Genomic DNA, 113,723 nt, shown 5'->3' on the forward strand with positions numbered 1-113,723 from the left:
TCGAGGATTACCGCATGGGCGGGGCCACACTGTCCTCGACCGCGCTCGACTGCGTCCGCCGGATGCTGAAAGGCGAGGCGGTCACACAGGAAGCCTCGGGCATGAGCAAAGGCGAATGGCGCGAGTTCCAAGGTGTGATTGAGGGGTGAGGTTTGGTGGGTGAAACCCAACATTTCCTCCGATTCACGCTAAGGCTTTTCTCTGTGCTATACTCCTTTAAGTCTCGATTGTTTCCAGAGACGAAGGGGGAAACATTATGAAAAACCTAATTGTATCGTGCACTGTGTTCATGCTTGGCTCCGCCGCCTGGGCCGGTGGCAATTACACCGGAAATGGCGTCGGCAGCGGCACCAGCACAACGACACCGCATCCGGTGGCGGATAACCACGTGGTCCTGCAGACCAGCAGCAGTTACGACAAGATGCAGATGGAAGATGCCAGTCACCCGCTGCATGGTGGCGCGGGTCCGTGTTTTGGTGCGGTTGAAATGTCAGCGGCCAAAGTGGCCGGGCATGGCATGTGTCTGTTCACCGACGCAGGTGGGGACGTGATGGTTTTGCATTGGCATGCAACCGGGCAGGACGACTCTGGTGCCTTGGTCGGCGATTGGGAAATTTCCAGTGGCACCGGGAAATGGAATGGCGCCACGGGCGGCGGTCAGTTCGCCTCAAAAACCGATCCCAATACCGGGGCATTTGTGAACCAGATCACCAGCGACATCACCCTGCCTTAGGCTGCGGGGTACCGTGATGGTCGCTGTGTACCAGATACGCCTACAACCTGTACCACTTGTACACAAATTTACGGGTAGGGAAGTAAGGTGAGAGGCTGGACAACGACCCAAGCGGGGCTCGTTACGGCTGCTTCCTTCCGGATCTGACCGGGTTGGCGAGGTGCCTGCCCGCGCCAACCTCTCGATGCTGTAAATAGGGTGAAGGGGGCACCTTGGCAAGGGGGGCAATGCAGAATACTCTTAGAGTTTGAGGAGCAACTTGATGAAGCCTGTTTCCGTATCTCCAAGGTCTGACAAGTTGTTTTTCACGAACTCGTCTGGACAGTTTCTTATACCCGGCCCTGTCTCAAAGATCGCGGAGGTACCGGGGAGGGGTGCAAAATTCCAATCGGCGCGTTCAAGCTGGTCCAGGGTTGAGTGCGCACCAAGCTCGGTTGCAAGGATACCGCGGATGCTTTCACCGTTTTCCAGTATGACCTTTTCCTGTGCCCATATCGGATAGAGACCGCCGCCGAAGACCCGATGTGTGTTGCTGGAAACAATAAATTGTTGTTCTAAATCAATTTCTTTTCCGTCTATCTTCGCAGAAGAGATGCGTGCGGATGTGGGCTCAGCCAGTTGTCCGCATGGCCGGTATTTTGCAGGTTGTGACAGATCGATTGTGTAGCTTAACCCATGAATCACATCAAAGTTGTGCCCTGGAAAGCGTGGATGAAGAAGCGGCTGTTCAATCTCACCGATTTCGAGCCTGTTGAAGCAGCTCACCGACCTTTCCAACCAATCCAGAACCTCGGCGCCGGTGAGGCGCAGTGCACAAAGCGTATTGGGAAAGGGATAGAGGTCGAACAGGTGACGGAGTTGGATATCGCCGGGTGCGACGTCGCTGAAGTATTTGGGCCCGGCTTGCCCACCTGTTTTGAAAGGTGAGGTGGCCGCGAGGATCGGAAGATCCGTATACGAAGTGCCTTTTAAAGCGGCCTCAACTGACCGTTTCTTCGCCTGGGCAACGAAGGCAAGAGACGGATCTGGTCGAATTCGCGCTATGTAGCTATGCAGATGAACGTCGCTTCGTCCAATTGGTTTGCGTATAAGGCGTCGCGTGGCGGTATGAGCACTGTTTGTTATTTTTATCAGGTCACTATCTTCATGTGTATCGGGCGATCCGGCTGAAATGACGCGTCCAGAATGCATTGCAATGCGCCACTGTCCGTCATCGTAATTCAAAACCAGATCAAGCATGCCCAAATGGGACCCGCGAAAGCCCGCCATGATGGCCGGAATATCGTGGAAAGTGCTGGATTGGTGATTCATCCCGTCTAGGTAAGAGTGATCGGGTTGCGGAAAGATCTGATGCGTGTGCCCGGCTAAAATAATGTCCACCCCGCCTGCTTTGGCCAGGTGCAGTGCCGCATTTTCTATATTGTGGTGCAGCGGACTGGGCACGGCACCCGTGTGAGCGAGGAGAACAATCAAATCTGCGCCAGCGCTCCGCATCATGGGTAGAACCTTCTGCGCTGTTTCCAACATGTCGCGACTCTCAAGCGCTCCTTGAAGATGTACCTGATCCCAAGATGTGACCTGAGGAGGCAAAAGACCGAGGACGCCAATTCGAATCGGAAATCTATGCCCTAATTCATCTGTCAGAATTCTTTTGAGGATGACGAAGGGTGGCATGAATGACTGAACTGCATCCCTGCGATCCCCCTCATTGGCAAACAGATTGGCGCAGATGATCGGAAAATTCGCAGAGCTGATCGACTGACACAGCCAATCAAGGCCGAAATTGAATTCGTGGTTCCCGAGAGCGACGGCATCATATTGCAAATGGTTCATTGCTTCGATGATTGGGTTTGTCGATGACCACCCGTATTCCGGCCGGATTGTCATATCGCTGAGAGGTGTACCTTGTAGGAAGTCACCTGTGTCAAACAAAAGGCAGTTTGGGTATTCACGTCGGCATTTTTTGATCAAACTCGCAAGACGGGCCAGTCCATAGGGCTGCCCACCAGCGTCTGACAAATAGTCAAACGCCCGCAAGTGCCCGTGCAAATCTGTGGTTTGCATCACGCATAAACGCGCGGCACGCGTTGACGGTGAAATAGGTTCATTTGATGTCTGACAAGAAGATGAAGTGGGCATAAACAGATCTACTATTTTTTTCAACTTACGCGAGATATAATGCAAAATACAATCTAAGATTGCTGTCGATCCAATTCTATCTATTGTGTTTGAATTTTCGAATGATGTGACTTGAGACATTGAGGGCACACGTGCTTCGCGTCGGTCGAGGCGAGTTCTCTAAATGATCTTGCTGCCCAACCACGAAGTGTGTCACTTGGTGGGCTTCGGAGGGTCGAGATGTTTAAGGCTGAAAGTGTGACATTTGGGGGAACGGGCTTGGATCGGGCTGCAGAATTGCGTGGCCAGGAAGACGCCTTGAAGCAGCTGATCGCCGAAGGGCAGGCCGAAACTATCCTGCTTTGGAACGGTAAGCCTTTGGTTAGTGCGGAGAACCTCGATCAGCTGATTTATCTCAGGATGGATGAACCGGTCCTTAAAAAAGCACAGGTGCCGCCAATACTATTGGGCCGCAGCGACAGTGGAACACTTGTCTTTGCCTATGACATCTCGGCTTGGAGCCCGGATGAATCTCAGCACCCTGTGTCGGGTGGTTTCGCCGATGACAGTCTTCAGGCCCATCCAGACATCCCTCAACCCGCCGTGTTTGCAGAACTGAGACGGATCATGTTCGGCCTGAGCGCGCAGGATGCCGAGCTTGCCACAACGGCCAAGGCAGTCTTTGGTTGGCACGTCAGTCACAGGTTTTGCGCATGCTGCGGACACGAAAGCCAAATGGTGATGTCTGGTTGGCAACGTCTTTGCCCCAGTTGTAAATCTCCACATTTCCCCAGAACTGATCCAGTTGTGATCATGTTGATCACGCATGGAAATTCAGTTCTTGTAGGGCGATCGCCTGGGTGGCCTGACCGAGTGTATTCGTTGCTCGCAGGTTTCGTTGAGCCTGGAGAAACTGTCGAAGCGGCGGTGCGACGAGAGGTTTACGAAGAAGTCAACGTGCACGTCGGTGAGGTTTCCTATCTAGCCAGCCAACCGTGGGCGTTTCCCTCTTCACTGATGTTCGGGATGCGTGGAGAGGCTCTCAGCACGCAGATCACTCTGGATCCGGTTGAGTTGGAGGATGCTGCCTGGTTGAGCCGGGAGGAAATGGCACAGGTCTTTGCTGGTGAGCACTCAAAATACAGCGCCGCCCGGAAAGGTTCGATTGCGCATTTTCTACTGCTCCACTGGTTGGCAGGGCGAATTTAGATTGAGAATTCGGCTTTAGATTTCCAAAATTCATGCGTATTCATGTCCGGCGTGCATGAATGGGAACGATGAAATGAAGTTTCGCAACAAAGTAGATGTTTCTGCTCCGATTGATGTGGTTTTCATGGAAGTATCTGATTTTCCTGCGATTGAGAAAAGGGCAGCAAAGCGAGGTTACGATGTTCAGCGGCTGGATGTGCTACGTGAACCCGGGCCAGGAATGGTCTGGGACGTATCATTTGAATTCCGCAATAACATGCGAGAGATGGAAGTCGAGCTTGTAGAACTTAATGCTCCTGACAAGATGTGTGTTGTATCTCGCTCTTCCTCCTTTGCAGGAAGTATGATTGTAGATTTCTTGGCTCTATCGCGTACTCAGACCCGGGTCAGTCTGGAGCTCGAATTAAAAGCCCAGAATTTAACCGCGCGGTTGATGCTGCAATCCATCAAGCTCATGCGTTCAAATCTGATGAATAAACTTGAGGGCCGTATGAAGGGGTGGGCACGGCAGATTGAAAACAGTTATAGAATGAGTGACGTTTCCTGATTTTCAAAGCTCAGAACAATCAACCGCGTTGGAAGTCTGCCGGATAAACACCTAAAATTTCCATGCGCGATGTGAAGAATTCAAGCTCTTCCAGCGCGCGTTGTACTGCAGGGTCTTCCGGGTGGCCATCAATGTCCGCATAAAACTGCGTGGCAGTGAAGGATCCATTGACCATATAACTTTCCAGTTTGGTCATGTTGATGCCGTTCGTGGCAAACCCACCCATCGCTTTGTACAAAGCTGCTGGGATGTTGCGGACCTGAAAGACAAAGCTTGTGATCATGCCATGATCGCCACGGCGCGAATAGTCGGTTTCAGGTGACATCACCAGAAAGCGAGTCGTGTTGTTTCCTTGATCCTCGATGTGATGGGCCAGCACCTCTAACCCATAGAGTTCCCCAGCCAGTTCACTGGCCAGTGCCGCCTGCGTTGGGTCTTGCAATTCTGCAATGTGCCGTGCAGAGCCGGCTGTATCAGCGCCAGTGACACGGTGAATGTCATTTTCCGCCAGGAAGTCGCGACATTGTCCTAATAATACTGTGTGGCTCATTGCATGGGTGATTTGGTCCAGCTTTACTCCGGGAAGGGCCAGCAGGTTGATATGCACCCGAACAAAGGCCTCAGAAATGATGTGCAGGCCTGATTCTGGCAACAGGTGGTGAATGTCCGCCACGCGGCCAAAGGTTGAATTTTCAACCGGCAGCATCGCCAGATCTGCCTTGCCGCTTCTGACCGTGGCAATCGCATCCTCGAACGTGCGGCATGGGATGGCTTCCATATCAGGGTATGTGTCATGACAGGCTTGGTGTGAATAGGCGCCAAGCTCCCCCTGAAAAGCGATGCAACGGGTCATTTATGTGTCTTCCTGTCGTTCTAAACCCGGATCGGGCATTTCGTCGCGCAAACTACACCTTGCGTCCTTGTAGTGGAAGCGGATAGATACCGACGAGGGATTTAAATGGAAACAGGCCTATGTTCGATACAATGACACTTACCAAGGTCACTGGCGGTCTTTGCGGAACGCTGCTGGTCTTACTGCTTGGCAAATGGGCTGCTGAGCTGATTTACGACACAAGCGGCGGGCATGGCGGCGATCATGCAGAGCAGGCTTATTTGATCGAAACGGGCGATGACGACCACGGCGGTGGCGAAGAAGAAGGCCCATCCTTTGCTGAGCTCTACGCAAGCGCAGACGCAGACAAGGGTAAGAAGGTCTTTGGCAAGTGTAAGGCCTGCCACAAGCTCGAAGATGGCGCGAACTCCACCGGTCCTTATCTTTATGGTGTTGTAGGTCGTGCTGTTGGGGCAGCTTCAGGATTCTCGTCCTACTCGGGTGCGTTGAACCAAGTGGGTGATAGTTGGACACCCGAAGCATTGGATGCCTTTATCGCAAACCCCAAAAAGGATGCACCAGGCACAACAATGGCTTTTGCAGGTCTGAAGAAAGAAGAAGATCGTGCCAACTTGATCGCATATCTCGACCTTACAGACGGATCGATGACAGAACTGGCAGCACCTGCAGCAGCCGAAGCGGAAGCCCCCGGGGATGATGCAGAAGCTAGCGCTGAAGAAGGCGAGATGGCCGAAGAAGAAGCATCAACTGAAGTAGCAACCGACGACACAGATGAAGCAGCTTCAACGGAAGACACGTCTTCGACATCTGATGCGGCGGATGAGGCACAGGATACTGATGCTGCGAATACTGAAGTTGAGGCAAATGCTGAGGAAGACGCAAGTGCTGAAGGCGAGGCAAATGCTGACGACACAGCCGATGCGGAAGGCGATGCAAATGCTGAGGGCGACGAAGAAGAAGCCCAACAATAACGAAATCGGCAATTGAATGCCGAATTGAGAGCCGCTCCAAGCCTTTGGGGCGGCTTTCTTAATTATTATTATTGTACCTCACGCCTTTATCAACGTTCTGCGCTTGAACAGATGTTCTGCGGGCAATAGCTTGCAATAAGTCCTGGGCCATCGGCATCGGGGGCAGAAGCCTAGGGAGACAAAAATGATGCTATCTCAGCGATGTGGAGCCGTAAGATTGTCACACAAGAGCATCACCCGCAGCGTAGTTGGTAAAATAGCCGGCCTGGCGGCAGCGTTGATCGTTGCGCAATCTGCTTTGGCACAAGATGAGATTATCAAATCCCATGGCTACTCCTTCTTCGGTGACCTGAAATACCCGGCTGATTACGAATACTTTGACTACGTTAACCCGGAAGCACCTAAGGGTGGTGAAATCTCAATTGCGGTCAGCGGCACGTTTGATTCGATGAATCCGTATACGCGCAACGGGCGTGCCGCGGCGCTTTCCACCGTGATGTACGAAAGTCTCTTGGGGGAGGTCCTCGCCGGTGCCGGAGGTTTACCTGCGGATGTGGAGGGCGAGCTCTATGGTCTTCTTGCGGAGAGCCTGGAGTATCCCCAAGATAAGTCTTGGGTGATTTTCCACATGCGCCCCGAAGCAAAGTTTTCTGACGGTACGCCCGTAACAGCGCATGATGTGGATTTCAGTCATAATCTTTTACTTGATCAAGGCTTGAAATCTTACGCTGATTTCGTGCGCAAACAAATTCCAAAGACCGAAGTGATTGATGATCACACGATCAAATTCTATTTCGCAGATGGAATTTCGCGCCGTTCGCTGGTCGAGCAAGTCGGCACCGTGCCAGTCTGGTCAAAAAAATGGTTCGAAGAAACCGGAGCAAGATTGGATGAACCGCGGATCGAAGTTTCACCCGGCTCTGGCCCATATGTCATTGATTCGATTGATGTGAATCGGCGGGTGACCTACCGCCGCAATCTGGATTATTGGGGGTGGGATCTGCCGATCAATCAAGGGCGACATAATTTCGATGTAATCCGATTGGAGTTTTTCGCGGACAACACTGCCGCATTCGAAGCTTTTAAGGCGGGAGAAGTCACCTATCGCCGCGAACCCGACCCAAAGAAATGGGCAAGCTCTTATGATTTCCCTGCGGTGAAGCGCGGTGATATCGTTTTGGAAGAAATTTTGGACGGCACGCCCCCGAATATGACTGGGATCGTTTTTAATCTGGGGTCTGATGTCCTGAAAGACAAACGCGTCAGGCAGGCAATTGCATTGGCTTTCAATTTCGAATGGACCAATAAATCCTTGCTTTATGGCCTTTACGATCAACAAAGATCGTTCTCAGATGGGACGCATCTAGAAGCGAAAGGCACACCAGACGGGGCTGACCTTGAGTTCCTGAATTCTTTAGGTGACTTAGTTCCAGAAGAAATGCTGACCGCCGAACCTTGGGTGCCACATGAATCCGACGCCGATCGCCTAACGTCTCGTCAGAACAAACGGCAGGCGTTGAAATTGTTGGCCGAGGCTGGTTGGGAGGTTGCCGACGATGGTGTCGTGCGAAATAGTGAAGGTGCGCCGTTGAAGTTGAACTTTTTGTTTAACTCTTCAGCGTCTCCGACGGATCGAGCCGCAGCGGAAAACTTTGTTTCCAACCTGAAAAGCTTTGGGATCGAGGCAAACTTTGAGACGGTCGACGCCTCGCAATACACCAAGCGCGAACGCGACCGCGACTATGACTTGGTCTTTGATGGTTATCCGTCGCTTTTGGGAACAGGAACGGGACTAGTTCAACGGTTTGGATCCGAGGCGGCTTCTTACAGCCTCTTTAATCCCGCAGGGCTGTCGAGCCCGTTGATAGATGAGATCATTGACCGTTCGCTGAACACCAATAGCCAAGAAGAGGAAGATGTTTCCATTCGTGCGTTGGACCGGGCATTGAGGCATGAGTTCTTTCTGATCCCTGACGGGTATGCCCCCGATTATTGGGTGGCCTATTGGGATATGTTTGAACATCCAGAGGTTATTCCACCTTACGCTTTGGGCACGTTGGATTTCTGGTGGGCTAATGCCGAGAAAGCTGATGCACTCAAAGCTTCCGGCGCGCTGAGGTAACCCTGGAATGGCCGCCTATATTCTTCGCAGGCTTTTGCTGATCTTTCCTACCTTGTTGGGTGTGATGATTATCAACTTTGCGCTGGTGCAGTTTCTGCCCGGCGGTCCGGTTGAACAGGTCATCGCGCAGATGCAGGGTGAGGGCGATGTCTTTGGTAGTTTCGCCGGCGGTGAAACCGACAGCACTGTGACCGGCGACAATGTAGGGCAGGGGGACACGCGTGGTTTTCCGCCAGAGTTCATCGAAGAGCTTGAGGCTCAGTTCGGCTTAGACAAGCCCCCACTGGAACGATTCTTTTCGATGATGGGCAACTACATCCGTTTTGACTTTGGCGAGAGCTATTTTCGCAAGAAGAATGTGATCGAAGAAGTCCTGGAAAAGATGCCGGTGAGTATCTCGCTCGGGCTCTGGACGATCCTTTTGTCATATCTGGTGTCGATCCCGTTGGGCATTCGCAAAGCGGTGCGTGATGGATCATCGTTTGATGTCTGGACCAGCGGCATCATTATCGCAGCCTATGCGATTCCGGCGTTCCTGTTTGCGATCATGCTGATGGTGCTCTTTGCAGGCGGCAGTTTCTGGCAGATCTTCCCGCTGAGGGGGTTAACCTCGGACAATTGGGAGCAGCTCAGTCTGATCGGCAAAGTCCTCGACTATTTCTGGCACATTGCGCTGCCGATTACCGCGCTCTCAATCTCAGGCTTTGCAACGTTGACTCTTCTGACCAAGAACTCCTTCCTCGATGAGATTGGTAAACAATACGTTGTAACGGCCCGCGCCAAGGGCCTGACCGAGCGCAAGGTGCTGTATGGACATGTATTCCGAAATGCGATGCTGATTGTGATCGCCGGTTTTCCTGGGCTTTTCGTTGGGGTGTTTTTCACCGGTAACCTTCTGATCGAAACGATTTTCTCGCTGGATGGATTGGGGCGGTTGTTCTTTGAGGTGGCCGTAGGGCGCGATTATCCTGTGATGTTTGCTATTCTCTACCTCAGCACTTTGATCGGTTTGGTCGTGGCATTGATCGGCGACCTGACCTATGTGCTGGTCGATCCAAGGATCGATTTTGAAAAGAAGGCGGGGTAGGGTATGACGCTGTCTCCGCTCAATCAGCGCCGTTGGCGCAATTTCAAAGCCAATCGCCGGGCGTTTTGGTCGTTGATCCTGTTCTCATTCTTGTTCGCTTTCACAATGCCAGCCGAATTTGTGGCGAATGATAAGCCCTTGCTGGTGAAGTACCGGGGGGAATTCTATACGCCGATCTTCAAATTTTATCCTGAAACCGCCTTTGGTGGTGATTTCAGAACTGAAGCCCCTTACGGCGACCCGGAAGTGGCCTGCCTGATTGAAACCGGCGGGCTGGAAAGCTGTTTTGATGATCCTGAAGGTGTCATCGAAGATGCTCAGGACGGCATCGTAGATGGCGAAGAGATCAGCAAGGGCTGGGCGCTCTGGCCGCTAATCCCCTATAGCTATGACACACCGGTGGACCGTCCGGGCGCGGCCCCCTTGGCGCCGAATGAGCAAAACCTGCTGGGGACGGACGGCACGAAACGCGATGTGTTGGCGCGGGTGATATACGGCTTCCGAACATCGGTTCTGTTCACCCTGATCGTGACGGTCATTTCCTCGGTTGTCGGTATTTTTGCAGGTGCAGTGCAGGGCTATTTTGGCGGCAAAATTGATCTGATCGCGCAACGGCTGATCGAGATCTGGGCCTCCACGCCGCAGCTCTATGTCATCATTATCTTGTTCGCGATCCTGCCGCGCAGTTTCTGGTTACTGGTTGCCATTACTGCCGCCTTTGGTTGGATGGCCCTGGTCGGCGTGGTGCGGGCCGAATTCCTGAGGGCGCGGAACTTTGAATATGTTCGCGCGGCCAAGGCGCTTGGCGTCGGGAACATGACCATCATGTTCCGCCACATGCTGCCCAATGCGATGGTGGCGACACTGACGTTTATGCCGTTCATTATCACGGGCACGATTTCACTGCTGGCGACGCTGGATTTTCTCGGCTTCGGCCTACCAGCATCGGCCCCAAGTCTGGGTGAGCTGACCCGACAGGCCAAGGAGCACCTGCAAGCCCCGTGGCTGGCCTTTACGGCGTTTTTCACTTTTGCCATCATGCTGTCACTTCTGGTCTTCATCTTTGAAGGCGTGCGTGATGCGTTCGATCCAAGGAAGACATTCAAATGAGCCTGCTTGAGGTCAGTAATCTTCGCGTCAGTTTCCGCCAGGACGGGCAATTGCATCAAGCCGTGAAAGGCGTGTCCTTCTCGGTTGACAAGGGCGAGACGGTCGCCTTGGTCGGTGAATCCGGCAGCGGCAAATCAGTCAGCGCGCTATCAGCGGTGTCGCTGTTGCCAGGCACTGCCGAGATTGAAGGCAGCGTCACCTATAAAAAGCAAGAGTTGATCGGTGCTGAACCAAAGCTGTTGCGTGGCGTGCGTGGCAATGACATCAGCTTTATCTTCCAAGAGCCGATGACCAGCCTGAACCCGCTGCACACGCTGGAACGGCAGATTCGGGAAAGCCTCGAATTGCATCAGGGATTAACAGGTGCAGCAGCGCGCGAGCGCATTTTGGAGTTGTTGGAGCGTGTCGGCATTCGCGATGCTGAAAGCCGCCTGACGGCCTATCCGCATCAGCTATCTGGTGGGCAACGCCAACGGGTGATGATCGCCATGGCCTTGGCCAACAAGCCCGACATTCTGATCGCGGATGAACCAACAACCGCGCTGGATGTGACCATTCAAGCGCAGATCCTGGATCTGCTGGCGGACCTCAAGCGCGAGGAGGGTTTGGGCCTATTATTCATCACCCATGATCTGGGTATCGTGCAGCGGATTGCCGACCGGGTGTGCGTGATGCAAAACGGCGAGATTGTTGAAACTGGTCCAACACAGGCAATTTTTGACAATCCGCAGCATCCCTATACGCAAAAGCTCTTGAATGCGCGCGCAGCGGGCGTACCTGATCCGGTATCAGACGGCGCAGAGACGCTGGTTGAAACCGACAACATGCGCATCTGGTTCCCGATTCAACGCGGGTTCCTTAAGCGCACCGTGGGTCATGTGAAGGCGGTCAATAAGGCAAGCATCAGCGTACGCGCGGGCGAAACGCTCGGGATCGTTGGCGAAAGTGGATCGGGAAAGACCTCATTGGCGCTCGCCATCATGCGTTTGATAGAGTCTGAGGGTGGTATGCGCTTTGATGGGCAGGATGTCACCGCTTGGTCAACGCGCGAATTGCGCCGTCGCAGAGCAGACATGCAGATTGTGTTTCAGGATCCGTTTGGCAGCTTGAGCCCCCGTATGACCTGTGCTCAGATCATTGCTGAAGGTCTAAGTGTTCACGGCAATCCTGATGGGCGGCCAGAGCGTGAACTGGTCGCCGAGATCATGAAAGAGGTGGAGCTGGACCCCGCTGCGATGGACCGCTATCCGCATGAGTTTTCGGGGGGGCAGCGCCAGCGGATTGCGATTGCCCGTGCGATGATCTTGCGCCCGAAGGTGGTTGTCCTTGATGAGCCGACTTCGGCCCTTGATATGACAGTACAGGTGCAGATCGTGAATCTGTTGCGCCGGTTGCAGCAAAAATACGGTCTGGCCTATCTGTTTATCAGCCATGACCTAAATGTTGTGCGCGCCATGAGCCACAAGGTCGTGGTGATGAAAACCGGCGATATAATCGAATACGGCACGGCAGAAGAGATCTTTGAAAGACCGCAGACAGACTATGCCAAGACTCTGTTGCATGCAGCTTTGGATTTGACGGCATAGCCTAAATCGCCGAACTGTGTCCTGCCTTGCTGAGGTCATAGGCATCAAGACTGCGCGCAATCATTCGTGTCAGAGGGCGGGCTTCTGGGGGCACAAAAAGCCCAGTATCATTCAGTTTGAGCAGCCCGTTATAAGCCTGATCTGTCTGTGCCAATATGGCATCCAGTTTGTCAGCGCTGATATCGAAAACTGCCAGCATTTCAGCCCGATCGATGCGAAACTCACACATCAATTGTTCGATCATACGCGCTCGCAGGGTATCGTCGCCTGAAAACGCGTGCCCTTTTGTTGTGGCGAATCGGGCGTCGCGGATCGCGGCTGTATAGAGACCTGTCGCCGGGGCGTTTTGCGTATAACCCTGCGGAAATTTTGAAATGGAGGACGCGCCGATGCCGATCAATACATCAGATGTGTCATCGGTGTATCCTTGGAAGTTCCGACGCAATCGGCCGGAATTGCGGGCAACACTCAAGCCGTCCTGACGCGTGGCAAAGTGATCGATGCCAATTTCTTCGTAGAGATCCCAGGTAAAGAGCTTGCGGGCGATATCAAAGAGCTCCAATCGTTCCTCGGGCGTGGGCAGGCTGTCCGAGGGAATCAACTGCTGGCGCTTCGCCATCCACGGCACATGCGCGTAGCCATACAAGGCCACGCGATCTGGCCGCAGTGACAAGAGCTTTTCAACGCTTTCCACCATTTTCTGCGGAGTCTGATGTGGCAAGCCAAACAAGATATCCGTGTTGAGGCTGGCCACGCCACGCGCGCGAATCTCCTCAACAGCCCAGCGGGTGGCTTCATAGCTTTGAATGCGTCCGATGCTGTTCTGGATGTCCGCGTCAAAGTCCTGCACGCCGATTGAGGCACGGGTCATACCCGCCTTTGCGAGAGCATCGAGACGATCAGAATCAATTTCGTTCGGGTCGATTTCAACCGAAAATTCAGTGTTCTCATCAAAAGGAATCACATCTCGGATCGCGCTGGCCAGCGTATTCATCATCGGCGCGGATAACAAAGTTGGAGTACCGCCGCCCCAGTGCAGGCGTGATAGGTGTACGTCAGTGGGAAGGTATTGTTGCAGCAATCGCAGCTCTGACTGCAGCGTCTTCAGATATGCCTCCACGGGCGTCATGGTCTGCGTGCCCTGAGTGCGACAAGCGCAGAACCAACATAGCCTCCGACAAAACGGGATGTGGATGTAGAGGGAAATTCTGGATCCAGATGGAATATCCTGAATCCACTGCTTATGCTGATCGCCAGTGACCGCGGCTCCAAAATGTGGCGCGGTTGGGTAACTGGTGTAGCGTGGCACCTTTGCGTCAAAGAGCCCCAGTTTGTGCAGTTGTGCTTTTGTATCCATAAGCGTAGCACTAGATGCTGAACAAGAGACTGACATTGATGCAGATCAACCGGGGAAATGATCAGCCATGCTGAGCGAAGCTAAATTTGCCGAAACACGCCAATGCGGGGATTGCCCCATTCGGCATCGTGCCGTGTGCGCAAGGTGCGATTCTGATGAGTTGGTGCAGCTCGATAAAATAAAGTTCTACCGTAACTACGAGGCTGGCCAGATGATTGCCTGGGCCGGGGATCAGATGGATTTTGTGGCCTCGGTTGTCACCGGCATTGCAACGTTGACTCAAGTGATGGAAGACGGGCGCACGCAGATGGTGGGACTTCTGCTGCCCAGTGACTTTGTTGGCCGACCTGGACGGGAAACCGCGACGTATAATGTGGTCGCCACCAGTGATATGACACTGTGCTGTTTTCGCAAAAAGCCGTTTGAACAGCTGATGTCATCAACGCCACATATTGCACAACGACTGTTGGAAATGACATTGGACGAGTTGGATGCGGCTCGGGAATGGATGTTGGTCTTGGGGCGCAAAACCGCGCGGGAAAAAATTGCCTCGCTGTTGTGCATTATCGCGCGCCGTAACGCAGCGCTACAAATGCTGGCGACCGAAGGTGAGATCACCTTTGACCTACCACTGACCCGCGAAGCGATGGCGGATTATCTGGGGCTGACGCTGGAAACGGTCAGTCGACAGGTTTCTGCGCTCAAACGCGATGGCGTGATCCGGCTTGAAGGCAAACGGCATATCATCGTTCCGGACTTTGATCGGTTGATGCAAGAAGCTGGTGATGACGGAGATGGTGGTTTTCTGAACTGAACGCTGCGAGTGTTCTTCGTTGGTCATAATGGTTAACGAATTCATAAATTCGACATCCAGCTGTCACCAAAGCTTTGCCGAATCCCCTGATCCTATGCCCGCCTGAGAATTTCAGGTTAATATCCCAGCTAGGAGAGCAAGGTATGGCTAAGGACGATCTGTCATTCGACGATTTTGATGAAATGAACAATCCACGCCCTGAAACGTGCGATTTTGATCGTGTGGTAGAGATTGCACTCAGCCGTCGCGGGTTTCTGGGTGGCGTCATGACTTTCGGGCTGGGAAGCTTTCTTGTTGGTACCACGGCATTGACCCGCCCTGCCGGCGCAGTCGGGGCAGTAAAAGATCGCTTTGGTTTTGCCCAGGTCGCTGCGAATTCTGAAGATACGATAACCGTGCCAGAGGGTTTCGATTGGGACGTGGTGGTTCAATGGGGCGACCCGCTTTGGTCGGACGTGCCTGGATTTGACGATTCAACACGCGGGACAGCCGCAACGCAGGCACGTACTTTTGGGGACAACAACGATGGGATGTCGTTCTTCTCCTACAAGGGCCGCACGATCATGGCGGTGAACAACGAATATACAAACCGTGACATCATTTGGGGCAATAATCCCGATGCCAAAGCGGTTTCAGAGGATGACGTCGAAAAGGGTATGATGGCGCACGGTGTGTCGGTTTTCGAAGTTACGCGTGATAACAACGGTAAATGGATTGTTGTGCAGGACAGCGATCTAAACCGTCGAATTACACCACAAACAGAGATGGCGTTGACGGGTCCTGCAGCAGGTCATGACCTGTTAAAAACGGATGCAGATCCCAGTGGCACGATATCGCTCGGTACATGGAACAACTGCGGCAATGGCGAAACGCCATGGGGCACTTATCTGGCCTGTGAAGAAAACTTCAACGGTTATTTCTCGTCTTCAGACGAAGCACTGAAGCAAACCCAGCAGCAAAAACGTTATGGCATCAATTTGGAAGATTGGGGCTATGGTTGGGCTAAGGTGGATGAGCGCTTTGATATCGCCAAGCACCCGAACGAGCCGCATCGCGCAGGCTATGTTGTGGAAATCGATCCATTCGATCCAAATTCAACACCAAAGAAACGCACGGCGCTTGGTCGTTTCAAGCATGAGAATGCCGAAGTGGTCATTGCCACCAATGGCAAAGCCGTCGTTTACATGGGTGATGATGAACGCGGAGAGTTCCTCTACAGGTTCGTCTCGGACGGTGTATACACAGCGACAGGGGACAATTCGAATCTCTTGGAAAGCGGCGCGCTGTATGTGGCCAAATTCAATGATGACCTGACCGGCGAATGGCTAGCATTGACGCCGGAAACAACCGGCATGTCTGATGCTGAAGTCCGTATCTTTACCCGCGAAGCGGCCTCGGCCGTTGGGGCGACCACGATGGATCGTCCTGAGTGGGTTGCGGCTAATCCGAACTTGCCGGAGCTTTATGTTGCGCTTACCAATAACAAAAATCGCGGTGTAAAGCCGAACGCTGGCGGTGATGACACCTCAGCGAATGCGGTGAATCCTCGGGTCGAAAATCACTATGGTCAGATTGCGCGTTGGCTTCCAACGGATGGTGACCATACAGCTGAAACCTTCGCGTGGGATCTGTTCGCCCTAGCGGGGAACCCGGATGTGTATGACGATGAATATGCCGGTTCGGAAAACATCAATTCCGGCAACATGTTCAATTCACCAGATGGGATCAGCTTTGATAGTGCCGGGATGCTCTGGATCCAGACCGATGGCAAATACTCCAACGAAGGTGATTTTTCAGGGATGGGCAACAACCAGATGCTGGTTGGTGACACCACTACCGGAGAGATCCGCCGCTTCTTGGTTGGTCCAAAAGAGTGCGAAGTGACAGGGATTTGTTGGTCGGCAGACCGCCGCACCGCGTTTGTTGGCATCCAGCACCCCGGTGAAAAAGGTGAAAGCCACTTCCCGAACGGTGGCAATTCAGTTCCGCGTTCTGCCATCATTTCGGTGACGCGCAAAGACGGCGGCCTCATCGGATAAACGTCCCCTTATCCTGCCCGCCTTTCGTGCCCTCGATTTTCCCGGATCGAGGGCACTTCTTTATTCGGTGAGTGTTGCGTAGGAAGCGCCTTCGATCTCTCTATGAAGCTTGATTTGCATGGCTTCGGAAAAGTCTTCAAACCCCGAAGCTGTCACGACAAAGGCACCGGTTCCGCCGATCACATTGCGATAGAAATATGATGTCAAATCATTCTTGAGCTCTTCGATGGCGAGGCCATTGATCACGATGCCTTCTTTCAGCAGTTTATCCCGCATCGCTTGCAGTCGGTCAGGATCATCCCCGCGCCCGTTTCCCGCAATATCGATCACTTGCCGGCGCGCGGTTCGTGGGGCGGCCTCGAGAAGGCGTGAAGCGTAACTCAACCCGGAATGTATCATCGTGCCCCCGCCGGGAATACGACGGGGCATCGCGTCGATGTCATCGGCATAGTTTTTTGCATCTTCGATCGAATGCAGTTCCACCCAATCCAAACCCAAAGCTTGTCGGGTGACGCTTGACCACTGAATGATCGCAACCGCGACGCCGCCCGGGGCGTCTGCGATGGCACGAGAGACCAGCTCACTGCGGATGGCTTGGGCGGTTCCGCGACGTTGCAGATGAAATTCATCATCATTGACGCTTGCGGATACATCGAATGCAAGAACCAGATGCAACTCCATTTCAGCCCAAGACGATTGCGCTGAGGCCTGAATTGCCAACAGCATCAGGACACAGGCGGAAATGGTGCGTTGTAGAATGCGAAAGTGACCGCGCATAGTGGACCCCCACCGCTGATACAGTTCAGCCTGCGCGATGGGGGCGTTTCAATCAAGATTAATGTGCCAAAAGAACAGGCACTTTTGCGTGTTCAAGCATATTACGGGTTGCCCCGCCGAACACCGCCTCGCGGAAACGCGAATGGCCATAGGCCCCCATTACTAAAAGATCGGCTCCTGTATCGATAGCGTGACGATTGAGCACGTCAGCAATGCGCGGGAGTGTGCGTGACAGCACGTCTATTTCCACGGAAACCCCGTGGCGCGCCAGATATTGGGACAAAGGTCCGCCCGGATCCGAGCGTGAGGGACCATGTTGAGGAGGATCGACAACGACCACACGCACAGATCGTGCCGCGCAGAGTAGTGGCAGGCTGGCGCGAATGGCGTTTATCGCTTCCGCGCTTTCATTCCAGGCGATCATAATTTGCTCAGGGCGAGTATTGAGTGCGTGATCATCTGGGACCAACAGGGCAGGGCATTGGCCTTCGAACAAAACCGCCTCGGTGGTTGGTTCCAGCTCTGCTCCGCGCCCGTCGGCATAAGGCATGGGCAGAATCGTAAGGTCAGAAAAACGCGCACGGGCCGAGACGGGCCGCGTCAAATCCGGCAGTTGGGACACGCCCTTGTCTGTGGACCAGCGGATTGATTGCCCTTGGAGCTTTTCCTGCACCATTTGTTCCAACTGGTCCGCTTGTGCCTGTGATTGACCGATGGCTTCTTGGAACACCATGGCGCTGGCGCCAGCGTAGTAGTACCCAGTGTGGGTTCGGTCGACTCCCAAACAGAGAACATCCAGATGAGCGTCATGTGTGCTGGCCATCGCAATGGCGTGATCCAATACAGGATCTACGAGAGTGTCGTCCGTTACAGCAGTAAAGAGGGTTTTAATAGCCATGTCGCATCCCATTGATAGCGGTGTCTCACGCAAATCTATCAGGCAGTTTTTTGTTTTTCTTTGATGCGGATCAAACTAACTCACCAAGAGGTTTGATATAAATCAAAGAACTGGGCTATCGTTGTGGTCATTAACGCACCAAGCATTTTTGCATCCGCGCGAATCTCGAGCGGCGCGGATAGACGAAGGGACGCAAAATGATAAACTATTTTAAGCTGATCGCGCTTGGCCTGATCACGCTTTTTGCGCTGATCGCGGCGAACTACGCACGCGACGTTGCCTATATGGTCAATGCGCTCACAATCGCGGCGGTCGCTGTGTTTATGTTCGTTTGGGTGTTGAGACAGACGGATGAACCCGTCGTTCATGTCGACAGGTCCGGCGAATATATGGATGATGTTATCCGTGCGGGCGTGATCGCAACCTCCATTTGGGGTGTCGTAGGTTTCCTGGCCGGAACATTTATCGCATTTCAGTTGGCCTTTCCTGCGCTGAATTTTGAATGGTCGCAAGGGATCGGGAACTTCGGGCGATTGCGACCATTGCACACATCTGCTGTGATTTTTGCCTTTGGTGGCAACGCCCTGATTGCCACGTCCTTCTATGTGGTTCAGCGGACTTGTGCGGCGCGTTTGTGGGGCGGTAATACGGCTTGGTTTGTGTTCTGGGGCTATCAGCTCTTTATCGTATTGGCTGCAACCGGCTATTTGCTCGGGGCAACACAATCTAAAGAGTATGCGGAACCTGAATGGTACGTAGATTGGTGGCTGACGGTTGTCTGGCTTGCCTATCTTGCGGTGTTCCTGGGCACAATCATCAAGCGTAAAGAGCCACATATCTATGTGGCGAACTGGTTCTATCTGGCGTTCATCATCACCGTTGCGATGCTGCACGTGGTTAACAACATGTCGATTCCGGTCAGCATCTTTGGCTCGAAATCGGTTCAGGTGTTTTCGGGCGTGCAAGACGCGATGGTGCAATGGTGGTATGGCCACAACGCCGTGGGCTTTTTCCTGACGGCGGGCTTCTTGGGGATGATGTATTACTTTATCCCAAAGCAGGCCGAGCGTCCGGTGTTCAGCTATAAACTGTCGATTATCCACTTCTGGGCATTGATCTTCCTGTATATCTGGGCGGGTCCTCACCACTTGCATTACACCGCGCTGCCAGACTGGGCGTCGACCCTTGGTATGGTATTTTCGATCATCCTTTGGATGCCGTCTTGGGGTGGTATGATTAATGGTTTGATGACGCTTTCTGGCGCGTGGGATAAGCTTCGCACTGACCCAATCATTCGGATGATGGTGATCTCGTTGGGCTTCTATGGTATGTCGACCTTCGAGGGTCCGATGATGTCGATCCGCGCGGTCAACTCGCTCAGCCACTATACCGACTGGACTATTGGTCATGTGCATTCAGGTGCCTTGGGCTGGAACGGGATGATCACCTTTGGTGCGCTTTACTTCCTGGTGCCAAAACTGTGGAACCGCGAGCGGCTCTATAGCCTCAGCCTTGTCAGCTGGCACTTTTGGTTGGCGACGATCGGCATCATTCTCTATGCGGCATCCATGTGGGTGACCGGCATCATGGAGGGTCTGATGTGGCGCGAAGTCGATGCCAACGGCTACCTTGTGAACGCCTTCGTCGACTCGGTCGCAGCGAAATTCCCAATGAACGTAGTCCGAGCTTTGGGTGGTGTGATGTTCGTCGCAGGTGCAGTCATCATGTGTTACAACCTTTATATGACCGTCAGACGGAGCCCGGCAGTTGCTGCCACCAACTCCGCTGTCCCGGCTGAATAAGAGGAGGGACAGGATATGGGAATTCTCGACAAACATAAGGTTCTGGAAAAGAACGTCACTCTTCTGGCAATCTTCTCCTTTCTGGTTGTAACCATTGGTGGGATTGTGCAGATCGCGCCGCTCTTCTGGCTTGAAAACACCATCGAGGATGTGGAAGGCATGCGCCCCTACACTCCGCTGGAGCTTGCCGGACGCGACATCTACATCCGCGAAGGCTGCTATGTCTGCCACAGTCAGATGATCCGTCCGATGCGTGACGAGGTGGAACGCTATGGCCACTACAGCCTTGCGGCCGAATCCAAATATGACCACCCGCATCAATGGGGGTCCAAGCGGACCGGGCCAGATTTGGCGCGTGTTGGTGGGCGCTATTCGGACGAGTGGCATGTAGACCACCTGCGCGACCCGCAATCCGTGGTACCGGAGTCTATCATGCCGAAGTATGGCTATCTCGAAGATCAGCGGATCGATGGTGAGTATATGGAGGATCTGCTGGCCACGCATAAGCTGGTTGGAGTGCCATATACGAACGAGATGGTCGAAAATGCTTCTGCTGATTTCCGGGCGCAAGCTGATCCAGATTCGGATTATGACGGATTGCTGGAACGCTATGGCGAAGAAATACAGATACGCAACTTTGATGGCGCCGCTGGTATTTCCGAGGCAGACGCGTTGATCGCTTATCTTCAAATGCTGGGGACATTGGTTGATTTCTCGACCTTTAACCCTGTCGCAAGTCGCTAAGGAGAGAATGATGGAAACCTATTCGCTTCTTCGTGAAATTGCAGACAGCTGGATGTTGTTGGCGTTGTTCATCTTCTTTGTCGGCATGGCCATATGGGTGTTCCGTCCCGGCTCGACCAAGATTTACAACGATCCTGCCAACATTCCTTTCCGGCATGAAGACAAGCCTGCATCCGAGGATGCAGACAGCGCCAAGGAGGCGTGAAAGAGATGGCAAAACATCAAAAAGACGAGAAGAAAGAACCGGATACCACAGGCCATGAATGGGATGGAATCCGCGAGTATGACAATCCGATGCCACGCTGGTGGCTCTGGGTGCTTTACCTGACCATCATCTGGGGGCTCTGGTATTCAATCGCCTATCCCGCTTGGCCACTGATTTCCAAGGCGACCGCGGGATACAAAGATTGGTCCAGTCGTGAACAATTGGCCGAAGATATGACTGCATTCGACGAGTTGAATGCTCCGTGGAACGCGAAGCTAGACGAAACGCCTCTGACGGAAATATCCGCTGATGCCGAATTGGAACTGTATGCAGTCAATTCTGGTGGCGCAGTATTCCGGACTTGGTGCGCGCAATGTCACGGATCCGGTGCTGCTGGTGCACCGGGGTATCCGAACCTTCTGGATAATGCTTGGCTTTGGGGTGGCTCAATCGAGGATATTTATTTTTCCGTCAAGCACGGTATCCGCAACGACGACGATGAAGATGCTCGCTATTCGCAGATGCCTGCCTTCGGAGAAATCTTGGATAAAGAGCAGATTGTTCAAGTCACTCAATACGTAATGTCCCTCAGCAGTGCCCAAAGCGATGACGCCGCTGCCAAAGCTGGAGAGATGATCTTTCAGGACAATTGCGCATCTTGTCATGGCGAGGACGGTAAGGGTGATCGCGAACAAGGAGCGCCCAATCTTACTGATGCGATCTGGTTGTATGGTGGCAGCGAAGAAGATTTAACAGAAACGATCACATACAGCCGCTTTGGCGTTATGCCTGCGTGGTCCGGTCGCTTGACTGAGGCGCAGGTGCGCGCGGTTTCAACATATGTTCACCAACTCGGCGGTGGTGAATAACGAAATAACCGAAGGCATTTGCGTGCCTTCGGTTTTGGTGCCGGGGATCCCGTCCTGTTCGCGCGTTTCCGGAAAACCCGGCACCAAGCTTAAACATTGGTTTGAACTCTTTCAATATCACTGATTGCGACGTGACGAACTTGTGACAGGTCGGATGAAGAACCTGTGTTCATTCAAGGTATGCGGCTCTTTTGACAGTTCTGTCGTGCCTGTGCGGCTGGCGGTCATGAAAGATTTTGCAAAAATTCCAAGCATGATGATCTCCTCTTGGCTTTGAAACATGTAATGAATATGGACTTTTATTAGGAATAATGCCAATCATGAAAAATACATATATGTAAGGTGATATTACATAATGAATTGGCGCAATCTTCCCCCTTTGACGGCGCTACGCGCCTTTTCGGCCTTTGCGGAAGAGGGGGGCGTGCTGGCTGCAGGAGAACAATTGAATGTCAGCCATGCGGCCATCAGTCAGCAAATACGAGCGTTAGAAGGGTTTATGGGAGTCTCCTTGGTGGATCGTTCTGCCCGCCAGATGGTGTTGACCACCGAAGGGGAACGCTTGGCCAAATCTCTGCGAACTGGATTTGGTGAAATTTCTCATTGCGTGCGTGAATTGATGCAAGTGGACGCAAATCGCGCCGTTCAAATCACAGCAACACCACGTTTTGCCGCCAGTTGGCTGATGCCGCGTCTGAACGATTTTCAGACCCGCCATCCCGATATCAACCTGATGATAAACCCGGCCCCCCAGCTCACAGATCCCTCGCCTGGGGGCATCGATGTGGCACTGCGGTTTGGTACTGGGATCTGGCCAGGGCTGGATGTCGAAATGCTGGTGCCGACCAGCATGGTGGTTGTGGCCTCACCGTCGTTGGTCGGAAGCTGTGACATTCAAACCGCTGCAGACCTTCTTCAGTTTCGCTGGCTGCAGGAACTGGGCACCGACGAAACCCACGACTGGATGCAATCGCATGGGGTCATTGATGATCAGGTCGAACGTATCAGCCAGATGCCAGGGAACCTCATTCTGGATGGCGTATTAAACGGGCAAGGTTTGACCATCACAGCCCTTTCATTGGTTCGTGATTATGTTGATGCTGGCCAACTGCAAGTCCTGTTTCAGGATGAAGGCGACACCGGATATCACATTGTGACCCGGCGCGAGGCTCACCGATCTTCAGTTAAAACTTTTCTAACGTGGTTGCGGCGGCAGGCCGCGTTGGAACCCGCGAAGAGGTGAATTATATTTCGAAGCAAGCGTTTGATGCAGGTCAATGCTATAGTCATCGCAGGATGAAACAAGGCCGCTAGCAATTTGCAAGACTGAGGGTGCACCAGTGTCACAAAGCCAGCCCGAGAGCCCACCAAGCCTTTATGCCGCTCGAGAGCCGGTGTTTCCAAAGCGCGTGTCGGGTAAGTTCCGCAATCTAAAATGGGTCATCATGCTGGTGACCTTAGGGATCTACTATGTGATTCCCTGGGTCAGGTGGGACCGCGGTTCTGAATTACCTGATCAGGCGGTCTTGGTTGATATGGCGGGCAGGCGATTTTACTTCTTCTGGATCGAGATTTGGCCACATGAATTCTATTTCGTGGCGGGATTGTTGGTTATGGCTGGGTTGGGCCTCTTTCTCTTCACTTCGGCCCTGGGACGGGTGTGGTGTGGCTATGCCTGCCCACAAACCGTTTGGACTGATTTGTTCATTCTGGTCGAACGTTGGATCGAAGGTGACAGAAACGCGCGCCTGCGTTTGCACCGACAGAAGAAATGGGATTTTCGCAAGGCGCGTTTGCGGGTGACCAAATGGATTGTTTGGTTGTTGATTGCGGTTGGAACCGGCGGTGCTTGGGTCTTCTACTTTGCCGATGCGCCGACGCTGTTGGTCGATTTGTTCACATTGAATGCGCATCCGGTGGCCTACAGCACGGTCGCGATCCTGACGGCCACGACCTTCATCTTTGGTGGCTTCGCCCGCGAACAGATCTGCATTTACGCCTGCCCTTGGCCTCGCATTCAAGCCGCGATGATGGATGAGGATACACTTGTTGTTGGCTATCGCGACTGGCGCGGAGAGCCACGCAAACATTCCAAGGAGATCACCGAAGATACACCACAAGGCGACTGCATCGATTGCATGGCCTGTGTGAATGTCTGCCCGGTGGGGATTGACATTCGCGATGGCCAGCAGATGGAATGTATTACCTGTGCCCTGTGTATTGATGCCTGTGATGACATTATGGAAAAGGTCGGCAAACCGCGTGGGCTGATTGATTATATGGCGCTGACCGATGAGGTGAGCGAGCGCGAGGGCAAGCAGGTCAAACCGGTTTGGAAACACATCCTGCGACCACGCACGATCCTCTACACATCGCTGTGGTCTCTGGTCGGGATTGGTCTGGTTTTCGCACTCTTTATTCGGGCTGACATCAATATGACCGTCGCCCCAGTGCGCAATCCGACTTATGTCGTGCTGTCAGATGGCGCGATCCGCAACACATATGAAATTCGGCTGCGCAACAAACTCGGTGAAAGCCGTGAATTTGCGCTTTCAACAAGTGGCAGTGACGCCTTGCAGCTCCAACTTGAGGGTTTGTCAGATAATATCGTTGAAATGCCAGCCGATGCGCAAAAACTACAGCGTGTTTATCTTGTGGCGCCCGCTGGCTCTGATCCGGCCTCCGCCGAGACAACAAATGTCCGGCTTTGGGTCGAAGATGTAGAAAACGGTGAGCGCGCGTCCAAGGACACGGTCTTTAACGGAAAGTCAAACTGATGGCAGAACGACAAATCACCGGGCGGCAGGTTTTTATCGGGTTTGCGATTGCCTTCGGCGTGATCATCAGCGTGAATCTCTGGTTGGCTTGGTCCGCCGTGACTACGTTCCCGGGACTTGAAGTGAAGAACTCTTACGTCGCCAGTCAGAGCTTTGATGAAGACCGCGTCGCCCAAGAGGCCTTGGGGTGGAGCGTACAGGCTGATTACGCCCCTGGTGTTTTAACGCTGGCCATCACCGACAAGCAAGGGCAGCCTGTGAAGGCGCAAATGCTGCAAGCAACGGTTGGCCGTGCCACCCACGTGGCCGAGGATGTGACACCAGAGTTCCAGTATTCTAGCGGTACCTATATCGCGCCAATTCTGCTGGGCGATGGCAATTGGAATATTCGCATGGTGGCCACCGCGCAGGATGGCACGGAATTCCGCCAACGCGTGGTTATGCACAAGGAGTAAAGGGCATGACCGCAACCGCACGACCAACCCTTGTGGCCTGCCCGGCTTGCGCGGCCGCCCCGTCTGTGCAGCCGGTCGAGATCCCAAAGGGGGCGCAACTGGCCCTGTCTTTGCCGACCATTCATTGCTCCGCTTGTATTGCCAAGATCGAGCGTGGATTGAATGCACATCCGTCTGTGGAGTCCGCCCGGGTTAACCTGACCTTGAAGCGCGCGCATATCGTGGCCGCGCCCGAGACAGATGTGACGGATATGGTCGCCTTGGTCGAGGGGTTGGGATATGAGGCGCACGAGCTTGATTTGGCTGCATTAAGCGCGACTGAGACTGATAAAGCTGGGCGGGATATCCTGATGCGGCTGGCGGTGGCAGGGTTCGCGTCCATGAACGTGATGCTGCTGTCTGTCGCGGTCTGGTCCGGGGCTGAGGATGCCACACGCGATCTGTTTCACTGGATTTCCGCAGCGATTGCCTTGCCTGCAATCGCCTTTGCCGGACAGCCCTTTTTCCGCAACGCTTGGGCGGCGTTGTCGAAACGCAGCCTGAACATGGATGTGCCCATTTCCCTAGCGATCCTGCTGGCAGTGGTGACATCGTTGTGGGAAACCGCTCTGTCCGGCGCGCATGCTTACTTCGATGCGGCGCTAATGCTCACGTTTTTCCTGTTGGCGGGACGGTATCTAGATCATAGGACGCGGGCTGTTGCGCGATCTGCGGCAGAGGAACTCACCGCGCTCGAAGTGCCGCGTGCTTTTAGGCTTGTGGATGGTGAAGAACAGGAAGTGGCTGTTTCAGAGTTGGGCGTTGGAGATCTGATCCGTGTACGTCCCGGTGGCAGGATGCCTGTGGACGGCGAGGTCATCGAAGGCACATCTGAGCTGGACCGGTCGCTTCTGACCGGGGAAACCCTGCCAATCCTCGCTGAAGTGGGGCAGGCGGTGTCTGCGGGAGAGGTGAACCTGACGGGACCTTTGATCATTCGAGCAACAGCGGTGGGACAGGACACATCACTACATCAAATGGCCGACCTGGTGGCCATCGCGGAATCGGGGCGGTCGCGTTACACATCATTGGCGGACAGTGCGGCAAAGCTTTATGCGCCCGGGGTGCATTTCATGTCGGCTTTGGCCTTTCTGGGTTGGTATCTCTACACATGGGACCTCCGTACGGCGCTCAATATCGCGGCTGCCGTGTTGATCATCACTTGTCCTTGTGCATTGGGGCTGGCGGTCCCCGCGGTGACCACAGCGGCCTCGGGGCGATTGTTTCGCAAAGGGTTGCTGATCAAACATGAAACCGCATTGGAGCGGTTGGCGACTGTGGACACGGTTGTTTTTGACAAGACCGGGACGTTGACTGAGGGCGTGCCAAAAGTGACAAATGCCGCTGAAATACCACCTGAAAAATTTATGTTGGCTATGGGATTGGCACATGGATCATCTCATCCGCTGGCACAAGCCATCGTGCGCACTGGAGCGGCGTTGGGTGTCGAGGCCGTGAAACTGACCGATATAATCGAAACGCCCGGTTACGGCACAACAGGGCAATGGAATGGGCAAAAGGTTATGCTCGGTCGTGCAACATGGACTGGGGCGCCTGAAGGACAAAGAACTGCTACGTACTTAAAAGTCGGAGACGCTAAACCGGTGGCATTTACGTTCAGTGACCGATTGAGAGAGGGCGCTGCGGAAGCTGTCGAGGCATTAAAGACTTCTGGCAAAGAGGTGCACTTGCTGTCGGGGGATAGCGAGGGCGCGGTGTCAGAATTGGCACAGCGCTTAGGGATTGAGCGTTTTGAGGCGGGTGTGTTACCTGCGGGAAAAGTCAGTTATATCAACGATATGTCCGATAGTGGCGCGCATGTTCTGATGGTCGGAGACGGGTTGAATGACACGGCGGCGCTGGCGGCGGCGCAGGTGTCAATCTCGCCGGCGTCCGCCCTGGATGCCGCACGGGTGGCATCGGATATTGTATTGTTGGGCAATGACTTAGCGCCAATTTCGCAGGCTTGTGAGACGGCGAAGTCGGCGACGAAACGGATCAGGGAAAACTTTCGGATTGCGACATTGTACAATATCATTGCCGTCCCGCTGGCAGTGGCCGGATTGGCGACGCCTTTGATCGCGGCCTTGGCCATGTCGACGAGTTCGATCACCGTGTCCCTGAATGCCCTGAGACTGAGGTAAGCCTATGAATATCCTCGTCTATCTGATCCCGATTTCGCTGGTTCTTGGCGGTGTAGGCCTGTTGGCTTTTGTCTATACGGTACGCTCAGATCAGTATGATGACCCCAAGGGCAATGCCAATCGTATCCTGAATGACGACTGGGACGACAAGCCCAAACAGTGAGAGGAATTATGTACAAGTTGTACGTGGGTTTTGTACAAAATGCCCACCGAACCAGACGTTATGAAACGTCAGCGTTGCTTAGTCATGTTTCCGCCGAAATTACCCTATACGAGAAATTGTTGAGAATCATTCTATCAATGGGTGCGATTCCTCAAATCAGAAACAATGGGTTCGCAATGAGTACGGTTACTCGTTTGATAGACAATAAGTAAGGGTATTAGACCATTGAAATTCATTCAATCTCGAGCAGCGCTGCGAGTGGCTGCCATTTGCGTGATCGCGTTTTCGGTTGGTTGGGTCGTGCTCAACAAACAAGGGGCAGACAAAACCGATGATATGGAAGCCTATGCGGCCTGTTTGGATCGCAGGCAGGATTCAAATCTGATTGTGGAAATTTGCACGCAGATGATTGATGCAGGTGTTTCCTCTGAAATGACACTTTCAGCTTTGCATGTTGAACGTGGCTATGCATTGGATGATTTGGATAAGTGGCAACAAGCTATTGTTGATTTTGATCGCGCCATCGCGTTGAATCCCGAGAATTATGAAGCATGGCAAGGCAAAAGTTTCGCGCTTGATGGGCTTGACCAAGATATTGCCGCTTTGGAAGCTGTTGAGACATCTTTGGCAATTGAACCGACCAAGAAGTATAGTGTGAGGCGTAAATTCCGACTTCTTAGGAAGCTAGAACGATATGAAGAGGCGGATGAATACTACACTCAATTGATGGAAAAATATCCGGCCTTGGAGCAACCAAGGCATTACTGGATGCCCCAACAGCTTGGCAGGATGCGACTGGCGCTCGAGCAGCATGCTGCCGCTGCTGAGGTGTTGAGGATCGCTGTTCTGGCCAAGCCAAGCGATCAAAATAGCCGGTCATTGTTTTTTCGGGCCTGTATTGCGCTGGGTCCAGAATGTCCGTCCCTGACGGGGCAAGAGGCTGAGGCGGTATCACCAGAAAGATGCACGGTCATCACAGAAAATCTGGCAGAGACGCATCCGGATTTTTGGGCTTCGCTGCATCCGGACACTCGTGAAGTGGATGAAGCGCGTGAGACGCAAGCCAATGGCGCGCGGTTGACCATCATTGAAGGCGCCTTTGTTTCACATTCGCAAAACATTCTATCAGGTGAAGCAAAACAGGCTGATGCAGAGAGCTATCTTTTATTCGCAGGCCTGCGCAGATGCGTCGAGGGCGGCGTGCTGTTTAACCCGGTTGCACCCAGTGCCTTGAAGCCAGAAATCGAGCAGCTTCATGGCGGTGCAGTCGGGCAAAATGTGAGCGATCTTGCTCACCTGCTTGCAATGTCGAAATAGCAATGAGCTGTAGTCGGCGTTTGCCGTAACCATAAATGAAAACCCCGGCGCGAGGGCCGGGGTTTTATCAGTTTCACGATAGGTGCTTCAGGCCCCGCCGCCAGGTTCAATCGTTTCGCAAGTGATCTTGCGGGCTTGCAGGCGGCGGCAGGCGAGTTGAGCGGTGTCCTCTGAGAGGCCCATGAAGTTGGCGTCAAAGCCGGTGGGGCGGCGGACGACCTTGCGCAGAGAGCCATCCAACGTGGCCATTTCGTTGAGCGCCGTTTTCAGCAAAACGCTGCGGGCTTTGTACTGGCTGGGATAGCGGCCAACGTTGATGCCCCAATTACGCCCGCCCGAGGTGGAGACACGGGTCACGACCTCTTGGATGGCGTCCTGTTGCTGCACGGGTTCCGCTTTGGTCAGGATCAGGCTTTTGGGCCGCAGGACAGGGCGGGGCGCCTCTTTGACCACCGCGCTGGCCAGTTGTGGTTCTGGTGTTGGGGTCGCTTCCACGGTCGTCTCTGCTTCGGCAACGACTTCCTCGACCGCCTCGGCGACGGTTGTTTCGTCTTCGGTAGCGGCAGCCTGAGCGGCGAGAATGGCCGCCTCGATGTCATCCTTGGGCGCTTCTGCGATCAGCAGCGGCTCTGCTTCAGGCAACGGCCGCGATTGCGGGCGCAGGCTGCGTTTGACCGCAGCAGCAGAGGCCAGACGGACGGTTTTACCGACGGCGCCCGTTGGACCGCCTTTGAGCTTTCCCAGATAGGCTGGCCTGCGCGGTTTATGCACGGCCACACGCGTGGGCGCGCGTTTGAACCCCATATCCAGCAGCTCTGCCACGCGGGCGTTGCGGGTCGCGGTGGAGCGGCCACCAAAGACGGTGGCAATGATGCGTTCCCGGCCACGCTCGGCGCTGGCCACAAGGTTGAAGCCCGCCGCGCGGGTGTAGCCGGTTTTGATCCCATCGGCACCACGGTAGGAGCGCAGCATCTTACGGTTGGTGTGGTAAATCGTTTTACCTGCGGCTGAATCAGTGACCCGCGAGAAGATGTTGTAATAGTCGGGGTAATCGTAAAATACGTGGCGACCGAGTGTTGTCATATCGCGTGCGGTGGACAGATGGCCAGATTCGGTTAACCCGTGAGCGTTCTTGAACGTGGTGCGGGTCATGCCCAGTGCCTTGGCGGTGCGGTTCATCCGGCGGGCAAAGCGCGCCTCGGAGCCCTCGATTGCCTCACCCAGAGCGGTGGCGGCATCATTGGCAGATTTGATTGCAGCAGCGCGGATTAGGTAACGCAGTTTGATTTTCTGTCCGGCACGCAGACCCAGTTTGCTGGGGGGCTCGCTGGCAGCATGTTTGGAAATGGTCACTGTGCTATCGAGACTGATCTCTCCATTCTCGACCGCCTCAAACACGATGTAGAGGGTCATCATCTTGGTCAGGGACGCCGGGTGAAGGCGGCTATCGGCGTTGCGGGAGTGGAGAACCTCCCCCGATCTTGCGTCGATAACCATGGCTGCATAGGGGGCGGCGATCGCGCTGAGTGGAAGGACCACCAGCATCCAAATTGTCGCCAATATCACCAATCCCAAGCGGATCGGCTGTGTGCTCCGCGTTTTCATGACTCTGCTCTTTTCTGCCTCAGGCCGCCGGTTTTCCGGCTGGCTCTTATTTATGAGGTCGAGCGTAACACAGGATCTGATTTGAAGAAAGTAATGATTTACCGATGTTTACGGTGTGTTGTTCAGACACCCTAGCAGGATGTTGTAGGCGATGTGTTGCGGGCCACTAGATAGGTGAAATTTGACCTGAACGGTCACACTGGGTGTTAGCGAATGATATTCGGGCGGAACTTCATCTTGCGCCGGGCCTCTTGCGGTAGATGGCGATTCAACCGGCGGTTCACAGCGCCAAATATCGCCAGCACCACAAGCGTCAGCAGGATGAAATATCCCGCCAGAATAGGATACGGGATGAACGGGTTATAGGTTTTGTCGGCAAAGTAGTTGGCGTAATAGAGCGCATCACCGCGTTGCTGCCATGTCGGGAAGCCCGAGAAGAAGACCAGCGTTGTGGCGTGAAACAGGAAGATCGCTTCGTTTGTGTAGGCGGGCCAAGCCAGACGCAGCGTGGTGGGCCAGATGATCCGTTTAAAGCGCGGCCAGCCCGAGAAGCCGTAGGCGTCGGCGGATTCAACATCGCCCTTGGGGATGGAGCGAAGTGCACCGTAAAAGATCTCACCCGAGTAGGCAGAGGTGTTCAGGAACAGCACGATCAGCGCCCCAAGCCAAGCGGCAGTGAAGGGATCAAAGAACGGGTGCACTGATTTCAGTGACAGGAACAGGAAGTAGGCAAAGAAGAACTGGATAAACAGGGGCGAGCCGCGAAACAGGAAGATGAACCATTCACTGCTTTTACGAATGACCAGGTTTTTTGAGCCCTTGCCCACAGCCACGGCGGTGGCGAGGAAAAAGCCGGTAATGAGGGCGAAGACACCGAAGTAGATATTCCAAATCATGCCCGAGCCGATCAAGACGAACTGTTCGCACAGGGTGATGTCGGCCTTGGGCAGGCCGCGTTCGCCGATGCCCAGCGAGCGCAGGCCGTAATCGTGGATGGTTTGCCAGCAGCTCATGCCATGTACCTCATGTTCATGCCTGAGCCTTTCTCTGGGCTTCGCCGCCGGTGGTGGCCTGTCCCTTGGTCAGCTTGGTCATCAGCCGTTCGAGGAAGACCTCGGACACGCGGGTGAAGAGCAGGTAGAACACCAGTAGCGCGAGGAAGTACCACATGCGCCAGTCGCCATGCGGGTAATCGGTGAAACGTGGGTTGGCCGTGCTGCCCAATTCGCGCGCCCAATAGACGATGTCCTCGACCCCCAGCAAGAACAGCAGCGGTGTGGCCTTGATCAGGACCATCCATAGGTTCGACAGGCCGGGCAGGGCGTAGACCCACATTTGTGGCACAAGGATGCGCCAAAACGTCTGGCGGCGGTTCATGCCGTAGGCCTCGGCGGTTTCCAGCTGTGGGCGGGGCACGGCGCGCATGGCCCCATAAAGAACGTTGGCGGCAAAGGCGCCGAAAACGATGGCAAAGGTCAGGACCGCAAGGAAGAAGCCATAGGTTTCGTGGATCCATTGCGGGGAATCGCCCAGTGGCAGTTTGGCGGCGTCGCAAACCACAAAGTCATTGCCGCGCCGGATGGGTTCATCCCATCCGGGGCACTTGATCTGGTGGCGCATCCATTCAAAACCCTGATCAAGGGCGATGACAAAAAACAGGAAAAAGGCGATATCGGGCACGCCACGTACGACGGCGATGTAAATCTTGCCAATCCAGCGAAGTGGCGCAATGCGGGACCGCGCGGACATCGCGCCAAAAAAGCCAAATAAGAGGGCTGTGGGCGCGGTGATCAGCAGTAAGGCCAGCACAACGAAAACTGAGACATAAAGCGACATATGCTTGCCTGTTGTCAGATAACAGGAAAGCCATTGCAGTCCTTGCAACGTGTCGGGATCTGCGCAGTAGCTAAAAATCGCGGGCCTCTTGGGAATTTATCAAGCGTTGCGGGGCAACGGAAAACCCGGCGCGCGGGCGCGCACCGGGTTTATGGATCTTAGAACTGGGAGCTAACTTCCCATTTGGCGATCAGCTCGTTCAGGCTGCCATCGTCTTTCATCGACTTGATGGCGGCGTCGAACTTGCCGCGTAGTTCTGCATCGGTTTCGCGGAAGCCCATGCCAACACCGCCGCCCAGTGGGACGTCGGGGCCAACAATGCTCAGATCACCATCTTCGGCAGCAATAGGCACCAGATAGGATTTGTCGGCCAAAACCGCGTCAGCTTCGCCGTTGCGGACGGCTGCAACGGTTTCTTCCGGTGTTGCGAATTCAACCAGAGTTGCACCGCCTGCTGCGATGTGGCCGGCTTGAATTGTGCCGGTTTGCGCGGCGATCACGCCACCTTCGAGGTCAACACCATCGGATAGGGCCAGATAGGCGGATGGGTCTGGTGGGGTATAGTTGTCTGAGAAGTCGATGACTTCGTCACGCTCGTCGGTGATTGACATGCCGGCGATGATTGCATCGTAGTTGCCGCTGACGAGGTTTGGAATGATCGAATCCCAGTCGTTGGTGACCCACTCGCAGGTCAGTTCGGCACGTGTGCAAAGCTCATCGCCCAGCTCGCGCTCGAATCCATCAACTTCGCCATCGTCGTTGAGGAAGTTCCAAGGCGCGTAGGCGCCTTCGGTGCCCAGACGGACAGTGTCTGCGGCAAAGGCTGTGCTGGCGGCGATCGCCAGTGCAGCGGTGGTTAGGAACAGTTTTTTCATAATTTACTCCCTAAGTTTTAACTGTGTTTATTAGTCGACGGCCATTGTAGAGCTGAGGAAGCCCCGCAGCCGTTCGGATTTGGGTGCGCCAAAGAGAGTCTCGGGCGCGCCTTCTTCTTCGATCAGGCCCTGATGCAGGAAGACCACGTGGTCGGATACATCATGGGCCATCTTCATATCGTGGGTCACAATCATCATGGTGCGGCCTTCTGCAGCCAGGTCCTTGATGACTTTGACAACTTCTTGTTCCAACTCGGGGTCAAGCGCCGAAGTCGGTTCGTCAAACAGAAGCGCTTCGGGCTCCATCGCCAAGGCGCGGGCAATCGCAGCACGCTGTTGTTGGCCGCCGGACAATTGCGCCGGATAGACATCGCATTTGTCGCCGATGCCGACCTTGTCCAGATAATGACGTGCTTTCTCTTCGACCTCGTCTCGGTTGCGACCCAGAACAGTCACCGGGGCCTCCATCACATTTTGCAAGATGCTCATATGGGCCCAGAGATTAAATTGCTGGAACACCATCGAAAGATTGGTGCGGATGCGCAGGACTTGTTTGGGGTCGGCAGGGTGGCGGCCTAAACCTTGGCCTTTCCATTTCACCGGTTCGCCCTTGAACAGAATGTCGCCTTGCTGGCTGTCTTCGAGTAGATTGGCGCAGCGTAGAATGGTGGATTTACCTGAACCGGAAGAGCCGATCAAAGAGACAACGTCGCCACGATGGGCCGAGATATCAACACCCTTGATCACCTCCAAAGCGCCGTAAGCTTTGTGCAGGTTGCGGATTTCGATGACGGGGGTGCTGTCTGACAAGGCAGGGTCCGTTTTGTTGTTTTAGTCCTGTTGGACCGACAATAGGGACGAAAAAAAGCGGTAATGCAACTTGCAAAACGAACATATCCGCGGGTTTTCGTGCAAAATGACGTAAAGTCAGTGCGAAACGGAAGTTTTGTTTCGTTGCGAAGGCTCGTGAGAGCCGTTTGTCGCGCAAAGAGCTGCGCTAGAGTTGAGCTGCGGCATACACAGACGGTGGCGGTGGATTTGGAATCGCCAAATATTGTGCCATAGGAATGTTGGTTATCCCTTTGATTGCAAGCGCGTTCCTATCTGCAGGTGAAAGTGTCGCAATCGCTTGTGTCATGGCATTGAACAGTGGCGCGGGATCCCGCGTTTTTGCTGTAATGTAAGGCAAGACTGGCGTCGGGGCGGTGTGTTCGACCACTTTGAGGCTGGCGGCGAAATCATCATGACGCTGCATCAGTTTCCAGCTGAGCGCATCGAGAGAGGCGCAATCTGCACGTCCATCAGCGACCATTCTGGCCGAATTGCGGTGAGCGCCTGATTGCACCGGGTTGGTGAAGGCGAAGCCGTTCAGCGCCGCGTGATTCTGTGGAGCTGCCCAGCCGCTTTGCGACAGGGCTTCGTTATAGGCAAAGCGCGCCTCGGAAAATTCCTGAGCTGTGCTGCGCGGATCATCGGCTCGGGCGACGATGACACTATAGTAATGCCCGTCCGGGCAGTCGGACAGGTCGTAGATCGGCGTGCCGACGAGTGTAACCTTGCCGTGCAATTTTGCGCGAAACGGATAGCCGCAGGTCTGGGCGAGAATCAGATCGGGACTGTGCCAATGATCCCAAACATCGCCGTCGCGGGTCAGGGTTTCGGGGCCTTCGTTCAGGTTTGCCCGGACGGTGGTCCACAGATGATCATTGGCTGCCGCCGTTTCCGGGCGGTCGTACATGGTGAGGCTGGCGATCATTTTTTGGCCATGCGTTGGCGGGCCATCGCGCTATCAACATCGCTGACCCCCAAAAAGGAGGCGACCATGCGCATCAGTGCGTTTTCATCCTGATCGCGGTCTCCGTCAGCCAGAGCGACTGACCATAATGCCTCGATCACGCCGATGCGGTGGTCATAGGGAACAGCATCCTTGATCGCACGGGTGAAGCGCACGGTGTCGGGGGCCTCGGATTCCAATGTCTCGGCCTGGGTGCGAAGCTCCGCGGCCCCGGCATCGTCCAGGCCGTAACGCGCCTTGCTGATACGGTCGATCCGCTCGATCTCGGCCGGGGCGTAATCGCCATCAGTGCGAGCGAGACGGACCAAAAGGGCGGTCAGCGCCAGACGTGCGTCGCCATCATTCAAGGGTTGCGGGTCGGGTTGGGTGAGGGATTTGAGAAAATTACCGAACATATTATTAATGACCCTCTGCTGTGATACGGGCGGCGTTGCATTGTTCGGCGGTCAAACCGAGATCGACGCGGGCGTGTTCCATGACTTCGACCTCTTCGGGGGTGCGTTTTCCATCGGCGAGGGCGACTTTCCACATTGCCTCGAGTGCAGAGATGCGGGTGTCCTCGCTCACCGTTTCGCGGATCATGTGGGCGAATTCGTCGCTGTCTGGGGCCTGTTTTTCCAGCTTTTCACAAGTGGCACGCATCTTGGCGGCCTCGACTGGTTTGAGGCCGTAGAATTGACCCAGCAGGTGGTCGATTTCGCTGATCTCGGTCAGGTGGTAGACCTTATCAGACAGCGCTACACGTACCATCAGGGTGCCAAGCGCCAGCTTTTCGTCCACTTCGGGCAGGGGCTCTGCGGTTGTTTCACCGGTGAAGGCCTGTTTCAGGCGGGTTAGAAATGCTGTGGCTTCCATGGTGCTCCTCCCTCAGTCGTCATAGCCTTCGACGATCATGATGTCGCCGGTGGAGATCGGATCGCGAATGGCTTTGGCCGCTTGATAGCTTGCGCTGTCGTAACAGTCCAACGCAGCCTGATAGCTGGGGAATTCGATCACGACGGTGCGGGGACGGACTTGCCCCTCTTTAACCTCTTGTGGGCCGCCGCGGATCAGGAAGCGCGCGCCATATTCAGCAAAGGGGATGGCGTTGGCTTCTTTATATTTTTCATAAGCCTGTACATCCTCGATGTCGACATGCCCGATCCAGTATCCTTTTGCCATCGATGCCTCCGGTTTTGTTCGCGCTTACTGTGGGGAAGGATTTTGTGATTGGCAATCGTCAACAGTTGTTTCCAAAAAAACTGTTTCCAAAATATTGGCAATCGCCAAACGCCCGTCACATTTGCACCCAATATTTTGCGCTTTCTTTGCCGAAGTTCACCAGTAGTTGCGGAAATCAGCAGCATAATGAAATATTTGGGAGTGTCACATGCAGTCATTCGAGCGTTTCAATTGGGCGGAATCCTCCCCTGATGAACAACTAGAAATGCTGCGCAAGGCAAGCCCGAGACAACTGCGGTCTTTGGCGCGACGCTATGATTGGAAAACCTATCCTGAAACGGTTCTGAGCTGGATCATGTCACAGCGCTGCATCGATCTGGGCACGGCGGTGACGGTGTTTTTCAACGGTGAGCCGGAAAGGTTCAACTATATTCCCAAGCGTGATTTGCCAAAGGGGTTTCACCGCACCGTGAGAGTACTGGATAACATCCTGCTGCGGATGAACAGCGGCTATTATCGGTCGCAGGTGACCAAACCTTTGCCAATTGATGACAGGTTGGATTGGTGGATGGACAACCAGGCGCAGGATGCGCGGGAACGTCGCCGGGGCCGCTGGGAAATTGAAAAGAGTGTTTTGGTGCAGCTCGAGACGCAAAGCGGGATGGTTGTCACAGAATGTGAGCGCGATGAACCGGAGCAGGCCAATCTGCACTCAGCCCTGAGACGTTCGGCCAATCCTGTGCGGGCGTTTAAGCAGCGTATGAATATGGCGGCGCGGGCCAGTTAATTCGCGAAATCAGGGCTTGAAATGCAAAAGGCAGACGAAACCGTCTGCCTTTTCTTTTGAACGTTTCCGTTGACCTTAGACCAGACGCGAGGTTTCCACCGCGGCGCGCACGAAATCAGCAAAGAGCGGGTGCGGCGCGAAGGGTTTGGATTTCAGTTCGGGGTGGAACTGAACCCCGATGAACCATGGGTGATCTTCCCATTCGACAATCTCGGGTAGGCGTCCGTCTGGTGACATGCCTGAGAACTTCAGCCCGCACTCTTCGAGTTGCTTGCGGTATTTGACGTCCACCTCATATCGGTGGCGGTGACGTTCATCGATGGCAGTGGTGCCATAAGCCTGCGCGACCTTGGAGCCTTCTGCCAGTGTGGCGTTGTACGCGCCCAGACGCATGGTGCCGCCTTTGTCGTCCGAGACCTTGCGCTTGACCTTTTGGTTGCCCTGCACCCATTCCTTGAGGTGGTAAACGACCGGAGTGAAGCGTTTTTTGCCCGCTTCGTGGTCAAACTCTTCAGATCCGGCGTCGGTAAGCCCGGCCTTGTTGCGGGCGGCTTCGATAACGGCCATTTGCATGCCTAGGCAGATGCCCAGATACGGGATGTTCTGCTCGCGTGCGAATTGCGCAGCCTTGATCTTACCTTCGGTGCCGCGTTCGCCAAAGCCGCCGGGCACCAGTATGGCGTGGTAGCCTTGCAGGTGGGGGGCTGGATCTTCGGTATCGAACACCTCGGAGTCGACCCACTCGACCTTGACCTTGACGCGGTTGGCCATGCCGCCGTGAGTCAGGGCCTCTTTGACGGATTTATAGGCATCTTCGAGCTGAACGTATTTGCCAACGATGGCGATCTTAACCTCACCCTCGGCGTTTTGGACGCGGTCCATTACGTCGTGCCATTCGCTGAGATCCGGACGCGGGGCAGGGGCGATGCCAAAGGCATCCAGCACGGCCTGATCCAGACCTTCGCGGTGATAGGCTAACGGCGCCTCGTAAATTGATTTCAGATCGTATGCGGCCACGACGCATTCCTTACGCACGTTGCAGAACAGCGCGATCTTTTCGCGTTCTTTTTCGGGGATGGGCTGTTCCGAGCGGCAAACCAATACGTCAGGCGCGATGCCGATGGATTGCAGTTCTTTGACCGAGTGCTGCGTCGGTTTTGTCTTGAGCTCTCCGCTGGCGGCCAGCCATGGCAGCAGGGTCAGGTGCATAAAGATGCATTCGCCACGTGGGCGGTCGTGGGAAAACTGGCGAATTGCTTCGAAAAACGGCAAGCCTTCGATGTCGCCGACAGTGCCGCCGATTTCGCAGAGCATGAAATCAACCTCGTCATCACCAATGGCGATGAAATCTTTGATCTCGTTGGTGACATGGGGGACAACCTGAATGGTTTTGCCCAGATAATCGCCACGACGCTCGCGCTCGAGCACATTGGAATAAATACGGCCAGAGCTGACCGAGTCGGTCATCCGGGCAGGCACCCCGGTGAAACGTTCGTAATGGCCAAGGTCTAGATCTGTTTCGGCACCATCATCGGTAATAAACACCTCGCCATGCTCGAACGGGGACATCGTGCCAGGGTCGACATTGAGGTAGGGATCGAGTTTGCGCAGGCGCACGCTATAGCCGCGGGCCTGCAAAAGCGCACCCAAAGCCGCTGAGGCCAAGCCTTTGCCGAGAGAAGAAACCACACCGCCTGTAATAAAAATATATCGTGCCATGATCTGGCATCTCCCCCGTGTTTCGATTGTGCGTATCGGCTTGCGATAACGCCTGTTTCGAGTCCTGAAAACACCAAAAAAGGCCTCAGTACCACGGGACTCGAGCTATATAGGATTCGCGCGAAATGCGCAAGGCGACCGCAAGATGATGTTGCGGTTTACCCGGTGTTCTCTAACCGTAGTGGTTAATCGGCGGTTGGCACCAGCGGTGCGGAATCGTCTGCCGAAGGTGGCAAGAGGCTATCGCTGGCGTCTGGCACTGCTGGTGCAGTTGCCGCTGGCACTGGAGCATCGGTGATGCGATCCAGTACCGAGCCGCCGCTGGAGTTTTTCGCGGCAATGATGGTCAGCGTGATCGAGGTGGCGAAAATGGCAAAGCCCAACACCCAGGTGACTTTACCCAGAGCCGTTGCGGCAGAACGCCCCGCAACAGCACCGCCGCCACCGCCACCCATTCCCAGGCCGCCACCTTCCGAGCGTTGCAAGAGCACGACGCCAATCAAGGCGAGGGTCAGAAGGAGGTGGATAAGGAGGATGACGTTTTCCATCGAAAGCGGCCTGTCAGAAACTGTGGATCAGGGGGCTATCTATGCAATTTGCACGCGCCCCGCAACCGGCAATCTGAGGGAATGTGAGACTGCGCAGAAGATAGCCTTTTATACGTTCTTTGTGGACTGCGGCGAATTAACGGTTTCACTGGGTCGCACAGGTCGCTATACCGGCGCGGGTTTTGACCAAATGCCGAAAGGATCATCATGGCAAATGTCGTCGTCGTAGGCGCCCAGTGGGGTGACGAGGGAAAAGGCAAGATTGTGGACTGGTTGTCCGAAAGGGCGGATGTGATTGCGCGTTTTCAGGGCGGTCACAACGCGGGCCATACTTTGGTGATTGACGGCAAGGTTTACAAGCTGAACGCGCTGCCTTCGGGTGTTGTCCGCGGCGGTAAGCTGAGCGTTGTTGGCAACGGTGTGGTGCTGGACCCCTGGCACTTGGTGAAAGAGATTGAGTCGATCCGGGCGCAGGGTGTGGAGATCACTCCTGAGACGCTGATGATCGCCGAAAACACACCACTGATTCTGCCGATCCATGGCGAGTTGGACCGCGCCCGCGAAGAAGCTGCGAGCAAAGGCACAAAGATTGGCACCACTGGCCGGGGAATCGGACCTGCTTATGAGGATAAGGTGGGTCGCCGGTCGGTGCGCGTTGCGGACCTTGCGGACAAGGCCACATTGGAAGCGCGCGTGGACCGCGCATTGCAGCACCATGATCCGCTGCGCAAAGGTCTGGGCATCGAAGCCATTGACCGTGATGCACTTGTTGCACAGTTGGAGGAAATTGCGCCACAGATCCTGCAATATGCCGCCCCAGTGTGGAAGGTGATGAGTGAAAAGCGCAAGGCGGGCAAACGCATCTTGTTTGAGGGGGCGCAGGGCGCGCTGCTGGATATTGATTTTGGCACCTATCCGTTTGTGACCTCGTCCAACGTGATTGCGGGGCAGGCGGCAACCGGCGTTGGCATGGGACCCGGTGCGATTGATTTTGTGCTAGGTATTGTGAAGGCCTACACCACCCGCGTCGGTGAAGGCCCGTTCCCGACCGAATTGGACGATGATGATGGTCACCGTCTGGGCACCCGCGGCCATGAGTTTGGCACGGTCACAGGACGTAAGCGTCGTTGTGGCTGGTTCGATGCGGTTCTGGTGCGTCAGACCTGTGCGACATCTGGCGTCAGCGGGATTTCGTTCACCAAGCTGGACGTGCTGGACGGGTTCGAGACATTGAAAATCTGTGTCGCCTATGAGCTGGATGGTGAACGCCTGGATTATCTGCCGACAGCAGCCGAAGAACAGGCGCGTTGCACACCGATCTATGAGGAAATGCCGGGTTGGAGCGAATCCACGGAAGGCGCGCGCAGCTGGGCCGACCTGCCGGCCAATGCGATCAAATACGTGCGTCGGGTGGAAGAGCTGATCGACTGCCCTGTAGCACTACTTTCAACCAGCCCGGAGCGGGATGACACCATTCTGGTGACTGACCCGTTTGCGGACTGATGGCCGATCAAAAGCCTGAAAACAATAAACCGGGCCTGAGTTACAAGGCCCGGCGGCGCTGGTCGCTGGTCATCCTGCTGATCGGAATGCCGGTCTATATCATAGCTGCCGTAACAATCGTGAACATGCTGGAGCGGCCATCGATTCTGGTCGAACTGCTGGTCTATGTCGGGTTGGGGATTGTCTGGATTCTGCCGTTCAAGAAGGTGTTTTTGGGGGTCGGTCAGGCCGACCCTGACGCCGATCCGGACGAATAGCGCGACCTTCCCTTCTGCTACGTGGGCACAGCACGCGACTTGCATAATCTGCGACAGGTCTTAAGGTTAAAGTATGGACCTTGGCCGATTTTTTATGTTTCCGTTCCTCATAACACAAGGGCTTTGGGTTGCCTCGAGAGCGATCCAGATGCCGCCCCCTGAAGGGACCCGCGAGGGCGTCATTGGACAGGGCAAACCTCTGCGTCTGTTGATTGTCGGAGACAGTTCCGCCGAAGGGGTCGGAGTATCACATCAAGCGCAGGCCTTGTCTGGACGCACGGTTGATCGATTAGCACAGGAATTCGAAGTGCACTGGCGGGTGATTGCCGAAACCGGAGCCACGGCAAGGGATACGGCGCAGCGGTTGCGCGAGACGGAAGCCGGGGAGTTTGACGTGGCGATCACGGCGCTGGGGGTGAACGATTCCAAGAACGGCGTCGGGACTGAAGCCTGGCAGGCACATTATAAGGATGTGTTTGCGGTACTTCAGGAAAAGTTCAGCGTGCAGCATATCCTGGCCTGTGGAATACCGCCGTTGCAGAGTTTTCCGTTGCTGCCAAATCCCCTGCGCAGCGTTCTGGAGTGGCGGGCCCGACACTTTGAGACGCTGTTGTTGGGGATGATTGCTGCGGATGACCGGGCGACATTCCTGCCAATGCCAGCGCGTCTGAACCCGACGCAGATGGCTGAAGACGGGTTTCATCCGGGGCCAAAAATCTATGATACATGGGGTGCCAAGGCGGCCAAGGCGGTTGAAGGGATGCTGCGTTAGAGGCCTTTTGTGATGGTCTTTCAGGAATGTTTATGCAGCACATTCCAGATGCGTTCTGGCGTACACGGCATATCTAAAGTGTGTACACCTTGGCCCCAGAGCGCATCCATGACCGCGTTGGCGACCGCAGCGACCGAGCCAACGGTTCCCGCTTCTCCGCAGCCTTTTACACCCATTGCATTCGCCGTGGATGGCACGGGTTCATTCATGAATTTGAACATTGGCAGATTGTCTGCGCGTGGCATTGCGTAGTCCATGAAGCTGGCCGAGAGCAACTGCCCATTTTCGTCAAACACCGTGCGCTCCAGCAACGCCTGACCAATGCCCTGAGCACAGCCGCCGTGGACCTGCCCTTCGACCAGGACGGGGTTAATCAGATTGCCGAAATCACTGACCACTGAATACCGCTCAAGTGTCGCCAAGCCGGTTTCGGGATCAAGTTCGATTTCAGCCACATGCGCGCCATTCGGAAAGGCCCAATTCTCAATGATCCCGATGCCCTCAATGCGTAACAGATCCGCCTCACCGACCGTTCGCATGATTTCGGCAGCTTCAAGCATCGAAAGTGTTAAATTTGAACCTGAGGCCCGAAAGGAACCGCCGCCAAATTCGACGGTGTCGGGCGCCACTTGTAAATGTTCGACAACGAAAGGGTGAAAGGTTTCAACCACGTTCGCAATGGTGGCCAGCGCGGCATTTCCCACCGTCGTGATTGAACTTGACCCCCCGGTACCCACCCCGCTACCGGTTTTGTCACTATCCCCTTGAACGACGACAATCCGATCTTCTGGAATGCCTGATTGGTCAGACAAAAACTGCGCATAGGCGCTTTCGTGGCCTTGGCCCGCTGATTGTGACGGCACGGAGAAAATAACTCGCCCGTCGTTCAGAAATTGCAGGTGCGTGCTGATCTTTTCATTGCCGATTGCATTCATGACGTAATAGCTCAGGCCGATCCCGCGAAGGCACCCTTTGGCTTCGCTGGCGGCCCTTCTTTTGGCAAAGCCCGATACATCCGCCATGTCTTCGGCTTGGTTCAGGACCTGATCGTAATTCGCCGGGTCATATTCTTCCCCCATTGGAGTGACATAAGGGAATTGGTCAGGCTGAATGAAATTGCGACGTCGCAGCTCCCATGGATCTACGCCGAGCTCGCGTGCAGCGTAATCCATCATCCGTTCCAGAACGTAAATCGCTTCAGCACGCCCTGCACCTCGGTAGGCATCCGTCTGCGCCGTGTTGGTGTAGATGCCTGTCGCGCTCAGGTGACAGGTTGGCGTGCGATAGGCACCGGATAAAACCATCGCAAAATAGTCTGTTTGGATGAGTTGGCCCAGATCGCTGTTGTAAGCACCCAAATTGAAGCGTGTGTCCACGCGGTACCCAAGCAGCCGGTAGTTTTCATCAAAGGCCAGTTCGGCATCGTGTTCCAGATCACGTGCGCCGGTGTCGGTGAGCATTGCTTCAACACGTTCGGACATCCAGCGTACAGGATGATCCAAAACCCGGACCGCATGCGCCAGCAGGAGTGGTTCGGGATATGACATCGCTTTCATGCCAAAGCCGCCGCCGACATCAGGTGTGGTGACCCTGATATGATCAGCCTTCATGCCAAGAATGTCGCTGATTGAATCTTTGAGGTCCTGCACACCCTGTCCATTGAACGCCAGATGCACGCCCTCGCCTGCAGGTTCTGCGAAACACCCTCTTGGTTCCAGGGAATTGACAGTGACCCGGTGATTGCGAACGGTTTTGGAAACTCTGTGGGCGGCCTGAGAAAATGCGGAGTGCGTGGCAGTATCGTCGCCTGCGGACCAAGTGAAGGCGCAATTGTTCGGGGCCTCTCTATGTATTGGTTCCCCGCCTTCGGAAAGACACATGTGTGCGGGCAATTCTTCGTGCTCGAATTCAATCGCCTCGCAGGCATCTTTTGCCAGTTGCAGTGTAGTGGCCACGACCAGTGCAATAGGCTCTCCGACAAAGCGAACTTTCCTTTCGGCGAGTAAGGAGCGTCTGGGAGCGGTGCCCTGGGTTCCGTCGGGGCACTCCACCACTTCAGAAGATAAGCCTTTGGAAATGCCGGCTGCATGCAGATCATCCGCATCCAAAACCAAATGCACGCCTTGCTGATTGCGCGCGTCCGACAAGTTCAGCGCGACGATTTTGGCATGCGCGAAGGGAGATCGAAAAAAACAGGCGTACAGTGCGTCGGAGGGGGCGATATTATCGACAAAGGTCCCATTCCCGCGAAGCAACCTGTCGTCTTCTCGTCGAGACCATTGGCCGTGGCTTCCAAATTTCTGCATTGAGTTTTCCAACAAGAGTACAAGCGTATAAGAGCGGTTCCTAATGGTATACCACAAACTGAATTCATGCTCGTCCGCATCTTTGCGCGCATTCAGGCACCGCGACTGGTCTTTCAGGTGGGGATATGGTGCGCCAGAGCGCAGCTAGGTTGTTGCCTGACACCCCTCCTTGAGGGTCACCCAGATCAGTTCGATCGGGTTTTCGCCCATATTTATCGATTCGTGGTCTTCGGCGAGAGAGACCGGGCCGTACCAGCCAATGGACCCGGCGGGATAAGAGCCGGTACTGGTCTGATCGCCAAAGCGGGATTTCCAATGGGCGTCGGTCAGGTGGATATAGAGCTGATTGGCGGGGTGGGCATGGACGCCCTCCCATTGGTCGGGCGGGAAGGTGAAATGCTGCACCACGACCTTGTCATTTTCCAATAAAAGCTTGCCGGGAATGTTGGGGTAGGTCTGCAGGCAGGTGCCGTAACTGGCCTGGGTTTGGTATGTCTGAAAGAGCCACAGCCCGGCGGCACCGGTGAGAGCACCCAGTATCATACCAGATAGGAACGTGGATTTGGACATGAGGTCGGTTCCGCTGTTTTGTGTCGTGGGGTTATGATAGGGGAAAGCAGAGTTTCAACCAAATCCTGTTAAAATGTGCGCCTGCGGCGCGCAGGTTTATCTCGTTGTTGGCCTTTGGCCTCCGCCTCGGGGGATTGCCTCCGGCGGAGGTATTTATGGTCAGATGAAAGGGGTGGACTGGAGCAGCGAATAGATCAGTATGCGTACCAGTGTTTGGGTCGATATCGAGGGAGTTGGCTGTGGTTGAGTTGAAATCCGAACTTGCGGCGTTGCAGACGCCGGCGCTGATCTTGGACGAGCGGAAAATGATGCGCAATGTCCTTCGTTTGGAGGACCGCATTCGGCCGCATGGCGTATCGCTGCGACCACATCTGAAGACCGTCAAATCTATTGAGGTTGCCCGTAGGATCTTGCCGGAGGGTTTCGGCCCGGTGACGGTGTCGACGCTGAATGAAGCCGAACAGTTTGCTGCTGCAGGTGTGCGCGACATTATCTATAGCGTAGGGATTGCGGCGCAGAAGCTGGACCGGGTGGTGGATGTCCGGGCGCGTGGGTGCGATCTGTCGGTCATTCTTGATAATCTGGATCAGGCGCGGGCGGTGGCGGAAGCGTCTGCCAGGAACGGCATGGCCATCCCGGCATTGATTGAGCTGGATTGCGATGATCATCGCAGTGGCGTTGCTCCCGATGATCCACTGCTTCTGGAGCTTGGCACGGTTCTGCACAACAGCGCGGCAGAATTGCGTGGTGTCTTGACCCATGCTGGCGAGAGTTATGAAGTTTACGGTCGCGAGGCTCACGCCGGATGCGCAGAGGTGGAGCGCCGGGCCGCCGTTGTTGCAGCCGAGCGACTGCGGGCGGCCGGGTTGCCGTGCCCGGTGGTCAGTGTTGGCTCGACCCCGACTGCGCATGCCTTGACTTGTTTTGATGGGCTGACCGAAGTGCGCGCAGGGGTGTTTACTTTCTTTGATCTGTTCCAAGCGGGCATTGGGGTGTGCGAGATGGATGATATTGCCATTTCGGTGCTGACAACGGTGATTGGCCATCAGAAAAACAAGGGTTGGGCCATTACCGATGCCGGTTGGATGGCGATGTCACGGGATCGTGGCTCGGCGGGGCAAAGGGTTGATCAGGGCTATGGTCTGGTGTGCGACATGGAGGGCAGAGTTTTGCCGGATTTGATTGTCCTCAAGGCCAATCAGGAACACGGCATCATTGCTCCGCGTCCGGGGAGCGGTGCAACGTTGCCCGAATTTCCAGTTGGTACCATGTTGCGGATTTTGCCCAACCATGCCTGTGCCACTGCAGCGCAGTACGACCGATATCATGTGATTCCCGAAGATCCAGATGTGCCGCTCACCGAGTGGTCGCGGTTCGGCGGCTGGTAGGTACGTGGGTACACTGCGCGCAGGATGTCTCTTTGTCGAGTTTTGGACACCGCCTCGGGTTTGCCTTCGGCAGGCGTAACGGCGGTCAGATGAAACTGACGGAATGCGTCAAAGCAAATGCCCTGACTTGTCGGCCTTGGTTTTGAGGTAGTTGGTATTGTGGGGGTTCTCGCCGACCTTGAGCGGGACGCGTTCGGTGACCTGCACGCCATTATGTTCCATCATGGCGATTTTTCCGGGGTTGTTTGTCAGCAAGCGAACGCTTGAGAAACCCATACGTTTGAGGATTTCAGCGCCGATTCGGAAATCGCGTTCATCATCCTCGAAACCCAGGCGGTGATTAGCCTCGACCGTGTCAAATCCCTGATCCTGCAGAGAGTAGGCGCGCATTTTGTTGGCAAGGCCGATGCCGCGGCCTTCCTGATTTAGGTACAGCAGGACGCCTGCGCCCTCGGCCCCCATCTGCGCCAGCGCGCCGCGCAGTTGCGGGCCGCAGTCGCATTTCAGAGACCCCATTAGATCGCCGGTGAAACAGGCCGAGTGCAGGCGCGAGAGGACGGGCTTTTCGCGCGAGGGCGTGCCGATTTCCACGGCATAATGTTCTTCGCCGCCGTCTTCGGGGCGGAAGATGTGCAGACGACCGGCCTCTGATACCTCGATCGGCAGGCGGGCATTGACCACCGGGTGCAAGGGGCTGGTGTTGACTAGCAGTTCAGAGGTGGCCTCGGCTTGCAATGTTGTCAGGCAATAGGTTTCGGCGAAGGTGTCAGAGTCTGGCAAAGGCAGGACCACTGCAGCGGGCAGCAGGCGAGCAGATTTGGCCACCTTGAGTGCGAGACGGTGCAGGTCGGCTGAACCGTCGCGTTCGGAAACAAGCGGACCCTTCATCGGCGTTTTCAGGTCATCGGCGGGATCGGCAATGCCTAGAACCCAGTCGAGCCGGGCATCGGAGGGCAGCAGAACGCGTGCCAGATCGCCATCATAGGCGCGGGCCTTGAGAGTTTCGGCGCGGCGCGCACTGATTACCACAACCGGTTGACCGCCAAGGGCGTGCAGGTTGGCAAGACGTTGCGTGTCGAGGGTTTCTGCGGCAAGAACCAGCACGGCATCATCCTTGTTTTGCACCACAATTGGCACCCCCATGCGCAGGTCAGCGCGGGCGCGGGCAAGGATTTCTGTCATATCGGGGGCAAAGCTCATCCGACAATCGTCCTGTTTTTAGCGGCAAAACCTGACGGTTCGTGCAACACTGTGTAATAATTGTACCGATCGTTACACGTGGGCGTGAAATCTATGTCACAGACCTTGCTTGATCAATCGGTATGCCACATCTGTGTACAAAGTAATGCGAGGATGGTCGATATGGGACAGCTCAAAAAAATCTTACTTGTCGATGATGACGAGGATCTGCGCGAGGCGCTGAGCGAGCAATTGGTGATGACCGAAGATTTTGATGTCTTCGAGGCTGGCAATGGCTCAGAGGCGATGGTGAAAGCCAAAGATGCGATTTACGATTTGGTCATTCTGGACGTGGGGCTGCCCGATACCGATGGGCGCGAGCTGTGCCGTTTGATGCGCAAACAGGGCGTGAAAGCCCCGGTAATGATGCTGACCGGCCATGATGGCGATGCCGATACCATTCTAGGACTGGATGCCGGCGCCAATGATTATGTGACCAAGCCTTTCAAATTCCCCGTTCTTTTGGCCCGGATCCGCGCGCAGTTGCGCCAGCATGAGCAGTCGGAAGACGCAGTCTTCCAGCTTGGACCCTATACGTTCAAGCCAGCGATGAAGATGCTGATCACCGAAGATGAACGCAAGATCCGCCTGACCGAAAAAGAAACCAACATCCTGAAATTCCTCTACCGCTCAACCGAGGGTGTTGTGGCGCGTGATGTTCTGTTGCACGAGGTTTGGGGCTACAATGCCGGTGTAACCACCCACACGCTAGAGACGCATATCTACCGTTTGCGCCAGAAAATCGAGCCCGATCCATCGAACGCACGCCTTTTGGTGACGGAATCTGGTGGATATCGACTGTTGGCTTGAAGCCACACTTATTGGGTCATAAATTCATGACCTTTTACAAAAGCAATTAAAACGTGTACGCTATACTTTAGTACAGTTTTGTACTTTACCTCCCTGTTGGACTGACCTCGGCAATTTGCCGAGGTCTTTTTTCTTGTCTGGCCGGTTTTGGCTGGCTATGTCTGCCTTGGGTGCTGCTTCCTCTGGTGTAGGTCCAGAGCGAAATAAAGGCCCGTCGATACCCAAGACGGAGACCCGAGATGAAAATTGCCCCCTTTGGCGTTGAACAGTGGATGAACAAGTGGGAAACCCGCTGTGAGATCAACCTGGCCGAAACCTGTGTGACATCGCTGACCATCGAGGAATTGCTAAGGCTCGCAGGCAAGACACAGGAAATGCCGGGCGATCTGGCGCGGATGAAAATGACCTATGGTGATATTCCGGGGTCAGACGCTTTGCGGGCTGCTGTGGCGGCGCTTTATGCGGATCAGTCGTCTGACAATGTGATGATCACTCACGGTACCATCGGGGCGAATGCGCTGATCTATCAGACCTTGGTGAGCCGGGGTGACAAGGTGGTATCAATCACGCCGACCTATCAGCAACATACCTCGATCCCTGAAAGCATTGGGGCGGAGCTGCATACCTTGCGTTTGTTGGTTGAGGATGGGTATCTGCCAAATCTGGACCGGCTGGAAGAGCTGGTTGGCACTGATACGGTGATCATCACCCTGACCAACCCGAATAACCCAACCGGGGCGGTGATTGATCGTGCCGGGTTGGAGCGGATTGCCGAGATTGCCAAGGCATCGGATGCTTGGGTGTTGTGTGATGAGGTCTATCGCGGGACCGAACAGGTGGGCGAGGGGCCGGGTGTGTCGATTGCGGATGTTTATGCCAAGGGGATCAGCACAGGCTCGACCTCCAAGGCGTTTTCGCTGGCCGGGTTGCGGCTGGGCTGGATTGTTGGGCCTGAGAGCCTGATGCATGATGTGGAAATCCATCGCGACTATAACACGATCAGTGTTGGCTTGATTGATGATTACTTTGCCACCATGGCGTTGGAAAACGTGGATGCCATTCTGGAGCGTAGCCGACGGATCACCCGCGAAAACCTTGCGATCTTGGATGACTGGGTGCAGGGCGAGCGGTCGATCTCTTACGTCAAACCGGCGGGCGGCACGACGGCGTTGCTACGGTACGCGTTGAACATGCCATCCTATGAACTGTGTGAGGCGGTGATCCGCGATACCGGTGTGATGCTGACACCCGGGTCGGTCATGGGCATGGAAGGGACGCTGCGCATCGGTTTTGCCAATGAAACACAGGCGTTGAAAGACGGCCTTCCGCGCCTAAGCGAATGGTTTTCAAAACAAAGCGCATGATCTGCTGGCACCCCGGGTGAAGGGCGGCTAACCTGCGGCGAATCTCATGCCGTCAGGAGCATCGCCATGGCCTTCACCCTCGCCACTTGGAACATCAACTCGGTCCGTTTGCGCGAGCCGATTGTCTGCAAGCTGCTGGAGGAGGAAGGCCCGGATATCCTGTGTCTGCAGGAATGCAAAAGCCCGGTGGAAAAGATCCCGACCGAGGCGTTTGCGGCGCTGGGATACACCCACATGGTTGCGCGCGGGCAGAAGGGGTATAACGGTGTGGCAATCCTGTCGAAACTGCCGATTGAGGATGTGGGGGACAAGGATTTTGCCGATTTGGGGCATGCGCGGCACGTGGCGGGGCGGCTGGACAATGGTGTGGTGATCCACAATTTCTACGTGCCTGCAGGCGGTGATGTGCCGGACCGCGAAAAGAACGAAAAGTTCGGCCAAAAGCTGGATTACCTGAGCGATATGCGGGATTGGTTCCATGCAGAAAAACCTGAAAAATCCATTCTGGTGGGCGATCTGAACATTGCCCCGCGTGAGGACGACGTCTGGGACCACAAAAAACTGCTGAAGATTGTCAGCCACACGCCGGTTGAAGTGGAGAGCTTCAACAGCGTGATGGAAGCAGGCGGCTGGGCGGATGTGACCCGCAACGATATCCCCGAAGGGCTTCTGTATAGCTGGTGGTCATACCGTGCCCGCGATTGGGATGCTGCCGACAAAGGCCGCCGGCTGGATCACGTCTGGGCCACAGGTGACATTGCCAATGCTGGGCATTCTAGTCGCGTCTTGCGGGATGCTCGAGGTTGGGAAAAGCCCAGCGATCATGCACCTGTCTTCGCAAGTTTTGACTTGTAATTCAGTCTCTTAAATTCACAGGTCAGGATTTCCTTACCTAAAAAACTCCGCTACCTTCACCAAAATGTTATGAGGGGGCGGAGGTTTTGGAAATGAAAACATTTACAAGACGCGCAGCCTTGATTGGCGGTGGGGCCGTGTTGGGCGGATGGGCCGTGAGACGGTTTTCGGCCTCCAATCCTGTTTTGGATGGCACCCAGAGCATTGCGTCAAAGGGAAACGCCCAAACGCTCAATGACGCCAGCGGGCTGAGCGAGACGCCGATTTTTCGCCACTCGATCCTGCGTGAGGACCCGAATGAGACGTTGATTGCATCTTTGCGATCCGAGCTTAAAGAGGCGCGTTCTGAGGGCAGGCCGGTCAATGTTGGTGCCGCGCGGCATTCCATGGGAGGGCAGGCCATTCCACGCGATGGGCATGCGGTAACCTTTGACAATGGCTGGATCGCGCCGGACACTAGCAATGGCGTGATGCAGGTCCATGCCGGGGCGCGCTGGTCACGGGTGATTGCGGCGCTGGATCCGCTGGGCTTTGGCCCCAAGGTGATGCAATCGAACAATGACTTTGGCGTGGCCGCGACATTCTGTGTAAACGCGCATGGCTGGCCGGTGAAACAGGGACCGATGGGGGCAACGGTACGGTCGTTTGAGATGGTGCTACCGGATGGGGAGCTGGTCACGTGTTCGCGGGATATAAACGCGGATCTTTTTGGGATGACGATGGGCGGCTATGGCCTGACCGGGGCGATCACCCGGATGGAAGTGGAGGTTGAGCCGAATAGGCGATTGGAACCTTCCTATGAGGAGATGCCTGCGCAAAGGTTTGGAGATCGGTTTCTGGAAGCGCTGGCAGATGAAAGTGTGAACATGGCCTATGGTCGCTTAAACGTTGATCGGGCTGGGTTCTTTGAGCAAGCGCTGATGATCACCTATCGCCCGACGGAGGATCAATCGGATCTGCCGCCGGCCAGCGGGTCGGGCATGGTGTCGGAACTGGCCAGCCATGTGTACCGGGCGCAGTTGGGCAATGAGCGGATGAAACGTCTGCGGTGGTGGACGGAAACGGATCTGGCGCCAACAGTTACCAGCGGGATTGCCACACGCAACAGTCTGATCAACGAACCGGTGGTCACACTGGATGATCGGGATCCAAGCCGTACCGACATTCTGCATGAGTATTTCGTGAGCCCCGAGCACTTTGGCGAGTTTGTCACCATCTGTCAGGAGGTGATCCCGGCGTCGTACCAGGAGTTTTTGAACGTGACCTTGCGGTTCATTGACCAAGACCCGGACAGCTGGCTGGCCTATGCGCCGGTGCCCCGGATTGCCGCGGTGATGTCGTTCAGCCAGGAAATGACCGAACGGGCCGAGGCGGATATGGCGCGGATGACGCGGGAGCTGATTGAGCGGATCACAGATATCGGCGGAACATATTATCTGCCCTATCGCCCACACGCGACGCAGGCACAGTTTCTGCGGGCATATCCACGGGTGAATGACTTTGTATCGTCAAAAAGACAACGCGATCCTGACCTGATTTTCCGCAATGTGTTTTGGGATAACTTTATGAGTGCGCTATGAGTATTTTACGCAAAATCACATTTGGCTATTTCGTTGCGCTGCTGATCGCGGCCTCTTTGAACTATATTCCCGGCCTGACCGATGATCAGGGGCTGGCATTCGGGATTTTTGCGCTGGACCCCTATGATGACGCGCTGCATGTGGCCTCGGCGCTTTGGGCGTTGAGTGCGGTGGTCATGGGTGCACGCGCATGCACGCTGTTTCTCATGATCTTTGGAGCGCTTTATCTGGGCGACGGGATCTTTGGGATCTTTACCGGATATGGCTATCTGGATCTGGGGATTTTCACCAATCCGTCGGCGGGCATGTCGTTCACCTTGGCCAGGTTTCTGGCCAACCTGCCGCATATCGCCATGGGGGCCTTTGCGCTCTGGTCAGGCTTGCGTTGGGGACAAAAGTGATGCGCTGGCTGTGGAAGTGGCTCAAGCGTATCGTGCTGGTGGTGGCGCTGGTGGTGGTCGGTCTGGCGTTGCCAGTGGGGTATAACGAGCTAGCCTGCGTCCGTAAGCCGGTTGAGAGCGAATACGCCGCTATACTGCCGCCGGATCAGCACCGCGCGGAATCGCGCACATTGTTGACGTATCCGGAATGGCACATCGTGCATGCCTATGATGATTACGCCAAGGTGATCGAAACCGGTGATCCGCATGAGTTTGGATACTGGCAAGCGGTCCGGGGGTTTTGGTCATCGCTGTGTGAGCTGTCCTATGCCTCGGCCGATCATGGCGGGTTTCCGGGGGAGACCAAGCAGATGGTCTATGTCATCGGGGTGAGCTTTACGGCGGAGTTGCTGGCCAAGGCGGCTTATGAGGAAACACTGGGCCGGGTTACGACGTGGTTGCGAGGGGAGGAGCGCGCGCCACTGGATAACCTTTCGGCGCTGCAATCGGCGGATTATGCGAATTTCCTGCAGCAGGTGCCGTGGTACAAATGGGATTTTCGCGCGGATGCTGCGGCATTGAAGGAGAATGCCTCGGGTGCCTCGCGTGATACCGAGCGGCGTCTTGCACTGGGATTGGAGTACAAGGCCAAGGCGGCGTATGCTGGGGTGATTGAACAGGCGGTGTCGGCTGTAGGGGCGGATGAGTTGCGCCTGAGGATGATTGTGAGCGGTTTGCCTGATGAAGTGCTGACCGCAATGGAGGGCGTTAAGGTCGTAGCCCAGCATGCGCAGGGGACAGAGATCGAAACCCCGCGCTACCGCGAACTGACGTATATACTCAAACAGATGGCAGATGAGGGCGTTGAGTTCGTCGAGATCGCGGGCAATGATGATATCATGTTCACCGCGATCTCGGCGCAGGCCGAGGTAGCGGGGGCGATCCACAGTTTTGCGCGGCAGGGATATGGCGACCACCGGCATCTGATCATGGTGAGGGTGGGGGATCTGGCAAGCACTCTGCGTGAGATGGATCAGGGCGTTCTGTGGTTGGAGCACATCCATGACTATTAAGCATTGGCTGGGCACGCTGTTGGCTGTGTTTGTGGGCTGGGTGGCGGTGCTGGCGTCGGTGGCATTGTTCACCGATGCCGCGCCCGGGGCGATTGTACTGTTTCCAGCGGATGATTTTACAGCGCAACTGCCCGAAAATGCGGCCGTGGTTGGGGGCGGGGCGGTCTGGCTGGCTATCCGGGGCGATGGGCCGGATCTGGGCAAGTCGCTCTACCGTGCCGGGGGGCGCTTGGTCTTGCCTGCGGGTCTGCCAGGGTGTTTGCCACTGCCTTCTGCGAACTGAGGCCTTGCAACCAAGGGCGTGCTGCGCCATGTAACATTCAACATTTAGAGACATGAATGGCAGGAGTGCGCACCATGCTTGAACTTGGCGGACAAACCCCACCAGAAACCGATCTGATCAAGGATGTATCCGAGGCGGATTTCATGGCCGAGGTGATCGAAGCCTCGCAAACCGTTCCGGTGATTGTTGATTTCTGGGCGCCGTGGTGTGGCCCATGCAAAACTTTGATCCCGGCAATTGAAGCTGCGGTGACCAAGGCTAAGGGCGCGGTCAAGCTGGCCAAAGTCAACGTTGATGAGGCACAGATGATTGCGGGCCAGTTGCGTGTGCAGTCGGTGCCGACGGTCTATGCATTTTGGCAGGGCCAACCGATTGACGGTTTTCAGGGCGCGCTTCCACCGTCAGAGCTGGACGCTTTTATCGCGCGGGTAATCACCGCGGCCGGCGGCGATACCTCTGGCGGATTGGACGAGGCGATTGCTGCGGCCGAAGAGATGCTGGAAGAGGGGTCCGTGGCTGATGCGGCGCAAACCTTTGCCGCCATTCTGGAAGAAGACCCCCAAAATGCTGCCGCCTATGGCGGGATGGTCCGGTCCTACATTGCATTGGACGATTTGGAGCAGGCCGAGGCGATTTTGAACGGCGCACCCGCCGAGATCTCGAACGCACCCGAGCTGGAAGCGGCGCATGCGCAACTGGAGTTGGCTAAGCAGGCGGCGGATGCTGGCCCGGTTGGTGAACTGCAGGCGGCAGTAGACGCCACCCCTGATGATCATCAGGCGCGGTTTGATCTGGCGCAGGCCTTGCATGCGTCTGGTCAGACGCAAGAGGCGGTTGATCAGTTGCTGGAATTATTCCGCCGCGATCGCGAGTGGAATGATGATGCGGCACGGCAGCAACTTTTCACGCTGTTTGATGCGCTCAAGCCGAACGACCCGATTGTGCTGAATGGCCGTCGCAAGCTGAGCTCAATGATATTTGCCTGATCACAAAAACAGTTTAGATTAGCATTTATGTTTCATCAGGCTGACCTGCCCGACGTTGTTCCGCTCTTCCCTTTACCGGGGGCGCTGCTGCTGCCGCGCTCACGTCTGCCGCTGCATCTGTTTGAGCCGCGGTATCTGGCGATGCTGGATGACACGCTGAAGATCCCCGGGCGATTGATTGGAATGATCCAGCCCAACGAAGTACCTGGACGCAGTGGCACAGGATTGCATTGTATTGGCTGTGCCGGGCGGGTGACGCAGTTTTCGGAAACTGAAGATGGGCGTTACATGATCACCCTTTCGGGGATTTCGCGGTTTCGGATCGAAAAGGAAGTTGAAGGCTTCACACCCTATCGCCGCGCGAAAGTATCTTGGGGCGGGTTTGAACGTGACCTGGGGCCGCAGGATGCGGACACACAGTTTAATCGCGGGGCCTTCATGGACCTGCTGGCGCGGTATTTCGATGCGAGGGAACTGCAGACCGATTGGGAGACGCTCAAGGATGCAGATGACGAATTGCTGATCAATTCTTTGTCGATGCTGCTGGGCTTCGAGCCTGAGGACAAACAGGCCTTGTTGGAGGCTCCGTCGTTGAGTACCCGACGCGAAACTTTGGTGACACTGATAGAATACGCCCTGCGCAGCGGTGGCGAAACGGAGATCATGCAATGAGTGATGCGCTGACATCCCCCGCCTTTGACCGCCGCATGCTGGAGGCGCTGATCTGCCCGCAGACCCATAGCACGCTGCGCTATGACGCTGGCGCGCAGGAGCTGATTTCGGACAAGGCCAATCTGGCTTTTCCGATCCGCAATGGCATTCCGATCATGCTACTGGACGAAGCACGCCCACTGGAATAGGGCGCTTTCCCGTATTTTCAGACTAAATTTCAGGCGCTGTCGCGTTTTTGGGCGCGTTCGGCCATGACGTTTTGGCCGAGTTCCAGCGTGTAGGTTTCAAGTTCTGACAGCGTGGCGCTGGCGGTTTCGGGGTCCTGAGCCTCAATCGCGTCGGCGATGCGGTTGTGCAGGCGAACGATTTCCTCGCGCGAGCGGGCGGTGAAGGTGATCATGTTCATCAGGGGTTGCATGGCCTCGACCGCACCAGCGAGTTGATAGCGCAGGACCGGGTTATCGGTGGCATCAACCAGCGCGCGGTGAAAGGCCACGTCGGAGGCGCAGAAACACTCGTCGCTCAGGCCGGGCTGAGCCTGACGGTGGGTTTCGGCGCGCATGGCGGCCAAATGATCTGGCGTGCGGCGCTCGGATGCTAGCCGTGTACAAGCCCGTTCCAGCGCATAGCGCGCCTCGCAGGCAGTGGCGAAGCTGACGGTATTCATACTGAGCAGCAATGTCGATGTGGTGATCTGCTGGCTGTAGGCCTCCTCGTAGCTTAGTCGATTGACGAAGGCCCCGCCGAAAGCCCCGCGCTCTGTCCGGATCAAAGATTGCGCCGCTAAGCGTTTGAGGGCTTCGCGCACTGTGGGGCGGGAGACCTGAAATTGGTCAGCCAGTTCTGCCTCAGACGGGAGCCGTTCATCGACAATCATCTGGCCGGACATGATGGCATCCCGGATCGCCTGAGCGATCTGGGCGGAAAGGTCTGGTTTGCGTGTACTGTTCGATTTCATTTGTCTTACTTTTAATTGTCTGACATTTAAGTTGCAAGGCGCGAATCGTGGTATGGAGATATACCTTGCAGATGATTTTGTCATATCCGGTGCGAAACCTGCTGTGGCTGGCGTTCTTTGCCTCCATACTGGCAGCGTGGTGGATGATGTACGCCATGGCCGTAGATATGGATCTTGACCTGATCGGCCGTCCTGGCGCGCAGGGCGAGATGATGCGCAATATGGATCCGCGCATGGACATGTATATGCCCATGGCCAACTTTGGCCCGTTATTCGTGATGTGGGCGGCAATGATGGCGGCGATGATGTTGCCGACGATGGTGCCGACCCTGCGCAGTTACGAAGACCTGATGGTGAGTGCCAACGGATCCTGGGCCGGCTGGATCGGCGTGGTGTTGGGCTATGGCATTGTCTGGGTGGCGTTTGCGGCGCTGATCACCGCAGTGCAATTGGGCCTGCTGTTTGGCGGTGTGGTGGATATGCTGGGCATTTCCAAAACGCCGCTATTCGCAGGGCTACTGCTGCTGGCGGTGGGTGCGTTTCAGTTCACCCGAACGAAAGAACTGTGCCATGGCGTTTGCCACAGCCCAATGAGCTATTTCCTGGGCCACTGGCGCACGGGATTCCGCGGCGGGCTGCGCATGGGGCTGGGACTTGGGGTCTTTTGCGTTGGCTGTTGCTGGGGCTTCATGGCGCTGGGATTTGTCGGCGGCGTGATGAACCTGTTGTGGATGGGATTGGCAACACTGTTCATGGTGTTGGAAAAATTACCGCAAATCGGGCATCGTGTAACCAGACCGATGGGATTTGTATTGATATTGGGTGGTGTGGCCGTGTTGAGCGCACCGCTGTGGAACGGAGGATAACACATGGCATTACAGCGCAAAGAGAACGCGGATAAGCTGCCGGTCTCACAGCGGATCGACAACCGTATGCCCAACCCAAAACGGCGTGAGGCCAGCCCGACCGACTGGGCGATCAAGGGCGAATTGTTCCTGAACTGCTCTTGCACCGTGTTCTGCCCCTGTGTTGTCTCATTGGGCGCGCATCCTCCAACTGAAGGCCATTGCCACGCCTGGATGGGGATTGCGATTGATGAGGGCCACTATGAAGGCGAAGATCTGGGCGGGCTGAACGTCGGTCTGCTGGTCGATATTCCGGGGCGCATGGGCGAGGGAAACTGGAAAGTGGCCGCCTATGTTGATGAGCGCGCAAGCGGTAAGGCCTATAACGGCATCCTACAGATATTTTCCGGTCAGGCCGGGGGGACCACGGGCCTCTTTACTATGCTGGTGAGCGAGATCATCGGGGCCGAGCGCCACAAGGTGGATATCGTGCGCGAAGGTAAAAAGCGCGGGCTGTATATCGGCCGCAAGATTCAAGGAGAGATCGAGATGATTGACGGCGCAAGCCCGGATCATCCTGTGATGGTCACCAATTCCAAGTATTGGATGGGGCCGGATATCATCGCCGCAAGGGGCCTGAAGTCGCGGGTGCGCGACTATGGCCGAATTTGGGATTTCGGCAATAAATCGGCTGAGATTTGTCCGATTGATTGGAGCGGACCCGGGAAGTGAACGGGTCTTAGGTGCAACACAACTAATCTACTGGAGTTCGTGACGTGAACACGCCTCTTTTGTCACCCTCGCGCCGGGTGCGCAGAACGCCTTTTTCTGATGGTGTCGAAGCCGCAGGAATTCAGGCCTATACCGTCTATAATCACATGCTGTTGCCAACCATGTTCAACAGCGTTGAGGAAGACTGTCGTCATCTCAAGACGCATGTGCAGGTCTGGGATGTGTCCTGCGAGCGGCAAGTGCAGATCAAGGGGCCGGACGCGCTGCGTCTGGTGGAATTGCTGACGCCACGTGACTTGAGCAAGATGAGCGCCGAGCGCTGCCTGTATATTCCGATGGTGGATCAGGATGGAGGCATGCTGAATGACCCGGTACTGATCGAGGCGGGGCCGGACACCTATTGGATTTCAATCGCGGATAGCGACGTGCTGATGTGGGTCAACGCGATTGCCGCCTGCAACAGTTTTGATGTCGAAGTGACGGAGCCTGATGTTTCGCCATTGGGTGTGCAGGGGCCTTTGGCGAATGAGCTAATGTCGCGCGTCTTCAATGAAGACGTGAAAGCACTCCGATTTTTTGGCTGCAATCGATTTGCCTTTGAGGGGCATGAATTCCTGATTTCCCGCTCGGGCTATTCCAAGCAAGGCGGCTTCGAGATCTATGTCGATAACTACGAGTTGGCGATGCCGCTTTGGAACGCCCTATTCTCGGAAGGTGAAGAGCTTTTGGTGCGTGCGGGCGGGCCGAACCTGATTGAACGGATCGAAGGTGGCTTGCTGAGCTATGGCAACGATATGACCCGCGCTAATACGCCGCTGGAATGCGGATTGGGCATGTATGTGAATGCCGGTCGTCTGGACACATGTTTCGGTGGTCGCGCGCTGCGCGAAGAGTTGGAACAAGGCAGCCGCCAGATGATCCGGCCCATTGCGATCGAGGGTCATATTCCGATGTGTGATCGGGTTTGGCCGGTGTATGCTGGCGGTAAGCAGGTCGGTCAGGTGACCTCGGCCGCTTGGTCGCCGGATTTTGAAACCAACGTGTCGATTGGAATGGTCGAGCGCAGCCATTGGGATGCTGGCACCAAGCTTGAAGTGGAGACCCACGAAGGCATGTGCGACGCAGCGGTTCAAGATGCGTTTTGGAAATAAGACGGGCAGGGGATTGAGCCTCTGTTTGAAATAAGGACAAAGAAATCATGACGGAGAAAGACATGTTCAACGCATTGGTTGTCGAAAAAGATGAAGAGAGCGGCAAAACCGCAGCAGCGGTTAAGCAGCTGGGGCTGGATGATCTGCCGAACGCCGAGGTCACCGTGGCGATTGACTATTCAACCGTGAACTACAAAGACGGTCTGTGCATCGGGCCCGGTGGTGGTTTGGTGCGTAGCTACCCGCATATTCCTGGCATCGATTTTGCCGGCACGGTCGAGGCTAGCGATGATGACCGTTACAAGCCCGGCGACAAGGTTGTGCTGACAGGCTGGCGCGTGGGGGAAGCGCATTGGGGCGGCTATTCCCAAAAGGCCCGCGTCAAGGCGGACTGGCTGGTGCCGCTGCCGGATGGGTTGGATGCGCGTCGGGCAATGGCCGTGGGCACTGCGGGCTTTACCGCGATGCTGGCGGTGATGGCGTTGGAAGATCACGGCCTGACCACGGGCAATGGCCCGGTTCTGGTGACCGGTGCAGCCGGTGGTGTGGGCTCGGTTGCGACTGCTATTCTGGCCAATCTGGGTTATGAGGTGGCTGGCGTTACCGGGCGTCCTGAAAGTGCGGATTACTTGACGTCGCTGGGCGCGACGCAGCTCTTAGCGCGCGAAGAGCTGAACGAGACCACCAAACGCCCGCTGGAATCAGAGAACTGGGCGGGCTGTGTCGACGCTGTGGGTGGCGCGATGCTGGCGCGGGTTTTGGGGCAAATGAAATACGGTGCGTCTGTTTCTGCCGTCGGTCTGGCCGGTGGTGCGGGCCTGCCTGCCACGGTTATCCCGTTCTTGCTGCGTGGTGTGAATCTGCTGGGGATCGACAGCGTGATGCAGCCTTATGACAACCGCGTGCGGGCATGGGGGCGGATAGCCAAGGATCTGCCAATGGATAAGTTGGAGGCCATGATCCAGCCCGCGAGCCTGTCGGATCTGCCCAAGCTTGGTGCAGATATCCTGCAGGGTCAGGTGCAGGGCCGTGTTGTTGTGGATGTGAACGCCTAAAGGCTGGCAGATTGTAGATTTCGAGAAGGGCCGCGGTTACGCGGCCTCTTTCATTTCTTGGACGCTGGAAAGACGCTTTCTTAGGAGCTTGCAGCAAGGGTCGTGCGGGTTACGGGAGATCTGGTAACCCAGCTTGCGGGCGAGGGCGAGCATGGACGCGTTCTCTGCCAAGACATCCGCCCAGAGGGTTTCAATGCCGTTTTTTTGGGCTTCGGTTTCGATCTCTTTCATCATCGATGTCGCCAGCCCGATACCGCGCCACCCTTCGGCGATGCTCAGGGCAAATTCGGCAGAGGTCTCTGAATCTTGATCGCGAATATAGCGTGCCTCGGCGATCAGATTACCGTTTGAATCAAGTGCGACGATGCCGACGTGTCGGTTGCCATCCACATCGCAAAGGCGCTCAAATATGGAGGGCGGAACCGTGGGCAGTGCGATCATGAAACGCGAAAACAGGGTCTGTTCTGAGAGTTCCGAAAAGAATGCCATAAGTGACGTAGCGTCAACCTGGCGCTGTTTTCGCATCCGGGCTGATTTTTCTGCTATAGGCAGAGGGCCTGTCTTATTTTTGCCGAATATGGCTGATCTATCGGGGCGCATCCTGATCTCCGGTTTCATGAAGTTTTCAAGAGCCGAAGGTAGAGCTGCCATGTTTCAGCCAGTTTTCTGTCTGGCTGAATAAATGTTTCGATTGTATATGCCGATTTGGGGGGCACGTAAGATGGTTATGGAACACACGATAGACAGAGGAATCGGCGTGGCGGTACCATCGCATTCCACAATCCGGCTGGCGCGCGAGAGTGATTATGACACTGTCTGGCCGATCTTGCGTGATGTGATCCGCGCGGGCGATACCTATGCGCTGGATACGCAGCTCTCTCGTGATGCGGTGCGGGATCTGTGGATGGATACCCCCCGAGCCAGTTATGTTGTTGAAGATGAAGATGGCATCATTGGCACCTATTACATCAAGACTAACCAACAAGGTGGCGGGGCGCATGTCTGTAACTGCGGCTATGTCGTGGCCCCCTTCGCACGCGGGCGCGGGATCGCCGAGATGATGTGCCTGCATTCACAGGACGAGGCGCGCGGTCTTGGCTATCTGGCGATGCAGTTCAACAGCGTGGTCGAAACCAATGAGGCTGCGATCCGGCTTTGGGAAAAGCTGGGATTTGATACCGTCGGCCGACTGCCGAGAGCTTTCCAGCATCCCGAGCAGGGCTTTGTCGATGCGCGGGTCATGTACAAATGGCTGGGCGAAGCCGTCTGAAAGCCTCTTCTTAAATGTAATTGCCCCCCCAACACGGGAATGTATGGGATGGGTGTGACACTCTCCTGTTCCCAGCCAGCATTTTGATTGCGAATCACTCTGATTTGAGTGTGATACAGACTATCTCGACCGAGATTTTGGTCAGATTTCCCTCTCATACAAGAAAAATTGGAAAATTTCCGGGAATTTATGGGAGGGACCGCGGCGACTCTTGAGGATACACTATATGGTATCCGATATGAATTATTAGCCTATATGATGTGCTGATTTTCCAGTTTTGAGCACAAAATCTTGATTTTCGCGTGCTCATAAAACTACATGCTGTGTAATATTCCCATAAATACTTGTTGATTTCCATGAATTCCCATGGCATCCCTGTATTCACGATGAGGACGGGACAAAGGGGCGTTAGACCCCGTAAATCAAAAAAACTCCTAAGTCAGGTTTCATACAGGCACCCCCTTCATCAGAACAAAGAGATCCGGCGCGCGAGCGAGCAGACATCCCCCCAGGTGGCGCGCGTGATCGGACACCCCGCATAGCGGGACGAGGGCGGCGGATTGGGCAGTGGCAGCAGCTCAGTCCGCCGTTTCGTTTCTAAAGGTAAGAATTTTTCCGGGGGACAACAGAAGGCCAGGGACAGTGGGTCGACGGTTCAGAGGTGAAAGCCACCACAAGGTGGATACGAAGGGCAGGGTGTCTATCCCGGCCTCTTTTCGCCGTGTGCTGGAAGCATCTGACCCCAACTGGCGTGATGGAGATACCCCCGAGCTGGTGATTGTTTATGGTGATCACCGCCGCAACTATCTGGAATGCTATACAATCGAGGCCATCGAAGAGGTGGACGAAAAGATCGACGCGCTGCCGCGTGGCTCGATGGAGCGCAAGATGTTGCAGCGTCTGTTTCACGGTCAATCGTTCCCAACAATGGTCGATGAAACCGGACGTCTGGTCCTGCCGGCAAAGCTGCGGCAGAAGATTGAACTGGACAAAGAGGCGTTCTTTATCGCTGCTGGCGACACCTTCCAGATCTGGAAACCAGAAACTTATGAACAGGAAGAGCTGGCCAAGACCGAAGCTTGGCTTGAAGATCTGCCTGATGATTTCGATCCGCTGATTTATCTTGATGGTGCAAAAGGGGAATAAACGGATGGCTGCTGCTGCCCAAGGCCCCAATCCTTCACCCCATATTCCAGTTCTGTTGCGTCCTTTGATTGCAGCCGTGGCGCCGATTTCGGGTGTATGGTTGGATGGAACCTTGGGGGCCGGGGGCTATACCCGTGCCCTGCTGGAGGCTGGCGCCGAAAAGGTCATCGGGATTGACCGCGATCCTCTGGCACTGGAGATGGCGCAAGATTGGGGTGCTGAATTCGGTGCGCGGCTGGAGCTGGTGCATTCCACGTTTTCGCAGATGGATGATCACGCAGATCAGATCGACGGCGTGGTTCTGGATTTGGGCGTGTCTTCGATGCAGTTGGACCTATCAGAGCGTGGGTTTTCCTTTATGCGCGATGGGCCTCTGGACATGCGGATGAGCCAGGACGGCCCGGATGCGGCGGATCTGGTGAATACAGCCGCTGAAGCGGAACTGGCAGACATTCTGTATCTTTACGGTGAAGAACGCGCGAGCCGTCGCATTGCGAAGGCCATCGTCAAGGCGCGTGCGATTGAACCGCTCAAGACGACATTGCGACTGGCTGAGGTGGTCGAAAAATGCTTGCCGCGTTCGAAGCCCGGACAGGCGCACCCGGCGACGCGTAGCTTTCAGGCGATCCGCATTGCTGTGAACGATGAGTATGGCGAGCTGGTCAAAGGGCTTGAGGCGGCTGAGCGTGTACTTAAACCCGGTGGGCAACTGGCAGTGGTGACCTTCCATTCCATCGAAGACCGGATGGTCAAACGGTTCATGCAGGCGCGCGCAGGCAAGACCGGGCAAGGCAGTCGCCATGCCCCGCAACAAGCGCAGGAAGCGCCGCAGCTCGAATTAAAAACCCGCAAGGCCGTTGGACCGGACGATGTAGAATTGGCCGAAAACCCGCGGTCACGCAGTGCCCGGCTGAGGGTCGCAATCCGCACTGAAGCACCAACGGGGAAAACCGACCGCAAAGCCATTGGCATGCCACAGTTGAAGGGGGCGCACTGATGCGAAGCCTGTTTTATGTCTTTACCGCTTGCGCGGTGATTGCCCTGGCCTTCTGGGCGTATCACGAGAACTATAAAACCCAGACGGTACAGACCGAGGCTGAAAGGTTGCAACGTGAGATCAGCGAGGCGCGCGCGCGTTTGCGGGTGCTGAATGCTGAATGGGCCTATCTCAACCGCCCGGATCGTTTGCGCGATTTGGCTGAGATCAATTTTGAAAAACTGGGTCTTTTGCCGTTGCAGCCGGATCAGTTCGGCAATGTCGATCAGGTCAGCTTTCCCCGCAGTGATGAAAATGAAACGATCTTTTCCATCGTGAACGGGATAGAGGTCTCTAATTCCGGGGCATTGACGGAGACATACCCATGATCCGCACACCGCTTCGCCCGCTTGCCCGCATTCTGGACGCCCGCGCCAAGGGTGAGAACCCGGACAAGATCGAGCGCGATAACATTCGTCAGCGGCATGAAACCATGCGTGATCGCACCCGGATCCGGGCTGAAGGACGGTTGCTGATGCTGGGGGTGATGTTTTTCTTAGGATTTAGCACCATTGGCCTGCGGATGGGTGTGATTGCCCAATCTGAACCGGCGGAACCGCGCACATCGCTGGCAGGTGCACAGATTGTTGCGCAACGGGCTGACATTGTAGATCGCAAAGGACGGGTTCTGGCGACCAATCTGGAAACCCACAGTCTATATGCTCAACCCCGTCATATGATCGACCCGAAAGGGGCAGCGGATAAACTGGTGGCGATCTTCCCAGATCTGGACCACGCGCGTTTGATCAAGGATTTCACTGGTGACCGTAAGTTTCTGTGGATCAAAAAAAGAATTAGCCCTGAGCAAAAACAGGCCGTGCACGACATCGGTGATCCGGGCCTGCTGTTTGGACCTCGCGAAATGCGACTTTATCCCAATGGTCGTTTGGCGGCGCATGTTTTGGGCGGAGCTGGCTTTGGCCGTGAAGGCGTGCACGCCGCTGAGGTGATCGGCGTGGCGGGCGTTGAAAAATATTTTGATGATCGTCTGCGCGACCCGGCGCAAGGCGACAAGCCTCTGCAGCTATCGATTGATCTGACCATTCAGTCCGCAATTGAGCGCGTGCTTTACGGCGGGATGCGGTTGATGAATGCCAAGGGTGCCGCAGCCATTTTGATGGATGTGCATACGGGGGAGGTTATCGCGATTGCCTCTTTGCCGGATTTTGATCCTAATGACCGGCCACGTCCTCCGACATCGGGCGACCCATCTGATAGCCCCCTGTTCAATCGTGCGGTGCAGGGTGTGTATGAGTTGGGATCGACCTTCAAAATTTTCGCAACCGCGCAGGCACTGGAGTTGGGGCTGGTGTCGACCAGCAGCATCATTGACACGGGTCAACCATTGAGAGTGGGCGGATATTCAATCAACGAGTTCGAGCGCAAGAATTACGGTAAGCTGGATGTCAGCAGCATCATCATGAAAAGCTCTAACCGGGGTACCGGGCGTATTGCCCTGATGATTGGACCCAAGCGGCAAAAGGAATTCCTTGGCGCGCTGGGAATGTTTGAAGCCACGCCACTAGAGATTGTCGAAGCAAAAGGTGGCAAGCCCTTGATCCCACAGCGATGGACGGATCTGAGTGCGGTTACCATTTCTTATGGTCATGGCATTTCGAACACGCCCATGCATCTGGCCGCTGGGTATGCGGCCATTGCAAACGGCGGGTATACGATAAAGCCAACGTTGATCAAACAAGACGGTCCACAATATGGACCACGGATCATGCGTGAAAACGTGGCACGGGCCTCGCGTGATATGCTTCGCCGGGTGGTGTCAGATCCCGATGGCACGGCCAACTTTGGCGAGGTCCCGGGATATGGCGTCGCGGGCAAGACCGGGACGGCAGATAAACCAAAACCCTCGGGCGGGTATTATGACGACAAGGTAATCAATACCTTTGCGTCAATGTTCCCAGTGGATAATCCAAAGTATGTACTGATCGTCACATTGGATGAACCGGTGGAAACTTCGGGCAAAAAACCGCGCCGAACAGCGGGTTGGACATCCGTGCCTGTGGCGGCAGAGATTATTCAACGCATTGCGCCACTGATGGGGCTGCGACCCAAGATTGAACCTCAGCCAACGACTGGTATAACGCTGACATCGAACTAGGCCGAAAAGGGTTATGGCGGTGGGGCAGACTAAATCATTAACCGAGCTGGGCCTGACCGCCCAACAGGGCCGGCAGGCTGAGATCGTCGGGCTGGCGGTGGACAGTCGTGAGGTCAAGGAGGGGTTTCTGTTTGCAGCCCTTCCAGGCACGCAGGTTCATGGCGGTGAGTTTATCGAAAAAGCACTGAGCAGAGGGGCCGTTGCAATCCTGACTGATGTCGAAGGTGCGCGGATTGCGGACGAGGCGCTGGAGGCCCATGGCGCGGCGCTTGTTCTGGCGCAAGACCCGCGTCAAGCGTTGGCCTATACCGCGGCGCTGTGGTTTGGCGAACAGCCCGAGGTTATGGTGGCCGTTACGGGGACCAATGGCAAAACATCAGTGGCTAGCTTTTGCCGCCAGATTTGGACCGCGCTGGGATACGATGCGGTCAATCTGGGTACGACGGGCGTTGAAGGCGCTTGGTCGGCCTCTTTGGCCCATACCACGCCTGAGCCGATCACCCTTCACAAGGCCTTGGCTGGGGCGGCGCAGGCCGGTGTGACCCATGCGGCGATGGAGGCCTCAAGCCACGGATTGGAGCAACGCCGGTTGGACGGTGTGCGGATTGCGGCGGCAGGTTTTACCAATTTCACACAGGATCATCTGGATTATCACGAGAGCTTTGAAGCCTATTTTGGTGCGAAGTCTGGCTTGTTTTCACGGGTATTGCCCGAAGACGGTATCGCGGTGGTCAACATCGACGATCCCAAAGGGTATGATTTGGCAAAGATAGCAAAGGACCGTGGTCAACAGATCATTCGTGTTGGTCGTGATGCTAATGCGGACCTACAGCTTCAGACGCAGCGGTTTACGCCGACCAGCCAGGCCCTGCGATTCAATTGGGGTGGTCAGGCGCGGCAGGTAGAATTGCCCTTAATGGGGGGCTTTCAGGCGGAAAACGTTTTGCTGGCCGCTGGTCTGGTGATTGCTGCTGGTGCGGATGCCGAACTGGTATTCAATACCTTGTCGGAAATGGAAACCGTGCGCGGTCGGATGCAGCTTGCCGCGACTCGTGAAAACGGGGCGGCGGTGTTTGTCGATTACGCCCACACGCCTGACGCGGTGTCGACGGCGCTCAAGGCGTTGCGCCCGCATGTCATGGGCCGCCTGATTGCGATAGTTGGTGCGGGCGGTGATCGCGATGACACCAAACGTCCATTGATGGGGCAAGCGGCGGCAGAAAACGCTGACATCGTGATTGTCACTGATGACAACCCGCGAAGTGAAGATCCTGCCAGCATTCGAGATGCCGTGCTGAGGGGGTGTCCTCAGGCCGTGAATGTTGGCGATCGGGCCGAAGCGATTTTGCGCGGGGTCGATGCACTTGGCCCAGGAGATGCCTTGTTGATCGCGGGTAAGGGGCATGAGACCGGACAGATTATTGGTGATGATGTCCTGCCATTTGATGATGTGGAGCAGGCGAGTGTGGCTGTTTCCGCGTTGGATGGGGTGCAACCATGACACTCTGGTCAGCAGCAGAGGCCGCCGAGGCCACGGGTGGCAAGGTCACGTCGAACTGGGAAGCGCATGGCGTATCGATTGATACGCGCACCTTGCAACCCGGCGATCTGTTCGTGGCGCTGAAAGCCGCACGTGATGGGCATGATTTTGTGACGCAGGCTTTGGAAATTGGCGCAGCTGCGGCGCTGGTGACGCATGTGCCTGAAGGTGTTGCAGAAGATGCACCGTTGCTGATCGTGCCGGATGTGCTCGAAGGGCTGGAGGCGATGGGCCGCCACGCCCGGGTACGCTCGGATGCCCGCGTCGTGGCTGTGACTGGATCAGTTGGCAAAACCTCGACCAAGGAAATGCTGCGGGATGTTTTGGGTCAACAGGGAAAAACCCATGCGGCTGAGGCCAGCTACAACAATCATTGGGGGGTGCCGCTGACCTTGGCGCGGATGCCGGTTGATACCGAGTATGCCGTGATCGAGATCGGGATGAACCACCCCGGCGAGATTGCTCCTTTGGCAAGGATGGCGCGTCCGCATGTCGCAATGATAACGACGGTCGCCGCTGCACATCTGGAGGCATTCGAGAATATCGAAGGGATTGCCCATGAAAAGGCGGCTATCTTTCAGGGACTGGAGTCGGGAGGGACGGCTGTCATCAACGCTGACGTTGATACGGTAAAAATCCTGCGGGAGACAGCGCAGGACAATGGTGCGCAGATCAAGACCTTTGGCCAGAAAGGGGATTACACTCTAAGCGATCTACGCTTTACTGAGGGGTGCACCGTGGTCGAGGCTGATGTCAACGGGCAGCCGGTGCTTTACAAGATCAACAGCATGGGGCGACACTTCGCGATGAACGGGCTCGGTGTGTTGGCTTGCGTGGATGCGTTGGGAGGTGACCGCGCCTTGGCGGCCATGGGCCTGGGCCAATGGCAGCCACCAGCCGGGCGCGGAACCCGTGAAACACTGGTGCTCGATGCCGATGATGAGGCGCTGACCTTTGATTTGATCGACGATGCATTCAACGCCAATCCCACATCAATGGCCGCATCGTTAGAAGTGCTGGCGACGTCTAAGCCCCGCGATGGTATTGGCCGTGTCAAAAAGGGCCGCCGGATCGCAATCCTCGGCGATATGTTGGAACTCGGCCCGGATGAACTTGCCCTACACGTCGGGTTGGCGGATTTGCCTTACATGGGGCAGGTAGAGCTCGTTCATTGTGTTGGGCCGCGCATGCAGGCGCTCTGGAGCGCTCTTCCCGCAACACTTCGGGGCGAATGGGCGGAAAATGCCGAGGCCCTCGTGCAATCGGCGCACCGTATGATAGACGCCGGCGACATTGTGTTGGTGAAGGGCTCCAAGGGCAGTCGCGTGAGCCTGATTGTCGAGGCGTTGCGCAATGCCGCGCGCCCGGCACCTGTAGATTAGCGGGCAGATCGAAAGGACGATTGAATGTTATATTGGCTGAGCACCCTTTCCGATGGCGGTGATTTTTTCAACCTATTCAGGTACATCACCTTCCGTTCCGGGGGCGCCTTTATGACTGCGCTGATTTTTGGGTTCCTGTTTGGCAAGCCTTTGATCAACGTTCTGCGGCGCAAGCAGGGCAAGGGCCAACCGATCCGAGATGACGGACCCGAGTCGCATTTCGTCAAGTCGGGCACACCGACCATGGGCGGGTTGCTGATTGTGGGGGCTCTGTCGACCTCCACCCTGCTGTGGGCGCGATTGGACAATCCCTTTGTCTGGCTGGTCTTGTTGGTGACATTGGGCTTTGCTGCGATTGGATTTGCCGATGACTATGCAAAGGTTTCCAAGCAGAACGTCTCGGGCGTCTCTGGTAAGGTCCGTCTGGGGCTTGGATTTTTGATTGCTGGGCTGGCTGCTTACTGGGCTTCGCTCAGCCATCCAGAGGCGCTGCAATACCATCTGGCGCTTCCAGTATTCAAAGACACGCTGCTCAATCTGGGGATCTTCTTTATTCCCTTTGCTATGTTCGTGGTCGTGGGCGCGGCAAACGCGGTGAATCTGACCGATGGTCTGGATGGATTGGCGATTATGCCGGTGATGATTGCCGCAGGGTCCTTCGGGGTAATTGCCTATGCGGTGGGCCGGGTCGACTTTACCGAATATCTGGATGTACACTACGTGCCGGGCACCGGTGAAATTCTGGTCTTTGTTGCCGGTCTGATCGGTGGTGGGCTTGGGTTCCTGTGGTATAACGCCCCGCCGGCGGCTGTGTTTATGGGCGACACCGGATCGCTGGCCTTGGGCGGCGCTTTGGGCGCCATCGCCGTGGCCACCAAACACGAGATCGTTCTGGGCATCATCGGTGGGTTGTTTGTGGTCGAGGCGCTGAGCGTGATCATACAGGTGCTTTATTTCAAACGCACTGGGAAACGCGTGTTCCTGATGGCACCGATCCATCACCACTATGAGAAAAAGGGCTGGGCCGAGCCGCAGATCGTGATCCGTTTCTGGATTATCGCAGTGATCTTGGCAATGATTGGCCTGGCAACTCTGAAGGTTCGTTAAATGGCGGAGCGCGTCAAAGATACAAATGAGATGATCCGGCAGATGCGCCCGGCGTTGCGCGATGGCAGCTATCATTTTGTGCATGTGGCAGATACCGAACTGGCCGCCCGTGCGATGCTGATGTCGATCGCCAGCTTTGCCGAGGATGAGGGGCTATCGCTGATCCTGCCCTCAGCAGCGCTGAGCGAGCTTGGCTTGATTGATGATATGCCAATGCGCTGTATTACGCTTCAAGTGCATTCGGCGCTGGATGGCGTGGGACTGACCGCTGCGGTGGCCACTGTGCTGGCTGAAAATGGCATCCCCTGCAATATGGTTGCCGCCTACCATCACGACCACGCTTTTGTGCCTGCCGAGAGTGCGGAAGAGGCTGTGGCGCTGTTGGAAAGCATCGCGGGATAAGCGCTCAACGTGTTGGACGCTTCTAAACAGATTGTGTAAACGATTCTGAAGCGACCGTATTGAGCGGAAAAAAGGGGCACGTGTTCATGATACCAGTGGCAGGGTTTGACGGCGCAACGGTTGCGGTTCTGGGCTTGGGGCGTACGGGCCTGTCCGCATCGCGGGCCTTGCAGGCAGGCGGGGCCGTGCCAGTGGTCTGGGATGACAATCCCGAGGCGCGGGCCATGGCTGAAGACGAAGGCTTCGAGGTGCGGGATCTGAACCGTGAGGGGGCTTTTGAAAATGTTGCCAGCCTGATCGTCTCGCCGGGTATTCCGCATTTGTATCCCGAACCGAACAAAGTGATCGCGGCGTCTTACGCAGCCGGGGTGCCGGTGGATAATGACATTGGGCTGTTTTTCAAATCCTTTGCCAATGGGGCCTGGGCCAATTTTGATACGCCGCCGCGCGTGGTGGCGATTACTGGCAGCAACGGCAAATCCACCACCTCGGCGCTGATCCATCACGTGCTGGAAGTTGCAGGCAAAGACGTGCAACTGGCGGGCAATATCGGGCGCGGGGTGCTGGATATTGATGCGCCGGGCGATGGCGGTGTGGTGGTGCTGGAGCTGAGCAGTTATCAGACCGAGCTGGCCCGCGCGCTGACGCCGGATATTGCGGTGTTCACCAACTTCTCACCCGACCACTTGGATCGCCACGCCGGGATCGGCGGCTATTTCGCGGCTAAACGCCGGTTGTTTGCCGAGGGCGGGCCGGACCGGGCGATTATTGGTGTTGATGAGCCCGAGGGCGTGTTCATGGCGGCGCAACTGTCTGAAGGCGCAATCGATGATCGGGTGATCAAGGTGTCAGCCGAGCGCAAACTCTCGGGTCCCGGTTGGTCAGTCTTTACCCGCAAGGGGTTCTTGTCGGAATACCGCAAAGGGCGGCAGATCGCATCGATTGACCTGCGCAACATAAAGGGGCTGCCGGGTAGCCATAACCACCAGAACGCCTGCGCCGCCTATGCCGCCTGCCGCTGTCTTGGGTTGGCGCCGAAACTGATCGAACAGGGCTTTGCCAGCTTTGCTGGCCTGCCGCATCGCAGTCAGGTGATCGCGCAAGCGGATGGCGTGACCTATGTGAACGACAGCAAGGCCACCAATGTCGACAGTGCGCTGAAGGCGCTGCAAGCCTTTGACAACATCCGCTGGATCTGCGGCGGGTTGGAGAAAGAGGGCGGATTGGACGCGTTGAAACCCGGCCTGCCGAATGTGCGTAAAGCCTATGTCATCGGGCGCGAAGCGGCGCAGTTTGCGATGAAACTGGATGGCGTGGAAAGCGCCATCTGTACCACGATGGAAGCTGCCGTCGCGCAGGCCGTCGAGGAGGCAGAGAAGGGCGACACCGTGTTGCTGGCCCCGGCAGCGGCGAGCTTTGATCAATACGACAGCTTTGAGAAACGTGGCGATGACTTTATCGCGCGGGTGGAGGTGTGTTTGACCTGATTGCCTAAGGACTAAAAACGTTGTTTGCAGTGACGGTCGGATTGCAGGCTACTTACTGACAGTTATAGACTTCGAGATAGTCTGGTATCGCCATTGGCGGCAATTTCTTCGAAAAGACTATCCAAGTCTCCGAACAGCTCCCACCGGTCAACACTCAAGCGCGCTGCAATTTCATCAATGACCTGCAATTCGAGTTCGGAAACCCGTTTTCCTTTCCAGAGCTTGTCTGACAAAGCGATAAGTAGTTCCTCAAATGATGCTTCTATGCGGTCGTACTGAGAGTGGCTTCGACAGCATCTCGCTAGGTCTTTTCCAATTCCATTCTGTTGAAGCAATATTTCGCCTGCTGCTTCATGCTTATTCCCACTTTGGTCGAGTTCCTCAGGGTGCATGATTTTACCGGCGTCATGTAGTGCAATACCCAGCAGCACAAAGCATTTGTTGTACCGAACACCCAGTTTATCGAGTTTTGAAGTTATTTCGCTGCCAACTTCACCTACTAGTTCTAGGTGTCGGATAAGCCTATGGGGCGCATCAAGTTGCCTAAGCAGGTTCAATGCATCTTCTGGGGTTTCAAGCACAAATCACTCCACGGAAAAGAACCTTTGCTCCAATTTGGTATAATGTTGAATAGTTTCAAGCGCACTATCGATGTATTACTTACAATTGGCTGCTCAGGCTTCATATCGACCACCAACATTCCGCGTCCCACGTTCTAAATGTAATTCCTCCCGCCCCTCTCTCCCTACTTCCCACAAAGCCAATCACCTGCTACACTGACCTCAGACCCCGAAAAGGGGCGTTGTATTGAGGCAGAACGGCGGTTCGCGATGACAGAAATGGTTTACGGGACGGTTCCCGTCCGGGAAGGCGAGCCCGTCCTTCCCAAATGGTGGCGCACAATCGACAAATGGTCGATGTCCTGTGTCCTGATCCTCTTCGGTATTGGTATTTTGCTGGGGCTGGCGGCCTCGCCCCCCTTAGCAGCCAAGAACGGATTTGACCCTTTCCATTACGTGCAGCGGCAGGCGTTCTTTGGCTCGCTGGCACTGATGGCGATGATGCTTACGTCGATGATGTCGCCCACGCTGGTGCGGCGCTTGGCGATCATCGGTTTCATCGTGGCCTTTGGCGCGCTGGCGCTATTGCCGGTGTTTGGCACCGACTTTGGCAAGGGCGCGGTGCGGTGGTATTCGCTGGGCTTTGCCAGTGTGCAACCGTCTGAGTTTCTGAAACCCGGTTTTGTTGTGGTCGCCGCCTGGATGATGGCCGCAAGCCTAGAAATTAACGGCCCACCGGGCAAGCGCATGAGCTTTGTTCTGGTGATTGTGCTGACGCTGTTTTTGGCGTTGCAGCCCGATTTTGGGCAGGCTTGTCTGCTACTCTTTGGATGGAGTGTGATGTATTTCGTGGCTGGTGCGCCGGTGCTGCTCTTGGTGGGCTTTGCTGTTCTGGTCGTGGCAGGTGGGACCTTCGCCTATAGCAATTCCGAACACTTTGCCCGCCGCATCGATGGCTTTCTAAGCCGTGATGTCGATCCGACCACGCAGTTGGGTTATGCCACCAATGCGATCCGCGAAGGCGGATTCTTTGGTGTCGGTGTGGGTGAGGGCGAGGTCAAATGGTCTTTGCCTGATGCCCATACCGATTTTATCATTGCCGTCGCGGCCGAGGAATATGGTCTTGTGCTGGTGCTGTGCATCATCGCGCTTTATGCCACCATAGTTGTGCGGTCGTTCCTGCGCCTGATGAAAGAGCGTGATCCTTTCATTCGCCTGGCAGGAACCGGACTGGCGGCAATCTTTGGTGTGCAGGCGATGATCAACATGGGCGTGGCCGTGCGCTTGCTTCCGGCCAAAGGAATGACCTTGCCTTTTGTCAGCTATGGTGGTTCATCGCTGATTGCGGGCGGCATTGCGCTGGGCATGCTTTTTGCCTTTACCCGATCTCGTCCGCAGGGCGAAATTCGTGATATTCTCAGAGGCGTAGTGCGATGAGTAAACCATCACCTTTGTTGGTGATTGCCGCCGGCGGGACCGGCGGCCATATGTTTCCGGCGCAATCTTTGGCCGAAGTCATGTTGGCACGCGGCTGGCGCGTGAAGCTGAGCACGGACGCACGTGGCGCGCGGTATGCTGGCGGGTTTCCGGAGGCGGTTGAGATTAACAAGATTGCCAGCGCAACCTTTGCCCGTGGTGGCCCTTTAGCCAAACTGGCGGCGCCGTTTCGGATTTTCGGCGGTGTGTTGGGCGCGGTTTGGGGCATGCTGCGGGACAAGCCGGATGTGGTGGTGGGTTTTGGTGGCTATCCCTCTATTCCAGCACTGTCGGCAGCATGGTTGCTGCGCCGTCCTCGCATGGTACATGAACAAAACGGTGTGCTGGGGTGGGTGAACCGTATCTTTTCCAAGAAAGTGGATCAGGTGGCCTGCGGTACGTGGCCGACTATCTTGCCCGAAGGCATCGAAGGCATCCACGTTGGAAATCCGGTGCGTGGGGCCGTTCTGGAGCGGGCCGAGGCGGGATATATTCCACCCGGTGATTACCCTATGTCCATTTTGGTGATCGGCGGCTCGCAAGGAGCACGGATTCTAAGCGATATTGTCCCGCCTGCGATTGCCCAACTACCGATCGAAGCATTGCGCTATATCCGGGTCAGCCATCAGGCGCGGGACGAAGATGAATTGCGCGTTGCCACCTATTATGCAGAGCACGGCATTAATGCCGATGTCGCCCCGTTCTTCACGGACATTCCAAGCCGCATGTCCGAGGCGCAGCTGGTGATCAGCCGCTCGGGCGCGTCCAGTGTTGCGGATATCAGCGTAATCGGACGGCCCTCCATTTTGGTGCCCTATGCCGCCGCCGCTGAAGATCATCAAACCGCCAATGCCCGAGCTCTGTCCGAGGCCGGGGCCGCCATCGTCATTCCTGAGTCGAAGTTCGAAGTTGATGCTCTGGCTGAGCAGATTATCAATGTTTTTGATAACCCAAATGGGGCCGTGAAAATGGCGCATGCCGCGTTGAGCGTCGCCACGCCCGACGCACCCGAACGTCTGGCCGATTTGGTCGAAACACTTGCAGCAGGGGAGCAAACGTCATGAACGCCGCAACCAAACTTCCCGGTGATGTCGGGCCGATCCATTTTGTCGGTATCGGCGGGATCGGCATGTCGGGCATCGCCGAGGTTCTGCTGAACCATGGCTACACGGTGCAGGGGTCTGACCTGAAGCAATCGCCGATCACCAAACGGTTGGAAGAAGCCGGGGCGACAATTTTTGAGGGCCAACGTGCTGAAAACCTCGAAGATGCCGAGGTGGTGGTGATCTCATCAGCCATCAAACCGGGTAACCCAGAATTGGACAGCGCTCGTGCGCGGGGATTACCCGTAGTGCGCCGAGCCGAGATGTTGGCCGAGTTGATGCGGTTGAAATCCAACGTTGCCATCGCTGGCACGCACGGTAAGACCACGACGACGACGATGGTCGCAGCGCTGCTGGATCATGGGCAAATAGACCCGACAGTGATTAACGGCGGTATCATTCACGCTTATGGATCAAATGCCCGTGTCGGAGATGGTGAGTGGATGGTGGTCGAGGCGGACGAGTCCGACGGCACCTTCAACCGCCTGCCCGCGACCATCGCGATTGTCACCAACATCGACCCCGAGCACATGGAGCATTGGGGTGATTTCGATACCCTGCGGCAGGGCTTTTACGACTTCGTCAGTAATATTCCTTTCTACGGGCTGGCCGTTTGCTGCACCGATCATCCCGAGGTGCAGGCGCTGGTGGGCCGGATCACCGACCGCCGCGTTGTAACTTACGGATTCAATGCCCAAGCCGATGTGCGGGCTCGGAACCTGACTTATAAGGCGGGCGTGGCGCATTTCGATATTCACCTGCAAGCCGAAGATATGGTGATCGAAGAATGTACCTTACCGATGCCCGGGGATCACAACGTCTCGAACGCGCTGAGCGCCGTAGCTGTCGCGCGCCATCTTGGCATGAAGCGCGATGAAATTCGCGAGGGGTTGGCCAACTTTGGCGGGGTCAATCGCCGCTTTACCCGCGTGGGGGAGGTGAATGGCGTGACCGTCATCGATGATTACGGTCACCACCCGGTCGAGATCACGGCAGTGCTAAAGGCTGCGCGTCAAGCAACCGAAGGGCGCATCATTGCGGTTCACCAACCGCACAGGTACACACGCCTACATTCGTTGTTCGACGATTTCTGCGCTTGTTTCAATGACGCTGATGTTGTTGCTATCGCTGATATCTACGCCGCGGGCGAAGATCCGATTGAAGGTGCCGGGCGCGACGACCTGGTCGCTGGACTGATCCGTCATGGCCATCGCCATGCGCGTGCCATCCAGGACGAGGATGATCTGGAGCGTCTGGTGCGCGAACAGGCGACACCGGGCGATATGGTGGTCTGCCTCGGGGCCGGGACGATCAGTGCGTGGGCCAATAGTTTGCCAGATCGGCTGAGAAACGAAGAAGGATAGGGGCTGTGTCGATCTCCCTCACACTCTCTTGTATCTGGGTGCTTCTGGCGACGCTGGTGGCCTTTCTACCTATGCGCCATCAATATCGGCCTGGATTTGCGTTATTGATCGCCGCGCCGGTACTGATCGTCTGGCTGGGGTATGACTACGGTTGGGTCTGGTCGGTTATGGCGGTGTTGGCCTTTGTTTCAATGTTTCGTAATCCACTGAGCTATTGCTGGCGTAAATGGCGGGGGACTGTGTAATGAGTATATCTTTGATTCTTGCCTGTTTGTGGGCACTGGCGGCGAATGTCCTAGCCTTGGTCCCAAGTCGTGACAATCACTGGCGCAGAGCGTATGTGCTGATCGCAATTGGGATTCCCTTGCTGGGCTTTGTCACCTACGAAAATGGCCCATGGATCGGCTTGTTGGTGCTGGCTGCTGGAATGAGCATTCTGCGCTGGCCGGTGATTTATCTGGGGCGTTGGCTGCGTGGATCCTTGAGATAACTTTTGAACGGGCCTGTATCATGACGGACCAACGGACAATCACGCAGATTCCAAACGTACGCGGGCGTCTGACCCAAAACCGCACTTTGAATGATCTGACATGGCTGCGGGTTGGTGGGCCGGCGGACTGGCTGTTCCAGCCCGCTGATGTGGAGGACTTGCAGCAGTTTATGCGTGATCTCGATCCTTCAGTGGCTGTCTTTCCGATGGGTGTGGGTAGCAACCTGATCGTGCGTGATGGAGGGTTGCGGGCGGTAGTTGTGCGCTTGGGGCGTGGGTTCAACCAGATCCGGGTTGAGGGCAATCGTGTTGTTGCCGGGGCTGCCGCACTGGATGCGCACGTGGCCAAAAAGGCAGCCGAGACCGGTGTTGATCTGACCTTCTTGCGGACCATTCCCGGTTCCATCGGCGGTGCGGTGCGGATGAACGCAGGTTGTTATGGCAGCTATACCGCTGATGCCTTTGTCGAGGCGCGTGCGATCACGCGTCAAGGTGAGGAAATCTACTTGACTGCGGAAGATTTAAATTTTGCCTACCGCCAAACGGACCTGGCCGCTGATTGCACCATTATTGAGGCCACCTTTGAAGGACCTTCAGGTAAACCAGAAGAGCTACTGGCACGCATGCAGGAGCAGCTTCACAAGCGTGATGAAACCCAACCTACCAAGGACCGTTCCGCTGGCAGCACCTTCCGCAATCCGGCAGGATTTAGCTCAACCGGGCGTGCAGATGATAAACATGATCTGAAGGCCTGGAAGGTGATTGATGATGCCGGCATGCGTGGCGCGCAGATAGGGGGCGCGCAGATGAGCGAAAAGCATCCCAACTTTTTGCTCAACGCTGACAATGCCACCGCGGCCGATCTGGAAGGATTGGGCGAGTTGGTGCGAAAAAAGGTTTTCAACAACAGCGGAATAGAGTTACAGTGGGAAATCATGAGGGTCGGAGAACCGGCCCCGTCAAAAAAATAAAACGAGCATAACGGTAACAGGGTCATAGTAAGACCCGGGATATTGAGGCACAGAGTGGGTTTTTCAGGCGAAAACACCCCTAAAGTCGCGGTCATTATGGGTGGCCCATCGTCCGAACATGAGGTTTCGCTCTCGTCCGGGCGAGAATGCGCTGCCGCGCTTAGGGAAGCTGGATTTCAGGTTGAAGAAATCGTCGCAGATCGTGATCTGCCCGAGGTGCTGCGCGCCAGCGCGCCCGATGTTGTGTTCAACGCATTGCACGGCCGTTGGGGTGAAGACGGCTGCGTGCAAGGCTTGCTGGAATGGATGGGTCTTCCATACACACATTCGGGTGTTTTGGCCTCGTCTTTGGCGATGGATAAGCAGCGCACGAAAGAAGTTTACAGGGTCAATGACCTGCCGATTGTCGAGAGCGTTTTGGCGCATAAGGATGACGTCTCTTCCAAACATGTGTTAAAGCCGCCCTATGTAGTGAAGCCCTATAATGAGGGGTCCTCGGTCGGCGTTTATATCGTGCATGAGGATGCCAACGGCCCGCCTAAACTGGCCGATGACATGCCTGACCTGGTGATGGTCGAAACCTACGCGCCGGGGCGCGAGTTGACCACCACAGTCATGGGCGATCGCGCATTGACGGTGACGGATATCATCACCGACGGTTGGTATGATTTTGACGCGAAATACAAGCCGGGCGGATCGCGTCATGTGGTGCCTGCCGAAGTGCCGCAAGAAATATTTGATGCCTGTATGGAGTATGCCATTAAGGCGCATGAGGTGCTGGGCTGTCGCGGTGTGAGCCGCACTGATTATCGCTGGGATGACGCGCGCGGCCTTGATGGATTGATCATACTGGAAACCAACACGCAGCCCGGGATGACGCCAACGTCGTTGAGCCCCGAACAGGCGCAGCATGTCGGGATTAGCTTTCCTGAGATGTGTCGTTGGATGGTGGAGGATGCCTCATGCGACAGGTAGAACCCAAGTTCGATCCGGCCCCGTCGCGCTGGTCGTATCGCTATCAGCGCCTGATGCTGACACCATTGTTCCGCAAAACCCTGCGCATTGGTCTGCCCTTTGCGTTGGCATTGGGCGCAGGGATCATGTTTTTCACAGACCCTGACCGGCAAGAGGCGTTGATCCAAAAAGTCGCGGACCTTCGTGAGCAGATTGAAACACGCCCTGAATTCATGGTGCAGCTACTAGAAGTCGAAGGTGCAAGCGCCCCGGTCGAAGAGGTCATTCGCGAGGTTTTTCCATTCAAGCTGCCGATCAGCTCGTTTGATGCTGACTTGGATGCGGTGCGGGTGATGATCGAAGACCTGCCCGCTGTGGCCGATGCTTCTGTGCGGATCCGCAAGGGCGGCGTTCTGGTGGCCAAGGTGGTGGAGCGTCAGCCAATCGCCCTGTGGCGGGTGCAGGACGGGTTGAACATCGTGGACGTCGAAGGCGTGGTGATCGGCAAGGTGCTGGAGCATCCCAAACTGATGGAAATGCCGATCATTGCCGGAGCTGGTGCCGAAAAGGCGGTGCCTGAGGCGCTGTCCTTGTCGCGCGCGGCTAAGTCCCTTGATGCGGAGGTGCGCGGACTTGTGCGTGTCGGTGAGCGTCGCTGGGATGTGGTGATGGAAAGCGGGCAGCGGATCATGCTTCCGGTGGACAATCCGCAGCGGGCGCTGGAACGCGTGATCGTGCTGGATGACATCAAAGACATGCTGAACCGCGACCTAAGCGTCGTCGATATGCGGATCGTGGAGCGGCCAACCATAAGAATGAATGAAAACGCTGCCGATGACTGGTGGCAGGTTTCTCAGACAACGGCGGGGGCGGTTGAATGATTGAGCTATATGAAAGCCAACGGGCGATGCGCAACATGCGCAAGGCGGCATTGCAGCGTGGGGTCGTCGCGGTTCTGGATGTGGGGACCTCCAAAATTGCATGTCTGGTGCTTCGCTTTGATGGCACCGATCGGCTGAAAGAGGCCGAAGGCATCGGTGCGATGGCTGGGCAGGCCGGTTTCCGAGTAATCGGTGCAGCCACAACCCGGTCGCGTGGAGTGAAATTCGGCGAAATCGACGCTATGCAAGAAACCGAACGGGCCATTCGTACCGCGTTACAGGCCGCGCAAAAGATGGCGAACATCCGCGTCGACCATGTGATTGCCTGCTTCTCAGGAGCGCAGCCGCGCTCTTATGGGTTGGCGGGCGCGGTTGAGCTTGAAGGACAGCTGGTCAGCGAGCAAGACGTCAGCCGTGTCTTGTCGTCCTGCGATGTGCCTGATTATGGCGAGGGGCGTGAAGTGCTGCACGCGCAACCCGTGAACTTCGCTTTGGATCACCGCACCGGTTTGAATGACCCGCGTGGGCAACTGGGGCAAACTCTGTCAACAGATATGCATATGCTGACCGTTGATAGCTTTGCGATTCAGAATCTGGCCTATTGCGTGAAGCGATGTGATCTTGAACTCGCTGGGCTCGCGTTTTCTGCATATGCATCTGGCTTGGCGTCTTTGGTTGAGGATGAGCAAGAGTTGGGCGCGGCCTGCATTGATTTGGGTGGCGGGTCAGCAGGTGTATCCATCTTTATGAAAAAGCACATGATTTATGCCGATAGCGTGCGCATTGGTGGCGATCATGTGACCAGTGATATCTCCATGGGATTGCAAGTTCCCACCGCCACTGCTGAGCGGATTAAGACCTTCTACGGCGGCGTAATGGCCACCGGTATGGATGACCGCGAGATGATAGAAATCGGCGGTGAAACCGGCGATTGGGAACATGATCGCCGCACAGTCAGTCGTACTGAGTTGATCGGCATCATGCGCCCACGAGTTGAAGAAATTCTGGAGGAAGCACGCAGCCGGTTGGATGCAGCGGGCTTTGAGTACCTTCCCAGCCAGCAGATCGTATTGACTGGCGGCGGTAGTCAGATCCCTGGTCTTGATGGTTTGGCCAGCAAGATTCTGGGGCAGCAGGTGCGACTGGGCCGTCCATTGCGTGTCCATGGTTTGCCACAGGCCGCTACAGGGGCCGGTTTTGCCAGTGCCGTGGGCATGTGTCTCTTCGCAGCAAATCCGCAGGATGAATGGTGGGATTTCGATCTCCCGGTCGACCGTTATCCAGCACGATCACTTAAGCGTGCCGTAAAATGGTTCAAGGACAACTGGTAACCACAAAATGTGGCCGCTTCGGCGAAATCCCGCGTAAAACCGTAAAAAAGCAGCTATATTTTGTGGTTTTTGGGTGTTTTTTTGGTGACGTAGGCCGCGCTGAGCGGTATGATTGTGGATAATAGGCAGAAGTAGGCCCGGAAATTTGGGCGAAAATAACAGGCGGACAGTATTATGACATTGAATCTCACAATGCCCGGGCATGAAGATCTCAAGCCACGTATCACCGTTTTTGGTGTCGGTGGTGCAGGTGGCAATGCCGTCAATAACATGATTGAAAAAGAACTCGACGGGGTCGATTTCGTCGTTGCAAATACCGACGCTCAGGCGCTGAGCCAGAGCCAATCGGACAGCCGTATCCAACTGGGTGTGAAGGTGACCGAAGGTTTGGGTGCGGGCGCGAAGCCAGCCATCGGTTCAGCCGCTGCCGAAGAAAGCATCGAACAGATCGTAGACCATCTGGCGGGCGCGCACATGTGTTTCATTACTGCGGGCATGGGCGGTGGCACCGGTACAGGTGCCGCGCCAATTATCGCGCAAGCCGCACGTGAGCTGGGTGTTCTGACCGTTGGTGTTGTCACCAAGCCGTTCCAGTTCGAAGGGGCTAAGCGCATGCGTCAGGCCGAAGAAGGTGTTGAAACCCTTCAGAAAATGGTCGACACACTGATCATTATTCCGAACCAGAACCTGTTCCGACTGGCCAATGAGAAAACCACCTTTACCGAGGCGTTTTCGATGGCGGATGATGTTCTGTATCAAGGTGTCAAAGGTGTGACCGACCTGATGGTTCGCCCTGGCCTGATCAACCTCGATTTTGCTGACGTTCGCGCCGTAATGGACGAAATGGGCAAGGCGATGATGGGTACGGGCGAGGCAACTGGTGAGGATCGCGCCATTCAGGCCGCCGAAAAGGCGATTGCCAACCCGCTGCTGGACGAGATCAGCCTGCGCGGTGCCAAAGGTGTTCTGATCAACATCACCGGTGGACCGGATCTGACCCTGTTCGAACTGGACGAAGCAGCCAACCGCATCCGCGAAGAGGTGGACGGCGACGCCAACATCATCGTGGGCTCCACGTTGGACACACTGACCGAGGGCGCAATGCGCGTGAGCGTGGTTGCCACCGGCATCGACGCCAGCGACGTGGCGCATGAAATGCCGGTTCCACGCCGCAGCCTGGCTGAGCCACTGAAGCCAGCGGTTGAAACCGAAGAAAAGGAAGAAGCTCCAGCAGCAGTTGCGATGGAAGCGGAGCCAAATCTTTTCGCAGAAGCGGAAGAGCAGGAAACAGCAAGCGCACCAGCAGAAGATATCTTTGATCCGCTTGGTTATGAAGATGCAGCTTCGGCGGACGAAAGCGATGATCTGCCCGCACCTGCCTACATCCCTCAAGTCGAGGTCGCCCAAGAAGCCGAGCAGTTTGAAGAAGAGTTGGACAGCTTTATTGCACCTAAGCCGGGAACGCCTTCACCTGAAGCGCTGGCCCGTCTGCAAGCGGCAGTCAATAACGCGCCTTCACGCAACGCAGATGCGCAGCCACGCACCGAAGCGCCACGGGCAGAAGAGTCGGCCGAGCGCTCACGCTTCGGGATTAATTCACTGATCAACCGGATGACGGGCCATGGTTCGGAACAAGAGCAAGCCTCGGTTCGTCCGATGCGCCAACAGCCTACGGTGCAAAGTCGTCCGACACAACATGAGTCGCAGGATGAGACGGATGAGCAGATCGAAATCCCTGCTTTCCTGCGCCGTCAGGCGAACTAAGTCTTCAACAGTGTTACTGGAAAAGGGCTGCGTTTTGTGGCCCTTTTTTTATTATAAATCAGTAAGGTAACTCATAGGTAGGCAGAAAGCTGCTTACACTGTTACAACCGTGTTTCAGACCGTAGCAAAGATTGAGTTGAGCCTTCTAAGCCCCAGCCTTAAATCTCTGGCAGCATGAACAAGGGCGAACGTCCCGGGGGCACTTTGCAAACTACGATTAAATCTTCTGTATCTTTTGACGGTGTTGGTCTGCATTCCGGCGCTCCGGTCAGGATGACTATCCTGCCGGCACTGCCTAATAGTGGCATCGTATTCCGCCGCATGGATAATGTGCCTGGTCGTCGCGATATCCGCGCGCTGTGGAACCTTGTGCACCAATCCCCGCTGTGTACCCGTTTGGAAAATGAGGACGGTGTTACCGTATCTACAGTTGAACACATCATGGCCGCCTTAATGGGATGTGGTGTTCATAACGCCGTCGTCGAGGTTGATGGCCCCGAAGTTCCGATCCTTGATGGCAGCTCGGCTGCGTTTGTTCGTGGTATTCTTGGAAAAGGCCTGCGTCGAATTAACGTGCCGCTGAAAGTTTACCGCATCACGGACACTATCGAGGTTCGCCGTGGCGATAGTTGGGCGCGATTTACTCCGCATGACCGTCTGCTGATCGATTTCCGCATTGAGTTTAAAGATGCCGCCATTGGTACTCAAAAGAAAACCTTGGATATGTCCAACGGCAGCTTTGTAAGGGAATTGTCGAACAGCCGTACTTTCTGCCGTAAGGCTGACGTTGACGCGATGCACGCACAAGGACTGGCCTTGGGTGGCACTTATGAAAATGCGGTCGTGGTCGACGGTGATCGGGTGCTCAGCCCCGGTGGCCTGCGTCACAAAGACGAAGCGGTACGTCATAAGATGCTGGATGCTTTAGGTGACCTTGGCTTGGCCGGCGCACCGATTCTTGGCCATTACGAAGGCTTCAAGGCGGGGCACGCACTGACGAATGACCTGCTTCGTGCCATGTTCGCTCAGCCCGAATGCTTTGAGAAAGTCACATGCAGCGATGAAATGGCTGCAAAACTGCCGGGTGCAGGGGTGCATTGGGATGAAATTCCCGAAGTCGCCTGAACGTGACTTAATTTCCGCCAAAGACATTTTGCACAGGAAATTTATGTGCTAGAGCAGTGTCAGATCGGGGGCGACCCCGCAGTGAAACTGAAATGGGTTCGAGCATGAAAGTCGGCACGCTCCGAGCAAAACTGTTAACGGGTATCGTTGTTTCCATTGCGCTAGCAGGGTGCTCGGGTAGCATTGACAACAAGGTTGAACGCGGCGACGTCAACTACGAAGAATTCACCGCCGAACAAATTTATGAACGTGGCGAATATGATCTGGCGCGGAATGACCCGGATTTGGCAGCCAGCGTGTTCGCCGAGGTTGAACGGCTTTATCCTTATTCTGAACTGGCCAAGCGCTCTGTTATCATGCAGGCCTATTCCTATCATCTTGCCAAGGATTACGAGAACAGCCGCGCGGCCGCGCAGCGGTTCATCGACTTCTATCCAACAGACGAAGACGCCGCTTATGCCCAATATCTTCTGGCACTCAGCTATTACGATCAGATCGACGAAGTCGGTCGCGACCAAGGATTGACCTTCCAGGCGCTGCAATCATTGCGCCAAGTGATCGAGCTTTACCCAGACAGCGAATACGCGCGGTCTGCCATTCTGAAATTCGACCTTGCCTTTGATCATCTGGCCGGCAAAGAAATGGAAATCGGGCGCTACTATTTGCGTCGCGATCACTACGCTGCATCAATCAACCGGTTCCGCGTTGTGGTCGAAGATTTCCAAACCACGACTCACACCGCAGAGGCCTTGCATCGCCTGGTCGAAGCTTACCTATCTTTGGGCCTCTATAATGAGGCGCGCACTGCCGGGGCCATTCTGGGCCATAACTTCCGTGGGACTGATTGGTATGAAGATAGCTATGCGCTGCTGACCGGTCAGGGGCTCACGCTTGAAGCCGCAGGCGACAGCTGGCTGCGTCAGGTTCACCGCCAGATGATCAAGGGCCAATGGCTCTGATCCAGGGGTAGGACAGGCGATGCTCAGGGGCCTCGATATTCGCGACATGTTGATTATCGACCGGTTGGAACTGACGTTTCAGCCGGGGCTCAACGTGTTGACCGGCGAAACCGGGGCTGGAAAATCCATTTTGCTGGATTCCTTGGGGTTCGTTCTGGGTTGGCGAGGGCGCGCGGAGCTTGTGCGCTCGGGTGCAGAGCAGGGCGAAGTGCAAGCCTGGTTTGATTTGCCCGCGGATCACCCGGCGCGTGCAGTCCTTGAGGAGTGCGGTTTGCCTGTTGAAGATGAATTGATCCTGCGCCGGATCAATTCACGCGAAGGCCGCAAGACGGCTTGGGTGAATGATCGCCGTTGTTCGGGCGAGGTGCTGCGCAAGCTGTCAGAAACTCTGATCGAACTGCACGGCCAGCATGATGACCGTGGCTTGCTGAACCCCAGTGGCCACCGGGGCTTGCTTGACGAATTCGGCAAGCTTGATGATCTGCGGGGACGGACGCGTAACGCCTGGCGAGACTTGGCGCAAAGCCGCAAGGCATTGCAAGTGGCTGAAACTGCTCTGGAAGCCATACGTGCCGAGGAAGATTTCTTGCGGCACGCCGTGGCTGAGTTGGAAGCTCTCGACCCACAAGAAGGTGAAGAGGAAAAGCTCGATACCGAACGACGCTTGATGCAGGGCGCGGAACGTATTCGTGATGATGTCGCCAAGGCGCAGGGCGCTTTAGGGCATGAGGGAGCGGAAGGGGCCGCATCGGACGCCATGCGCTGGCTGGAAGGCGCGGTGGAAAGCGCCGAAGGCATGCTGGATGAGGCTTTGTCGGCACTGTCGCGCGCACTAGTCGAGTTGGATGAAGCCGCAGGCTCCGTCTCAAAGTGTTTGGAACAGCTGCATTTTGACCCGCTGGAACTAGAGCAAACCGAAGAGCGCCTGTTTGCCATTCGCGCGATGGCGCGCAAGCATGATGTGCAAGCCGAAGAACTGCCCAAGTTCGCGGCGGAACTGCGCCAGAGACTGGATCAACTTGAACAGGGTGATGCGGATCTCAAGGCGCTGGTCGCTGCTGTTAACACCGCACAGGGGCAGTACGACAAGACTGCTGATGCATTGAGTGCGGGGCGCAAGTCCGCCGCCGAGGCGCTCGATCAGGCTGTCACCAGAGAGCTTGCGCCGCTCAAGATGGAGCGCGCTGTGTTCGAAACCGTATTCGAGACCGCAGAAGACGGCCCTGAAGGGCGGGATGAGGTGACCTTCCGTGTGGCCACCAACCCCGGAGCGCCATCCGGACCTTTGGCCAAGATCGCATCGGGTGGTGAACTGAGCCGGTTCTTGCTGGCCTTGAAGGTCTGTTTGGCTGGGGACGAGGGCGGGATCACTATGATCTTTGACGAGATCGACCGCGGTGTTGGTGGGGCTACTGCTGACGCCGTTGGCCGCCGTTTGGTGCAACTGGCAGGGCAGGGACAGGTGTTAGTTGTAACCCATTCCCCGCAGGTTGCGGCACTGGCTGCGCATCATTGGCGTGTTGAAAAGCGGGTCGAGGATGAGATGACCCTCTCAACCGTCACTCCGCTAAATGCGGATGACCGGGTAGATGAAATTGCTCGCATGTTGTCAGGGGATCGGATCACCGATGCCGCGCGCGCTGCAGCAACCGCTTTGATGACAGCTTAGTTTCGCGGATTCAAAATTTGCAACATGGCGTCAACACTCTGTGACAAGGTGGATACATTTGAAGCCTATTGTTGAAACTCTCACATTGGCATCCTTAGTCGTCCTCAGAACTGTCACACCCTAATCCGAGAAGGATAACTACAATGGCTTCTGCATCTACTGCTGCGCGATCAATTGGTGCTATTCCTGCGCTTAATGCATCCACCTTGGGCCTGATGTTTATCTCAGGGTTTTTCGCAACCAATGCATTTGATCTCTGGGGGCAGGTCATCAGCCCCAGCTTGGGCTATGCCAGCCTGTCACCGCACGGATTGGCCAAAAGCCTGTTAGGGAGCCTTGGCCTGCCCAACAGTGATTTCGCGGGGTATTTTGTCCACTTTTATCTTGTGGGGTTGATCGGTTATCCGACTGGTTGGCTCTACATCTTCGCACCGATTTGGCGCCGCGTTGTTGGAAATCGCGGTTGGTTCATTCCCTCAGCACTTTATGGTTTTGGGTTGTGGATCTTTGCCATCGGCGGAATCACATCGCTCGCGGGTCTACCGTTCTTCCTGAACTGGAGCGGGATCGTTGGGGTCGCGTTGGTAGGTCATGTTTTGTACAGCGTTGTCATGGTTGCGACTATGCGCCTCGTCGCGCGATAATACCTACTGCTTGATACAAAAGCGGCCCTCATCGAGGGCCGTTTAGCGTTTGTAGGTAAGTGCTTAAGCAGAAACGTCCTGCGGAATGCGTAGCTTCTGGCCCGGATAGATTTTGTCTGGATGGGACAGCATTGGCTTGTTGGCTTCGAAGATCTCTTCGTATCGTGCGCCATTGCCCAATGTTGACGCAGCGATAGCCCATAAGGTGTCGCCCTTTTTAACCTCATGAAACACGGGATCGGACCCACCAGCATTGTCTTCGACTGCCGCTACACCTTCAAGGTTGCCTACCGCCATGATGACCTTTTCTTTTGCTTCCTGGCTGGCGGCTTCGCCCGAGACTTTGACTACGTCACCTTCGACATCGATGGTCAGGCCAGATGTATCAGGGCCCAGATCGGTGATTTCCTGTTTCACGGCGTTGGCTTCGGGTTCACCGCCGCCAAAGATTGATTTTCCGGTGTCTTTCATGAAGCTCCATAGGCCCATCGTCTATCTCCTGGGTGGTGTTAATGGGGCCATATTCGCGATGCGCGAGAACAGCGATAAGGGGAAAAAACTTCAGGCCGCCTCACCGTCGGTAAACTGCAAGCGTGCCAGTCGAGCATAAAGCCCGCCTTCTGCAACAAGGCTGTCATGTGTGCCCTGTGCGACAATGCGACCTTGATCCATTACGATAATACGGTCAGCCTTTTTCACCGTGGCCAGGCGGTGTGCGATGATCAGCGTGGTTCGGGTCTTGGCCATGTCTTCTACAGCGTTTTGCACGGCGCGTTCGCTTTCTGCATCAAGCGCAGAGGTGGCCTCATCCAAGAGCAACACGGGGGCATCGCGCAATATTGCGCGCGCGATTGCAATGCGCTGCTTTTGTCCACCCGACAGCATCACGCCGCGCTCTCCGACATAGCTGTCGTAACCTTCGGGCAGGGCGGTGATGAAGTCATGTGCCGCTGCGGAGCGAGCCGCTTGTTCCACTTCGACATCACTGGCCTCCATGCGGCCAAAGCGGATGTTTTCCCGGGCCGAGGCGGCAAAAATAACCGGGTCTTGTGGGACCAGTGCCATGGACTGGCGGAATTCCTGTCGTGCCATGGTTGACAGGGGCACCCCATCAAGGAGAACCCGCCCTTGTGAAGGATCATAAAAGCGCTGCGCTAGTTGGATGATGCTGGTTTTCCCTGCGCCAGATGGGCCGACCAGTGCAACTGTTTCTCCGGGTTTGATATCGAGCGTGATTTCATTCAGTACCGCGATTTCGGGCCGCGAAGGATAGGAAAAGTTGACCGCGTCAAAGCGGATCGCACCGGTGACAGGGCTGGGCAATGCCTTGGGCTGTGTCGGATCCTGCACCCGATCTTCGGCTTGCAACAATTCGATCAGCCGTTCGGTCGCTCCGGCAGCGCGTTGCAGCTCCCCCCAGATCTCGGACAAGGCGGCGACCGAGCCCGCCACCATGATCGAATAAATTACGAACTGTACCAGCGCTCCTGCGCTCATCATGCCTTCACGAACATCGAGCGCTCCGATCCACAACACACCCACCACACCGGTGAAGACCAGAAAGATTACGATCACGGTCATCAGGGAGCGCACCTTGATCCTGTCGCGGGCGGCTTGAAAACTCTCTTCGGTAACAGCATCAAAACGATGCTTTACTGTGGTTTCTTGTGAAAACGCCTGAACGGTTTGAACGCTTAAAAGCGCCTCTGAGGCATTGCCGGAACTGTCAGCAATGCGGTCCTGATTGATCCGGCTCAGAAGCCGCAGACGGCGGCCCAATATCAATATGGGGACGATCACCATGGGCACGATCAGCAAAACCAAACCGGTCAATTTGGCCGAGGTGAAGAGCATCAGCACCAGACCGCCGAGGAAGATCAAGAAATTGCGCAGTGCGATCGAAACCGACGATCCTATCACCGACAGGATCAAAGTTGTGTCAGTTGTAATGCGCGAGATAATCTCGCCGGTCATGACCCGTTCAAAAAAGCTGGGGCTCATGGCGATCACTCGTGCAAAAACGGCTTTACGAATGTCTGCGACAACCCGTTCACCTAGTTTGGTAACCAAGGCATAGCGCAGCCCTGTGCCAATGGCCAAGAGCGCCGCAATGCCAATGGCAGCGCCGAAGTAGAGGTTCAACAGCGCACTGTCATGGGCGTTGAAATTGTCGATCACCCGTCGCACGGCCAAGGGAAGGGTCAGAGACACACCTGCCGTTAGCATAAGTGCGAGCAGCGCGCCCAGTGCCAACAGACGATAAGGGCGGACAAAGGGCCACAGGCTTGCCAGCGCTCCGATTCGTTTTGAGGTGTCACGTTGCTTGAGGTCTGCCTCTGCCTTGGCTGTGCGCACGATGTTGAACCTTTTTATCTTGTTTCAACGGTGTTTGGCGGGCACAGGGGCCAGGGTCAAGAGGACAGTTTGACCGCAGCACAGTAGAATCATTGCGATCAAATTCCTAACTGCAGTGAGGTATCGATTCATGCTCCGGTCGCGTCCTGCTTTTTTGAGTGACAAGATTAGATTTTACCTAAGTAATCTTAGGGAGGTTTTTCTTTATTCCGGACTCAATGCGTAGTTTGCTCTGATTCAGCAAAGGGCTCCTTGCTAGGGGACAGGCATAACATGTGTCAGTCCCACATTTCTGATACCACGCTCAGGACAAGAGGACTGTCATGGCCAAAGATCATATCGACGCCGTCGAGGCGTTGCGCGCAAACACTGCGGTGCCATTTGAGCAGGCCCGCGCTATGCCGCCCGAGGTCTATACCTCACCCGATTTCATGCAAAAAGAACTGGATCAGGTCTTTGCCAAGGATTGGTTCTGTGTCGGGCGCGCGGATAGCCTGAAAAACCCCGGTGACTATGCCACCGCAAAACTGGCTGGGCAGCCGGTTATGGTGATCCGCGACCGCGACGGCAATTTGCAGGCGATGTCGAACGTGTGCCTGCACCGGATGTCGACCTTGCTGCATGGCAAGGGCAATACACGGTCCATCGTCTGCCCCTATCACGCTTGGACGTATAACCTTGATGGTTCCTTGCGCGGTGCGCCCGCGATGACCCTTAACGAAGGCTTCTGCAAGGACCAATACAAGCTCCCTAAAGTGCGCTGCGAGGAATGGCTCGGCTGGGTCTTCATCACCCTGAATATCGATGCCCCGCCAGTGGCCGAACAACTGTCGCAGGTCGAGGAGCTGATCCGTGGCTATGACATGACCAATTATACCGAGGCGTTCTACGAAGAACACGTTTGGGACACCAACTGGAAGGTGCTGGCCGAAAACTTCATGGAAAGCTATCACCTGCCGGTGTGTCACGCGGGCACTATCGGCGGTCTGTCAAAGTTGGAAGACATGGTTTGCCCACCGGGCCTGCCGGCCTTCAACTACCACACTATTCTGAAAGAAGAATCGCTGCGCATTGCTATGGCGCATCCGAACAATACGCGCCTGCAAGGGGATGAGCGTCGCACCACATATCTGTTGGCGATCTACCCCAGTCTGCTGATCACCTTGACGCCGGGCTACTTCTGGTATCTGTCGCTGCATCCGGTTGCTCCCGGCAAGGTGCATATTCGCTTTGGCGGCGGCATGTCGAATGACTTCAAGGATGATCCGGATGCACAACAGAATTTTGACGCGCTCAAAACTTTGCTTGATGATGTGAATGTCGAAGATCGCGGTTGCACGGAGAAGGTGTTCAATGGCCTCAGTTCCGGCATGGCCGAGCCCGGCCACCTGAGCCACCTTGAACGACCAAATTATGATTTCGCGCAATACTTGATGGCGCGCATCGACGCGAACAGCTGACAACAGGGTAGGGGAGGATGACATGACTGAAGTTGCTCAAATGCGGCGCGAATTGCAGGAGCTGGCCGCCCTGCCAAAGGATGGCCCGCGCGGCCTTCCGGGGAAATTCTACACTTCGCAGGCCTATTTCGATTGGGAATGTGAGCATGTTCTGAAAGATGGCTGGCATTGTCTGGGCCGGGTGGACGAGGTGCCGGACCCCGGCGATTTCTTCACCATTCAGGTGCTCAAGGAACCGCTGATCGTTGTGCGCGGCGATGATGATGAAATCCGTGTGCTGGCCAATGTCTGCCGTCACCGCGGCATGCCGCTGGCCGAAGGGCAGGGCAACGTTAAACGTTTCATCTGTTCTTACCACGCTTGGGCCTATGGCCGCGATGGTGATTTGCTACGCGCACCACGGATGGAAAACTCGAGCTTTGATTCAAAGTCATGTAAGCTGCACGGCTATGCCGTCACGATCTGGCGCGGATTCATCTATTGCAATCTGAATCCGGTTGCGCGCCCGATGTCGGAGGCCGAGGCTTTGGACACGCTGGTCGCACCCTATGAGACTGAAAAGTTCCGCCTAGTCCATTCGGCGCAGGAGATTTGGAAAACCAACTGGAAATGTCTGGTTGAGAACTTCATGGAAGGCTATCACCTGTCGGTGGTGCACCCTCAAACCCTGCATGGCTACACTCCAACAGGCATGGCCAAGAAAGCCGCCAGCGGTCCAGGTTTTACCAGCTACAATGCAAACTATCCTGATGCGACCGAGACCCGTGGCCAAGGTGCAGTGGGTTTGAGCGAGGCTGAACGCCGCCGCTCCAGCCTGTTTGCCCGCTTCCCCAACCAAGTGGCCAGTCAAGCGGCGACTTTGCTGGTGTCGCTCATGATCTTCCCGCGCTGCCCAGAAGAGATCGAGGTCAAATGGACCATGTCAACTTACGAGGATGAACTGGACGATGCGACCATCGCACAGCGCATTTCGCTTTGGGAGGATGTGAACCGCGAAGACCGCGAGAAGCTGGAGCGCATGCAGGTGTCGCTCAATTCTGCCCACGCTGAATCTGGCCCATTGGCAGGGGACGACTATGAGGGCACCGTCCACGACTTCTTGCTGTGGCTGGCCGAAGAGGATCGCCAATACGAGCAATCATTGGTCGCAGCGGAGTAAATCTCAAGAAAGCAACCTTTGCCCGGAATCAAGCGCGTTAGCGCGCCGGGCAGAGTCAGCCCATGTGGCGGTCGGGCTCTGCCCGGCTGCAAGTTACCCCGTCAGAAGGGCGTTTTTATCCTCCGTTACGGGTTCAGTTGCGTGAGGTAGGCGATGATGGCAATCCGCGCGGCGCGATCAGGTTGCCTGCCACGGATCATGTCGGTGCCGGGAACGGTATTGAATGGATCTGCCAGAAAAACGTTCAACTCTTCGGGTGTCCAGCGTCCTGTCTGCGCTTTCATCGCCTTGGAATAGGGGATGTCCTCTTGCGAGGCCTTGGGCCGGTTGACGACATCGAACAGGTTCGGGCCACCATATTGTCGCCAGCCGGTGTCGTCAGGCGACAGAGCATGGCATCCGGAGCATTCGATCGCCAGTAGGCGACCTTGTTCAAGGTCTGCTTCTTCGAGCTCTCCAGTTTCCAGTGGCTCAACAGGGGCAGGTTTGGCCCCCATTTCCCGAAGCAATGATACCATCTCGGTACGGTCCTTGTAGGCGGCGTATTGAATCGCGGGCCAGCCCCAGGTCACCGCCACCGCGTTTACATCGGCATTGTGATCCAGCAAAAGCCGCGCAGATTCGATTGCGCCGCGATCAGCGGCCATATGAAGCGGGGCCTCTCCAATCGTCCCGCCGCGTAGGTTTGGATTCGCACCCGATATGAGCAGAGCAGTGACAATCCCGGTGTGGTTATTCCGCGCGGCGATTGCGAGTGCTGTGCCGAAGTCAGTTGTTGAATCTGGATCGGCCCCGACGGACAGCAGATATGTCACGACCTCTTCCTGCCCGTTTTGGGCCGCAAAATAGATCGGCTTGATCAAAGCTTCCGGATCAGGGCCGTCAGGCAATGCCGATTTCAGACCTTCCACATCTCCGGCCTGCGCGAGTTTAACCAAATTTTGAGCCACGGATAGGCTGGGTAAAACAATGAACAAATACAGCAAGAGCAGTTGCAAGACGAAGCGAAGTTGCATCTTTGCGCCCTCCCTTCAGATGAAATGATCGGAAAATTATAACACGGCAGAGCCATTGCGCCAAAAACCGGATAGATCAAAGCCTGTCAGGGGAAACTTTCTTAGCCACAAACAAAAACGCCGCTGGTTTCCCAACGGCGTCTTCAAGTCCCTCGCGAACGACTGGCTTATGATGCCAGAGCGCCTTTCGCCTGATCGACGATGGCACCGAACGCTTCTGGTTCGTGTACGGCCAGATCGGCCAGTACTTTGCGGTCCACCTCGATACCTGCCAGTGACAGGCCGTTGATGAAGCGCGAGTATGTCAGAGCTTCGTCGTGGCTGCGGACAGCGGCGTTGATGCGCTGGATCCACAATGCACGGAAGTTACGCTTGCGCGCCTTACGGTCGCGGGTTGCGTATTGGTTTGCTTTGTCGACAGCCTGGCGTGCAACCTTGAAGGTGTTCTTGCGACGGCCATAGTAGCCTTTGGCGGCTTTGACGACTTTTTTGTGACGGGCGTGGGTAACTACCCCACCTTTAACGCGTGACATATTTCAAATCCTCCTTAGCGCGCGTAGGGCATCATCGACTTGATGATTTTCGCATCAGGTTCGCTGAGTGTTGTGGTGCCGCGGGCGTTGCGGATGAATTTGTTGGTGCGTTTGATCATCCCGTGCTGTTTACCAGCTTGGGCTGTCTTAACCTTGCCGCTTGCGGTAATCTTGAACCGCTTTTTACAGCTTGATTTAGTCTTCATCTTAGGCATTTCCGGCTCCTCTTTGGTCGGTAGGGAACGCGCGACTCGGCATGCCAAGTTGGCCGGACGCGCGGTAGGAAGCTGCCCTATACGCGCTTGTCTCCAATTGCGCAAGGGCCGTCATAAGTGAATCTACACGCCGTCATCGGGTTCATTGGGATAGATCAGACTTTCCTGACAAGGGGCGACCCGTAGAATGTTTGTGGTGCCGGGCACATTGAACGGCACACCGGCGGTAACAACGATCTGACTGTCCTCGGTGGCATAGCCATGGGAACGCGCGGCACGGGCGGCACCGATGACCGCGTGCTTGAAACGGCCTAACTCATCACTCATCACGCAGTCCACGCCCCAGCTCAGCGCGAGACGGCGCGCGGTGGTGCGCAGGCTGCTCAGCGCAAGGATTGGCACCTGCGGGCGTTCGCGGGCAATCAATAATGCGGTGGTGCCTGATTGGGTATAGCAGCAGATCGAGGTGATATCTGTGGCTTCCGCAATTTCGCGCGCGGCGGAAACGATGCCCTCGGCCACGGTGGTGCGCTCCACACGGCGCGATGCCATGATCACTTGACGATAGGTTGGATCGGCCTCTACTTCGCGGGCAACGTTGTCCATGGTGGTGACCGCTTCGATCGGATAGCTGCCCGCGGCTGATTCCGCCGACAGCATGATAGCGTCCGAGCCTTCATAAATCGCTGTGGCGACATCGCTGACCTCAGCGCGGGTCGGCATCGGGCTTTCGATCATCGATTCCAGCATCTGCGTGGCCACAATCACCGGCTTGGCGGCGGCGCGGCACTGACGGACCAGGCGTTTCTGGATCGGTGGAACGTTCTGCACCGGCAGTTCAACCCCCAGATCGCCGCGGGCCACCATGATGCCGTCAGACACGGCAAGAATGTCCGAGAAGCTTTCAACAGCCGAAGGCTTTTCGATCTTGCTTAGAACCGCCGCACGACCTTTGACGAGTTCGCGCGCCTCTTCCACATCTGAAGGGCGTTGCACAAAGCTGAGCGCCAGCCAATCAACACCCAACTCGCAAACAAATTCCAGATCGGCACGGTCTTTGTCTGACAGAGCAGCCAAAGGCAGCATCACATCTGGGACATTTACACCTTTACGGTTCGAAATCGTGCCGCCAATGACAACTTCGGTCTCGGCAAAATCTGCGCCGCAGGCCGTGACGCGCAGGCGAATCTTACCGTCATTAACCAGCAGACTTGCTCCCGGCTCAAGGGCAGCGAAAATCTCAGGGTGGGGCAGGCAGGTGCGGGTCACATCGCCCGGTGTCTCATCCAGATCAAGACGGAACGTCGCGCCAGGCACCAATTCTTCGGCCTCATTGGCAAAGGTGCCAACGCGCAGTTTTGGCCCCTGCAAGTCGGCCAGGATCGCAATCGGGCTATCCAACTCTTCTTCGATCTGGCGAATAATCTTGTGCTTTTTAGCAATTGATTCATGGCTGCCATGGCTCATGTTCAGGCGGAACACATCTGCGCCAGCTTCATGCAGGGCGCGGATGGTTTTGTAATCCTCGGACGCGGGGCCCAAAGTGGCAACGATCTTGACGTTACGATGGCGTCTCATGGCAGGTCTTTCCTTAGTCTTTTGCCGCTGGCATGCGCGGCAGACGGGGGCTTGTCAACAGTTCAGCGTCTTCTGTCACAGAAATTTCGTTAACGCTAACGTTTTTTGTGAATGCGCACCCTGTTCACATTGTCGCAAATCTGTCCTAGAGCAGGACCATGAACGTACAAAGCGCCATGACCTACCAACCCTATTTCATCGATGGGGCAGATCGCCCGACACGCTGGCTGATCACCTGTGATCATGCCTCGAACTATGTGCCCCCTTTTGTGAGCGGCGGTGACCTGGGTATTGCACCCGAGGATATGGCGCGCCACATCGCATATGACATTGGCGCAGCAGGTGTCGCACGCGAGCTGGGAAAATTGCTGGATGGCCCGGTGATCTGTTCGAACTTCTCGCGTCTGGTGATTGATCCGAACCGGGGCGAGGATGACCCGACGCTGCTGATGAAGCTCTATGATGGCACGATCATCCCGGGTAACCGCCACGCGGGTGATGCCGAACGCGAAAACCGTCTGAACAAATGCTACCGCCCGTATCACACCGCCTTGGCCGAACTGGCCGCGCGGCGCGAGGATACAGTGATTGTCTCAATGCACAGTTTCACCAAGGCGCTGAAGGGGAAGGGCACTCGCCCTTGGCATGTCGGGGTGCTTTACGCTGCTGATGAACGGCTTTCGGTGTCGCTGGTCAAGCGTTTGGAAGAAAGGGGCGATCTTTGTGTCGGAGCAAATGAACCCTATGGCGGCCATCTGCCTGGCGATGCCATCGCGCGCCACGGTATTGCGCACCAGCGCCCCAACACGCTGATCGAGCTGCGTAATGACCTGATCGAATCTGAAGAAGATCAGATCAATTGGGCGCGTCGCCTTGCCCCGATCCTGAAAGCCGCAGCCGCCGACGACGGCGTATAACGGAGAGATCCATGCCACATCTGATCCTTGAGCATTCTGCTGACCTGGGAAAAGATCATAACCTGCAGGCGCTCTGCGATACCATGTGGAACCATGTTGTGGCGCATCCGCCTGTCACCGGTCCCGAAACCGTGCGTGTCCGCACCATTGCCGCCTCCGCCTCGCGTATCGGGGTAGAACCGCAAAGCTTTGTGCACGCCACGCTATTGCTGTTGCCCGGCCGTAGTGATGAAGTTCGCCAAGGCATAGCGCAAATGGTGTTGGACGCTTTGGACAAAGAGCTGCCCGAGATCGGCAGTATCAGCGTGCGCCTTGATGACTTGAAACCGCCTTACCTCAAGCGCATCTTGTAAGCATTGAAGGAGAGACCCATGGACGACCAAACCCAGATCGAGCTGGAAGCCGCCGCCTTTCGCACCCTGCGCGCGCACCTGATGGAAAAACGCACCGACGTGCAGAACATCGATATGATGAACCTTGCTGGTTTCTGTCGCAACTGCCTGAGCCGCTGGTACCAAGAGGCCGCCAACGAGCGCGGCATCGAGATGTCCAAGGATGAGGCGCGAGAGCTTTTCTACGGCATGACCATGGATGAATGGAAAGCCAACTATCAAACCGACGCCAGCCCACAGCAGCAAGAGGCGTTCAAAACCGCCTTTGCCGAGAACGTGGGGAAAGGGAGTAAATAGTGGATTCAAAGAAAGCAACGCAATCACATAGTTTGGAACAAAAACTATGGATGATCGTTGTTGTTCTCTTGATGATTTTTATACCTCTGTTTTTCGCCAGTTCTCTTTCTTCGTCTGCTTGCAGTAAAGAAATGAGAGATTTTGAACGTAAGCTCAGATTTTGCAATTTTACACTTAATTTTAAAGGAGGGAGTTATGGGAAAAGGCGAACTCTGTCTCGTCCATATTTCCATCGTGCCATAGCGTTGAGTGAACTTGAGCAACAAGATGCCGCCAAAGAAGATATGCGGCAGGCATTGTTTATTGCTTCAGACGGTAGGGATTGGAAAAGATTTGATCGGTCACAAACTCGATCTTACTATGTCATGGACTTGAATGATCAAATTCGAGAGCACCCCGAGTTGCTGAATGCAAATAAAAACTGGGATGCTGTGCTAGAAGATCTATTCATCGACTTCGATTAACCAATTGATACCTCGACATTCCCGTCTTGGGGCGTATTCATTTGGGAATGAGTTCTGAAGCAACCTCTCAGCCCCTCAAAGGCGTGTTCTGGATGGTGGTGACCGGCCTGCTGTTTGTGGGTGTCACTGCTTTGGTGAAATCCATGGGCACGCGCATTCCGGCGGCTGAGGCGGCGTTTTTACGCTATTTCCTTGGGCTGGTGTTTTTGATTCCGATGATTGGGCCACTTAGATCGTCGCAGATGGATCGCACCTCCTTGGGGCTTTTCGTGGCGCGGGGCTTTGTTCACACATTTGGTGTCGCCGCATGGTTCTATGCCATGGCGCGCATCCCGATCGCCGATGTGACAGCCATGAACTATATGGCACCAATCTATGTTACTATTGGGGCCGCTCTGTTTCTGGGCGAAAAACTGGCCTTCCGCCGGATGGCTGCCATCGGTGTGGCCTTGATCGGAGCAATGATTATTCTGCGTCCCGGATTTCGCGAGGTCGGCCCCGGCCATATCGCGATGCTCTTCACTGCGATTTCCTTTGGCGGTTCGTACCTCTTGGCCAAGAAGCTCTCAGACCGCTATAGCGCGGCCATCGTTGTGGCGATGCTGTCCATTGTTGTTACCATTGGCCTTGCTCCGTTGGCGGCAATGAACTGGGTCACACCCAACGGCTTTGAACTGCTGGTCTTGTTCGGCGTCGCCGCATTGGCCACGGGCGGGCACTACACCATGACATTAGCCTTTCGCGCCGCCCCTTTGGCGGTCACCCAACCCGTCACGTTCCTTCAACTGGTCTGGGCGGTACTCGTCGGCTTGGTGTTCTTCGGCGAAAGTGTTGATCCCTATGTCATTCTGGGCGGCTTGCTGATCGTTGCCGCAATTAGTTTTATCAGTTGGCGCGAAATGATCCTCAAACGCCGGGCGATTACTCCGGATGTGGTCGCGACAAAGACTTGAAGTTTTTAGTCATTGCTGTGTCGCGCTCAAATCTGAACGTACATCGTTACTGTTGAATGCTTTCCAGATAAAACAACAGGCCTGCCAGTTCACGTGGGGTAGGCGTTAGCACGCCATCAAGCTCAACCGGTACAAGGTCAAGGGCCATGTCCTCGCCGAACTCAGGCATGACACGTGCCAGATGGCTTTTTTCCGGGTCACCATAGATGTAGCTCAGGGTCTGTGTTTGAGGGAACTCACCCCCATTTTGCACGCTCAACAGTGTCAGATCTGGTGGAGCGGCGGGTAAACCAGTCGCAGCCGGGCCATCGCCTTTTGCATCGGATCCATGACACGAAACACAATTGGCAGAAAAAAACTCTGCCCCATCTGCGCGCGTAGGCATCTCGTTGCTGGTGTCCGTGGTGCATGCACTCAGTGCTGTGATCCCAATTCCAACAATAAACAGATTTAGAATGTGACTTCTCATCATGGCCTCCCTCGTTTTGGGGTAAACCTACGCATAATGAGCCTTTGACATATTGACCTGTGTCAACTGACAAACCGTCGGATCAAGCGTAGTAAAGCCACTTTTCCTTCGTGTTTTGGCGATAGCCCAACAAAAACAGACTGACGGCGCTTGCGCACCGCCAGCCCTTGGCCCCTGTTGGACTGTGGCCAATCCAGTGGTCAGTTGTCTGACCACTTTATTATTCCGGCCTCAATGACGATTGCCACCCTATCGCCATATCTTTAATAGGTCGGAATTCGGGCCGGGCGATCATACAAGCAGCAACAATAAACCCTTACCCCGGCCCGCACGATCAGGTTTTCTGATCGCCACGCTTTTCCAAAGTGACATCCAATGTCATGGATTGGCCACCACGGAAAATTTCGATTTGCGAGATTTCTCCGGCTTCGCTGGTTGCGACAACTTTGGTCAGATCGCGTAGTTCTTCGATGTCTTTATCTCCGAACTTCAAGATCACATCGCCAGTTTCAAGACCCGACGCTTGCGCTGGGCTGTCCTCAAACACCTCTGCGATCATCACGCCTTCACCAGACTTGAGGCCAAGCACATGCGAGATTTCATCCGATACTGGTTTGATCTGCACGCCCAACCAGCTGCGCTCGATCTCACCGTCTTCCTTTAGATCGGCGACGATCTCAGTGACCAGATCCGAAGGAACAGCAAAGCCAATACCGACCGAGCCACCATCAGGTGAGAATATTGCGGTATTTACCCCGACTACTTCGCCCTGCATGTTGAAAAGAGGGCCACCCGAGTTGCCACGGTTCACCGCAGCATCGGTCTGGATGTAGTCATCAAACGGACCCGAATTGATATTGCGTGATTTGGCGGAAATGATCCCCGAGGTCACCGTGGCTTCCAACCCGAAGGGGCTGCCAACCGCGATGACCTCTTCGCCGACGCGCATGCTGTCTGATGACCCGAATGTCACGGCATCATAACCGTCACCTTCGATATCAATCAGCGCGATGTCCGTGAGGGGGTCGGAACCGATCACTTGCGCGTCAATTTCTGTGCCATCTGCCAACGTGACCGAGACGGTTTCGGCATTGGCGATGACGTGATGGTTTGTCACGATCAGCCCGTCTTCAGAGATGATGAACCCAGAACCCAGGCCCTGACTTGGGGTGCTGCCTTTGGGCATTTGTGGCATTTGATCGCCAAAGCGTTTCATGAACTCTTCAAAACGCGGATCCATTTGGGGCGTGTTCGCATCAGCCGATGTTTCTGCCTTGGTGGTCACTTCGACGTAAACCACCGCCGGGCTTACAGTTTCGACGAGATCAGCAAACCCGCTGCCAATCGGAGCGGCAGCCAGCGCCGGGGTCATTGCGGTTGCGGCCATGAGGGCTGCGATGCCTGCGCCCGTTGTCTTGCCTGAAAATCTCATTTTTGTGTCTCCTACTTGAGTGTGATCTTCAAATAGGGGGGCAGGTTGTTCTACACTTCGTGTGAAGTTTAAAAATTCTTGAACTTAGATTTTCGGGCAATTTTAGGTTTGGTCGCTTTGCATAGAGGGCCGGTGCGTTGAGTTTAATTCAAGCTTCAATGCGCACCTTCGATGAAGGATCTGGAGGCATGAAAAGGCAATTTTGGCCCAGAGAAATTGGCGCAGAAAAACAAGACCCTTACTAGGCCATATTAGCGCCACACTCATAAGGTGAATGAATTGAGTTGATTACATAATTAAGGATAAATCATGCGGCCTATTTACGTATTATTGATGGCGCTCGGATTTCAAATTTTTGGCGCGCAAGACGCCGAGGCGCGCCGGGGCGGGGGGTCAGGTTATTCAGAGGGCCTCGAATTTGTAGAGATGACGTCGATGCCAGGTGAGAATGGATCTCCGCTTGCATTATGCGTTCTGGTGAAAACCCAAAACGTATTATTTCTTGATGTTTGGCGAACACAAAAAGGTTATGCTCTGGCAGAAAATCGTTGTGATGCGAGCAGCTATATCCCTGTAACCTCTGATCAATTGAAGGTATTCAAAATGAGCGGAGTGATTTCTTCTGAGGTTCCGGACGAACCACAAGTAAAAACAGGATTGGCAATTCCCTATTGGGCCTGGGCTATCATCGCGGGTTTGGTCGCGTTGATCGGAATAAAACTGCGTCGAAAGGCCGGGCGCAAATCGGCGCGACGGGATTTGATGGGGGATGCGTCTCCGGCGGCAATCGCGATTCTTGATGCGATGTGTCACGCCGCCAAAGCGGATGGGCATGTGTCTCCTTCAGAGTTGATAGAAATTGCCGAAGCTGCACAGAAAATGACCGGCGAAAAGATCGATCCCAAGCGTGTTGCCGAGATGGCGAAACTGGCTGAAAGTAATCTTACGGATCAAGACTATAAACGCCTTGTCGCAGGCCGGACCGAGGATGAAAAAGAAGTGATGATGCGCGGCGTGTTGTTCGTTGCGGTTGCAGATGGAAAACTGGACAGCAAAGAGCAGCAATTTGTCGGCAAACTAGCTGGCGTGATGCAAATGCCAGCGACCAAGATCCAGGCGCTTCTTGGTGATGTAGTGGCTGCCCGTTCGGGTAACACCGCGACCTGATCAGGTTAGCTGTAAGTCCTTTGCAGACAGGTCGGCCAGTTTCGTCGGCCTGTCAGATGTCTATAAAAGCCCCCTCTACTTGAGGCCTCTTGAGGCACTCGTTTTTCCTTAGAAATCACGGTATAGAGTTACCTTGAAATGATCGCTGTCGCTGAAAACTGCGCCATCTCTCCTCGCCAGATCTGGTGACTGAAACAAATCGGCGCACCACTTTCATCCCTTGAGAGCTGCTCCTGTTCGATCCCGGCCTGATAGGGCATCGCCCCCAGCAGGCGTGCAGGATCGGGTTCCAACGCACACATGCGGATCACGATCTCGGCGGTATGACCAAGTGGGCTATAACGCTGGCGCTGCAGGTCCACGTTGTCGGGACCGGGCCACAGGGCTGCACAGCGTTCTGCAATTACCGTCTCGGTTTCGACGAATATGGAATGGCCTTTGCTGCGGATAAGGCGGGTGTTTTGATACAGCTTTGTTCCGTGCGCAGCCGACAGTGTTTCAACCAGTGTTCCGCTCGCTTGGATCGTCGTGCTTTCCAGCAATTCCATTTCAATTTCAATGCCCTGCGCCGCGGCACCCGCCACAAAGTTGGCCATGCTGCCCACGTCATACATTAACCGTTTCGGCGATACGAACCGCCCCTGTCGTCTCTTGCTATAGGCCAGTCCCTCAGCCTCCACCGCCTCCAGCGCCCGCCGTGCTGTCATCCGGCTGACAGCGTGCAGCTCTGCAATCACCCGTTCCGAGGGCAGGGCCGCATGCTCTGTCAGCTGCCCATCGGCGATCTGGCGTTTCAGGTCGTCCACGATCTGGCGAAAGACAGGCAGGGCATGTGTATTTGTCATTTTTATGCGCTCTCGCAATTTTGTTTTGCAGTTTGTGATCTCTGGTATATACCAAGATGAATCGCTGGTATAGACCAGATAGGCCATAAGGGAGGATTTGGCGATGTCTTTGCTTTCTCGGGATCAAAAAGATCAGTTCTGGCGCGATGGTGTGATCGTCATCGAGGATGCCGTGACGCCCGAACAACTGGCCGACCTGCGCCGGGTGTTTGCCGAATGGGTCGACGAAAGCCGCGCACACACCGACGACTACGGCGAAACCATGGATGGCCGCCCCCGATTTGACCTGCAACCGGGCCACACAACCGAGATTCCTGGTCTGCGCCGCGTACAGTCGCCCGAGGAGGTCTCGGAAGTTTACGCCGACATCATGCGCAACGCCCGCACCGTGGACTACTGCGCTGACCTCATCGGCCCCGCGCTGCGGTTTCACCATGGCAAGGTTAATTCAAAACTCCCCGGCACTGCGACCGAAGTGAAATTCCATCAGGACTTTCCGTTTCAGCCGATGACAAATGATGACATCATCACCTGCCTGTTGTTCGTCGATGATGTCACGCTTGAAAACGGCCCGCTTGAGGTTGTGCCCGGCACCCACACTGGCCCGCTTTATTCCCATTGGCACAATGGCGTCTTTACCGGGGCTGTGGCGGATGAGGTCAAAGACCAGCACAAGGACAACGTCATCAAATGCACCGGTAAGGCGGGGTCCGTCTGCCTGATGCATGCGCGCCTGCTGCACGGTTCTGCCCCGAACCTGTCAGATAACTCCCGTACGCTCTATATCTCAACCTACTATGCTGAAGACGCGATTGAGCTGAGCCCCAACCACCTGCCCAGCACGTTGACACATGAAGTGGTGCGTGGCGAGGCTTCAGGCCGCGTGCGCTGCACACCCTATGACATGGCGCTGCCAGAAGTGCCGAAAGACACGTCGTTCTTTGCACAGCAAGAGATGGCCGAGGCGGGATGATATGACCCAAAAGAGCGCGCGTGTTGAACGCTTTGATTTTACCACTGATGCAGGCGCAGGTGACCGCGCCCGCATTGGCCTGCTGGTGCTGGAATCCGATCAGACGATGGAATGGGAATTCCGGGCGCTGACCGATCTGCCCGGTGTGTCGGTCTACCATTCACGCCTGGCCAATGACGTGACTGTCACCCCCGAGACCTTGGGGCGGATGGAAGCAGAACTGCCCGTCGCGGCAAAGCTATTGCCGGACTACATGGGCCTCAACGCAATCGCTTACGGCTGCACGTCTGCATCGACCATCATCGGCGAAGAACGTGTGGCGGAAATCTTAGAAGAGGCGCACCCCGGCGTGCCTTCAACCAACCCGCTCACGGCTGCCAAGGCCGCGCTCAATGCGCTGGGCGTGAAACGTCTCGGCTTGCTCACACCTTATTCGCCCGAAGTGACCGAAGCGATGCAGGCAAAGTTCAACGCAGCGGGAATCAACGTCACGGTCGTGGGATCGTTCTACGAGCAAAGCGATCTGGTGGTCGGCAAGATCGACCCACAATCGATCCTGCAAGCCGCCATTTCAGTCGGCCAATCTCCAGATGTGGACGGTGTTTTTATCTCCTGCACCAGCTTGCGCGCGGCCAGCATCATTGAACAGGCAGAGAGCGCGCTGAATAAACCGGTCACGGCCAGCAACCATGCGCTGGCATGGCATCTGCTGCGCCTCGCCGGCATCGAAGATACGCATGAAAACGCCGGTCAGCTTTTCGGTGAACAACTGCGCGTCTTGGCTGACGCATAACACTCCTGACAGGACGACAAATATGCAAAAACAACTCCCGAGCCATGCGCAGGTTGTGATTATTGGCGGTGGCATCCACGGCTGCTCGGTCGCCTATCATCTGGCCAAGGAAGGCTGGAAAGATGTCGTGCTGCTGGAACGCAAACAACTGACCAGTGGCACAACATGGCATGCGGCTGGTCTTGTCGGGCAGTTGCAGGGCAGTCACGCCACCACGGCCTTTGCCAAATATGGGATTGAGTTGCTGGAAGAGATCGAAGCTGAGACCGGCCAGAACCCCGGGTATCGCCGATCCGGTTCTATCTCAATCGCGATTAACGAAGAGCGCCATGCTGAGCTTAAGCGCAAGGCCGATTTCGCCTCGCTCTTCGGGATCGAGGCACATGCGCTGAGTACCGACGAGATTAAGGAACGCTGGCCGCTGATGAATCCCGAGGGCGTCTTGGGCGGCATCTACATGCCATCCGACGGCTCTGCCAACCCGATTGATTTGACCACCGCTCTGGCCAAAGGCGCCCGCATGCACGGCGCGCAGATCTTTGAACATATCAAGGTCGAGCAGGTGCTGGTCGAAGACGGGCAGGCCCGGGGTGTGCGAACTGAGCAGGGGACAATTACGGCTAATTTTGTGGTCAACTGCGGCGGCATGTGGGCGCGCGAATTGGGTCAACTAAACGGCGTCGGCGTCCCGCTGCACGCCTGCGAGCATTACTATCTAGTGACCGAGGCGATCCCAGATCTGCCAAGTGACCTACCGGTGCTGCGCTCATATTGCGACGGCACCTATTGGAAAGAAGACGCTGGCAAGCTGCTGTTTGGCTTTGCACATTTCAACGCCAAGCCATGGGCCACGGGTGGCATTCCGGAATCCTTTGAATTCGACAGCCTGCCCGTCGTCGAAGACGATGTTATGGAGGTGCTTGAACTGGCGATGAACCGGGTGCCGCTGTTGCAGGAAACCGGCATTCGCACCTTCTTCAACGGGCCGGAAAGCTATTCCTACGATGGCCGGTTCACCCTTGGACAGGCGCCAGATATCAAAGGGTATTTCGTGTTGGCGGGGGTGAATTCCACCGGCATTCAATCCGGTCCCGGCGCGGGCAAGGCGCTGGCCGACTGGATCATGAAGGGGCATCCCCCGATGGATCTGGCTGAAATGGACCCCAAGCGCTGCGAAGAGTTTCAAGCGCGCGATGTCTACCTGCGCGAACGCTGCCCCGAAACGCTTGTGCTGACCTACGCCATGCATTGGCCCGGCCGCCAGCGCCAAACTGCCCGGAACCTGCGTCGCACCCCATTCCACCACGCCCTCAAGGCCCAAGGCGCCTGTTTCGCCGAGGCGCAGGGCTGGGAACGCCCCGGTTGGTTCGGCCCGGCTGGCAGCACGCCGGTCTATGACCACAGCTTCTACCGCCCCAGTTGGTTCGACACTGTGCAAGAGGAACAACACGCCGCCCGCAATGCCGTGGCGATGATCGACTATTCCATGTTGGGCAAGCTGATGGTCGAGGGCCGCGATGCCGAAACCTTCCTACAACGCATTTGTACCAACAACACGGCGATGAAACCCGGACGGGTGGCCTATACGTTGATGCTGAATGAGCGCGGTGGGATCGAAAGCGATGTCACCGTTGCCCGCCACGCCGCCGATAGCTTCATGATGATGAGCTCGATCTCACACACCCGGCGCGACTATCTGCACCTGCGCGACAATATCCAACCTGGCGAAGATGTGCGCTTGCGCGATGCCACCACGTCTTATGGCGTGCTGGGCATTATGGGACCAAAATCACGCGAGGTTCTTGCCAATGTCTGCGATATCGATCTGTCGAACGAGACGTTCAAATTCAACAGCTTCCAACATTTCCACATTGGTCATGCCGAGGTTTTCGCCCAACGTCTGTCCTATTCAGGCGAATTGGGTTGGGAAATCTTTGTCACCCCGGATTTTGCCGAACATGTCTTCGAAGAGCTGATGCAGGCGGGCGCAGAGTACGGCCTGCGCCTGATCGGCGGCGAGGCCCTTAATGCTCTGCGTATTGAGAAGGGCTTTGTCCATTGGGGGCATGACATGGCTTATACGGAATCACCGCATCAGATCGGGCTGGAGTTTGCCTGTAAACCCTGCAAGGACATTCCCTTCATTGGGCGCGACGCCTATCTGACACGCAAGGAGGAAGGGGCCGGTCCGTATCTCTGTTCGGTCAAACTGAACGAACCTGAGCCGCTCTTGCACCACAACGAACCCGTCCAGCGCGACGGGCAGGTGGTCGGCTATGTCACTGCCGGGGCCTATGGCAAAATCGTTGGGTCAGCTGTGGGTCTGTGCTATGTTGCTTTGCCTGATGGGGCAACCGACAAACAGGCCATCGCAAATGGCAATTACACCGTCATGGTCGAAGGCCGTGAAATCCCGGCCGAGGTCAGCCTGACGCCATTCTATGATCCCAAAAGCACCCGGATGTTGTCGTAAAACTGGATAGGGGCCGGTTTAAAGAACCGGCCCAATCGTCGCGATCACGTTATACCAAATGCGCTTGTGATAGGCGCAGTTCAAAACATCCGTCAGGGTCACAGGTGCAGATCGGGCGATGTAATCCTGTTGACGCTGGAAAATCGCGCCTGTGGTATCAGCATCCTGCAGCAAGATATTGTTTTCATAGTTTAAATCGAAACTGCGCAGGTCCAGATTTGAAGACCCGATCAGGCTGATCTTGCTATCAATTGTCAGGATCTTGGCATGAAGCAACCCATCCTTGAACTCGTGAATCTCGCAGTCTGCTTCCAGCAGCTTACGATAATAGCTGCGGCTTGCGGCAGAAACGATCCAGCTGTCGTTGTTTTGAGGAAAGGTGAGCGAGACTTTGACACCGCGATGTCCGGCGGCACAAAGCGCCTCGAACACTGTGGCATCGGGTACGAAGTATGGCGTGGTCAGGGTCAGTTCGTGCTGCGCGCTTGCAATCAGGTTTGCAAACATCTGTGGTGTCGCACCCCGTCGTTCGGTCGGGCCATCACCCAAGACCTGTGCTGGAAAACCGCCCTCCACCAGTGTAGCAATTAGCGGAAACTGCTCTAATGTTTCGCCGGTGGCTTGCATCCAGTCGCTGGCAAAAAGCAGTTGGTTTTGCGCCACTACAGGCCCTTCAAACCGCAGCATGATATCGATCCAAGGTGCATATTTAGATTTCGGTAAAAACTCCGGATCAGCCGAGTTCCGACTGCCGCAATAGGTGATGCGCCCGTCAATTACAGTGATCTTGCGGTGATTGCGAAGGTCCAATCGGCTGGTCAGGATGGTACGAAGGGGTCTATCCAGTGGCAATGCGACAGCCAGTTGCACGCCTGCTTGTTTCATTTCCGTCCAAAGCTCCGACTTGACCAAAACACGTGAACCCAAACCATCGGCGAGTGCACGACAAGTCACGCCGCGTTTCGCGGCTCGGATTAAAGCCCGGGCAACATCTGTACCAGTATTGTCCCCAAGCCAGATGTAATACAGAACATGCACGTGATCGGTCGCGGCATCAATGTCCTCGACCAATCGCTGGCGTGTTTCTCCCCCATTCGCCATCAGTTCAGCGCGGTTTCCCTCTACCGGAAAAAAACCATTGATCGAAGCGGCGTAGCGAAACGGAGCATGATAAAGCGGGTCGATCAACGCGGCAACGTCATCGGATCGTCCCATAAAGGCGGTGGCTTTACTTCGGATGCTTGCAAAAATCTCATCATGGCGCTTTCTCGCTTTGTGCCCGATGTCAATCTCGCCAAACAAGAAGTAAATCGCGGTCCCGGCATAGGGCAGTACGTTCAGGATGATGAACCACGCCAAGCGGGCCGGGGGCGACACATCTTCGCGGAGCAAGATCCGGATCATGAAGGCCGTGACAAGGGCCAGATGGAGAAAAAGAAACACGCCTATCATTTAGCCACCCAGTTCAAATTCCATGACAATCGGCAGATGATCAGAAGCATAACGCGCATTGTTCGATTTATGCACCCAAGATCGCGTGCATCTCACCAGACCACGCAGGGCAAAGCGATCTAAAACTGCCGAGGGGCGCGAAGCGTGAAAACTGGGGCCAGGCGTGATGATATCGAAATTCTCAGCGAAGAGACCAAGATTGGTTTTCCACTCATTGAAGTCTCCGGCGACGATCACGGGCATTTCAGTTTGCAAAGCATGTGCCGCTATGGTGGCCATTTGCTTGCGCCGCATACCTGGCGTCAGACCAAGATGCACACCGTAGACAGTAAAAGCAGGGGTGTCGAATTCAATTGCCACCACACCGCGTGGCTCGACCGAGGGCACATCCAGACGTGTGGTCTCTGCCGCCCTCAGCCCACTTCGGTAGAACACGGCGTTGCCATGCCATCCGTGGCTTTGTGGACGTGTCGCAACCTCCGTCAATTCATAACCCAGTTCCTGCGACATGCGTTCCAGCGGGAGCACACCTGCCCGAGTGCCGATGCGTTTGTCGGCCTCTTGCAGTACCACCACATCCGCCTTGATTTCGGCCAACACATCCACGACCCGCTCCGGGTCGCGCCGCCAATCCAGCCCGACAGCCTTCCGGATGTTGTAGCTAGCGATCCGCATCAGCTCCCTGAAACCTGATCATACCGCCCCGCACGGATGTATGCGAATTCGCGATACAATTTTATTGTTGGTCGAAGGCCAAACAATATCGAGCCAACCAAAAATAGCCAAGTTCCCACATAAGTTGTTTCTTCGTTGAAAAACAAAATGCTGCCGATGACAAAGAGCGTGGCCGCTGAAAAGTCGACAATCGTATAAGCAAGTTCGCAATATGCGTAAATAGCTTTGTGACGTTCGCTGAGTGTATGATTGTCGGGGTTAAAGAGGGTCATTGCGTGTCCAACTTAGGTGGTGTTTTGCGTTTAACTTGAAGTGGCATGTTGAACTGGAAACTGCAGCGCGACGTTCAGTCCAGGATTTAAGTTGGTGAGCGAAAGCTCGGCGTTATGGTGTTCAGCAATTGCCTGCACCAAGGACAGCCCTAAACCGCTGCCACCTTTTGTACGAGCGCTGTCGAGCCGCACAAAGGGATCCAAAACCTTGTCCAGCTCTGTCTCTGGGATGCCCGGACCATTGTCCTGTACGGATAAAATCGCAGCTCCATCAACCGGTTGTACGTCGATGGTAATCTGTGTGCCCTTGTGAGAATGCTCCGAGGCGTTGTTGATTAGATTGACCAGCAATTGCTGGATCATATCAGGGTCAGCCTGAACCGAGAGGGGTTCACCGCTACACTTGATTTCCTGTTCACGTAGTTCAATGGCGGGCTGCATGAAGTCACGCAGCTTTTCGGCCAGTGCCATTAGATCAATCTGCTTGAATTTGCTTTTGTCCGAAGTGGCCTGAATGCGAGAAATCCGCAGCACGGTTTCAAACACCGCATTCAGAGATTCAACTTCAGACAATGCCGCATCCAGCTCGGGCAGGGGGTCACGTTGGGCTTCGGCCGCATCTACCGCCTGCATTAGGGAAATTTGCACATGAGACAGTGGCGTTTTTAGATCATGCGCCACTGCTGATGCGGTGGACTTCATCCCGGTCATAAGTCGCGCAAGACGATCAAGGTTTTGGTTCATCTGCACCGCGATCCGGTCAAATTGATCATCGCTTTGATTAACGGGTAGGCGTGCGGTCAGATCGCCGCCAGACACCTGTCGCAACGCCTGTTCCATACCCTGCAGACGCATCAGCGAGGTCCGGCTGGCCCATAAACCGAATGTCAGAATGACGGTCGATAAGGCCACACCAAACAGTGTCAGCCAAAGCGTCAATCGATCCTCGGCTTTATCAACAATCTGCCCATTACGGCCCACGACCAACGTCAGTCTGTCAAATTGCTGCACATTCAGAAAATACTGCCCCGTCAACCGGCCGCGTGTCAGCGTATGCAATTCTCGCCGCTCTACACCCACAAAGTCAGGGAAAACGGAAATTGCGCCGGTCAGGCGGATTCCGTTTTCGTCAAACAGACCAGCGGCATGGTCGGGAATTTGAATGCTGCGCTCAATATCCTGAAGCGCGCGTACCAGCCCGCGGCGACCTTTGGTCTGGTAGATATTTTGCAACAGCAATGTTTCAGCCCGCGTTTGTCCCACCAGATCGGAGCGTAGTGTATTTTCCACCGCTCGCACCAGAATGAACCCACTCAGCGCATATAGCGCAACAAACACCACCCAGACGCGGATTGCGGCCTTGAATGGCTCGCCGGTGATCAGACTAGCGAGGCGCACGGATCGTATATCCCATGTTGCGCACGGTCTGGATCAGCGCCACATCAAACGGTTTATCAACCTTCTGGCGCAGCTTGCTGATGTGAGTTTCCACCACTGTGGTGCCCGGATCAAAAGTGAAATCCCAGACCTTCTCCAAGATCATCGTCCGGCTGATCACTCGGCCCGGTGCCTCCATCAGAAGCTGCAGTAGTGCAAATTCCTTGTTCAGCAGGTCGATTACTTGTCCCTGCCGTATTGCCGTCCGACTCAACAAATCCAGCTCCAGATCATGCACTTTCAAAGAAGTGTGCTGGGAGGCTTGCTTGGGGCGGCGTGACAAGGCCGTAATGCGTGCCATCAACTCGGAAAAGTGAAACGGCTTTGTCATGTAGTCATCGCCGCCGGCCATCAACCCTTCAACCCGGTCATCCACATCCGACAAGGCCGTCAGGAAAATCACCGGCAGGTCACTTTTCGACACGCGCAGAGCCTTAACGACAGAAAGGCCGTCCATCCCCGGCATCATCCGGTCAACGATTGCGAGATCGACCTCGTTATACAGGCAATGGGTTAACGCCTCGCGCCCATCCGTGACCCAGTCCACTGCAAAGCCCTGCTCAATGAGCCCGTTCCGAATGTACTCGGCTGATTTCGGGTCATCTTCTGCCAGTAAAATCTTCATATCTCAGGACTATCCCATCTAATCCGCCAGCATAAGCACCAAGCCATCGGCACACCAGAGATATGAACATATTCGCGCCATAAAGAAAGGGCCGTAGACCGGCCCTTAACTATTATTAAAGTTGGATCAGACGAACCACCAACGCTCAAGCCAGCGCTGTCCATCCAGATCCCAGTTCGATCCCAGCTGTTCCGGATGCCCAACTTTGTCCGTGTTGGCAAAGACGAAATTGGCGAACATCGGAATCACGGTGCTGCCGTTTTGGTTCAGCGTCGTCTGCATTTCATAATACATCTCGCGGCGTTTGGTCTCGTCCAGTTCAGAACGGGCCTTGATCAGCAGTTTGTCAAAACGTTCGTTGCACCAGAATCCGTCGTTCCACGCCGCTCCACATTGATAGGTGAGCGAAAACATTTGGTCTTCGGTTGGGCGGCCGCTCCAATACACGGTAGTGAATGGCTTTTTCATCCAAACATCAGACCAGTAACCATCATTTGGCTCGCGTATGGCATCAATTTGAATACCTGCCGGTTTTGCTGAGTTCTGGAACAACACGGCCGCATCAACCGCCCCGCCAAAGGCGGCATCGGCCGCCGATAGGGAAATATCCAAACCGTCTATACCCGCTTGCGACAGATGCCACTTGGCTTTGTCCGGGTCATAGGGTGTTTGCGCCAACTCGCTGTTGAAGAAACGCTGCCCGCTGCCAATCGGGTGGTCGTTCCCGACCGAACCATAGCCAAACAGAATCTTCTCAACCAGTTCTTCGCGGTTGATTGCGTGCTTCAGTGCCATGCGCACGTGGTTTTCGCTGAACGGGTCCATGCCCGCATTCATCGCGAATGTGTAATGCTGGTTGCCTGCAACCGAATTGATTTGAACACCGGGTTTGCGTCCCAGCAGGGCAACCGTTTTTAGATCCAGACGGTCAATCGCATCCACATCACCCGAGATCATCGCCGTGGTGCGCGCGTTCAGGTCCAGCAGGGTCAGAAGCTCAATACTGTCGAAGAATGCAATATCGCTTTTCCAATGGTTCGGGTTCCTTTCCAACGTTGCGGAAACACCGGGACTGAAGTTCTTCAGAACGTAACTTCCGCAACCATCACCGGATTTCCAATCGATGCTGTTGCCTTCGATCTTACAAATGGGCATGTGGTAATCGGACAGGATGAATGGGAAGTCCGCATTGCCAGCATCTAGTTTGATGACAACGGTGTTTCCACCTTCAATCGAGATATCAACCACCGGCGCTAGCAATGGCTTTGCAGCCGAGGTCGAGGTTTCGCCACGGTGGAAGTTCAACGAGGCTACAACATCCTCTGCCGTTACAGTTTGGCCGCTGTGATAGGCCACGCCGTCGCGGATTTTCAGATGCCACGTCGCCGCGCCATCCGCTGCTTCCCAACTTTCGGCCAGCAAGGGCTTCAGGCTGCCATCAGCCGCAACTTCGGTCAGATAGCCGTGCACGGCATAGGCCATGGAAACGGTAAAGCTGTTGTCCCATGTCCCTGGGTTCAGGGTGTCGGTTGTCTGACCGGCCGCCATGCCCGCACGAAAATGCCCACCGCGCTTAGGCGCAGCAGCAGCGGGGGCAAAGGGAACCGAGGCGGCCATCGCAGTGGCCGCTGTGGATTTCAGAAAACCACGACGGGTGAATGAAGGTGTCATCTGGGTAGATCCTTTATCAAGAGTACGACCAATGGCCGAACAGACGAGCGAATTCGAAAAGGCCTGACGAAGCCTGCTTCGCATCAGGTCAGTGCAGGTCGCACCCAAATAGAAAGAGTTTGTATCAGATTCGTATTTTTTAAATGACGATTTAATGAACAGAATTGCATCGCCGATTTGCGCAGATTTTCAAACAAAAAAAGGGCCGGAAAATCCGGCCCTTTCATAATGTTTTTCGCAAGCCTTATGCGAAGGACCAGCGCTCCATCCAGCGCTCGCCGTCCATATCCCAGTTCGAGCCCATTTGCTCTGGTAGGGCGATCTTGTCTGAGGTTGCAAAAACGTAGTTTGCAAACATTGGGATGATAACACCACCTTCGTTTGAAACGATGTCCTGCATCTCATAATACATGGTGCGGCGTTTATCTTCGTCCAACTCAGCACGTGCTTCGATCATCAGTTTTTCGAACACGTCGTTGCACCAGAAGCTGTCGTTCCATGCCGCGCCACAAGAGTAGGCGGTCGCGAACATTTGGTCTTCGACCGGACGACCGGACCAGTATACGGCTGAGAATGGTTTCTTCATCCATACATCTGACCAGTAACCATCGTTTGGTTCACGAGTCACTTTTAGATCAATACCCGCACTCTTAGCTGAAGCTTGGAACAGAGTACCCGCATCAACAGCGCCAGCAAAGGCAGCATCAGCCGCAGACAGGTCGACCGAAGCACCTTCCAGACCGGCCTCTTTCAGGTGGAACTTGGCTTTGTCCGGATCGTATGTCTTTTGCTCCAACTCAGCGTTGAAGAAACGCTGACCCGGTCCGATTGGGTGGTCGTTACCGACCGAGCCGTAACCGAACAGGATTTTCTCAACCAGTTCTTCGCGGTTGATCGCATATTTCAGCGCCTGACGCAGGTGGTTGTTGGTGTAAGGATCCGCAGTTGTGTTCATCGCGAAGGTGTAGTGCTGCGTACCTGCAACCGACTGAATGTTGACGCCAGGCTTGCGGCCCAGAAGTCCCGCTGTTTTCAGGTCAACACGGTCGATGACGTCAACGTCACCCGAAACCAATGCAGTAGTACGTGCGTTCTGGTCAACCAGTGCCAGCATTTCAATGCTGTCAAACGGTGCAGAGTCACGCCAGTGATTTGGGTTCTTCTCAAATGTTGCAGATACACCCGGCGAGAAGTCCTTCAGTGTATAGCTACCTGTACCGTTGCCAGATTCCCAGTCAATGCTGTCGTCTTTGGCCGGGCAGATGGTCAGGTGGTAGTCCGACAGGATAAATGGGAAGTCAGCATTACCGCCACTCAGGGTGAAGACAACAGTTGTGTCACCTTCCGCTTTGATGTCCGTGATCGGTGCAACAATCGGTCCAGCTGCCGAAGTTGATTCTTCACCACGGTGGAAGTTGATCGAGTTGATCACGTCCTGTGTTGTTAGTGGCTTACCATCATGGAAAGTCACGCCAGGGCGAA

113 protein-coding genes, 1 other RNA gene and 1 pseudogene (1 of these 115 running past the window's edge) are annotated in these 113,723 nt (G+C 55.5%); 75 read left to right on the top strand and 40 right to left on the bottom strand.

Annotation, left to right across the window (positions count from 1 at the left end):
- Together ROA7450_RS20685 and ROA7450_RS00005 are read left to right on the top strand one after the other, a co-directional pair.
- A pseudogene (locus tag ROA7450_RS20685) lies at positions 1-149 on the top strand (FAD-dependent thymidylate synthase); the annotation flags it as partial.
- Positions 150-256: 107 nt separating this feature from the next.
- The gene (locus ROA7450_RS00005; RefSeq protein ID WP_085803579.1) at positions 257-733 is read left to right on the top strand and encodes a hypothetical protein; all 477 of its coding nucleotides are present in this window, start codon (positions 257-259) and stop codon (positions 731-733) included.
- A gap of 86 nt (positions 734-819) precedes the next feature.
- Here ROA7450_RS00005 and ffs read toward each other — a convergent pair.
- Positions 820-916, bottom strand: an RNA gene (ffs, locus tag ROA7450_RS00010) — signal recognition particle sRNA small type.
- A 57-nt stretch (positions 917-973) separates the two neighbouring features.
- Positions 974-2,992 carry a bifunctional 2',3'-cyclic-nucleotide 2'-phosphodiesterase/3'-nucleotidase gene (locus ROA7450_RS00015; RefSeq protein WP_085803580.1) on the bottom strand — a complete coding sequence of 673 codons (2,019 nt, stop codon included), beginning with the start codon at positions 2,990-2,992 and terminating at the stop codon, positions 974-976.
- A gap of 99 nt (positions 2,993-3,091) precedes the next feature.
- Between ROA7450_RS00015 and nudC the strand changes: the two genes are divergently transcribed.
- Both nudC and ROA7450_RS00025 read left to right on the top strand, forming a co-directional pair.
- On the top strand, positions 3,092-4,060 hold the full coding sequence (nudC, locus tag ROA7450_RS00020; protein ID WP_085803581.1) for an NAD(+) diphosphatase: 969 nt from the start codon (positions 3,092-3,094) through the stop codon (positions 4,058-4,060).
- 55 nt (positions 4,061-4,115) lie between these two features.
- Positions 4,116-4,607, top strand: a complete 492-nt coding sequence (locus ROA7450_RS00025; RefSeq protein WP_143534297.1) for an SRPBCC family protein — start codon at positions 4,116-4,118, stop codon at positions 4,605-4,607.
- A 19-nt stretch (positions 4,608-4,626) separates the two neighbouring features.
- Here the strand turns inward: ROA7450_RS00025 and ROA7450_RS00030 are convergent, their stop codons facing one another.
- On the bottom strand, positions 4,627-5,460 hold the full coding sequence (locus ROA7450_RS00030; protein WP_085803583.1) for a prephenate dehydratase: 834 nt from the start codon (positions 5,458-5,460) through the stop codon (positions 4,627-4,629).
- Positions 5,461-5,591: 131 nt separating this feature from the next.
- On the opposite strand from ROA7450_RS00030, the gene ROA7450_RS21470 reads away from it, so the two are divergent.
- From ROA7450_RS21470 to ROA7450_RS00055, 5 genes are all read left to right on the top strand, one after another.
- Entirely contained in the window at positions 5,592-6,431 is an 840-nt protein-coding gene (locus tag ROA7450_RS21470) for a c-type cytochrome (RefSeq protein ID WP_306372418.1), read from the top strand.
- Positions 6,432-6,615: 184 nt separating this feature from the next.
- Positions 6,616-8,553, top strand: coding sequence for an extracellular solute-binding protein (locus tag ROA7450_RS00040; protein ID WP_370738195.1), 1,938 nt, complete (start codon positions 6,616-6,618; stop codon positions 8,551-8,553).
- A gap of 7 nt (positions 8,554-8,560) precedes the next feature.
- Positions 8,561-9,640 (top strand): microcin C ABC transporter permease YejB, encoded by a 1,080-nt coding sequence (locus ROA7450_RS00045; RefSeq protein ID WP_085803585.1) that lies wholly within the window; start codon positions 8,561-8,563, stop codon positions 9,638-9,640.
- 3 nt (positions 9,641-9,643) lie between these two features.
- Positions 9,644-10,750, top strand: a complete 1,107-nt coding sequence (locus tag ROA7450_RS00050) for an ABC transporter permease (RefSeq protein ID WP_085803586.1) — start codon at positions 9,644-9,646, stop codon at positions 10,748-10,750.
- A complete protein-coding gene (locus ROA7450_RS00055; RefSeq protein WP_085803587.1) occupies positions 10,747-12,336 on the top strand; it encodes an ABC transporter ATP-binding protein in 1,590 nt (529 codons plus the stop codon). Before ROA7450_RS00050 ends, ROA7450_RS00055 begins: the two co-directional genes overlap by 4 nt.
- Position 12,337: 1 nt before the next feature.
- Here the strand turns inward: ROA7450_RS00055 and hemN are convergent, their stop codons facing one another.
- The gene (hemN, locus tag ROA7450_RS00060) at positions 12,338-13,693 is read right to left on the bottom strand and encodes an oxygen-independent coproporphyrinogen III oxidase (RefSeq protein ID WP_085803588.1); all 1,356 of its coding nucleotides are present in this window, start codon (positions 13,691-13,693) and stop codon (positions 12,338-12,340) included.
- Between the two features lie 67 nt (positions 13,694-13,760).
- Between hemN and fnrL the strand changes: the two genes are divergently transcribed.
- Positions 13,761-14,507, top strand: coding sequence for a transcriptional regulator FnrL (gene fnrL, locus ROA7450_RS00065; RefSeq protein WP_085803589.1), 747 nt, complete (start codon positions 13,761-13,763; stop codon positions 14,505-14,507).
- Between the two features lie 143 nt (positions 14,508-14,650).
- The gene (locus ROA7450_RS00070; RefSeq protein ID WP_085803590.1) at positions 14,651-16,546 is read left to right on the top strand and encodes a PhoX family protein; all 1,896 of its coding nucleotides are present in this window, start codon (positions 14,651-14,653) and stop codon (positions 16,544-16,546) included.
- Positions 16,547-16,606: 60 nt separating this feature from the next.
- Here the strand turns inward: ROA7450_RS00070 and ROA7450_RS00075 are convergent, their stop codons facing one another.
- On the bottom strand, positions 16,607-17,323 hold the full coding sequence (locus ROA7450_RS00075) for a DUF1194 domain-containing protein (protein ID WP_085803591.1): 717 nt from the start codon (positions 17,321-17,323) through the stop codon (positions 16,607-16,609).
- 58 nt (positions 17,324-17,381) lie between these two features.
- Entirely contained in the window at positions 17,382-18,221 is an 840-nt protein-coding gene (locus ROA7450_RS00080) for a universal stress protein (RefSeq protein WP_085804104.1), read from the bottom strand.
- Positions 18,222-18,418: 197 nt separating this feature from the next.
- Between ROA7450_RS00080 and ccoN the strand changes: the two genes are divergently transcribed.
- The 4 genes from ccoN to ccoP are packed head-to-tail and all read left to right on the top strand — an operon-like array spanning position 18,419 to position 21,841.
- Complete coding sequence (gene ccoN / locus ROA7450_RS00085; RefSeq protein WP_085803592.1) at positions 18,419-20,023, top strand: cytochrome-c oxidase, cbb3-type subunit I; 1,605 nt, start codon at positions 18,419-18,421, stop codon at positions 20,021-20,023.
- Between the two features lie 15 nt (positions 20,024-20,038).
- Positions 20,039-20,767, top strand: coding sequence for a cytochrome-c oxidase, cbb3-type subunit II (ccoO, locus tag ROA7450_RS00090; protein ID WP_085803593.1), 729 nt, complete (start codon positions 20,039-20,041; stop codon positions 20,765-20,767).
- Positions 20,768-20,777: 10 nt separating this feature from the next.
- On the top strand, positions 20,778-20,972 hold the full coding sequence (locus ROA7450_RS00095) for a cbb3-type cytochrome c oxidase subunit 3 (RefSeq protein ID WP_085803594.1): 195 nt from the start codon (positions 20,778-20,780) through the stop codon (positions 20,970-20,972).
- Positions 20,973-20,977: 5 nt separating this feature from the next.
- Complete coding sequence (gene ccoP / locus ROA7450_RS00100) at positions 20,978-21,841, top strand: cytochrome-c oxidase, cbb3-type subunit III (RefSeq protein ID WP_085803595.1); 864 nt, start codon at positions 20,978-20,980, stop codon at positions 21,839-21,841.
- 117 nt (positions 21,842-21,958) lie between these two features.
- Here ccoP and ROA7450_RS20880 read toward each other — a convergent pair whose 3' ends face one another.
- Entirely contained in the window at positions 21,959-22,096 is a 138-nt protein-coding gene (locus tag ROA7450_RS20880; protein WP_159453964.1) for a hypothetical protein, read from the bottom strand.
- Between the two features lie 100 nt (positions 22,097-22,196).
- On the opposite strand from ROA7450_RS20880, the gene ROA7450_RS00105 reads away from it, so the two are divergent.
- The 6 genes from ROA7450_RS00105 (at position 22,197) to ROA7450_RS00135 (ending at position 28,736) form a co-directional block, all read left to right on the top strand.
- Positions 22,197-23,084, top strand: coding sequence for a LysR family transcriptional regulator (locus tag ROA7450_RS00105; protein WP_085803596.1), 888 nt, complete (start codon positions 22,197-22,199; stop codon positions 23,082-23,084).
- Between the two features lie 97 nt (positions 23,085-23,181).
- Entirely contained in the window at positions 23,182-24,618 is a 1,437-nt protein-coding gene (ccoG, locus tag ROA7450_RS00110; protein WP_085803597.1) for a cytochrome c oxidase accessory protein CcoG, read from the top strand.
- Positions 24,618-25,073, top strand: coding sequence for a FixH family protein (locus ROA7450_RS00115; protein WP_200812905.1), 456 nt, complete (start codon positions 24,618-24,620; stop codon positions 25,071-25,073). Before ccoG ends, ROA7450_RS00115 begins: the two co-directional genes overlap by 1 nt.
- A gap of 5 nt (positions 25,074-25,078) precedes the next feature.
- The gene (locus ROA7450_RS00120) at positions 25,079-27,256 is read left to right on the top strand and encodes a heavy metal translocating P-type ATPase (protein ID WP_085803599.1); all 2,178 of its coding nucleotides are present in this window, start codon (positions 25,079-25,081) and stop codon (positions 27,254-27,256) included.
- A gap of 4 nt (positions 27,257-27,260) precedes the next feature.
- Positions 27,261-27,419 (top strand): cbb3-type cytochrome oxidase assembly protein CcoS, encoded by a 159-nt coding sequence (ccoS, locus tag ROA7450_RS00125; protein WP_085803600.1) that lies wholly within the window; start codon positions 27,261-27,263, stop codon positions 27,417-27,419.
- Positions 27,420-27,644: 225 nt separating this feature from the next.
- Positions 27,645-28,736, top strand: coding sequence for a tetratricopeptide repeat protein (locus tag ROA7450_RS00135; protein ID WP_143534298.1), 1,092 nt, complete (start codon positions 27,645-27,647; stop codon positions 28,734-28,736).
- An 87-nt stretch (positions 28,737-28,823) separates the two neighbouring features.
- Here ROA7450_RS00135 and ROA7450_RS00140 read toward each other — a convergent pair whose 3' ends face one another.
- The 9 genes from ROA7450_RS00140 to ROA7450_RS00180 form a co-directional block, all read right to left on the bottom strand.
- A complete protein-coding gene (locus ROA7450_RS00140; RefSeq protein WP_085803603.1) occupies positions 28,824-30,341 on the bottom strand; it encodes a D-alanyl-D-alanine carboxypeptidase family protein in 1,518 nt (505 codons plus the stop codon).
- Between the two features lie 206 nt (positions 30,342-30,547).
- Positions 30,548-31,354, bottom strand: coding sequence for an ABC transporter permease (locus ROA7450_RS00145; protein ID WP_085803604.1), 807 nt, complete (start codon positions 31,352-31,354; stop codon positions 30,548-30,550).
- A 16-nt stretch (positions 31,355-31,370) separates the two neighbouring features.
- Positions 31,371-32,255, bottom strand: a complete 885-nt coding sequence (locus tag ROA7450_RS00150) for an ABC transporter permease (RefSeq protein WP_085803605.1) — start codon at positions 32,253-32,255, stop codon at positions 31,371-31,373.
- An 80-nt stretch (positions 32,256-32,335) separates the two neighbouring features.
- Positions 32,336-33,052: a transporter substrate-binding domain-containing protein gene (locus ROA7450_RS00155; RefSeq protein ID WP_085803606.1), complete on the bottom strand. Its 717-nt coding sequence runs from the start codon at positions 33,050-33,052 to the stop codon at positions 32,336-32,338.
- 30 nt (positions 33,053-33,082) lie between these two features.
- The gene (locus ROA7450_RS00160; protein WP_085803607.1) at positions 33,083-33,862 is read right to left on the bottom strand and encodes an ABC transporter ATP-binding protein; all 780 of its coding nucleotides are present in this window, start codon (positions 33,860-33,862) and stop codon (positions 33,083-33,085) included.
- Positions 33,863-34,049: 187 nt separating this feature from the next.
- On the bottom strand, positions 34,050-34,808 hold the full coding sequence (locus tag ROA7450_RS00165; RefSeq protein WP_085803608.1) for a phosphate/phosphite/phosphonate ABC transporter substrate-binding protein: 759 nt from the start codon (positions 34,806-34,808) through the stop codon (positions 34,050-34,052).
- Complete coding sequence (locus ROA7450_RS00170; protein WP_085803609.1) at positions 34,805-35,242, bottom strand: tellurite resistance TerB family protein; 438 nt, start codon at positions 35,240-35,242, stop codon at positions 34,805-34,807. The genes ROA7450_RS00165 and ROA7450_RS00170 overlap by 4 nt, the downstream gene beginning before the upstream one ends.
- Before the next feature lie 4 nt (positions 35,243-35,246).
- The gene (locus tag ROA7450_RS00175; protein ID WP_085803610.1) at positions 35,247-35,702 is read right to left on the bottom strand and encodes a tellurite resistance TerB family protein; all 456 of its coding nucleotides are present in this window, start codon (positions 35,700-35,702) and stop codon (positions 35,247-35,249) included.
- Between the two features lie 12 nt (positions 35,703-35,714).
- Positions 35,715-36,008 carry a DUF1330 domain-containing protein gene (locus ROA7450_RS00180; protein WP_085803611.1) on the bottom strand — a complete coding sequence of 98 codons (294 nt, stop codon included), beginning with the start codon at positions 36,006-36,008 and terminating at the stop codon, positions 35,715-35,717.
- A 208-nt stretch (positions 36,009-36,216) separates the two neighbouring features.
- Here ROA7450_RS00180 and ROA7450_RS00185 point away from each other — a divergent pair, with 208 nt between their 5' ends.
- Entirely contained in the window at positions 36,217-36,795 is a 579-nt protein-coding gene (locus tag ROA7450_RS00185) for a hypothetical protein (protein ID WP_085803612.1), read from the top strand.
- A 75-nt stretch (positions 36,796-36,870) separates the two neighbouring features.
- Here the strand turns inward: ROA7450_RS00185 and pyrG are convergent, their stop codons facing one another.
- Positions 36,871-38,514 (bottom strand): CTP synthase, encoded by a 1,644-nt coding sequence (gene pyrG, locus ROA7450_RS00190; RefSeq protein WP_085803613.1) that lies wholly within the window; start codon positions 38,512-38,514, stop codon positions 36,871-36,873.
- 185 nt (positions 38,515-38,699) lie between these two features.
- Positions 38,700-39,062 (bottom strand): preprotein translocase subunit SecG, encoded by a 363-nt coding sequence (secG, locus tag ROA7450_RS00195; protein WP_085803614.1) that lies wholly within the window; start codon positions 39,060-39,062, stop codon positions 38,700-38,702.
- Positions 39,063-39,269: 207 nt separating this feature from the next.
- Between secG and ROA7450_RS00200 the strand changes: the two genes are divergently transcribed.
- From ROA7450_RS00200 to ROA7450_RS00210, 3 genes are all read left to right on the top strand, one after another.
- Complete coding sequence (locus ROA7450_RS00200; protein ID WP_085803615.1) at positions 39,270-40,565, top strand: adenylosuccinate synthase; 1,296 nt, start codon at positions 39,270-39,272, stop codon at positions 40,563-40,565.
- Positions 40,565-40,822 carry a DUF2842 domain-containing protein gene (locus ROA7450_RS00205; RefSeq protein ID WP_085803616.1) on the top strand — a complete coding sequence of 86 codons (258 nt, stop codon included), beginning with the start codon at positions 40,565-40,567 and terminating at the stop codon, positions 40,820-40,822. Before ROA7450_RS00200 ends, ROA7450_RS00205 begins: the two co-directional genes overlap by 1 nt.
- 148 nt (positions 40,823-40,970) lie before the next feature.
- Positions 40,971-41,594: an SGNH/GDSL hydrolase family protein gene (locus ROA7450_RS00210; RefSeq protein WP_159453965.1), complete on the top strand. Its 624-nt coding sequence runs from the start codon at positions 40,971-40,973 to the stop codon at positions 41,592-41,594.
- A 20-nt stretch (positions 41,595-41,614) separates the two neighbouring features.
- Here ROA7450_RS00210 and ROA7450_RS00215 read toward each other — a convergent pair whose 3' ends face one another.
- Together ROA7450_RS00215 and ROA7450_RS00220 are read right to left on the bottom strand one after the other, a co-directional pair.
- Positions 41,615-43,900 carry a xanthine dehydrogenase family protein molybdopterin-binding subunit gene (locus ROA7450_RS00215; RefSeq protein ID WP_085803618.1) on the bottom strand — a complete coding sequence of 762 codons (2,286 nt, stop codon included), beginning with the start codon at positions 43,898-43,900 and terminating at the stop codon, positions 41,615-41,617.
- Between the two features lie 144 nt (positions 43,901-44,044).
- Positions 44,045-44,470, bottom strand: a complete 426-nt coding sequence (locus tag ROA7450_RS00220) for a cupin domain-containing protein (protein ID WP_085803619.1) — start codon at positions 44,468-44,470, stop codon at positions 44,045-44,047.
- Between the two features lie 239 nt (positions 44,471-44,709).
- Here ROA7450_RS00220 and ROA7450_RS00225 point away from each other — a divergent pair, with 239 nt between their 5' ends.
- The gene (locus tag ROA7450_RS00225; RefSeq protein WP_234999358.1) at positions 44,710-45,858 is read left to right on the top strand and encodes a DSD1 family PLP-dependent enzyme; all 1,149 of its coding nucleotides are present in this window, start codon (positions 44,710-44,712) and stop codon (positions 45,856-45,858) included.
- Between the two features lie 108 nt (positions 45,859-45,966).
- Here the strand turns inward: ROA7450_RS00225 and ribA are convergent, their stop codons facing one another.
- Complete coding sequence (gene ribA, locus ROA7450_RS00230; protein ID WP_085803620.1) at positions 45,967-47,058, bottom strand: GTP cyclohydrolase II; 1,092 nt, start codon at positions 47,056-47,058, stop codon at positions 45,967-45,969.
- Between the two features lie 162 nt (positions 47,059-47,220).
- On the opposite strand from ribA, the gene ROA7450_RS00235 reads away from it, so the two are divergent.
- The 10 genes from ROA7450_RS00235 (at position 47,221) to ROA7450_RS00280 (ending at position 55,288) form a co-directional block, all read left to right on the top strand.
- Positions 47,221-47,907: a response regulator transcription factor gene (locus ROA7450_RS00235; RefSeq protein WP_085804106.1), complete on the top strand. Its 687-nt coding sequence runs from the start codon at positions 47,221-47,223 to the stop codon at positions 47,905-47,907.
- Positions 47,908-48,146: 239 nt separating this feature from the next.
- Positions 48,147-49,271, top strand: a complete 1,125-nt coding sequence (locus ROA7450_RS00240; protein WP_085803621.1) for an aminotransferase — start codon at positions 48,147-48,149, stop codon at positions 49,269-49,271.
- Positions 49,272-49,337: 66 nt separating this feature from the next.
- The gene (locus ROA7450_RS00245) at positions 49,338-50,126 is read left to right on the top strand and encodes an exodeoxyribonuclease III (RefSeq protein ID WP_085803622.1); all 789 of its coding nucleotides are present in this window, start codon (positions 49,338-49,340) and stop codon (positions 50,124-50,126) included.
- 92 nt (positions 50,127-50,218) lie between these two features.
- Positions 50,219-51,706 (top strand): FAD-binding oxidoreductase, encoded by a 1,488-nt coding sequence (locus ROA7450_RS00250; RefSeq protein WP_085803623.1) that lies wholly within the window; start codon positions 50,219-50,221, stop codon positions 51,704-51,706.
- Positions 51,703-52,107, top strand: a complete 405-nt coding sequence (locus ROA7450_RS00255) for a hypothetical protein (protein WP_085803624.1) — start codon at positions 51,703-51,705, stop codon at positions 52,105-52,107. The genes ROA7450_RS00250 and ROA7450_RS00255 overlap by 4 nt, the downstream gene beginning before the upstream one ends.
- Positions 52,107-53,159: a hypothetical protein gene (locus tag ROA7450_RS00260; protein WP_085803625.1), complete on the top strand. Its 1,053-nt coding sequence runs from the start codon at positions 52,107-52,109 to the stop codon at positions 53,157-53,159. The genes ROA7450_RS00255 and ROA7450_RS00260 overlap by 1 nt, the downstream gene beginning before the upstream one ends.
- Positions 53,149-53,442: a hypothetical protein gene (locus tag ROA7450_RS00265; RefSeq protein ID WP_085803626.1), complete on the top strand. Its 294-nt coding sequence runs from the start codon at positions 53,149-53,151 to the stop codon at positions 53,440-53,442. The genes ROA7450_RS00260 and ROA7450_RS00265 overlap by 11 nt, the downstream gene beginning before the upstream one ends.
- Before the next feature lie 74 nt (positions 53,443-53,516).
- Positions 53,517-54,428 (top strand): thioredoxin family protein, encoded by a 912-nt coding sequence (locus ROA7450_RS00270; RefSeq protein WP_085803627.1) that lies wholly within the window; start codon positions 53,517-53,519, stop codon positions 54,426-54,428.
- Between the two features lie 27 nt (positions 54,429-54,455).
- Positions 54,456-55,100 carry an LON peptidase substrate-binding domain-containing protein gene (locus ROA7450_RS00275; RefSeq protein WP_085803628.1) on the top strand — a complete coding sequence of 215 codons (645 nt, stop codon included), beginning with the start codon at positions 54,456-54,458 and terminating at the stop codon, positions 55,098-55,100.
- Positions 55,097-55,288: a Trm112 family protein gene (locus tag ROA7450_RS00280; RefSeq protein WP_085803629.1), complete on the top strand. Its 192-nt coding sequence runs from the start codon at positions 55,097-55,099 to the stop codon at positions 55,286-55,288. The genes ROA7450_RS00275 and ROA7450_RS00280 overlap by 4 nt, the downstream gene beginning before the upstream one ends.
- A gap of 29 nt (positions 55,289-55,317) precedes the next feature.
- Here ROA7450_RS00280 and ROA7450_RS00285 read toward each other — a convergent pair whose 3' ends face one another.
- Entirely contained in the window at positions 55,318-56,058 is a 741-nt protein-coding gene (locus ROA7450_RS00285; protein ID WP_085803630.1) for a FadR/GntR family transcriptional regulator, read from the bottom strand.
- Positions 56,059-56,129: 71 nt separating this feature from the next.
- Between ROA7450_RS00285 and ROA7450_RS00290 the strand changes: the two genes are divergently transcribed.
- The 4 genes from ROA7450_RS00290 to acuI all read left to right on the top strand — a co-directional run bounded on the left by ROA7450_RS00290 (position 56,130) and on the right by acuI (position 59,841).
- The gene (locus ROA7450_RS00290; protein WP_085803631.1) at positions 56,130-56,924 is read left to right on the top strand and encodes a DUF2182 domain-containing protein; all 795 of its coding nucleotides are present in this window, start codon (positions 56,130-56,132) and stop codon (positions 56,922-56,924) included.
- A 3-nt stretch (positions 56,925-56,927) separates the two neighbouring features.
- Positions 56,928-57,635, top strand: coding sequence for a DUF1326 domain-containing protein (locus tag ROA7450_RS00295; protein WP_085803632.1), 708 nt, complete (start codon positions 56,928-56,930; stop codon positions 57,633-57,635).
- A 44-nt stretch (positions 57,636-57,679) separates the two neighbouring features.
- On the top strand, positions 57,680-58,786 hold the full coding sequence (locus ROA7450_RS00300) for a dimethylsulfoniopropionate demethylase (protein ID WP_085803633.1): 1,107 nt from the start codon (positions 57,680-57,682) through the stop codon (positions 58,784-58,786).
- A gap of 62 nt (positions 58,787-58,848) precedes the next feature.
- Positions 58,849-59,841 carry an acryloyl-CoA reductase gene (acuI, locus tag ROA7450_RS00305; protein ID WP_085803634.1) on the top strand — a complete coding sequence of 331 codons (993 nt, stop codon included), beginning with the start codon at positions 58,849-58,851 and terminating at the stop codon, positions 59,839-59,841.
- A 36-nt stretch (positions 59,842-59,877) separates the two neighbouring features.
- On the opposite strand, the gene ROA7450_RS00310 is transcribed toward acuI, so the two are convergent.
- Complete coding sequence (locus ROA7450_RS00310; protein ID WP_234999359.1) at positions 59,878-60,366, bottom strand: GNAT family N-acetyltransferase; 489 nt, start codon at positions 60,364-60,366, stop codon at positions 59,878-59,880.
- Between the two features lie 202 nt (positions 60,367-60,568).
- Here ROA7450_RS00310 and ROA7450_RS00315 point away from each other — a divergent pair, with 202 nt between their 5' ends.
- From ROA7450_RS00315 to murD, 10 genes are all read left to right on the top strand, one after another.
- The gene (locus ROA7450_RS00315; RefSeq protein ID WP_085804107.1) at positions 60,569-61,111 is read left to right on the top strand and encodes a GNAT family N-acetyltransferase; all 543 of its coding nucleotides are present in this window, start codon (positions 60,569-60,571) and stop codon (positions 61,109-61,111) included.
- Positions 61,112-61,753: 642 nt separating this feature from the next.
- Complete coding sequence (mraZ, locus tag ROA7450_RS00320; protein ID WP_085803636.1) at positions 61,754-62,257, top strand: division/cell wall cluster transcriptional repressor MraZ; 504 nt, start codon at positions 61,754-61,756, stop codon at positions 62,255-62,257.
- Between the two features lie 4 nt (positions 62,258-62,261).
- The gene (rsmH, locus tag ROA7450_RS00325) at positions 62,262-63,254 is read left to right on the top strand and encodes a 16S rRNA (cytosine(1402)-N(4))-methyltransferase RsmH (protein ID WP_085803637.1); all 993 of its coding nucleotides are present in this window, start codon (positions 62,262-62,264) and stop codon (positions 63,252-63,254) included.
- On the top strand, positions 63,254-63,622 hold the full coding sequence (gene ftsL / locus ROA7450_RS00330; RefSeq protein ID WP_143534299.1) for a cell division protein FtsL: 369 nt from the start codon (positions 63,254-63,256) through the stop codon (positions 63,620-63,622). Before rsmH ends, ftsL begins: the two co-directional genes overlap by 1 nt.
- Positions 63,619-65,409, top strand: coding sequence for a peptidoglycan D,D-transpeptidase FtsI family protein (locus ROA7450_RS00335; protein ID WP_085803639.1), 1,791 nt, complete (start codon positions 63,619-63,621; stop codon positions 65,407-65,409). The genes ftsL and ROA7450_RS00335 overlap by 4 nt, the downstream gene beginning before the upstream one ends.
- A gap of 13 nt (positions 65,410-65,422) precedes the next feature.
- The gene (locus ROA7450_RS00340; RefSeq protein ID WP_085803640.1) at positions 65,423-66,910 is read left to right on the top strand and encodes a UDP-N-acetylmuramoyl-L-alanyl-D-glutamate--2,6-diaminopimelate ligase; all 1,488 of its coding nucleotides are present in this window, start codon (positions 65,423-65,425) and stop codon (positions 66,908-66,910) included.
- Entirely contained in the window at positions 66,907-68,331 is a 1,425-nt protein-coding gene (locus ROA7450_RS00345) for a UDP-N-acetylmuramoyl-tripeptide--D-alanyl-D-alanine ligase (protein WP_085803641.1), read from the top strand. Before ROA7450_RS00340 ends, ROA7450_RS00345 begins: the two co-directional genes overlap by 4 nt.
- A gap of 24 nt (positions 68,332-68,355) precedes the next feature.
- Positions 68,356-69,438, top strand: coding sequence for a phospho-N-acetylmuramoyl-pentapeptide-transferase (gene mraY / locus ROA7450_RS00350; RefSeq protein ID WP_085803642.1), 1,083 nt, complete (start codon positions 68,356-68,358; stop codon positions 69,436-69,438).
- Positions 69,439-69,840 (top strand): ACT domain-containing protein, encoded by a 402-nt coding sequence (locus ROA7450_RS00355; protein ID WP_143534300.1) that lies wholly within the window; start codon positions 69,439-69,441, stop codon positions 69,838-69,840.
- A gap of 86 nt (positions 69,841-69,926) precedes the next feature.
- Entirely contained in the window at positions 69,927-71,327 is a 1,401-nt protein-coding gene (gene murD, locus ROA7450_RS00360; RefSeq protein ID WP_085803643.1) for a UDP-N-acetylmuramoyl-L-alanine--D-glutamate ligase, read from the top strand.
- A gap of 62 nt (positions 71,328-71,389) precedes the next feature.
- Here murD and ROA7450_RS00365 read toward each other — a convergent pair whose 3' ends face one another.
- Positions 71,390-71,908, bottom strand: coding sequence for an HD domain-containing protein (locus ROA7450_RS00365; RefSeq protein WP_085803644.1), 519 nt, complete (start codon positions 71,906-71,908; stop codon positions 71,390-71,392).
- 249 nt (positions 71,909-72,157) lie between these two features.
- Here ROA7450_RS00365 and ftsW point away from each other — a divergent pair, with 249 nt between their 5' ends.
- The 14 genes from ftsW (at position 72,158) to ROA7450_RS00435 (ending at position 86,618) form a co-directional block, all read left to right on the top strand.
- On the top strand, positions 72,158-73,324 hold the full coding sequence (gene ftsW, locus ROA7450_RS00370; protein WP_085803645.1) for a putative lipid II flippase FtsW: 1,167 nt from the start codon (positions 72,158-72,160) through the stop codon (positions 73,322-73,324).
- A complete protein-coding gene (locus ROA7450_RS00375; RefSeq protein ID WP_085803646.1) occupies positions 73,321-74,427 on the top strand; it encodes a UDP-N-acetylglucosamine--N-acetylmuramyl-(pentapeptide) pyrophosphoryl-undecaprenol N-acetylglucosamine transferase in 1,107 nt (368 codons plus the stop codon). The genes ftsW and ROA7450_RS00375 overlap by 4 nt, the downstream gene beginning before the upstream one ends.
- Positions 74,424-75,830, top strand: coding sequence for a UDP-N-acetylmuramate--L-alanine ligase (murC, locus tag ROA7450_RS00380; RefSeq protein ID WP_085803647.1), 1,407 nt, complete (start codon positions 74,424-74,426; stop codon positions 75,828-75,830). Before ROA7450_RS00375 ends, murC begins: the two co-directional genes overlap by 4 nt.
- A 5-nt stretch (positions 75,831-75,835) precedes the next feature.
- Positions 75,836-76,075 (top strand): DUF2484 family protein, encoded by a 240-nt coding sequence (locus ROA7450_RS00385; RefSeq protein ID WP_200812906.1) that lies wholly within the window; start codon positions 75,836-75,838, stop codon positions 76,073-76,075.
- Positions 76,075-76,320 (top strand): DUF2484 family protein, encoded by a 246-nt coding sequence (locus ROA7450_RS00390; RefSeq protein ID WP_085803648.1) that lies wholly within the window; start codon positions 76,075-76,077, stop codon positions 76,318-76,320. The genes ROA7450_RS00385 and ROA7450_RS00390 overlap by 1 nt, the downstream gene beginning before the upstream one ends.
- A 20-nt stretch (positions 76,321-76,340) precedes the next feature.
- The gene (murB, locus tag ROA7450_RS00395; protein ID WP_370738196.1) at positions 76,341-77,291 is read left to right on the top strand and encodes a UDP-N-acetylmuramate dehydrogenase; all 951 of its coding nucleotides are present in this window, start codon (positions 76,341-76,343) and stop codon (positions 77,289-77,291) included.
- A gap of 54 nt (positions 77,292-77,345) precedes the next feature.
- Positions 77,346-78,266 carry a D-alanine--D-alanine ligase gene (locus tag ROA7450_RS00400; protein ID WP_268808430.1) on the top strand — a complete coding sequence of 307 codons (921 nt, stop codon included), beginning with the start codon at positions 77,346-77,348 and terminating at the stop codon, positions 78,264-78,266.
- Positions 78,254-79,126 carry a cell division protein FtsQ/DivIB gene (locus tag ROA7450_RS00405; RefSeq protein ID WP_085803649.1) on the top strand — a complete coding sequence of 291 codons (873 nt, stop codon included), beginning with the start codon at positions 78,254-78,256 and terminating at the stop codon, positions 79,124-79,126. The genes ROA7450_RS00400 and ROA7450_RS00405 overlap by 13 nt, the downstream gene beginning before the upstream one ends.
- A complete protein-coding gene (gene ftsA / locus ROA7450_RS00410; RefSeq protein WP_085803650.1) occupies positions 79,123-80,457 on the top strand; it encodes a cell division protein FtsA in 1,335 nt (444 codons plus the stop codon). Before ROA7450_RS00405 ends, ftsA begins: the two co-directional genes overlap by 4 nt.
- 174 nt (positions 80,458-80,631) lie before the next feature.
- Positions 80,632-82,221: a cell division protein FtsZ gene (gene ftsZ, locus ROA7450_RS00415; RefSeq protein ID WP_085803651.1), complete on the top strand. Its 1,590-nt coding sequence runs from the start codon at positions 80,632-80,634 to the stop codon at positions 82,219-82,221.
- A gap of 204 nt (positions 82,222-82,425) precedes the next feature.
- Positions 82,426-83,346, top strand: a complete 921-nt coding sequence (gene lpxC / locus ROA7450_RS00420) for a UDP-3-O-acyl-N-acetylglucosamine deacetylase (RefSeq protein WP_085804112.1) — start codon at positions 82,426-82,428, stop codon at positions 83,344-83,346.
- Positions 83,347-83,450: 104 nt separating this feature from the next.
- On the top strand, positions 83,451-84,305 hold the full coding sequence (locus ROA7450_RS00425) for an outer membrane protein assembly factor BamD (RefSeq protein WP_143534301.1): 855 nt from the start codon (positions 83,451-83,453) through the stop codon (positions 84,303-84,305).
- Between the two features lie 19 nt (positions 84,306-84,324).
- Positions 84,325-85,974 (top strand): DNA repair protein RecN, encoded by a 1,650-nt coding sequence (recN, locus tag ROA7450_RS00430; protein ID WP_085803653.1) that lies wholly within the window; start codon positions 84,325-84,327, stop codon positions 85,972-85,974.
- 143 nt (positions 85,975-86,117) lie between these two features.
- Entirely contained in the window at positions 86,118-86,618 is a 501-nt protein-coding gene (locus ROA7450_RS00435; RefSeq protein ID WP_085803654.1) for a hypothetical protein, read from the top strand.
- A gap of 63 nt (positions 86,619-86,681) precedes the next feature.
- On the opposite strand, the gene lysM is transcribed toward ROA7450_RS00435, so the two are convergent.
- Entirely contained in the window at positions 86,682-87,107 is a 426-nt protein-coding gene (gene lysM / locus ROA7450_RS00440; protein WP_085803655.1) for a peptidoglycan-binding protein LysM, read from the bottom strand.
- Between the two features lie 72 nt (positions 87,108-87,179).
- Positions 87,180-88,976 carry an ABC transporter transmembrane domain-containing protein gene (locus ROA7450_RS00445; RefSeq protein ID WP_085803656.1) on the bottom strand — a complete coding sequence of 599 codons (1,797 nt, stop codon included), beginning with the start codon at positions 88,974-88,976 and terminating at the stop codon, positions 87,180-87,182.
- Between the two features lie 320 nt (positions 88,977-89,296).
- Here ROA7450_RS00445 and ROA7450_RS00450 point away from each other — a divergent pair, with 320 nt between their 5' ends.
- Positions 89,297-90,433 carry an aromatic ring-hydroxylating oxygenase subunit alpha gene (locus ROA7450_RS00450; RefSeq protein ID WP_085803657.1) on the top strand — a complete coding sequence of 379 codons (1,137 nt, stop codon included), beginning with the start codon at positions 89,297-89,299 and terminating at the stop codon, positions 90,431-90,433.
- A gap of 22 nt (positions 90,434-90,455) precedes the next feature.
- Positions 90,456-91,592, top strand: a complete 1,137-nt coding sequence (locus ROA7450_RS00455; protein WP_143534302.1) for an aromatic ring-hydroxylating oxygenase subunit alpha — start codon at positions 90,456-90,458, stop codon at positions 91,590-91,592.
- 125 nt (positions 91,593-91,717) lie between these two features.
- Here ROA7450_RS00455 and ROA7450_RS00460 read toward each other — a convergent pair whose 3' ends face one another.
- The 4 genes from ROA7450_RS00460 to pyk all read right to left on the bottom strand — a co-directional run bounded on the left by ROA7450_RS00460 (position 91,718) and on the right by pyk (position 94,934).
- The gene (locus ROA7450_RS00460) at positions 91,718-92,608 is read right to left on the bottom strand and encodes an ankyrin repeat domain-containing protein (RefSeq protein WP_085803658.1); all 891 of its coding nucleotides are present in this window, start codon (positions 92,606-92,608) and stop codon (positions 91,718-91,720) included.
- Between the two features lie 167 nt (positions 92,609-92,775).
- Positions 92,776-93,141: a 50S ribosomal protein L20 gene (gene rplT, locus ROA7450_RS00465; protein WP_085803659.1), complete on the bottom strand. Its 366-nt coding sequence runs from the start codon at positions 93,139-93,141 to the stop codon at positions 92,776-92,778.
- 14 nt (positions 93,142-93,155) lie between these two features.
- Positions 93,156-93,356 (bottom strand): 50S ribosomal protein L35, encoded by a 201-nt coding sequence (rpmI, locus tag ROA7450_RS00470; RefSeq protein WP_085803660.1) that lies wholly within the window; start codon positions 93,354-93,356, stop codon positions 93,156-93,158.
- A 123-nt stretch (positions 93,357-93,479) separates the two neighbouring features.
- Positions 93,480-94,934 carry a pyruvate kinase gene (pyk, locus tag ROA7450_RS00475; protein WP_085803661.1) on the bottom strand — a complete coding sequence of 485 codons (1,455 nt, stop codon included), beginning with the start codon at positions 94,932-94,934 and terminating at the stop codon, positions 93,480-93,482.
- Between the two features lie 176 nt (positions 94,935-95,110).
- On the opposite strand from pyk, the gene ROA7450_RS00480 reads away from it, so the two are divergent.
- Genes ROA7450_RS00480 through ROA7450_RS00500 form a run of 5 tightly spaced genes read left to right on the top strand, consistent with a single transcriptional unit; the run spans position 95,111 to position 97,957 of the window.
- Entirely contained in the window at positions 95,111-95,851 is a 741-nt protein-coding gene (locus ROA7450_RS00480) for an N-formylglutamate amidohydrolase (protein WP_085804114.1), read from the top strand.
- Positions 95,852-95,862: 11 nt separating this feature from the next.
- Positions 95,863-96,204: a tautomerase family protein gene (locus tag ROA7450_RS00485; protein WP_085803662.1), complete on the top strand. Its 342-nt coding sequence runs from the start codon at positions 95,863-95,865 to the stop codon at positions 96,202-96,204.
- Positions 96,205-96,222: 18 nt separating this feature from the next.
- Complete coding sequence (locus ROA7450_RS00490) at positions 96,223-96,540, top strand: DUF1244 domain-containing protein (RefSeq protein ID WP_085803663.1); 318 nt, start codon at positions 96,223-96,225, stop codon at positions 96,538-96,540.
- Positions 96,540-97,004 carry a hypothetical protein gene (locus ROA7450_RS00495; RefSeq protein WP_085803664.1) on the top strand — a complete coding sequence of 155 codons (465 nt, stop codon included), beginning with the start codon at positions 96,540-96,542 and terminating at the stop codon, positions 97,002-97,004. The genes ROA7450_RS00490 and ROA7450_RS00495 overlap by 1 nt, the downstream gene beginning before the upstream one ends.
- A gap of 47 nt (positions 97,005-97,051) precedes the next feature.
- Positions 97,052-97,957, top strand: a complete 906-nt coding sequence (locus ROA7450_RS00500) for a DMT family transporter (RefSeq protein WP_085803665.1) — start codon at positions 97,052-97,054, stop codon at positions 97,955-97,957.
- Positions 97,958-98,003: 46 nt separating this feature from the next.
- Here ROA7450_RS00500 and ROA7450_RS00505 read toward each other — a convergent pair whose 3' ends face one another.
- Both ROA7450_RS00505 and ROA7450_RS00510 read right to left on the bottom strand, forming a co-directional pair.
- Positions 98,004-98,426, bottom strand: coding sequence for a c-type cytochrome (locus ROA7450_RS00505; RefSeq protein ID WP_234999362.1), 423 nt, complete (start codon positions 98,424-98,426; stop codon positions 98,004-98,006).
- A 334-nt stretch (positions 98,427-98,760) separates the two neighbouring features.
- Entirely contained in the window at positions 98,761-99,858 is a 1,098-nt protein-coding gene (locus tag ROA7450_RS00510) for a Do family serine endopeptidase (RefSeq protein WP_085803666.1), read from the bottom strand.
- A gap of 603 nt (positions 99,859-100,461) precedes the next feature.
- On the opposite strand from ROA7450_RS00510, the gene ROA7450_RS00515 reads away from it, so the two are divergent.
- Entirely contained in the window at positions 100,462-101,025 is a 564-nt protein-coding gene (locus ROA7450_RS00515; RefSeq protein ID WP_159453967.1) for a tellurite resistance TerB family protein, read from the top strand.
- 128 nt (positions 101,026-101,153) lie between these two features.
- Here ROA7450_RS00515 and ROA7450_RS00520 read toward each other — a convergent pair whose 3' ends face one another.
- Positions 101,154-101,870 (bottom strand): GntR family transcriptional regulator, encoded by a 717-nt coding sequence (locus ROA7450_RS00520; RefSeq protein WP_143534304.1) that lies wholly within the window; start codon positions 101,868-101,870, stop codon positions 101,154-101,156.
- A 103-nt stretch (positions 101,871-101,973) separates the two neighbouring features.
- Between ROA7450_RS00520 and ROA7450_RS00525 the strand changes: the two genes are divergently transcribed.
- Genes ROA7450_RS00525 through ROA7450_RS00535 form a run of 3 tightly spaced genes read left to right on the top strand, consistent with a single transcriptional unit; the run spans position 101,974 to position 106,109 of the window.
- Positions 101,974-102,843 carry a phytanoyl-CoA dioxygenase family protein gene (locus ROA7450_RS00525; protein ID WP_085803669.1) on the top strand — a complete coding sequence of 290 codons (870 nt, stop codon included), beginning with the start codon at positions 101,974-101,976 and terminating at the stop codon, positions 102,841-102,843.
- A gap of 1 nt (position 102,844) precedes the next feature.
- Positions 102,845-103,636 carry a maleate cis-trans isomerase family protein gene (locus ROA7450_RS00530; protein ID WP_085803670.1) on the top strand — a complete coding sequence of 264 codons (792 nt, stop codon included), beginning with the start codon at positions 102,845-102,847 and terminating at the stop codon, positions 103,634-103,636.
- Between the two features lie 22 nt (positions 103,637-103,658).
- Complete coding sequence (locus ROA7450_RS00535; protein ID WP_085803671.1) at positions 103,659-106,109, top strand: GcvT family protein; 2,451 nt, start codon at positions 103,659-103,661, stop codon at positions 106,107-106,109.
- Between the two features lie 18 nt (positions 106,110-106,127).
- Here ROA7450_RS00535 and cls read toward each other — a convergent pair whose 3' ends face one another.
- The 7 genes from cls to ROA7450_RS00570 form a co-directional block, all read right to left on the bottom strand.
- A complete protein-coding gene (cls, locus tag ROA7450_RS00540; RefSeq protein WP_143534305.1) occupies positions 106,128-107,561 on the bottom strand; it encodes a cardiolipin synthase in 1,434 nt (477 codons plus the stop codon).
- Positions 107,562-108,236, bottom strand: coding sequence for an endonuclease/exonuclease/phosphatase family protein (locus tag ROA7450_RS00545; RefSeq protein WP_085803672.1), 675 nt, complete (start codon positions 108,234-108,236; stop codon positions 107,562-107,564).
- Positions 108,236-108,508 carry a YrhK family protein gene (locus ROA7450_RS00550; protein ID WP_085803673.1) on the bottom strand — a complete coding sequence of 91 codons (273 nt, stop codon included), beginning with the start codon at positions 108,506-108,508 and terminating at the stop codon, positions 108,236-108,238. The genes ROA7450_RS00545 and ROA7450_RS00550 overlap by 1 nt, the downstream gene beginning before the upstream one ends.
- Before the next feature lie 30 nt (positions 108,509-108,538).
- Entirely contained in the window at positions 108,539-109,906 is a 1,368-nt protein-coding gene (locus tag ROA7450_RS00555) for a sensor histidine kinase (protein ID WP_085803674.1), read from the bottom strand.
- Positions 109,893-110,570, bottom strand: coding sequence for a response regulator transcription factor (locus ROA7450_RS00560; protein ID WP_085803675.1), 678 nt, complete (start codon positions 110,568-110,570; stop codon positions 109,893-109,895). Before ROA7450_RS00560 ends, ROA7450_RS00555 begins: the two co-directional genes overlap by 14 nt.
- 126 nt (positions 110,571-110,696) lie before the next feature.
- Positions 110,697-112,241 (bottom strand): ABC transporter substrate-binding protein, encoded by a 1,545-nt coding sequence (locus tag ROA7450_RS00565; RefSeq protein WP_085803676.1) that lies wholly within the window; start codon positions 112,239-112,241, stop codon positions 110,697-110,699.
- A 244-nt stretch (positions 112,242-112,485) separates the two neighbouring features.
- On the bottom strand, positions 112,486-113,723 hold the 3' portion of the coding sequence (locus tag ROA7450_RS00570; RefSeq protein ID WP_085803677.1) for an ABC transporter substrate-binding protein. 307 nt of this gene lie beyond the right edge of the window; the window shows 1,238 of its 1,545 coding nt (coding positions 308-1,545); its start codon lies beyond the right edge, outside the window; it ends in the stop codon at positions 112,486-112,488.

It is taken from the genome of Roseovarius albus (genome assembly GCF_900172335.1).
Taxonomy (GTDB): Bacteria; Pseudomonadota; Alphaproteobacteria; order Rhodobacterales; family Rhodobacteraceae; genus Roseovarius; species Roseovarius albus.

Coding starts and splice junctions, on each gene's coding strand:
- ROA7450_RS00455 (WP_143534302.1), top strand. CDS start 90,456: ATGACTGAAGTTGCTCAAATGCGGCGCGAATTGCAGGAGCTGGCCGCC.
- ccoP (WP_085803595.1), top strand. CDS start 20,978: ATGGCAAAACATCAAAAAGACGAGAAGAAAGAACCGGATACCACAGGC.
- fnrL (WP_085803589.1), top strand. CDS start 13,761: ATGCTGAGCGAAGCTAAATTTGCCGAAACACGCCAATGCGGGGATTGC.
- ccoO (WP_085803593.1), top strand. CDS start 20,039: ATGGGAATTCTCGACAAACATAAGGTTCTGGAAAAGAACGTCACTCTT.
- ROA7450_RS00315 (WP_085804107.1), top strand. CDS start 60,569: ATGGAACACACGATAGACAGAGGAATCGGCGTGGCGGTACCATCGCAT.
- ROA7450_RS00460 (WP_085803658.1), bottom strand. CDS start 92,608: ATGCAACTTCGCTTCGTCTTGCAACTGCTCTTGCTGTATTTGTTCATT.
- ROA7450_RS00180 (WP_085803611.1), bottom strand. CDS start 36,008: ATGGCAAAAGGATACTGGATCGGGCATGTCGACATCGAGGATGTACAG.
- ROA7450_RS00200 (WP_085803615.1), top strand. CDS start 39,270: ATGGCAAATGTCGTCGTCGTAGGCGCCCAGTGGGGTGACGAGGGAAAA.
- ROA7450_RS21470 (WP_306372418.1), top strand. CDS start 5,592: ATGACACTTACCAAGGTCACTGGCGGTCTTTGCGGAACGCTGCTGGTC.
- ROA7450_RS00435 (WP_085803654.1), top strand. CDS start 86,118: ATGGCTTCTGCATCTACTGCTGCGCGATCAATTGGTGCTATTCCTGCG.
- ROA7450_RS00255 (WP_085803624.1), top strand. CDS start 51,703: ATGAGTATTTTACGCAAAATCACATTTGGCTATTTCGTTGCGCTGCTG.
- ROA7450_RS00210 (WP_159453965.1), top strand. CDS start 40,971: ATGCCGCCCCCTGAAGGGACCCGCGAGGGCGTCATTGGACAGGGCAAA.
- lysM (WP_085803655.1), bottom strand. CDS start 87,107: ATGGGCCTATGGAGCTTCATGAAAGACACCGGAAAATCAATCTTTGGC.
- ROA7450_RS00240 (WP_085803621.1), top strand. CDS start 48,147: ATGAAAATTGCCCCCTTTGGCGTTGAACAGTGGATGAACAAGTGGGAA.
- ROA7450_RS00055 (WP_085803587.1), top strand. CDS start 10,747: ATGAGCCTGCTTGAGGTCAGTAATCTTCGCGTCAGTTTCCGCCAGGAC.
- cls (WP_143534305.1), bottom strand. CDS start 107,561: ATGATAGGCGTGTTTCTTTTTCTCCATCTGGCCCTTGTCACGGCCTTC.
- ROA7450_RS00560 (WP_085803675.1), bottom strand. CDS start 110,570: ATGAAGATTTTACTGGCAGAAGATGACCCGAAATCAGCCGAGTACATT.
- ROA7450_RS00015 (WP_085803580.1), bottom strand. CDS start 2,992: ATGTCTCAAGTCACATCATTCGAAAATTCAAACACAATAGATAGAATT.
- ROA7450_RS00270 (WP_085803627.1), top strand. CDS start 53,517: ATGCTTGAACTTGGCGGACAAACCCCACCAGAAACCGATCTGATCAAG.
- ROA7450_RS00155 (WP_085803606.1), bottom strand. CDS start 33,052: ATGAAAAAACTGTTCCTAACCACCGCTGCACTGGCGATCGCCGCCAGC.
- ROA7450_RS00105 (WP_085803596.1), top strand. CDS start 22,197: ATGAATTGGCGCAATCTTCCCCCTTTGACGGCGCTACGCGCCTTTTCG.
- recN (WP_085803653.1), top strand. CDS start 84,325: ATGCTCAGGGGCCTCGATATTCGCGACATGTTGATTATCGACCGGTTG.
- acuI (WP_085803634.1), top strand. CDS start 58,849: ATGTTCAACGCATTGGTTGTCGAAAAAGATGAAGAGAGCGGCAAAACC.
- rplT (WP_085803659.1), bottom strand. CDS start 93,141: ATGTCACGCGTTAAAGGTGGGGTAGTTACCCACGCCCGTCACAAAAAA.
- ROA7450_RS00235 (WP_085804106.1), top strand. CDS start 47,221: ATGGGACAGCTCAAAAAAATCTTACTTGTCGATGATGACGAGGATCTG.
- ccoN (WP_085803592.1), top strand. CDS start 18,419: ATGATAAACTATTTTAAGCTGATCGCGCTTGGCCTGATCACGCTTTTT.
- ROA7450_RS00545 (WP_085803672.1), bottom strand. CDS start 108,236: ATGCGGATCGCTAGCTACAACATCCGGAAGGCTGTCGGGCTGGATTGG.
- ROA7450_RS00335 (WP_085803639.1), top strand. CDS start 63,619: ATGATCCGCACACCGCTTCGCCCGCTTGCCCGCATTCTGGACGCCCGC.
- ROA7450_RS00250 (WP_085803623.1), top strand. CDS start 50,219: ATGAAAACATTTACAAGACGCGCAGCCTTGATTGGCGGTGGGGCCGTG.
- ROA7450_RS00375 (WP_085803646.1), top strand. CDS start 73,321: ATGAGTAAACCATCACCTTTGTTGGTGATTGCCGCCGGCGGGACCGGC.
- ROA7450_RS00530 (WP_085803670.1), top strand. CDS start 102,845: ATGACCCAAAAGAGCGCGCGTGTTGAACGCTTTGATTTTACCACTGAT.
- ROA7450_RS00045 (WP_085803585.1), top strand. CDS start 8,561: ATGGCCGCCTATATTCTTCGCAGGCTTTTGCTGATCTTTCCTACCTTG.
- ROA7450_RS00285 (WP_085803630.1), bottom strand. CDS start 56,058: ATGAAATCGAACAGTACACGCAAACCAGACCTTTCCGCCCAGATCGCT.
- ROA7450_RS00050 (WP_085803586.1), top strand. CDS start 9,644: ATGACGCTGTCTCCGCTCAATCAGCGCCGTTGGCGCAATTTCAAAGCC.
- ROA7450_RS00310 (WP_234999359.1), bottom strand. CDS start 60,366: ATGCGAAAACAGCGCCAGGTTGACGCTACGTCACTTATGGCATTCTTT.
- ROA7450_RS00245 (WP_085803622.1), top strand. CDS start 49,338: ATGGCCTTCACCCTCGCCACTTGGAACATCAACTCGGTCCGTTTGCGC.
- ROA7450_RS00165 (WP_085803608.1), bottom strand. CDS start 34,808: ATGATCGCCAGCCTCACCATGTACGACCGCCCGGAAACGGCGGCAGCC.
- rpmI (WP_085803660.1), bottom strand. CDS start 93,356: ATGCCTAAGATGAAGACTAAATCAAGCTGTAAAAAGCGGTTCAAGATT.
- ROA7450_RS00500 (WP_085803665.1), top strand. CDS start 97,052: ATGAGTTCTGAAGCAACCTCTCAGCCCCTCAAAGGCGTGTTCTGGATG.
- ROA7450_RS00145 (WP_085803604.1), bottom strand. CDS start 31,354: ATGAGCTGCTGGCAAACCATCCACGATTACGGCCTGCGCTCGCTGGGC.
- ROA7450_RS00290 (WP_085803631.1), top strand. CDS start 56,130: ATGATTTTGTCATATCCGGTGCGAAACCTGCTGTGGCTGGCGTTCTTT.
- murB (WP_370738196.1), top strand. CDS start 76,341: ATGACGGACCAACGGACAATCACGCAGATTCCAAACGTACGCGGGCGT.
- secG (WP_085803614.1), bottom strand. CDS start 39,062: ATGGAAAACGTCATCCTCCTTATCCACCTCCTTCTGACCCTCGCCTTG.
- nudC (WP_085803581.1), top strand. CDS start 3,092: ATGTTTAAGGCTGAAAGTGTGACATTTGGGGGAACGGGCTTGGATCGG.
- ftsW (WP_085803645.1), top strand. CDS start 72,158: ATGACAGAAATGGTTTACGGGACGGTTCCCGTCCGGGAAGGCGAGCCC.
- ROA7450_RS00185 (WP_085803612.1), top strand. CDS start 36,217: ATGCAGTCATTCGAGCGTTTCAATTGGGCGGAATCCTCCCCTGATGAA.
- ROA7450_RS00295 (WP_085803632.1), top strand. CDS start 56,928: ATGGCATTACAGCGCAAAGAGAACGCGGATAAGCTGCCGGTCTCACAG.
- pyk (WP_085803661.1), bottom strand. CDS start 94,934: ATGAGACGCCATCGTAACGTCAAGATCGTTGCCACTTTGGGCCCCGCG.
- ROA7450_RS00030 (WP_085803583.1), bottom strand. CDS start 5,460: ATGACCCGTTGCATCGCTTTTCAGGGGGAGCTTGGCGCCTATTCACAC.
- ROA7450_RS00510 (WP_085803666.1), bottom strand. CDS start 99,858: ATGAGATTTTCAGGCAAGACAACGGGCGCAGGCATCGCAGCCCTCATG.
- ROA7450_RS00405 (WP_085803649.1), top strand. CDS start 78,254: ATGCGACAGGTAGAACCCAAGTTCGATCCGGCCCCGTCGCGCTGGTCG.
- ROA7450_RS00260 (WP_085803625.1), top strand. CDS start 52,107: ATGCGCTGGCTGTGGAAGTGGCTCAAGCGTATCGTGCTGGTGGTGGCG.
- murD (WP_085803643.1), top strand. CDS start 69,927: ATGATACCAGTGGCAGGGTTTGACGGCGCAACGGTTGCGGTTCTGGGC.
- ROA7450_RS00205 (WP_085803616.1), top strand. CDS start 40,565: ATGGCCGATCAAAAGCCTGAAAACAATAAACCGGGCCTGAGTTACAAG.
- ROA7450_RS00345 (WP_085803641.1), top strand. CDS start 66,907: ATGACACTCTGGTCAGCAGCAGAGGCCGCCGAGGCCACGGGTGGCAAG.
- ROA7450_RS00120 (WP_085803599.1), top strand. CDS start 25,079: ATGACCGCAACCGCACGACCAACCCTTGTGGCCTGCCCGGCTTGCGCG.
- ccoS (WP_085803600.1), top strand. CDS start 27,261: ATGAATATCCTCGTCTATCTGATCCCGATTTCGCTGGTTCTTGGCGGT.
- ROA7450_RS00280 (WP_085803629.1), top strand. CDS start 55,097: ATGAGTGATGCGCTGACATCCCCCGCCTTTGACCGCCGCATGCTGGAG.
- ROA7450_RS00535 (WP_085803671.1), top strand. CDS start 103,659: ATGCAAAAACAACTCCCGAGCCATGCGCAGGTTGTGATTATTGGCGGT.
- ROA7450_RS00170 (WP_085803609.1), bottom strand. CDS start 35,242: ATGTTCGGTAATTTTCTCAAATCCCTCACCCAACCCGACCCGCAACCC.
- ROA7450_RS00265 (WP_085803626.1), top strand. CDS start 53,149: ATGACTATTAAGCATTGGCTGGGCACGCTGTTGGCTGTGTTTGTGGGC.
- ROA7450_RS00220 (WP_085803619.1), bottom strand. CDS start 44,470: ATGTCCAAATCCACGTTCCTATCTGGTATGATACTGGGTGCTCTCACC.
- ROA7450_RS20880 (WP_159453964.1), bottom strand. CDS start 22,096: ATGCTTGGAATTTTTGCAAAATCTTTCATGACCGCCAGCCGCACAGGC.
- ROA7450_RS00355 (WP_143534300.1), top strand. CDS start 69,439: ATGGCGGAGCGCGTCAAAGATACAAATGAGATGATCCGGCAGATGCGC.
- ROA7450_RS00040 (WP_370738195.1), top strand. CDS start 6,616: ATGATGCTATCTCAGCGATGTGGAGCCGTAAGATTGTCACACAAGAGC.
- ROA7450_RS00505 (WP_234999362.1), bottom strand. CDS start 98,426: ATGAGAAGTCACATTCTAAATCTGTTTATTGTTGGAATTGGGATCACA.
- ftsL (WP_143534299.1), top strand. CDS start 63,254: ATGCGAAGCCTGTTTTATGTCTTTACCGCTTGCGCGGTGATTGCCCTG.
- hemN (WP_085803588.1), bottom strand. CDS start 13,693: ATGGATACAAAAGCACAACTGCACAAACTGGGGCTCTTTGACGCAAAG.
- ROA7450_RS00390 (WP_085803648.1), top strand. CDS start 76,075: ATGAGTATATCTTTGATTCTTGCCTGTTTGTGGGCACTGGCGGCGAAT.
- ROA7450_RS00550 (WP_085803673.1), bottom strand. CDS start 108,508: ATGACCCTCTTTAACCCCGACAATCATACACTCAGCGAACGTCACAAA.
- ROA7450_RS00525 (WP_085803669.1), top strand. CDS start 101,974: ATGTCTTTGCTTTCTCGGGATCAAAAAGATCAGTTCTGGCGCGATGGT.
- ROA7450_RS00565 (WP_085803676.1), bottom strand. CDS start 112,241: ATGACACCTTCATTCACCCGTCGTGGTTTTCTGAAATCCACAGCGGCC.
- ROA7450_RS00425 (WP_143534301.1), top strand. CDS start 83,451: ATGAAAGTCGGCACGCTCCGAGCAAAACTGTTAACGGGTATCGTTGTT.
- ftsZ (WP_085803651.1), top strand. CDS start 80,632: ATGACATTGAATCTCACAATGCCCGGGCATGAAGATCTCAAGCCACGT.
- murC (WP_085803647.1), top strand. CDS start 74,424: ATGAACGCCGCAACCAAACTTCCCGGTGATGTCGGGCCGATCCATTTT.
- ROA7450_RS00140 (WP_085803603.1), bottom strand. CDS start 30,341: ATGAAAACGCGGAGCACACAGCCGATCCGCTTGGGATTGGTGATATTG.
- ROA7450_RS00215 (WP_085803618.1), bottom strand. CDS start 43,900: ATGCAGAAATTTGGAAGCCACGGCCAATGGTCTCGACGAGAAGACGAC.
- mraY (WP_085803642.1), top strand. CDS start 68,356: ATGTTATATTGGCTGAGCACCCTTTCCGATGGCGGTGATTTTTTCAAC.
- ROA7450_RS00070 (WP_085803590.1), top strand. CDS start 14,651: ATGGCTAAGGACGATCTGTCATTCGACGATTTTGATGAAATGAACAAT.
- ROA7450_RS00485 (WP_085803662.1), top strand. CDS start 95,863: ATGCCACATCTGATCCTTGAGCATTCTGCTGACCTGGGAAAAGATCAT.
- pyrG (WP_085803613.1), bottom strand. CDS start 38,514: ATGGCACGATATATTTTTATTACAGGCGGTGTGGTTTCTTCTCTCGGC.
- ftsA (WP_085803650.1), top strand. CDS start 79,123: ATGATTGAGCTATATGAAAGCCAACGGGCGATGCGCAACATGCGCAAG.
- ROA7450_RS00080 (WP_085804104.1), bottom strand. CDS start 18,221: ATGGCTATTAAAACCCTCTTTACTGCTGTAACGGACGACACTCTCGTA.
- ROA7450_RS00075 (WP_085803591.1), bottom strand. CDS start 17,323: ATGCGCGGTCACTTTCGCATTCTACAACGCACCATTTCCGCCTGTGTC.
- ROA7450_RS00005 (WP_085803579.1), top strand. CDS start 257: ATGAAAAACCTAATTGTATCGTGCACTGTGTTCATGCTTGGCTCCGCC.
- ROA7450_RS00275 (WP_085803628.1), top strand. CDS start 54,456: ATGTTTCATCAGGCTGACCTGCCCGACGTTGTTCCGCTCTTCCCTTTA.
- ROA7450_RS00175 (WP_085803610.1), bottom strand. CDS start 35,702: ATGGAAGCCACAGCATTTCTAACCCGCCTGAAACAGGCCTTCACCGGT.
- ribA (WP_085803620.1), bottom strand. CDS start 47,058: ATGAGCTTTGCCCCCGATATGACAGAAATCCTTGCCCGCGCCCGCGCT.
- ROA7450_RS00095 (WP_085803594.1), top strand. CDS start 20,778: ATGGAAACCTATTCGCTTCTTCGTGAAATTGCAGACAGCTGGATGTTG.
- ROA7450_RS00450 (WP_085803657.1), top strand. CDS start 89,297: ATGGCCAAAGATCATATCGACGCCGTCGAGGCGTTGCGCGCAAACACT.
- ROA7450_RS00490 (WP_085803663.1), top strand. CDS start 96,223: ATGGACGACCAAACCCAGATCGAGCTGGAAGCCGCCGCCTTTCGCACC.
- rsmH (WP_085803637.1), top strand. CDS start 62,262: ATGGCTGCTGCTGCCCAAGGCCCCAATCCTTCACCCCATATTCCAGTT.
- ROA7450_RS00515 (WP_159453967.1), top strand. CDS start 100,462: ATGAGCGGAGTGATTTCTTCTGAGGTTCCGGACGAACCACAAGTAAAA.
- ROA7450_RS00115 (WP_200812905.1), top strand. CDS start 24,618: ATGGCAGAACGACAAATCACCGGGCGGCAGGTTTTTATCGGGTTTGCG.
- ROA7450_RS00025 (WP_143534297.1), top strand. CDS start 4,116: ATGAATGGGAACGATGAAATGAAGTTTCGCAACAAAGTAGATGTTTCT.
- ROA7450_RS00340 (WP_085803640.1), top strand. CDS start 65,423: ATGGCGGTGGGGCAGACTAAATCATTAACCGAGCTGGGCCTGACCGCC.
- ROA7450_RS00520 (WP_143534304.1), bottom strand. CDS start 101,870: ATGACAAATACACATGCCCTGCCTGTCTTTCGCCAGATCGTGGACGAC.
- ROA7450_RS00480 (WP_085804114.1), top strand. CDS start 95,111: ATGACCTACCAACCCTATTTCATCGATGGGGCAGATCGCCCGACACGC.